This is a genomic window from Paraburkholderia sp. A3BS-1L, from assembly GCF_051125215.1.
GTDB lineage: Bacteria > Pseudomonadota > Gammaproteobacteria > Burkholderiales > Burkholderiaceae > Paraburkholderia.
This window is the reverse complement of the sequence record NZ_CP120444.1, coordinates 688,694-804,036: the sequence shown is the minus strand read 5'-3', so window position 1 is coordinate 804,036 and position 115,343 is coordinate 688,694. Positions and strand designations below refer to the sequence as shown.

General features: G+C 63.8%; 98 protein-coding genes, 1 pseudogene and 1 riboswitch (2 of these 100 running past the window's edge). Of the genes and pseudogenes, 59 read left to right on the top strand and 40 right to left on the bottom strand.

Features of this window, described 5'->3' with window-relative positions:
- A protein-coding gene (locus tag P5W99_RS28745) for a DUF2278 family protein (RefSeq protein ID WP_421027251.1) crosses the window boundary here: on the bottom strand, window positions 1-532 show its 5' portion. It extends 134 nt beyond the left edge of the window; 532 of the gene's 666 nt are visible here — the first part of the coding sequence; the start codon lies at window positions 530-532; its stop codon lies off the left edge, out of view.
- Window positions 533-604: 72 nt separating this feature from the next.
- On the bottom strand, window positions 605-1,117 hold the full coding sequence (locus P5W99_RS28740; RefSeq protein ID WP_421027250.1) for a DUF1697 domain-containing protein: 513 nt from the start codon (window positions 1,115-1,117) through the stop codon (window positions 605-607).
- 107 nt (window positions 1,118-1,224) lie between these two features.
- On the opposite strand from P5W99_RS28740, the gene P5W99_RS28735 reads away from it, so the two are divergent.
- Together P5W99_RS28735 and P5W99_RS28730 are read left to right on the top strand one after the other, a co-directional pair.
- A complete protein-coding gene (locus P5W99_RS28735) occupies window positions 1,225-1,716 on the top strand; it encodes a flavodoxin family protein (RefSeq protein ID WP_421027249.1) in 492 nt (163 codons plus the stop codon).
- 164 nt (window positions 1,717-1,880) lie between these two features.
- Window positions 1,881-2,645: a peptidoglycan DD-metalloendopeptidase family protein gene (locus P5W99_RS28730; RefSeq protein ID WP_421027248.1), complete on the top strand. Its 765-nt coding sequence runs from the start codon at window positions 1,881-1,883 to the stop codon at window positions 2,643-2,645.
- A 46-nt stretch (window positions 2,646-2,691) separates the two neighbouring features.
- Here P5W99_RS28730 and P5W99_RS28725 read toward each other — a convergent pair whose 3' ends face one another.
- Together P5W99_RS28725 and P5W99_RS28720 are read right to left on the bottom strand one after the other, a co-directional pair.
- Window positions 2,692-4,101, bottom strand: a complete 1,410-nt coding sequence (locus P5W99_RS28725; protein ID WP_421027247.1) for a sensor domain-containing diguanylate cyclase — start codon at window positions 4,099-4,101, stop codon at window positions 2,692-2,694.
- 243 nt (window positions 4,102-4,344) lie between these two features.
- Window positions 4,345-5,349: a LysR family transcriptional regulator gene (locus P5W99_RS28720; protein ID WP_421027246.1), complete on the bottom strand. Its 1,005-nt coding sequence runs from the start codon at window positions 5,347-5,349 to the stop codon at window positions 4,345-4,347.
- Between the two features lie 315 nt (window positions 5,350-5,664).
- On the opposite strand from P5W99_RS28720, the gene P5W99_RS28715 reads away from it, so the two are divergent.
- The 10 genes from P5W99_RS28715 (at window position 5,665) to P5W99_RS28670 (ending at window position 16,641) form a co-directional block, all read left to right on the top strand.
- A complete protein-coding gene (locus tag P5W99_RS28715) occupies window positions 5,665-6,588 on the top strand; it encodes a VOC family protein (RefSeq protein WP_434664601.1) in 924 nt (307 codons plus the stop codon).
- Window positions 6,589-6,673: 85 nt separating this feature from the next.
- Window positions 6,674-7,528, top strand: coding sequence for a 2-hydroxy-6-oxo-6-phenylhexa-2,4-dienoate hydrolase (bphD, locus tag P5W99_RS28710; protein ID WP_421027244.1), 855 nt, complete (start codon window positions 6,674-6,676; stop codon window positions 7,526-7,528).
- Between the two features lie 31 nt (window positions 7,529-7,559).
- Window positions 7,560-9,134, top strand: coding sequence for a bifunctional 3-(3-hydroxy-phenyl)propionate/3-hydroxycinnamic acid hydroxylase (locus P5W99_RS28705; RefSeq protein WP_421027243.1), 1,575 nt, complete (start codon window positions 7,560-7,562; stop codon window positions 9,132-9,134).
- Window positions 9,124-9,912 (top strand): 2-keto-4-pentenoate hydratase, encoded by a 789-nt coding sequence (gene mhpD, locus P5W99_RS28700; RefSeq protein WP_421027242.1) that lies wholly within the window; start codon window positions 9,124-9,126, stop codon window positions 9,910-9,912. Before P5W99_RS28705 ends, mhpD begins: the two co-directional genes overlap by 11 nt.
- A 15-nt stretch (window positions 9,913-9,927) precedes the next feature.
- The gene (locus P5W99_RS28695; protein ID WP_434664599.1) at window positions 9,928-10,878 is read left to right on the top strand and encodes an acetaldehyde dehydrogenase (acetylating); all 951 of its coding nucleotides are present in this window, start codon (window positions 9,928-9,930) and stop codon (window positions 10,876-10,878) included.
- 4 nt (window positions 10,879-10,882) lie between these two features.
- Window positions 10,883-11,911 (top strand): 4-hydroxy-2-oxovalerate aldolase, encoded by a 1,029-nt coding sequence (gene dmpG, locus P5W99_RS28690; protein WP_421027240.1) that lies wholly within the window; start codon window positions 10,883-10,885, stop codon window positions 11,909-11,911.
- A gap of 79 nt (window positions 11,912-11,990) precedes the next feature.
- Window positions 11,991-13,082, top strand: a complete 1,092-nt coding sequence (locus P5W99_RS28685; protein ID WP_434664597.1) for a porin — start codon at window positions 11,991-11,993, stop codon at window positions 13,080-13,082.
- A gap of 69 nt (window positions 13,083-13,151) precedes the next feature.
- On the top strand, window positions 13,152-14,183 hold the full coding sequence (locus P5W99_RS28680) for an MBL fold metallo-hydrolase (RefSeq protein ID WP_434664595.1): 1,032 nt from the start codon (window positions 13,152-13,154) through the stop codon (window positions 14,181-14,183).
- A gap of 111 nt (window positions 14,184-14,294) precedes the next feature.
- Window positions 14,295-16,190 carry an FAD-binding monooxygenase gene (locus P5W99_RS28675; RefSeq protein ID WP_434664593.1) on the top strand — a complete coding sequence of 632 codons (1,896 nt, stop codon included), beginning with the start codon at window positions 14,295-14,297 and terminating at the stop codon, window positions 16,188-16,190.
- A gap of 19 nt (window positions 16,191-16,209) precedes the next feature.
- A complete protein-coding gene (locus P5W99_RS28670; RefSeq protein WP_421027236.1) occupies window positions 16,210-16,641 on the top strand; it encodes a MarR family winged helix-turn-helix transcriptional regulator in 432 nt (143 codons plus the stop codon).
- 40 nt (window positions 16,642-16,681) lie between these two features.
- Here the strand turns inward: P5W99_RS28670 and P5W99_RS28665 are convergent, their stop codons facing one another.
- From P5W99_RS28665 to P5W99_RS28655, 3 genes are all read right to left on the bottom strand, one after another.
- Window positions 16,682-19,084, bottom strand: coding sequence for a DNA polymerase II (locus tag P5W99_RS28665; RefSeq protein ID WP_434664591.1), 2,403 nt, complete (start codon window positions 19,082-19,084; stop codon window positions 16,682-16,684).
- A gap of 117 nt (window positions 19,085-19,201) precedes the next feature.
- The gene (locus P5W99_RS28660) at window positions 19,202-20,866 is read right to left on the bottom strand and encodes an alkaline phosphatase family protein (RefSeq protein WP_434664589.1); all 1,665 of its coding nucleotides are present in this window, start codon (window positions 20,864-20,866) and stop codon (window positions 19,202-19,204) included.
- 327 nt (window positions 20,867-21,193) lie between these two features.
- A complete protein-coding gene (locus P5W99_RS28655) occupies window positions 21,194-21,433 on the bottom strand; it encodes a hypothetical protein (protein WP_421042756.1) in 240 nt (79 codons plus the stop codon).
- Here P5W99_RS28655 and P5W99_RS28650 point away from each other — a divergent pair.
- From P5W99_RS28650 to P5W99_RS28625, 6 genes and pseudogenes are all read left to right on the top strand, one after another.
- A pseudogene (locus P5W99_RS28650) lies at window positions 21,372-21,731 on the top strand (c-type cytochrome); the annotation flags it as partial. The gene P5W99_RS28655 and the pseudogene P5W99_RS28650 sit on opposite strands and share 62 nt — an antisense overlap.
- Window positions 21,720-22,958, top strand: coding sequence for a c-type cytochrome (locus P5W99_RS28645; RefSeq protein ID WP_421028002.1), 1,239 nt, complete (start codon window positions 21,720-21,722; stop codon window positions 22,956-22,958). The pseudogene P5W99_RS28650 and the gene P5W99_RS28645, both read left to right, overlap by 12 nt.
- A gap of 596 nt (window positions 22,959-23,554) precedes the next feature.
- Complete coding sequence (gene phaP / locus P5W99_RS28640) at window positions 23,555-24,115, top strand: TIGR01841 family phasin (RefSeq protein WP_421027232.1); 561 nt, start codon at window positions 23,555-23,557, stop codon at window positions 24,113-24,115.
- A 253-nt stretch (window positions 24,116-24,368) separates the two neighbouring features.
- Complete coding sequence (locus tag P5W99_RS28635) at window positions 24,369-25,550, top strand: acetyl-CoA C-acetyltransferase (RefSeq protein ID WP_421024050.1); 1,182 nt, start codon at window positions 24,369-24,371, stop codon at window positions 25,548-25,550.
- Window positions 25,551-25,821: 271 nt separating this feature from the next.
- On the top strand, window positions 25,822-26,565 hold the full coding sequence (gene phbB, locus P5W99_RS28630) for an acetoacetyl-CoA reductase (protein ID WP_421027231.1): 744 nt from the start codon (window positions 25,822-25,824) through the stop codon (window positions 26,563-26,565).
- A gap of 726 nt (window positions 26,566-27,291) precedes the next feature.
- Entirely contained in the window at window positions 27,292-27,870 is a 579-nt protein-coding gene (locus tag P5W99_RS28625) for an H-NS histone family protein (RefSeq protein ID WP_421027230.1), read from the top strand.
- A 257-nt stretch (window positions 27,871-28,127) separates the two neighbouring features.
- Here P5W99_RS28625 and P5W99_RS28620 read toward each other — a convergent pair whose 3' ends face one another.
- From P5W99_RS28620 to ubiM, 3 genes are all read right to left on the bottom strand, one after another.
- Window positions 28,128-30,029, bottom strand: a complete 1,902-nt coding sequence (locus P5W99_RS28620; protein WP_434665372.1) for a TonB-dependent receptor domain-containing protein — start codon at window positions 30,027-30,029, stop codon at window positions 28,128-28,130.
- A gap of 309 nt (window positions 30,030-30,338) precedes the next feature.
- Window positions 30,339-30,533, bottom strand: a riboswitch (cobalamin riboswitch).
- A gap of 96 nt (window positions 30,534-30,629) precedes the next feature.
- On the bottom strand, window positions 30,630-31,664 hold the full coding sequence (locus P5W99_RS28615; RefSeq protein ID WP_421027229.1) for a ribonucleotide-diphosphate reductase subunit beta: 1,035 nt from the start codon (window positions 31,662-31,664) through the stop codon (window positions 30,630-30,632).
- A 3-nt stretch (window positions 31,665-31,667) separates the two neighbouring features.
- Window positions 31,668-32,870, bottom strand: coding sequence for a 5-demethoxyubiquinol-8 5-hydroxylase UbiM (ubiM, locus tag P5W99_RS28610; RefSeq protein ID WP_421027228.1), 1,203 nt, complete (start codon window positions 32,868-32,870; stop codon window positions 31,668-31,670).
- 220 nt (window positions 32,871-33,090) lie between these two features.
- On the opposite strand from ubiM, the gene P5W99_RS28605 reads away from it, so the two are divergent.
- The 5 genes from P5W99_RS28605 (at window position 33,091) to P5W99_RS28585 (ending at window position 37,315) form a co-directional block, all read left to right on the top strand.
- Window positions 33,091-33,848, top strand: a protein-coding gene (locus P5W99_RS28605; protein ID WP_434664585.1) for an IS5 family transposase whose coding sequence is annotated in 2 segments (ribosomal slippage) — window positions 33,091-33,412 and window positions 33,412-33,848 — 759 coding nt in all. Because the reading frame shifts where the segments join, the coding sequence is not laid out codon by codon here.
- A gap of 278 nt (window positions 33,849-34,126) precedes the next feature.
- Entirely contained in the window at window positions 34,127-34,318 is a 192-nt protein-coding gene (locus tag P5W99_RS28600) for a hypothetical protein (protein ID WP_434664583.1), read from the top strand.
- Window positions 34,319-34,521: 203 nt separating this feature from the next.
- A complete protein-coding gene (locus P5W99_RS28595; protein ID WP_421027226.1) occupies window positions 34,522-34,881 on the top strand; it encodes a hypothetical protein in 360 nt (119 codons plus the stop codon).
- A gap of 399 nt (window positions 34,882-35,280) precedes the next feature.
- Complete coding sequence (locus P5W99_RS28590; RefSeq protein ID WP_421028000.1) at window positions 35,281-35,955, top strand: HAD family hydrolase; 675 nt, start codon at window positions 35,281-35,283, stop codon at window positions 35,953-35,955.
- 280 nt (window positions 35,956-36,235) lie between these two features.
- Window positions 36,236-37,315, top strand: a complete 1,080-nt coding sequence (locus P5W99_RS28585) for a tartrate dehydrogenase (RefSeq protein ID WP_421027225.1) — start codon at window positions 36,236-36,238, stop codon at window positions 37,313-37,315.
- A 209-nt stretch (window positions 37,316-37,524) separates the two neighbouring features.
- Here P5W99_RS28585 and P5W99_RS28580 read toward each other — a convergent pair whose 3' ends face one another.
- The 4 genes from P5W99_RS28580 to P5W99_RS28565 form a co-directional block, all read right to left on the bottom strand.
- On the bottom strand, window positions 37,525-38,598 hold the full coding sequence (locus P5W99_RS28580; protein WP_421027224.1) for a PAS domain-containing protein: 1,074 nt from the start codon (window positions 38,596-38,598) through the stop codon (window positions 37,525-37,527).
- A gap of 291 nt (window positions 38,599-38,889) precedes the next feature.
- On the bottom strand, window positions 38,890-39,858 hold the full coding sequence (locus P5W99_RS28575) for a PDR/VanB family oxidoreductase (RefSeq protein WP_421027223.1): 969 nt from the start codon (window positions 39,856-39,858) through the stop codon (window positions 38,890-38,892).
- 171 nt (window positions 39,859-40,029) lie between these two features.
- Window positions 40,030-41,490: an NAD-dependent succinate-semialdehyde dehydrogenase gene (locus tag P5W99_RS28570; protein WP_421027222.1), complete on the bottom strand. Its 1,461-nt coding sequence runs from the start codon at window positions 41,488-41,490 to the stop codon at window positions 40,030-40,032.
- Window position 41,491: 1 nt separating this feature from the next.
- Window positions 41,492-42,640: an aromatic ring-hydroxylating oxygenase subunit alpha gene (locus P5W99_RS28565; protein ID WP_434664579.1), complete on the bottom strand. Its 1,149-nt coding sequence runs from the start codon at window positions 42,638-42,640 to the stop codon at window positions 41,492-41,494.
- 398 nt (window positions 42,641-43,038) lie between these two features.
- On the opposite strand from P5W99_RS28565, the gene P5W99_RS28560 reads away from it, so the two are divergent.
- The 4 genes from P5W99_RS28560 to P5W99_RS28545 all read left to right on the top strand — a co-directional run bounded on the left by P5W99_RS28560 (window position 43,039) and on the right by P5W99_RS28545 (window position 48,042).
- Window positions 43,039-44,487, top strand: a complete 1,449-nt coding sequence (locus P5W99_RS28560) for a purine-cytosine permease family protein (protein WP_421027220.1) — start codon at window positions 43,039-43,041, stop codon at window positions 44,485-44,487.
- A 40-nt stretch (window positions 44,488-44,527) separates the two neighbouring features.
- Complete coding sequence (locus tag P5W99_RS28555) at window positions 44,528-45,673, top strand: porin (RefSeq protein ID WP_421027219.1); 1,146 nt, start codon at window positions 44,528-44,530, stop codon at window positions 45,671-45,673.
- Window positions 45,674-45,752: 79 nt separating this feature from the next.
- Window positions 45,753-46,757 (top strand): LysR substrate-binding domain-containing protein, encoded by a 1,005-nt coding sequence (locus P5W99_RS28550; protein ID WP_434664576.1) that lies wholly within the window; start codon window positions 45,753-45,755, stop codon window positions 46,755-46,757.
- Window positions 46,758-46,773: 16 nt separating this feature from the next.
- The gene (locus tag P5W99_RS28545; RefSeq protein WP_434664574.1) at window positions 46,774-48,042 is read left to right on the top strand and encodes an aromatic ring-hydroxylating oxygenase subunit alpha; all 1,269 of its coding nucleotides are present in this window, start codon (window positions 46,774-46,776) and stop codon (window positions 48,040-48,042) included.
- On the opposite strand, the gene P5W99_RS28540 is transcribed toward P5W99_RS28545, so the two are convergent.
- The 5 genes from P5W99_RS28540 to P5W99_RS28520 all read right to left on the bottom strand — a co-directional run bounded on the left by P5W99_RS28540 (window position 47,970) and on the right by P5W99_RS28520 (window position 53,828).
- Window positions 47,970-49,490: a peptide MFS transporter gene (locus tag P5W99_RS28540; protein WP_421027216.1), complete on the bottom strand. Its 1,521-nt coding sequence runs from the start codon at window positions 49,488-49,490 to the stop codon at window positions 47,970-47,972. The genes P5W99_RS28545 and P5W99_RS28540 overlap by 73 nt on opposite strands.
- 66 nt (window positions 49,491-49,556) lie before the next feature.
- On the bottom strand, window positions 49,557-49,940 hold the full coding sequence (locus P5W99_RS28535) for a DUF1801 domain-containing protein (RefSeq protein ID WP_421027215.1): 384 nt from the start codon (window positions 49,938-49,940) through the stop codon (window positions 49,557-49,559).
- Window positions 49,941-50,079: 139 nt separating this feature from the next.
- On the bottom strand, window positions 50,080-50,457 hold the full coding sequence (locus P5W99_RS28530; protein WP_434664571.1) for a copper resistance protein CopC: 378 nt from the start codon (window positions 50,455-50,457) through the stop codon (window positions 50,080-50,082).
- Between the two features lie 152 nt (window positions 50,458-50,609).
- Window positions 50,610-51,008, bottom strand: a complete 399-nt coding sequence (locus P5W99_RS28525) for a DUF2946 domain-containing protein (protein ID WP_434664569.1) — start codon at window positions 51,006-51,008, stop codon at window positions 50,610-50,612.
- A 75-nt stretch (window positions 51,009-51,083) separates the two neighbouring features.
- Window positions 51,084-53,828: a LuxR C-terminal-related transcriptional regulator gene (locus P5W99_RS28520; protein ID WP_421027212.1), complete on the bottom strand. Its 2,745-nt coding sequence runs from the start codon at window positions 53,826-53,828 to the stop codon at window positions 51,084-51,086.
- Window positions 53,829-54,115: 287 nt separating this feature from the next.
- Between P5W99_RS28520 and P5W99_RS28515 the strand changes: the two genes are divergently transcribed.
- From P5W99_RS28515 to P5W99_RS28500, 4 genes are read left to right on the top strand one after another with little or no spacing between them, the layout of a single operon-like run.
- On the top strand, window positions 54,116-54,985 hold the full coding sequence (locus P5W99_RS28515; protein WP_434664567.1) for a universal stress protein: 870 nt from the start codon (window positions 54,116-54,118) through the stop codon (window positions 54,983-54,985).
- 40 nt (window positions 54,986-55,025) lie between these two features.
- Window positions 55,026-56,363 carry an MFS transporter gene (locus P5W99_RS28510; RefSeq protein ID WP_421027210.1) on the top strand — a complete coding sequence of 446 codons (1,338 nt, stop codon included), beginning with the start codon at window positions 55,026-55,028 and terminating at the stop codon, window positions 56,361-56,363.
- 22 nt (window positions 56,364-56,385) lie between these two features.
- Window positions 56,386-57,069: a DsbA family oxidoreductase gene (locus P5W99_RS28505; protein WP_421027209.1), complete on the top strand. Its 684-nt coding sequence runs from the start codon at window positions 56,386-56,388 to the stop codon at window positions 57,067-57,069.
- Window positions 57,059-57,373, top strand: a complete 315-nt coding sequence (locus tag P5W99_RS28500; RefSeq protein ID WP_434664565.1) for a Rieske (2Fe-2S) protein — start codon at window positions 57,059-57,061, stop codon at window positions 57,371-57,373. Before P5W99_RS28505 ends, P5W99_RS28500 begins: the two co-directional genes overlap by 11 nt.
- A 37-nt stretch (window positions 57,374-57,410) precedes the next feature.
- Here P5W99_RS28500 and P5W99_RS28495 read toward each other — a convergent pair whose 3' ends face one another.
- A complete protein-coding gene (locus P5W99_RS28495; RefSeq protein WP_421027207.1) occupies window positions 57,411-58,457 on the bottom strand; it encodes an AraC family transcriptional regulator in 1,047 nt (348 codons plus the stop codon).
- A 201-nt stretch (window positions 58,458-58,658) separates the two neighbouring features.
- A complete protein-coding gene (locus P5W99_RS28490; protein WP_434664562.1) occupies window positions 58,659-61,394 on the bottom strand; it encodes a LuxR C-terminal-related transcriptional regulator in 2,736 nt (911 codons plus the stop codon).
- Between the two features lie 316 nt (window positions 61,395-61,710).
- Here P5W99_RS28490 and P5W99_RS28485 point away from each other — a divergent pair, with 316 nt between their 5' ends.
- The 10 genes from P5W99_RS28485 (at window position 61,711) to P5W99_RS28440 (ending at window position 73,308) form a co-directional block, all read left to right on the top strand.
- Complete coding sequence (locus P5W99_RS28485) at window positions 61,711-62,691, top strand: quinone oxidoreductase family protein (RefSeq protein WP_421027205.1); 981 nt, start codon at window positions 61,711-61,713, stop codon at window positions 62,689-62,691.
- An 11-nt stretch (window positions 62,692-62,702) separates the two neighbouring features.
- On the top strand, window positions 62,703-63,551 hold the full coding sequence (locus P5W99_RS28480) for a TauD/TfdA dioxygenase family protein (protein ID WP_421046781.1): 849 nt from the start codon (window positions 62,703-62,705) through the stop codon (window positions 63,549-63,551).
- 53 nt (window positions 63,552-63,604) lie between these two features.
- A complete protein-coding gene (locus P5W99_RS28475) occupies window positions 63,605-64,660 on the top strand; it encodes a 3-keto-5-aminohexanoate cleavage protein (protein ID WP_421027203.1) in 1,056 nt (351 codons plus the stop codon).
- A gap of 2 nt (window positions 64,661-64,662) precedes the next feature.
- On the top strand, window positions 64,663-65,253 hold the full coding sequence (locus P5W99_RS28470; RefSeq protein WP_421027202.1) for an RBBP9/YdeN family alpha/beta hydrolase: 591 nt from the start codon (window positions 64,663-64,665) through the stop codon (window positions 65,251-65,253).
- A gap of 181 nt (window positions 65,254-65,434) precedes the next feature.
- Window positions 65,435-66,724 carry an MFS transporter gene (locus P5W99_RS28465; protein ID WP_421027201.1) on the top strand — a complete coding sequence of 430 codons (1,290 nt, stop codon included), beginning with the start codon at window positions 65,435-65,437 and terminating at the stop codon, window positions 66,722-66,724.
- Between the two features lie 146 nt (window positions 66,725-66,870).
- A complete protein-coding gene (locus P5W99_RS28460; RefSeq protein ID WP_421027200.1) occupies window positions 66,871-67,995 on the top strand; it encodes a porin in 1,125 nt (374 codons plus the stop codon).
- Between the two features lie 30 nt (window positions 67,996-68,025).
- The gene (locus tag P5W99_RS28455) at window positions 68,026-68,451 is read left to right on the top strand and encodes a BON domain-containing protein (protein WP_434664558.1); all 426 of its coding nucleotides are present in this window, start codon (window positions 68,026-68,028) and stop codon (window positions 68,449-68,451) included.
- A gap of 174 nt (window positions 68,452-68,625) precedes the next feature.
- Window positions 68,626-71,571 (top strand): molybdopterin oxidoreductase family protein, encoded by a 2,946-nt coding sequence (locus P5W99_RS28450; protein WP_421027198.1) that lies wholly within the window; start codon window positions 68,626-68,628, stop codon window positions 71,569-71,571.
- Window positions 71,572-71,586: 15 nt separating this feature from the next.
- Window positions 71,587-72,333 (top strand): 4Fe-4S dicluster domain-containing protein, encoded by a 747-nt coding sequence (locus P5W99_RS28445; RefSeq protein WP_421027197.1) that lies wholly within the window; start codon window positions 71,587-71,589, stop codon window positions 72,331-72,333.
- A gap of 21 nt (window positions 72,334-72,354) precedes the next feature.
- Window positions 72,355-73,308 carry a dimethyl sulfoxide reductase anchor subunit family protein gene (locus P5W99_RS28440; protein ID WP_421027196.1) on the top strand — a complete coding sequence of 318 codons (954 nt, stop codon included), beginning with the start codon at window positions 72,355-72,357 and terminating at the stop codon, window positions 73,306-73,308.
- Between the two features lie 172 nt (window positions 73,309-73,480).
- On the opposite strand, the gene P5W99_RS28435 is transcribed toward P5W99_RS28440, so the two are convergent.
- The 7 genes from P5W99_RS28435 to P5W99_RS28405 all read right to left on the bottom strand — a co-directional run bounded on the left by P5W99_RS28435 (window position 73,481) and on the right by P5W99_RS28405 (window position 81,776).
- Window positions 73,481-73,816, bottom strand: coding sequence for a c-type cytochrome (locus P5W99_RS28435; protein WP_421027195.1), 336 nt, complete (start codon window positions 73,814-73,816; stop codon window positions 73,481-73,483).
- A 10-nt stretch (window positions 73,817-73,826) separates the two neighbouring features.
- Entirely contained in the window at window positions 73,827-75,059 is a 1,233-nt protein-coding gene (locus tag P5W99_RS28430) for a molybdopterin-dependent oxidoreductase (protein ID WP_421027194.1), read from the bottom strand.
- Between the two features lie 559 nt (window positions 75,060-75,618).
- On the bottom strand, window positions 75,619-76,377 hold the full coding sequence (locus P5W99_RS28425) for an amino acid ABC transporter ATP-binding protein (RefSeq protein ID WP_421027999.1): 759 nt from the start codon (window positions 76,375-76,377) through the stop codon (window positions 75,619-75,621).
- A gap of 14 nt (window positions 76,378-76,391) precedes the next feature.
- Window positions 76,392-77,051: an amino acid ABC transporter permease gene (locus tag P5W99_RS28420; RefSeq protein WP_421027193.1), complete on the bottom strand. Its 660-nt coding sequence runs from the start codon at window positions 77,049-77,051 to the stop codon at window positions 76,392-76,394.
- A gap of 10 nt (window positions 77,052-77,061) precedes the next feature.
- Complete coding sequence (locus tag P5W99_RS28415; protein WP_421027192.1) at window positions 77,062-77,715, bottom strand: amino acid ABC transporter permease; 654 nt, start codon at window positions 77,713-77,715, stop codon at window positions 77,062-77,064.
- A gap of 43 nt (window positions 77,716-77,758) precedes the next feature.
- Window positions 77,759-78,547, bottom strand: a complete 789-nt coding sequence (locus tag P5W99_RS28410; RefSeq protein WP_421027191.1) for an ABC transporter substrate-binding protein — start codon at window positions 78,545-78,547, stop codon at window positions 77,759-77,761.
- A gap of 181 nt (window positions 78,548-78,728) precedes the next feature.
- Window positions 78,729-81,776, bottom strand: coding sequence for an aminotransferase class III-fold pyridoxal phosphate-dependent enzyme (locus P5W99_RS28405; protein ID WP_434664555.1), 3,048 nt, complete (start codon window positions 81,774-81,776; stop codon window positions 78,729-78,731).
- Between the two features lie 307 nt (window positions 81,777-82,083).
- On the opposite strand from P5W99_RS28405, the gene P5W99_RS28400 reads away from it, so the two are divergent.
- The 4 genes from P5W99_RS28400 to P5W99_RS28385 all read left to right on the top strand — a co-directional run bounded on the left by P5W99_RS28400 (window position 82,084) and on the right by P5W99_RS28385 (window position 86,596).
- Window positions 82,084-82,524 (top strand): Lrp/AsnC family transcriptional regulator, encoded by a 441-nt coding sequence (locus P5W99_RS28400; protein ID WP_213306635.1) that lies wholly within the window; start codon window positions 82,084-82,086, stop codon window positions 82,522-82,524.
- Window positions 82,525-83,048: 524 nt separating this feature from the next.
- Window positions 83,049-83,999 (top strand): choline ABC transporter substrate-binding protein, encoded by a 951-nt coding sequence (locus tag P5W99_RS28395; RefSeq protein ID WP_421027189.1) that lies wholly within the window; start codon window positions 83,049-83,051, stop codon window positions 83,997-83,999.
- A gap of 164 nt (window positions 84,000-84,163) precedes the next feature.
- Window positions 84,164-85,810: an APC family permease gene (locus P5W99_RS28390; protein WP_421027188.1), complete on the top strand. Its 1,647-nt coding sequence runs from the start codon at window positions 84,164-84,166 to the stop codon at window positions 85,808-85,810.
- Between the two features lie 231 nt (window positions 85,811-86,041).
- Window positions 86,042-86,596 carry a type II toxin-antitoxin system RelE/ParE family toxin gene (locus P5W99_RS28385; RefSeq protein ID WP_421027187.1) on the top strand — a complete coding sequence of 185 codons (555 nt, stop codon included), beginning with the start codon at window positions 86,042-86,044 and terminating at the stop codon, window positions 86,594-86,596.
- Window positions 86,597-86,686: 90 nt separating this feature from the next.
- Here the strand turns inward: P5W99_RS28385 and betA are convergent, their stop codons facing one another.
- The 3 genes from betA to betI are packed head-to-tail and all read right to left on the bottom strand — an operon-like array spanning window position 86,687 to window position 90,586.
- The gene (gene betA / locus P5W99_RS28380) at window positions 86,687-88,438 is read right to left on the bottom strand and encodes a choline dehydrogenase (RefSeq protein WP_434664551.1); all 1,752 of its coding nucleotides are present in this window, start codon (window positions 88,436-88,438) and stop codon (window positions 86,687-86,689) included.
- A gap of 31 nt (window positions 88,439-88,469) precedes the next feature.
- Complete coding sequence (betB, locus tag P5W99_RS28375) at window positions 88,470-89,939, bottom strand: betaine-aldehyde dehydrogenase (RefSeq protein ID WP_434664549.1); 1,470 nt, start codon at window positions 89,937-89,939, stop codon at window positions 88,470-88,472.
- Between the two features lie 35 nt (window positions 89,940-89,974).
- Window positions 89,975-90,586: a transcriptional regulator BetI gene (gene betI, locus P5W99_RS28370; protein ID WP_434664547.1), complete on the bottom strand. Its 612-nt coding sequence runs from the start codon at window positions 90,584-90,586 to the stop codon at window positions 89,975-89,977.
- A gap of 239 nt (window positions 90,587-90,825) precedes the next feature.
- Between betI and P5W99_RS28365 the strand changes: the two genes are divergently transcribed.
- A complete protein-coding gene (locus P5W99_RS28365; protein ID WP_421027183.1) occupies window positions 90,826-91,968 on the top strand; it encodes a porin in 1,143 nt (380 codons plus the stop codon).
- 249 nt (window positions 91,969-92,217) lie between these two features.
- Here P5W99_RS28365 and P5W99_RS28360 read toward each other — a convergent pair whose 3' ends face one another.
- From P5W99_RS28360 to P5W99_RS28345, 4 genes are all read right to left on the bottom strand, one after another.
- Window positions 92,218-93,405 (bottom strand): hypothetical protein, encoded by a 1,188-nt coding sequence (locus P5W99_RS28360; RefSeq protein ID WP_421027182.1) that lies wholly within the window; start codon window positions 93,403-93,405, stop codon window positions 92,218-92,220.
- A 2-nt stretch (window positions 93,406-93,407) separates the two neighbouring features.
- On the bottom strand, window positions 93,408-97,127 hold the full coding sequence (locus P5W99_RS28355) for a type VI secretion system Vgr family protein (protein ID WP_434664545.1): 3,720 nt from the start codon (window positions 97,125-97,127) through the stop codon (window positions 93,408-93,410).
- Window positions 97,128-97,129: 2 nt separating this feature from the next.
- On the bottom strand, window positions 97,130-97,387 hold the full coding sequence (locus P5W99_RS28350) for a PAAR domain-containing protein (protein WP_421027180.1): 258 nt from the start codon (window positions 97,385-97,387) through the stop codon (window positions 97,130-97,132).
- Between the two features lie 66 nt (window positions 97,388-97,453).
- Entirely contained in the window at window positions 97,454-97,744 is a 291-nt protein-coding gene (locus tag P5W99_RS28345; protein WP_421027179.1) for a hypothetical protein, read from the bottom strand.
- A gap of 107 nt (window positions 97,745-97,851) precedes the next feature.
- Between P5W99_RS28345 and P5W99_RS28340 the strand changes: the two genes are divergently transcribed.
- The 8 genes from P5W99_RS28340 to P5W99_RS28305 all read left to right on the top strand — a co-directional run bounded on the left by P5W99_RS28340 (window position 97,852) and on the right by P5W99_RS28305 (window position 106,620).
- Complete coding sequence (locus tag P5W99_RS28340; protein ID WP_434664542.1) at window positions 97,852-99,237, top strand: L-serine ammonia-lyase; 1,386 nt, start codon at window positions 97,852-97,854, stop codon at window positions 99,235-99,237.
- A gap of 37 nt (window positions 99,238-99,274) precedes the next feature.
- Window positions 99,275-100,519, top strand: coding sequence for a sarcosine oxidase subunit beta family protein (locus P5W99_RS28335; protein WP_421027177.1), 1,245 nt, complete (start codon window positions 99,275-99,277; stop codon window positions 100,517-100,519).
- Window positions 100,520-100,547: 28 nt separating this feature from the next.
- On the top strand, window positions 100,548-100,907 hold the full coding sequence (locus P5W99_RS28330; RefSeq protein ID WP_421027176.1) for a sarcosine oxidase subunit delta: 360 nt from the start codon (window positions 100,548-100,550) through the stop codon (window positions 100,905-100,907).
- Complete coding sequence (locus tag P5W99_RS28325; protein WP_421027175.1) at window positions 100,904-103,912, top strand: sarcosine oxidase subunit alpha family protein; 3,009 nt, start codon at window positions 100,904-100,906, stop codon at window positions 103,910-103,912. Before P5W99_RS28330 ends, P5W99_RS28325 begins: the two co-directional genes overlap by 4 nt.
- Window positions 103,902-104,540 carry a sarcosine oxidase subunit gamma gene (locus P5W99_RS28320; protein WP_421027174.1) on the top strand — a complete coding sequence of 213 codons (639 nt, stop codon included), beginning with the start codon at window positions 103,902-103,904 and terminating at the stop codon, window positions 104,538-104,540. Before P5W99_RS28325 ends, P5W99_RS28320 begins: the two co-directional genes overlap by 11 nt.
- The gene (locus P5W99_RS28315; RefSeq protein ID WP_421027173.1) at window positions 104,537-105,004 is read left to right on the top strand and encodes a dihydroneopterin aldolase; all 468 of its coding nucleotides are present in this window, start codon (window positions 104,537-104,539) and stop codon (window positions 105,002-105,004) included. The genes P5W99_RS28320 and P5W99_RS28315 overlap by 4 nt, the downstream gene beginning before the upstream one ends.
- Window positions 105,005-105,160: 156 nt before the next feature.
- Entirely contained in the window at window positions 105,161-106,357 is a 1,197-nt protein-coding gene (gene fdhA, locus P5W99_RS28310; protein WP_421027172.1) for a formaldehyde dehydrogenase, glutathione-independent, read from the top strand.
- A 101-nt stretch (window positions 106,358-106,458) separates the two neighbouring features.
- Window positions 106,459-106,620 carry a hypothetical protein gene (locus P5W99_RS28305; RefSeq protein WP_421027171.1) on the top strand — a complete coding sequence of 54 codons (162 nt, stop codon included), beginning with the start codon at window positions 106,459-106,461 and terminating at the stop codon, window positions 106,618-106,620.
- A gap of 66 nt (window positions 106,621-106,686) precedes the next feature.
- Here P5W99_RS28305 and P5W99_RS28300 read toward each other — a convergent pair whose 3' ends face one another.
- The 5 genes from P5W99_RS28300 to P5W99_RS28280 form a co-directional block, all read right to left on the bottom strand.
- On the bottom strand, window positions 106,687-106,959 hold the full coding sequence (locus tag P5W99_RS28300; RefSeq protein ID WP_421027170.1) for a DUF4148 domain-containing protein: 273 nt from the start codon (window positions 106,957-106,959) through the stop codon (window positions 106,687-106,689).
- A gap of 257 nt (window positions 106,960-107,216) precedes the next feature.
- Window positions 107,217-108,509, bottom strand: a complete 1,293-nt coding sequence (oxlT, locus tag P5W99_RS28295; RefSeq protein ID WP_421027169.1) for an oxalate/formate MFS antiporter — start codon at window positions 108,507-108,509, stop codon at window positions 107,217-107,219.
- 160 nt (window positions 108,510-108,669) lie between these two features.
- Window positions 108,670-109,662: a YncE family protein gene (locus P5W99_RS28290; protein ID WP_421027168.1), complete on the bottom strand. Its 993-nt coding sequence runs from the start codon at window positions 109,660-109,662 to the stop codon at window positions 108,670-108,672.
- A gap of 65 nt (window positions 109,663-109,727) precedes the next feature.
- Window positions 109,728-110,840: a porin gene (locus P5W99_RS28285; protein ID WP_421027167.1), complete on the bottom strand. Its 1,113-nt coding sequence runs from the start codon at window positions 110,838-110,840 to the stop codon at window positions 109,728-109,730.
- Window positions 110,841-111,132: 292 nt separating this feature from the next.
- Window positions 111,133-111,453, bottom strand: coding sequence for a hypothetical protein (locus P5W99_RS28280; RefSeq protein ID WP_421027166.1), 321 nt, complete (start codon window positions 111,451-111,453; stop codon window positions 111,133-111,135).
- A gap of 95 nt (window positions 111,454-111,548) precedes the next feature.
- Between P5W99_RS28280 and P5W99_RS28275 the strand changes: the two genes are divergently transcribed.
- The 5 genes from P5W99_RS28275 to P5W99_RS28255 all read left to right on the top strand — a co-directional run.
- Window positions 111,549-112,211 carry a response regulator gene (locus P5W99_RS28275; protein WP_421027165.1) on the top strand — a complete coding sequence of 221 codons (663 nt, stop codon included), beginning with the start codon at window positions 111,549-111,551 and terminating at the stop codon, window positions 112,209-112,211.
- A 48-nt stretch (window positions 112,212-112,259) separates the two neighbouring features.
- Window positions 112,260-112,925 (top strand): winged helix-turn-helix domain-containing protein, encoded by a 666-nt coding sequence (locus P5W99_RS28270; protein ID WP_434664536.1) that lies wholly within the window; start codon window positions 112,260-112,262, stop codon window positions 112,923-112,925.
- A 407-nt stretch (window positions 112,926-113,332) separates the two neighbouring features.
- Window positions 113,333-114,115, top strand: coding sequence for a transporter substrate-binding domain-containing protein (locus P5W99_RS28265; protein ID WP_434664534.1), 783 nt, complete (start codon window positions 113,333-113,335; stop codon window positions 114,113-114,115).
- 73 nt (window positions 114,116-114,188) lie between these two features.
- Window positions 114,189-114,848, top strand: a complete 660-nt coding sequence (locus tag P5W99_RS28260) for an amino acid ABC transporter permease (RefSeq protein ID WP_421027162.1) — start codon at window positions 114,189-114,191, stop codon at window positions 114,846-114,848.
- A 36-nt stretch (window positions 114,849-114,884) separates the two neighbouring features.
- Window positions 114,885-115,343: the 5' portion of an amino acid ABC transporter ATP-binding protein gene (locus P5W99_RS28255; RefSeq protein ID WP_421027161.1), read on the top strand. 270 nt of this gene lie beyond the right edge of the window; only the first 459 of its 729 coding nucleotides appear in the window; the start codon lies at window positions 114,885-114,887; its stop codon lies off the right edge, out of view.

The following is a 115,343-nucleotide window of genomic DNA, read 5'->3' as shown; positions in this document are numbered from 1 at the left end:
TGTCGTTGTGGTCGTTGCTGTCGTCGCCGGGGCGATGAATGAATTCGCCCTTCGACCCCTGGTTCATGTGCACGTCGTGCACGCCGTTGCCTTCGCTATAGAAGCGGCCGAACACGTAGACGTCGAAGCCCGACTGCATCGCGCGCACCAGCAGGCGCTCCAGCGTGCCGACGGGCTCGACTGCGTTCGAGCCGTCCATGACGTCGCTGTCGCGCCAGTTGCCGGTGTTGGCGAGAAAGTCGCTGCGCTGGAAATCGAGCGCGGGCAGCGCGTCCTGCCCGGTGAGATCGTGCGAGCCGGATGCGGCGCTCTGGAGCGTCGCGAGCACGGGGTGGCTGAAGTCGAACGGCAGCTTGTACTTGAGCAGATCGTCGGCGTCGGTGGTGCCGACGTTCACCGCGATGTCCCATTGCGCGCCCGCGACCGAGAGCCCGAAATGCAGGTGGTACTGCACTTCATGAGGCCGCTGCGTGGGTTTGAGTTTCGGCGTGGTCACGATCTTGCCTTTCGCGTAGCCGTAGGGAAGTGCCATTGCTTGCATCTCCTCGAAGTGGGGCCGCCCATCATCGCGCCGCTGCGTGACAGGGGGACGGCGCGCGTTGCCTCAACTCTGAGCGGCCCACTGCGCGAGTGTGGCCACCGTGTTCATGTTGCGCGCGGTGCCGTTTTTCGCGGCGGGAATCTTGAGCTTCGAGCGCGCGATGCCGTCCTGGTAGTACACGTAGATCTCGCGCGTGCCGAGGGCCATGAGTTCCGAGCCCTGGCCGCTCGCCTTCTCCAGCGCGTCGGCGCTTGCGGCGGTGTCAAGAAAGATTGCGAGCGTGCGCTCGGGAGGTGCGCTCGGGAAGGGGTTTGCCGCGAGCACAGCGGCCATTTCGTCAGCGGTGCGCAGCAGCACGCCAACCGGCTTGCCCGCGTAATCTTCGAGGCTGCGTTCGAGTTGTTTCTTCACGCTCGCGGCCGCTAGCCGGCTCTGGAAAACGACGTTGCCGCTCGCGATATAGGTGCGCACGCCTGCAAAGCCGAGCGCCTCGCACATCGCGCGCAGCTCGGTCATTGGGAGCTTGCCGGTGCCGCCGACGTTCACGGCGCGCAGCAGGGCGATAAAGGTAGGCATGCGCGCATGATACAGCGGTTCGCGCGAAGCGCGGCGTGCGTGGCGGTATCATCGAAACGATGGGGCGCGCCATTCCGGCGCGTCGGCGAAACGAAGAGTGAATACGCATGAAGACGTTGCTGATCGTCTATCACACGATGACCGGAGGCACGCAACAAATGGCCGAAGCAGCGGCGGCGGCCGCGCGCGAGCAAGCGGGCGTCGCGGTGAAGCTGCAGCGCGCGGATGCCACGCAACCCGAAGACGTGCTCGCCGCGGACGGCTATCTGTTCGCGACGCCAGAGAATCTCGCGGCCATGTCCGGGCTGATGAAGGACTTCTTCGACCGCAGTTACTACGCGGCGCTCGACCGCGTGAACGGCCGCCCCTACGCGGTCATGATCTGCGCGGGCAGCGACGGCCAGAACGCGCTGCGCCAGATCGATCGCATCGCCACGGGCTGGCGGCTAAAGACGGTGGCGCCGGGCGTGATCGTTTGCACCCATGCGCAGACGCCTGAACGCATTCTCGCGCCCAAGACCATCGGTGCCGACGATCTCGAACGCTGTGCGGAACTGGGCGCGGGGCTGGCCGCCGGACTCGCGCTCGGTGTCTTTTGAAGCGCGCGTTTTCTCGTGCGCTTTTTATTCCGCTTTTTCATCCATTATTCCGCGCATTGCCCGGCTTCGAACACGGCATCGTTACGCCTGCAAAACTGAGATGAGGTGCCGCGCCCGCCTTTCATAATGCTCATCTCACCGATTAAATACAGGATGACGAATTAATGAGATCGAGTTTGAAAGTGCGGCGGCACGGCGTTGTTTGGGGCGTCCTGCTGAGTGTCCTGATTGGCGCCGGCGGCATGCTGTCGGGGTGCGCGCTCGATATGGAGCGGAAGTCCCCGGTTTTCGCGATGCATTGCCGGCAGGTGAGCTCGGGGTACTACTGCGTGCAGCCGGGCGATACGCTCGCCAGGATCGCGCTGGGATTCGGACGCACGCCACAAGACATCGCGAGCTGGAATGATCTGGCGGCCGGCGCCCCGCTGCGCGTGGGCCAGGTGCTGCGGGTGGCGCCGCAGGATGCCGGGCCGGCGCAGGCGAATCCCGCGCCTGCGGGCGCCGACCAGGCTGCGGAAACGTCAGGCGCTACGCCCGCGGCTGCATCGCCGCAATTCGTCTGGCCGGTCAACGGCATGGTCGTGCGCGAGTTCGGCGAAGGCGGCTCGCGCGGCATCGAGATTGCCGGTAGCGCGGGCAGCCCGATCAAGGCCGCCGCCGCGGGACGCGTCGTCTATGCGGGCGACGGCATCAAGACCTACGGCCTCATGGTCATCCTCAAGCACGACAATGGCTTCGTGACGGCCTATGGCAATAATCGCCGTCTGCTCGTTCGGGAAGGCGATGCGGTGCAGCAGGGCGCAGCCATTGCCGAAATGGGCGTGCAAGGCGACGGCGCGGCGCTGCTTCAGTTCGAGATGCGCGAAGGCAGCCACGCGGTGGATCCATTGGCGCATCTGCCGGCGGACTCGGGGCCGGTCGCGGAGTGAGCCTTGCGGCCCGAGCTCTTTGTATCGCGCGCCGCCGTCGCCTGCACTAGCCCTGTGCGGCGCTCGCGACGCGGTTGCGGCCGGCGCGCTTGGCGGCATAGAGCGCTGCGTCGGCGGCGGCGATCAGCGCATGGGGCACCGCGCTTGCAGCCGGGTTGGGCGCGCCGCCCGGGCTGCTCGTGGCGCAGCCGGCGCTCACGGTGACCCGGCCCGCCGGCGCAGGCGAGGGCATGGCGAGCTGCGCGACTGCCGCGCGTGCGCGTTCTGCGACGGTGCAGGCTTCGTCAGCGTTGGCGCCGGGCAGCACCAGCGCGAACTCTTCGCCGCCGTAGCGCGCGACGAAGTCGCCGGGGCGCAGCGTGAGCGCGAGCGCCCCGGCCACGGCGCTGAGGCACGCATCGCCGTGCAGGTGGCCGTGGGCATCGTTGTAGAGCTTGAAGTGATCGACGTCGACCATCACGAGCGAAAGCGGTTGCGCACCGCGCGCCGCACGCTCGAACAAACGGCGGAACTGCTCGTCGAAATAGCTGCGGTTGTACACGTGCGTGAGCGCGTCATGCGCCGATGTCTGGATCAGCGAGGCATGCTCTTCCGATAACTGCCGGTAGAGCGCAGTGACTTCCCAGACCAGCACGCACACCAGCACGCCCGGCGCGAACATGCTGAAGATGCGGGCCACGTACCAGCCCAGCGTGAAGCGCTCGATGCTCAGCGTATTGAGCGCGGCGTCGACGAGCGAGGCGAGCAGCGCCACCACGATCCACCAGTCGAGCACGAGCCGCAGCCGACCCTTCAACAGGACGACGGCGATGGCCACAAGGTTGAGCGCGCAGATGACGAGCCCCATGGAACCGGCGGCCAGCTCTGCTGGCGCAATCCGCGTGGCGGCCGACGCTGCCGTGGACGCATGCCACGGCTCGGCCAGATCGACGCGAACCACGAACACCCCGAGCGCCGCGGCGAGCATCGCGGGGCCGGCGATCAGGAGCCAGGAGCGGGCATCCAGGCCCAGGCACGCGCGCTGGGACGGGTCGTCCGGCGCGCGGCTGCGCACCAGTTCGGCCACGATCACGAGCGCGGGGAAGCCCGCGTGCCAGAAGACCCACATCCACGCCGCGCTATACGGGCCCGCACCCAGCAATCCCGTGCGCGTGAAAACGCCAGGAAACATCAGCAACTGCAATGCAACGGTAATGGCGGTGAAAGCATAGGCGCCCCCGAGCGCGCCGAGCATCGGCAAACGCGTGACTGCGAAGCGCGCGCCGAGCATGAACGCCGCAATGCCCGACGTGGTGAACACGGTCAGCGCGCACATCGGCATGAATGGGCCGATGGCGGGCAGGGCGTCGCGGGCGCGCGGCGCCGTCAGCGCGAGTGTGAGCATGATCGCGAGCGCGCAGAGGCTGGCGAAGATTGCCTGCCTGCGCGTAGCGGGTCCTATCAACAAGCCGTACATGGAGCCCCGTGGCGTCGAGCGTGTGTGTTCGCAACTCCGGGGAGGCGCCGTGCGCGCCGCCGGTTGCGCAGCTATTTTGCGCCGATTCGCCTGCCGATGGGGCGCGAATTAGCGGGCGGCCCCGCTGCTCAGGGATCACTCGGCGGGCAGCGTGGCCGGCATGCGCAGCCGGTACCGGGACACCGCCTGGATGGCGAGCGCGCAGAAGATCGCGCTGGCGTAGGCGGCCACGAGATTCATGCGCTACCGAGCGGATGTCGATGCATCGTTTGCGGATTCCCCTTCATTTGCGCTCAATCCGGCGGTGCGCTCCCTGATGCTCTCGCGAACCTGCTGGCGGAACCAGCAATGCGTCGCGTCGCGATCACTCGCTTTGGTCCAGGCCATGATGACCTTCAGCGGCGGGAACGCTACCGGCGGCTCAAAGATCTGGATCGGCAGCACCGACTCGAAATGTCGCGCGAGCGACAGCGGCAACGTCGCGATGCAGTCGGTCGCGGCCACCATGTGCGGCAGCGTCGTGAATTCGGGCACCAGAAACTGGTCATGCTGCGTGAGGCCCGCTGCCGCAAGCGTATCGCGTTCGATGCTCGCGTTAATTCGAAACCCCAGATTGAAGCTGATATGCGTGTGGCGCAGGTAAGCGTCCACGTCGAGCCTGGCCGGCGATGGCGCATGCCTTGTCGATTCAATGCAAACCATCCGGTCGATGAACAGATGCTCGTACTGGTAATCGGAGTCGTCATTGAACAGATTGAGACCCGACCAGTCGGATACCTGCTCCGGGGCTATCACCATGTCGATCATGCCCTGCCGCATACCCTCGCCCGAATTCCGGTCGCCATGGACGAACTGCACGCCGGATTTCGGAGCGTGGTTGCTCAGCCGCTGGTGCAGGGGCGGCACCAGCAGGAAGCTCAGCCAGTCGGCCGAGGCGATCCGGAAGCGGTGGGTAATTTCGCCGGGATCGAATTCGAGCGTGCCGAGCAGCGATTCGCCCGCGAGCTGGAATCGTTCCAGTAGCGGCAGCAGCGCCTTCGCCTTCTCCGTCAAAAGCAGCTCTCGCCCGTTGAACACCAGCAGTTCGTTGTCGAACACTTCGCGCAGGCGTTTCAGGCTGCCGCTGACCGTCGATTGCGTCAGATGCAATTCCTTTGCGGCAATCGTCACGTTTCGATGCTTCAGCAACGTGTAGAGGATCGGCAGCAGATTGAGATTGACGTTGCGTAGCTGGTTCGATTGACTCATGACTGGATTCGTCGTCGGATGCTGTTCGGTGGCGGAAATTTTCGCCTCCGGGACCGAAAATCGTCTACTGGCGCTCGCCCGCGCACAATCGGGAAATGCCCGCCATCTTTCCTGGCGTTTTTACCTACGCGGCTTCGCCAATACCTCCTATGGAAAACGGCGGTTTCCTCCCGCGCTACCCCCGTCTCTATACTTTGTTCCACATCAAACGCGCTTGACCTGACGCCGGAGTCGCGGCGCTCCAGGCCATCGCCCGCCGGTCACTTCATCCGGAAATTCACGGCATTTAAATAGCAGTACGAACAAGGAGAGGTCATGCATAGCGTCTCGACGCTCGGATACATGGTTCTCGGGGTCAGCGACCTCGCGGCCTGGGAAGGGTTCGCCGTCAACGTGCTGGGCCTGCAGCCCGGGAAACGCGTGGCTGGCGAGTCGCTGGGCCTGCGGATGGACGACTACGAACAGCGCATCTTGCTGCTCAAAAACGAGATCGACGACTTCCTCGCCGCCGGCTGGGAGTTCGAAACGGATGCACAGCTCGATGCGTTCGTCGCCCAGGCGCGCGCGCGCGGAGTCGAAGTCGCCGAGGAGGACAAGGCGGTCGCCGACCAGCGCCGCGTCGCCCGGCTCTTCGTCTGCGTGGACCACGACGGTATCCGCCACGAGTTCTACAGCACCGCTTATCGGGCCAACACCCGTGACACGTTCCGCTCGCCAGTGCTGCGCGGAGGGTTCAGCACCGGGCGCCTCGGCGCGGGCCACTTCGTGACCGTGCCGAAGCAAAGCGCGCGCACGAAGGCGTTCTGCGAGGACATTCTCGGCCTGAAGCTCAGCGACACCATTCAGGGCGATGCGGCGCCGGGCATGACGATCGACGTGACCTTCTTCCATGCGCGCACGGGCCGTCACCATTCGCTGGCCGTCGCCGAGGTGCCGTTTCCGGCCCGAAAGCGCATTCACCACATGATGATCGAGTGCAGCGACCCCAACGACGTCGGCCTCGCCTACGACCGCTGCAAGGCCGCGGGCGTGCCGATTCTGATGGAGCTCGGTCACCACCCCAACGACGGGATGTTCTCGTTCTACCTGATCTCGCCGTCGGGTTTCGCGATCGAATTCGGCGCGGGCGGCATCGTCGTGAACGACGACACGTGGGAAACCAGACGCTATTCCGAACTCAGCGACTGGGGCCACAGGCTCAATCCGCCGCCGGGCGCACCGGCCCCGAACGCCCATTGAGCGTTCGCCTTACCGCCTTACCCGTCCACCACGCGTGCATCGCGCGAAAGCCATCGAAACGCCGCAAGCCATTGGAACCAGAAAAATGTCCTTGACCGAAGCCAGTACCAGCAAGTTCGTCACCATCAACGAGCCTGCACTCGAGAATTTCTCTATCCACTTCAACGATGCCGGCAGCGGCCAGACCGTCGTGATGCTGCACGGCGGCGGTCCCGGCGCAAGCGGCTGGAGCAACTACTACCGCAACGTCGATGCACTCGTGAGCGCGGGTTTTCGCGTGCTCTTGATCGACAGCCCTGGCTTCAACAAGTCGGGCGAGATTGTCAGCGACGTGCCGCGCAATTTGCTGAACGCGCGCGCGACCAAGGGCGTGCTGGACGCACTCGGCATCGACAAGGCCCATCTGGTCGGCAACTCGATGGGCGGCGCCTCGGCCTTGAGTTTCGCGCTGGAGTACCCCGAACGCATGGATCGTCTCGTGCTCATGGGGCCGGGCGCGCAAGGCCCAAGCATCATTCAGCCGCAGCCCGGCGAGGGTATCAAGCGCATGTTCAAGCTGTACATGCAGCCTACCTACGAGAACTTCGAGGCGATGCTCGAGGTATTCGTCTACGACCCCAAGGCGATCACCGAGGAGTTGCGTCAGGGCCGGTGGAGCAACATCGAGTCGAACCTCAATCACCTGAAGAACTTTGTCGAAAGTTCGAATCTCTGCCCTGTCACGAAGTGGGACTTGAGCGCCCGCTTTCCGGAGATCGCGCACAGAACCCTGGTGACGTGGGGGCGCGACGACCGTTTCGTGCCCCTCGATCATGGCCTGCGCATGATCAACACCCTGCAGGATGCGCGGCTCCACATCCTGCCGAAGTGCGGTCATTGGGCCCAATGGGAGCATGCCGACGAGTTCAACCGCCTCGTCATCGATTTTCTGAAGCACTGAAACACCGCACATCATCGAGTGGACGCATCCCATGAAAGAACGTTTTGACGCCGACGTTGCGATCGTCGGCTATGGTCCGAGCGGCATCATTGCCGCCCTGACCCTTGCGAAATACGGCATTTCCACGGTCGTTTTCGAACGTCACCGCGACATCTATCCGCGCGCCCGCGCCGTGACCGTCAACGACTGGACGATGCGCATCTTCCAGAGCCTCGGAGTCGACGAAGCCGTTCTGAAGTGCATCGATCCGCAGCGCGCGCTGCGCTGGATACGCTACGACGGCACGGAGATCATGCGCATCGAGCATCCGCCTTCGACGCTGGGCACCCGGACGCGCTTTTTCAACATCTACCAGCCGACGATGGAAGCGACTTTGCGCGAATGCGCAACCCGGCATGCGCAGATCGACGTGCGCTATGGCTTGGACGTGGTGTCGCTGGATCAGGACGAAACGGGCGTCACGTTGACGGCGAAAGACGTCGCGACGGACGCGAAGACCAGCGTGCGCGTGCGCTATGCGATCGGCTGTGACGGCGGGAGCAGCGCGACTCGCGGCGCGCTCGGCGTGAAGCTGCTCGGCGATACGCTGGAAGTGCTGTGGATCGTCATCGACTGCCGGGTGAAGCGCTGGTGGCCGGACCGCAATCTGCTGACCTTCTGGTCCGACAAGGAGCGGCCGGTCGTGGACATCGCGCTTTCGGGCGGCAATCACCGCTGGGAGCTGCCGCTCAAGCCGGGCGAGACCGAAGCGGACTTCTCGACGAACGAGCAGGTGTGGCCGCTGCTCGAGGCGCTGGGCGTACGCGCAGACGACGTCGAAATTCATCAGCACGCGTTCTACCGCCACCACACCCGGATGGCGGACAAGTGGCGTGTCGGGCGCGTGTTCCTCGCCGGCGATGCCGCGCATCTGATGCCGCCTTGGGCCGGCGCCGGCATGCAGACCGGCATGCGCGATGCGTTCGATCTGGGCTGGAAGCTCGCGGGCGTGATCAACGGAACCTTGCCCGAGCACTTTCTCGATTCCTATGAAACGGAGCGCCGTCCCAACGCGGAGTTCTACACGCAGCTTGCCGTGCAGCTCGGCCGCGTCATCAAGCAGGAGCTCTCGGAAGAGGAGCAGGCCGCGCTCAGCGCGCCGCCGCCGGCCGATGCGCCGGAGCCGCCGCTGATCGCGCCGCCGGTGCTCACTGGCGGATGGCTGCGCGGGCCGCTTGCCGCGGATAGCATCGTCGGCCGCATGGTGCCGCAACCCGTCGTCGGCGACACGCGCGGGGTGATGGCGCGTCTCGACGACCTGCTGGGCGACGGCTTCGTGCTGCTCGGCGACGACGTCGATCCCGCGACCTTGCTGACGTCCGCGGAGAAAGCGGCGTGGGACAAGCTAGGTGCGCGCTACATCGCCTTGCGTCAGCAGGACCAGCGCACTCAGGGGCCCGGCGAACTGATCGATCTGGATGGCGTATTGCGCCCGTGGCTGCGCAAATACGGCGCGCGCGCCGTCGCCTTGCGGCCCGACCGCTTCGTGGCTGCAGCCGACGTGAGCGGGCTTTCGGTGCCGGCAAGCACCGCTCGAACGGAGGAGGTGCACGCCGATGCCCGATAACACGGTGGTCACTACCCTGGCCGCGCGGTTGCGCGATGCCGAACGCACGCGCGCGGTGATCGCGCCCGTGCGCGGCGAGATCGCCGCGACCGATATGGCGACCGCCTACGCCATCCAGCAGGCCAACGTCGACCGGCGCGTGGCGAACGCTGAGCGCATCGTGGGTCGCAAGATCGGCCTCACCTCGCTCGCAGTGCAGAAGCAACTGGGCGTCGATCAGCCCGACTTCGGCGCGCTGTTCGCTTCGATGGCGCATGGCGACGGCGAACCGATTCCCCTTTCGCAACTGATCCAGCCGAAAGTGGAAGCGGAGATCGCGCTCGTGCTCGAGCACGATCTCACGCACGAGAAACACACTTTCGTCGATGTCCTGCGCGCCAGTGCGTATGCACTCGCAGCGATCGAAGTGGTGGACAGCCGCATCGAGAACTGGGACATCCGCTTCGTCGACACGGTCGCGGACAACGCGTCCAGCGCGCGCTTCGTGGTGGGCAGCCGCCCGGTGCCGCTTTCGCAGATCGACCTCGCCGCATGCGCGATGGAACTCGCGCGCGACGGGGAGGTGCTCTCGCGCGGCAACGGCGCGGCGTGCCTCGGCAACCCGCTGAATGCGGCCGTGTGGCTGGCGGACCGGATGGTGCAACTCGGCACGCCGCTGCGCGCCGGCGACGTCGTGCTCACGGGCGCACTCGGGCCGATGGTCGCCGTCAAGGAGCCAGGCACCTATACCGCACAGATCGAAGGGCTCGGCAGCGTTCGCGCGACTTTTATCGCCTGATTCAGGGGACTTTACATGGCTTCGGAACAACTCAAGGCCGCGATCATCGGCTCGGGTAACATCGGCACGGATCTGATGATCAAGATCCTGCGCAACAGCCGGAATCTGGAGATGGCCGCGATGGTGGGCATCGATCCGAACTCGGACGGCCTCGCACGTGCCGCTCGCCTCGGCGTGGCGACCACGCATGAAGGCGTCGAAGGGCTGACGCGGCTGGACGTCTTCAAGGACATAGACTTCGTGTTCGATGCGACCTCGGCTGGTGCGCATGTGAAGAACGACGCGCTGCTGCGCGCGCGCAAGCCGGGCATCCGCATGATCGACCTCACGCCCGCCGCGATCGGCCCTTACTGCGTGCCGGTCGTGAACCTCGACGCGCATCTCGACGCGCTCAACGTCAATATGGTCACCTGCGGCGGCCAGGCCACGATCCCCATCGTTGCCGCGGTGTCGCGCGTGGCGAAGGTGCATTACGCGGAGATTGTCGCGTCGATCAGCAGCAAATCGGCGGGGCCCGGCACGCGCGCCAACATCGACGAGTTCACTGAGACTACTTCGAAAGCCATCGAAGCGGTGGGGGGCGCAGCGAAGGGCAAGGCGATCATCGTGCTGAACCCGGCCGAGCCGCCGATGATGATGCGCGATACGGTCTATACGCTTTCGGATCTCGCCGACCGCGAAAAGATCGAGCGCTCGATCGAGGAAACGGTCGCGAAGGTGCACGCGTATGTGCCGGGCTATTGCCTCAAGCAGAAGGTCCAGTTCGATGAAATTCCCGCGAGCGCACCGCTGAACGTCCCGGGCCTTGGGCGCTTCAGTGGCCTGAAGACCTCGGTGTTCCTCGAAGCGGAAGGCGCCGCGCACTATCTGCCTGCCTACGCGGGCAACCTCGACATCATGACTTCCGCCGCGCTCGCCACTGCCGAGCGCATGGCGCAGGCGCTTTTGAACGTGCAGGGAGCCTGAGCCCATGAGCAAGAAACTCTATATCTCCGACGTGACGCTGCGCGACGGCAGCCACGCCGTTCGCCACCAGTACTCGATCCAGAACGTGCAGGACATCGCCCGCGCATTGGACCGCGCGAAGGTGGACAGCATCGAAGTCGCTCACGGCGACGGCCTGCAGGGCTCGAGCTTCAATTATGGCTTCGGCGCGCACAGCGACCTCGAATGGATCGAGGCCGTCGCCGACGTGGTCGAGCACGCGAAGATCGCGACGCTGCTGCTGCCCGGCATCGGCACGATTCATGACCTGAAGGCTGCGTACAACGCGGGCGCGCGCGTGGTGCGCATCGCCACGCACTGCACGGAAGCCGACATCTCGAAGCAGCACATCGAGTACGCGCGCGAGCTGGGCATGGACACCGTGGGCTTCCTGATGATGAGCCACATGACCACGCCGGAAAACCTCGCCGCCGAAGCAAAGAAGATGGAAAGCTACGGCGCGACCTGCATCTACGTGGTCGACTCGGGCGGCGCGCTGACGATGAACGACGTGCGCGAGCGCTTTCGCGCGGTGAAAGCCGTGCTCAAGCCCGAAACGCAGACGGGCATGCATGCGCACCACAACCTGTCGCTTGGCGTGGCGAATTCGATCGTGGCGGTGGAAGAAGGTTGCGACCGCATCGATGCCTCGCTGGCAGGCATGGGCGCGGGCGCCGGCAACGCGCCGCTGGAGGTGTTCATCGCGGCGGCGGAGCGCATGGGCTGGAACCACGGCACCGGTCTCTGCACGCTGATGGATGCCGCCGACGACATCGTGCGCCCGTTGCAGGACCGTCCGGTGCGCGTGGATCGCGAGACGCTCGCACTCGGCTACGCGGGTGTGTATTCGAGTTTCCTGCGCCATTCGGAAGTGGCGGCGCAGAAGTACGGCCTGAAGACGGCGGACATTCTCATTGAACTGGGCCGTCGCCGCATGGTGGGTGGTCAGGAGGACATGATCGTGGACGTGGCGCTCGATCTTGCCAGGCAGCTGGACGTCGGTCCAGGGCAATAGTGCAGGCGGTCGCGATGTGAACGATACGAAAACATCGCGATGGATTTGCAGTATATAAAAATAAGGTTTGGAGACTTCGATGAAACGTATCTATGTAATGGCATTATTGGCAGTCCTGCCAGTCGCGAGCGCAGTTGCACAAAGCCATGTCACGATGTACGGCATGATCGACGGCGGGGTATCGTACATATCCAATCAGGGCGGTCATTCCGTCACGAAGTTCGACGACGGAATCTTTTCCCCAAATTTGCTCGGCATTCAGGGCGCGGAAGATTTGGGAGGCGGAACGAAAACCATCTTCAAGCTCGAAAATCAGTTTCTGCTCGGCTCGGGAGCGGCCGTGCAGCCGGGCATTTTCGGACGCAATGCGTATGTGGGAATCGACGATCCACGGCTGGGAAAATTGACGTTGGGGAACGTCTACGAGTTCATGTTTACCTCGTTGACAGAGGGCAAAAACACGCCGGCTTTGATCTCCGGCGGCCTTTATAGCTTTGCGGCGGGGCCGTTCCAGAATCTCGGCATTCCCCAAAACCCGACTGGCTGGTTCGGCTGGGCGCGGACCAACGGAATACCGATCAACAACGCGGTCAAGTACCAGGCTCCCCAGATCGGCGGGTTTTCCGCCGGCGCACTGTATTCCTTCGGTGGCGTGGCCGGATCGTTCGGCTCGAACTCGGGCATGAGTTTCGGCGTGAACTACGATCACGGTCCATTCGGGCTCGGCGCCGCTTATACCGAACAGAAGTATCCCGGCTCCCTCAAAGGCGCCCCGCAGGTTCCGATTCGAAACTGGGGTGTCGGCGCTCACTACGCCCTGGGTTCCACGTTGACCTCCGCAAGCTTTGTTACCGTTCGCAATGAATTGACGGGCGCGTATGCGTATGCCGGGCAGCTTGCGAGCAACTGGCAATTGACGCCCGCGCTTTCACTCGGCTTGAGTTACATGTACATGAAGGGCAACGAAGTCCTGTACGGCAATCACGCCAACCAGTTGAACGCGATACTCGGCTACTCGCTTTCCACGCGCACGATGGTCTATGCGGAAGGGGCCTGGCAGCGCGCGAATTCCGGCGCGCACGCCGCCATCAATGGAATCCTCAGCCCTTTGGGCTCGTCGAGCAGCGCCTCCCAGGCGATTGCCCGCGTTGGGCTGCGAACCGTATTCTGAACCACGAATCCGCGAATGATGACCGGAAAGAATGCACGATCCCGATTGCAAATGAAGGAGCTGTTAACGATGGAATTGGCAAAGACACCTGACTCCACCCGCCGTGCGCTGCTTGGCAGCCTTGCTGCAGCAGCCGGCGTTGCGATGTTGCCCACGGCAAGAGCTCGACCCGTCGTTCAGGACGAGGCGGCACTGCCGCTTGACCAGCGCGCCGACCTCGCAAAGGCAGCGCTTCGTGACGCCAAAGGGACGAAGCTGGTCATGCTCGGCACCGGCGCGGGACCGATGGTCGGCATGCCGCGGCATCAGACCAGTCACGTCATGGTGCACAATGGATCGGCCTATGTCCTCGATTTCGGGCTGGGCGTTTCCAATGAGTTCGCGCGCACGGGCCTGCAGTTCAACCAGGTGAAGGCGGGGTTCCTGACACACCATCATCCGGACCACAACATCGAATACGGTCCGTTCATTCTTCTGGGCTGGATCTACGGCATGAGTCCCGACGTGCAAATGTACGGGCCGCCGCCGCTCGCACAAATGACGAGGGATTATCTGCGCTCGCAGCAAGCCACGCTGCAGTTCTGGTCGGAAGATTTGCAGACGGCGCCGTTGACGACAGTGCCCGTCAAGGAGGTTTCGGATTCGGGCCTCGTCATGTCCGATGAGAATGTCCGCGTGACGGCCGTGCGCGTGGAGCATCCGCCCGTCAACCCCGCGTTTGGCTACCGCTTCGACTTTCCCGATCGCTCGATCGCGTTTTCGGGCGACACGGTTCCGCTCGACGCCGTGGGGGAAATGGCGAAGGGGGCCGACATCCTCGTGCACGAGGCCATGAACATCGAGGCCACAAAGAAGATGGTGCATGTTCTTGCCCGCAATAACCCGAAGACGAACTATGACCAGATCATGAAGCACATGATGGCGGATCATTCCCCGGTCGAGGAAGTCGGACGTATCGCGCAGAAGGCGGGCGTCAAGACCCTGGTTCTCTCGCATCTGACGCCCGTGATGCCCGTGACGCCCGACGCCACCTGGCGCAGCGAAGCCGCGAAGCACTTCAAGGGCGAGATTCTGGTCGGATACGATCTCATGGTCGTGTGACCCGCGAGCCATCGGGGTAAACATCGGTGTCGCCACAAAATGCTTTCGAATGGTTGGCATACGGAGTATATTGGTTGGTACACGAACCAAGCAGAGAATTGAGGAGGCGTCATGCAGTTTTATCTCAACGGATTCCGTACCGGCGACCCGATGACCGATTCACCGGCCGATGGTGCGCCGCATTCCGCGCTGCCCGATACGGTTGACGTGCTCATTGCGGGAAGTGGGCCCGCGGGGCTCGTGCTCGCGGCACAGTTGTCGCAATTCCCGACAATCCGGACGCGCATCGTCGAGCGTCGCGGCGGCCCGCTGCTGATGGGGCAAGCAGACGGTGTCGCGTGCCGGACCGTAGAGATGTTCGAAGCGTTCGGGCTCAGCGATCGCCTGTTGCGCGAAGCCTGGTGGGTCAACGAAACGGTATTCTGGCGGCACGACGCGCAGGATCGAAGCGCGATCAAGCGTACCGGACGTGTGCAGGATACCAAAACAGGGCTTTCTGAATTTCCGCACGTCATCGTGAATCAGGCGCGCATTCAGGAGTATCTGCTCGATGTCATGCGCCGGACCGCGCAGCGTTTCGAACCCGATTACGGCCTCGAAGTGGTCGACGTGCAACGCGACGACAGCCACGACTACCCCGTACTCGTCACACTGCAACGCACCGGTGCAAGCGGACCTCAGGAAACGGTCACGATACGCGCACGTTACGTCGTGGGTTGCGATGGTGCGCGCAGCCGCGTGCGGACAGCCATCGGACAGCAACTACGCGGCGACGCCGCCAATCACGCGTGGGGCGTGATGGACGCGCTGGCCGTCACCGACTTTCCGGACATCCGGCTTAAAGCGGCGATTCAGTCGGCGAACAAAGGGAATCTGCTCATCATTCCCCGGGAAGGCGGCTATCTGGTCCGCTTCTATGTCGATCTTGGCGAAGTCACGCCGGCAAACCGCGACGACATCAAGCAGACCACCGTCGAGCGCATCATCGAGACGGCGCAGGGCATCCTGCACCCGTATTCGCTGGACGTGAAGGAAGTGGTGTGGTTCTCGGTATATGAAGTGGGCCAGCGTCTGACCGACCGCTTCGACGACGCAATCACGCCCGACGGCACGGTTCGCGAGCCCCGGATCTTCATCGCGGGAGATGCCTGCCACACGCATAGCGCGAAGGCTGGCCAGGGCATGAACGTCTCGATGCAGGACGGGTTCAATCTCGGCTGGAAGCTGGGCGCGGTGCTGCAAGGGCGAAGCGATGCCATGCTGCTGCGCACGTACTCCGATGAGCGCCAACCCGTTGCGCAGGAGCTGATCGATTTCGACAAGCAGTGGTCGGCCATGATGGCCGCCCCTCCGAAGGATCCCGCCCGCCCGGAGGCAGGCGGCGTCGACCCCGCGGAACTTCAGGCGTACTTCGTTCGCGCGGGCCGCTACACGGCGGGTGTCGCTACACGCTATCGACCGGGCACGTTGACCGGCGAAGCGACGCATCAGGCGTTTGCCACGGGCTTTCCAATCGGCATGCGATTTCATTCGGCGCCGGTCGTGCGCGTGGCGGATGCGAAACCCATGCATCTGGGCCATGCCGCGCGCGCCGATGGTCGCTGGCGTCTCTATGCCTTCGCGGACGCTGGCGGCGATGCGCTGCGGGCGTTATGCGATTACCTTGCCTGCGCGCCCGACTCCGTGTTGCGGCGTGCCACGCCGGAGCATGCTGACATCGACGCGATTTTCGATGTGCGCGCGGTGTTGCAGCAGCCGCATCGCGAGGTCCGCTTCGAGGACCTTCCCGCGCTCCTGCGGCCGCGCAAAGGGCGTTACGGCCTCGTCGATTACGAAAAGGCATTTACGTGCGACGCCGCCGCTGATATCTTCGAGGCGCGTGGCATCGACCGCGAGCGCGGCGCGATAGTCGTGGTTCGGCCGGATCAATATGTCGCCCACGTGCTTCCGCTGAATGCTTACGCGGAATTGAATGCCTTCTTTGGGCCGATACTCCTTATGCCCTGATTCAGGACGACACTGGAAATTGCCGACGCTACCCGACCATCCCGATTCGCTTTCGCAATTCACGGGCAGCCTCGTGCGCCGTGCGCAGCAACGCCACGCGGCAGTGTGGCTTAGCGAAGTGTCCGCCGAAATTACGAGCGTGCAGTACGCGGCGCTCGAAATCTTGCGGGAAATGCCCGGGCTCAATCAGCGGCAGCTCGGCAATGCGCTCGACGTGGACCGTTCAACCATTGCGGATCTGGTTGCCCGCATGGTGCGCAATGGCCTGGTCGAGCGTTCCGACGATCCTGCCGACAAGCGCAGTTACGTGCTATTCCTCACTGCGGCCGGCAAGAAGCAGCATACGATCTTGCGGCCGCGTGTGGAGCAAGTGGAGCGCATCCTCACGGCCCGATTGAGCCAGAAGGAAGGTCTGGAGTTGAGGCGCCTGCTTGCCGCATTGTTGCCATGAGAATGCCCGTTGGGGAGGGCGCTCACGGTGTGAGCCGTTCTTAGAACAAACTCGCTTGCCCCGACACCAGCGTTTCGAATTCCTCGCGCAGAAACGGCAAAATGGCGTCGGCCACGGGCTGCAACTGTCTGCTCAAATAGAACTCGTAATCGAGTGGCGAGCTGAGCGTCTCTAGCGGCTCGGGGCCTGCGGTCGTCATGACGTAGCTGATCCAGCCGCCGTTCTGATATTGCAGCGGGCGGCCTTTGGCACGGTTGAATTCGTCGGCGACGCGCGCCGCGCGCACATGCGGCGGCACATTGCGCTGATAGTCGCCAAGCGGCCGGCGCAGCCGCTTTCGGAATACGAGTTGCTCGTCGAATTCTCCGCTCAACGTGCGCCGCACATAATCGCGCACGTAATCGGCATAGGGCTCGCGCTTGAAGACGCGCCGGTACAGCTCGCGCTGAAATTGCTGGGCGAGCGGCGTCCAGTCGGTGCGAACGGTCTCCAGTCCCTTGAACACCATTTCCTCGCTGCCGTCCTTCGCGCGCGCGAGGCCCGCGTAGCGCTTCTTGCTGCCTTCTTCCGCACCGCGCACGGTGGGCATGAGAAAGCGCGAATAATGCCGCTCGAATTGCAGTTCCAGAGCGCTCTGGACACCGAAGCGTTCGCGCAACTCAGCCTGCCACCACCGGTTGACGTGCTCGACCAGCGCGCGGCCGGTGCGCGTCGCGTCTGCTTCCGTATGCGCGCGCTTGAGCCACACGAAGGTGGAGTCGGTGTCGCCGTAGATGACGTCATAGCCTTGTGACTCGATCAATTCGCGCGTCTCGCGCATGATCTCGTGGCCGCGCATGGTGATCGATGATGCAAGGCGCGGGTCGAAAAACCGGCAGCCCGTGGAGCCAAGCACGCCATAAAACGCATTCATGATGATCTTCAGCGCCTGCGAAAGGGGCGCATTCTTGTTGCGCTTGGCGTTCTCTCGACCTTCCCAGACCTGGCGCACGATCTCGGGCAAGCAATGCATCGTGCGCGAGAAATGCGCGCCGAGGAAGCCCGGCACGGACTGGTCGTCGCGGGGGTTGCGCAGGCCTTCGATCAGCCCCACGGGATCGATCAGAAACGTGCGGATGATCGAGGGATAGAGGCTCTTGTAGTCGAGCACCAGCACCGAGTCGTAGAGCCCCGGCCGCGAATCCATCACGAAGCCGCCGGGACTGTTTTCGCCCACTACGTCGCCGAGATTCGGCGCAACGTAACCGAGCCGGTGCATGCGCGGCAGATACAGATGCGTGAACGCCGCGACCGAGCCGCCGCTGCGGTCGGCGGGCAATCCGGTGACCGAGGCGCGCTCGAGCAGGAACGCGATCAGCTCGGTTTTCTCGAAGATGCGCGTGACAAGTTCGCAATCCTTGAGGTTATAGCGCGCGAGCGCGGGCTTGTCTTCGTCGAAGCGGCGCTGGATTTCGTCCATGCGCTGATACGGGTTGTCGACGGACTTGCCTTCGCCCAGCAGCGTTTGCGCGACGAACTCGAGGCTGAACGACGTAAAGCTCCAGGTGGCCGAGCGTAGCGCCTCGATGCCATCGATGATGAGCCGGCCCGCCGCGCCCGCGAAGTAGTGGTTCTGGTTGACGCTGTGCTCGCGCCATTCCATCACGGCGCCGCCGCGTCCGAGGCGCAGCGGCACGCCGTACTGCTGCGAATGCGCGTGCAGCACGCGCAGATCGAACTGCACGAGATTCCAGCCGATGATCGCGTCGGGATCGTGCTGCGCCATCCACTCGTTCAGGCGCACGAGCATCTGCGCGCGGCTCTCGCAGTACTCGAAGTCGAAATCGAGTCCGCTCGCGTCGCCGTTTGCGGGGGAGAGCATGAAGACCTGACGCTGGCCGCATCCTTCGAGCGCGATCGAGTAAAGCTCGCCCTGCGCGCTCGTTTCGATATCGAGCGAAACGAGCCTGAGCGCCGGGCGATAGCCGGTGGCCGGCTTCAGTTCGCCATCGTGCAGCAGGCCCGAGGCATCGGGCGTGCCGCGAAACAGCACGGGCGCGGTGATGAAGCGCTCCATCATGTAGCGCTCGGGCGGCTGGATATCGGCTTCGTAGACGTCGACGCCCGCTTTCGTCAGGCGCTTCGCGGTGCCGGTCAACTGGCGGTATTGCGGCGCATAGAGGCCGAGCACGGGCCGCTGCCGGAAGTCCTTGAGATCGAGCGGGCGCAGCTCGGCGCCCTTGTTGCCGCGTTGGTTGCCGATCTGGTTGCTATCAAGCGCGCCGAGCGCCGCCTCGCGCTGCGCGGCAGGCACGAAAGCGACGGACGTTTGCGGGCGCAGGCGCAGTTGCCGTGGGCCAGCGGGCGTCGCGAGCCAGAAGTCGACTTCGGTATGGTGGGGTGTGTCGCGCCAATGTCGCGTCAGAATGAAGCCCGGCTCGAAGCCGGGTTGAAGCTCGGTCACTGTGCGTACCCGCAGGCCTGTGTTGTCTGCGGGAATTGTAACGCCGCCGGGCGGCGGCCCAGGGGAGGGCCGGCGCTTCGTGCGAAACGCCGGCCCCGATGCGGCGGGTAATAGGCGTTACTCGTCCGAACCGCGACCGAGGCCGAGCCCTGGCAGCGAGTGCGTGCCTTCGGCGGCAACGGCGTGCAGCAGGTGCGGATCGAGATCGAGCGCGCGCAGGATCGTCGGTGCGACCTGCGTGGTCTGCACGCGCGCCGGGATCTCGCGGCCGCCGCCATGCAGGCCCGCATACGAGACGACGAGGCCGAGATGGCTATCATCCGGCGCATTGCCGCCGTGCTCCTCGTCCTTCTTCTTGCTCGACGTGTAGATCACGCCCGGATTCGGCTGCACGACGATATCGGGCGTGCGGCCGGCAGCCGGATCACCGAAGCGCGCGGCCAGCGCGTTGCCGCTGAGAATGTACGCTTGCGGACCGTCCGCGCAGATGCCGGGCGCGTTGCACGAGAGGTTCTGCTTGAGCGTGGCGACCACGGCGTCGCGCTGCGATTGATCGCGCAGCCAGATGAGGCCCACGTCGTCGGTCTGCACGAAGCCCGTGCCGACGAGACCCGTGCCGTCGTTCGGGTTGCCGCTCCCGGTGTTGTTCTGGCCAAAATTGCCGTTAGGATCGAGATAGTTGGTCGCCTCGAGCAGTTGCGTGAGCGTGTCGCCGTTCTTCACGAGCTTCGTGTGATCGGAGGGCGACTGGCCGTGTTTGGCCGTGACGATGATGAGCGTCGACGCATAGAGGTTCTGCTGCTTGAGCGCGGCAACGATGCGGCCGAGCGAATTGTCGAGATACGTGATCGCGCCCGACACGTTTGGCCCCGGCGTGAAGCTGGCGTCGAGATAGCCGCCGCCGTTGGCCACGGTGGCTTTTTGCGCTACGCTCAGCGTCTGGAAGTTGGTGCCGAACAGCGTGGGCACGGGCTCGTTGCGCGTGCCCGTGGAGTCCTTGCCGCCGATCTGGTTGATCAGCGCTTGCACGTGGTAGTCGTCGAACTTCTCGGTGTGCGTGTAGGTATCGGTGTAGTCGGTCTGCGTGGCCGGGTCGATCGAGTTGATCTCGGTGCGCGCGAGGTCGTCCACGCCGCGGCCCGAGGGGCCATTGAGCCAGTCGTAGCCCCATGCGTGCTTATCGGCCCACGCGGTGTGCGAGCCAGGCAGGTTTTCCTTCACGACTTCGAAGACCGTGTTGGTCTTCACGTAGTCGTGCGGATACACGGGCACGCATTTGGCACCCTTGCGCGCGCGCGGAATGGCTTGCGGATTGAAGTCGCCGCCGCCGTCGAGGTGCACGAGCGCGCCGCCGTTTTGCGCGTCTATGCCGGTGGTTTCGTCGAACACGACGTTCCAGCCTTGCTTGCCCACGCAGCCCGTGTCGTTGGGCGCGTAAAGCGTGCGGTCGTACGAAACGTCATAGAAGAGGCCGGCGGTTTTGGGCGAGCCGCCGGTCACGAGCGCGGCGAGACCCGGAAACGAATCGGACAGCCCAGGCGTATAAGCGTTCGTATAGGTGACGCCCGACTTGGCGAGCAGCGCGAGATTCGGGCAGGTGTTGCCGCCGACGCAGCGCGCGACGTCCTGCTCGTGCAAACCGTCGAAGCTAATGAGCAGGACGTGCTTGATGCCGCTCGCCCCGCTCGCCTGCGTCGACGGTGATGCGAGTGCGCTACCCACGGCGAGCGCCATCGCGCTGAGCGCCACCAGACCTGCCGACCATCTCCTTGCCGTTTTCATCGCTCACCTCTTTGTTCGTGTTTGTGGGGGGAATCACGCGAAACAGAAGTGGCAATGTGCCGGGCCTATGCGTCGAGGCGATGAACGACAACTTTCAATTACATTCTGTTACATGCGGCGCGCGGCAAGAGGGTGGTGCGAGAGAAGGCGCAACTGCTCGCCGAATTCACATTCCCATTAACCGAAGCTGGCAAGCGGGTCACCCACAGATGCAGGCTGGACCCGATAGGGGCCCCGAGCGAAGCTCTCAGCCTCTCCGAGCACCGCACGACCGACAAGAAGAACGGCGACGGCACGCGTGGGTGCTCTGAGGAGTCCGATCAGAATTCAATACAGCGGACCCGCCACCACCGCAGCGACGAAACCGGCGAGCACAGTGACCGCATGTGTTTCATCGCGGTCGTCGACGGTGCGCCATGCCAGAACATGTGGCCCGGCGGCCGAGCGTTCTAATGCCGATTGAGTGAAAATAGGCGCGGAGACAAAAACGATATCGGGAAAGATAATGAACTTCAAGAGACTTGTGGTGGCGCTTGCAGTGACCATCGCGCTGCCGGTATTGAGCACAGCGGCAGCGTATGCCCAGTCAACGCAGCAGCCTAAGCAAACGCAAAAGGAGCCGGCATCCCCGGGCCGTACGATTGCCATGCAAGGCACCGCCAACGGCGTCCCGGCATGCATTAGCTGCCATGGTGCGAGTGGCGAAGGCAACGCGGCAGCGGGATTCCCGCGGCTCGCCGGCGTGGGCGCGGACTATTTCGAAGCGCAACTTGCAGCATTCGCCGACGGCAGCCGCGAGAACGCCGTGATGCAACCGTTCGCGAAGAGCATGTCTGCCAGCGAGCGCACCGCCGTGGCGCAGTATTTCAGCAGCCTGCCCGCGCCGAAGGGTATACGCACGCAAGATCCGTCCGAGGTCGCGCCATCCGATAGCGGTGCATGGCTCGCCACGCGAGGCCGCTGGCAGGAAGGCCTGCCCGCGTGCGTGCAATGCCATGGGCCAGGCGGCGCGGGCGTCGGCGCCGCGTTCCCGCCGCTGGCGGGACAGCCCGCGGCGTATATCGAAGCACAGCTCAACGCCTGGAAGAACGGCAAGCGGCCACCCGGCACGCTCGCGCTAATGCCGGCCGTCGCGAGCAAGCTGAGCGACGCCGACATGCACGCCGTCGCGCTGTACTACGCGCAACAGCCTTCGCCCGAAGCGGGCGCAGCGGCTGCGGCTTCACAGGCATCGGGACAAGCCGCTGCACAACCGCCTTCACAACCAGCTTCACAACCTCAGGCGAATACCGGCGAGCACGCCACGCCATTCCAGCCGCCGCCCGAAAGCGCCATGCCCGCAGGCGACTTCGGCAAATCGGTGAAGCTCGGCGAGCAAATCTTCCGCAACACCGGCCAATACGCGGGCAAGTTCGTGGGCAATTCGCTGAGCTGCGCGAACTGCCACCTCGATGCAGGCCGCAAGGCCAATTCGAGTCCGCTCTGGGCCGCCTTCGTTTCGTACCCGGCGTATCGCGCCAAGAACGGGCACGTGAACACGTTCGCCGAACGGCTGCAAGGCTGCTTCAACTACAGCATGAACGGCAAGGCGCCGCCGCTGGGCGATCCGGTGCTGGTCGCGCTGGAAAGCTACTCGTACTGGCTGGCCACGGGCGCGCCTGTGGGCGGCAAGGTGGCTGGCAGGGGCTATCCGAAGCTGCCCGCGCCCGCACAGAAAGCGGACTACGCACGCGGCACCAAGGTCTATGAGCAGCATTGCGCGGCATGCCACGGCGCGGATGGGCAGGGCAGAACGAGCAATGACCACACGGTGTTCCCGCCGCTATGGGGCGCGCGTTCGTTCAACTGGGGCGCGGGCATGCACGAGACACAAAACGCCGCCGGCTTCATCAAGGCGAACATGCCGCTGGGTCTCGGCGGCACGCTAACGGATCAGGAAGCCTGGGACGTGGCGACGTTCATGGACAGCCACGAGCGGCCGCAGGATCCACGCTTCAAGGGTTCGGTCGCGCAAACGCGCGCGAAGTATCACGACACGCCGAACTCGCTGTATGGCACGGTGGTGAATGGCCATCTGCTTGGCAGTCCTTGAGTGCAGTCCTTTTAGCGATCTGGAGGCGGGCCGTTCTGGCCCGCCTCCGGCTCAAAGTCTGAATTGCCGGAAATCGGGCGGCGACGTTTCATCGGCGTGCCGGAATGCGCGATTGAAATCTGATGCGCTATTAAAGCCCAATTCATAGGCGATTTTGGTCCCGGCTTTGCGGGGATAACGGCGCAGGTCCTCCATTTGCCTGGCCGATGCACTGACGCCATGCGGACCATTTTTCACCAACACATGGCATTTCATATTTCGGAAATCCCCGAAATCAACGCATTGCGCCACTTTGCGCGCGCGCCCTATTTAGAATTCGATGTGAGCGCCAGGTGTTCCATGCCTGGCATGCCCTTCGATGATGCATTCCGCTTACAAAATGCACGGAATGACCCAGGATGCATGAATATAAGGGTTTATACCTAAGTACTCTTCCACAAAATTGTTAAATTCTCCGCTTAGAATGAACCCTCTAATTTCGGTGCAGCCGTGGAGGGGAAATTCTTCGCGCCGCGCTGATCGTAGTGTTTTAGGGTCGTGTTGGATGGCGGCCCGCAATTCATCCATTTAGCATCACTAATCATGAGGCATTGCCGATGACCGAGTCCGTGACCTTTTCCGCACCCGATCGTCTCCGCGCCCATTATGAGTCTGGCGTCGCGGTATTTTTTGCACTGGCTCGCCCGGCGTTCGAAAGCTTTGAGGCAACTGTCGCGCTCAATCTGCAGACGGTTCGCACGGCCATTGCCGATAACGAGGCCGCGCTGAAGAGCGCGCTACAAAGCGGCAATCCCGTGGAGCTTTTCACGCAGCAACTGAATGCTTCGCAGCAGGCTGCTTCGAAGGCGATCTCGTATGGGCGCAAGGTTTTCGATATCGCGGCCCATGCGCATGCCGAATGGACCCAGGTCGTGCAGGCGCAATCCGAGCGCCAGGAGCAGTGCGTCAAGGCGCTGGCCGAACGCTTCTCGCAAGGCGCGCCCGCTGGTGCGGAGCCGTTTGTGGCTGCCATGAACTCGACGTTTGCCGCTTATGGCAACGCTGCCGATTCTGTGCGCACGATGACCCGCAAGGCTATCGAGGCCGCGCAGGGCAAATTCGACAAGGTCGCCGCCGCTACGCAGCGCGCGACGCAAACGGGGCCGGCTGCGAACTGATCGCTACGGCGCTGATCCCTCACGGCGCGGCGCGGCTGCAAATCGATACGATTGCGCCGCGCCATCCGCTCCCCTCCACGCTTTTAATCCATACCAATACGTCGCGCATATTTAATGCGCGCATTCTCTGATTTGTCATATTTGTGTGACAAGACGCAGCTACGCTTCTTGAGAAGTAGCTGTGGCGCCGCTTCGTTTGCTGCGGCGCCGTATGGCGCAGGCACCATGAATATTTTTAACGCAGGAGTGGAAATTGACTGACATCGTGATCGTTTCGGCCGCGCGTACCGCGGTGGGCAAATTCGGCGGTTCGCTGGCAAAGATTGCCGCGCCCGATCTGGGCGCGCTGGTCATCAAGGCGGCGCTGGAACGCGCGGGCGTGAAGCCCGAGCAGGTGAGCGACGTGATCATGGGTCAGGTGCTGACCGCGGGTTCGGGCCAGAACGTTGCGCGCCAGGCGTCGCTCAAGGCCGGGCTGCCCGCAGCGGTGCCCGCCATGACGATCAACAAGGTGTGCGGCTCGGGCCTGAAGGCGGTGATGCTCGCGGCCAACGCGATTATCGCGGGCGATTCGGAGATCGTCGTGGCCGGCGGCCAGGAGAACATGAGCGCGGCGCCACACGTGCTGCCGGGCTCGCGCGACGGCTTCCGCATGGGTGACGCGAAGCTCGTCGACACCATGATCGTCGATGGTCTGTGGGACGTTTACAACCAGTACCACATGGGCGTGACTGCGGAAAACGTCGCGAAGGAATACGGCATCACGCGCGAAGAGCAGGACGCATTCGCGGCGCTGTCGCAGAACAAGGCGGAAGCCGCGCAGAAGGCGGGCCGCTTCGACGCGGAAATCGTGCCGGTGGAAATTCCGCAGCGCAAGGGCGATCCGCTGGTGTTCAAGACCGACGAATTCGTGCGTCACGGCGTGACGGCGGAGTCGCTCGCGGGCCTGAAGCCGGCGTTCTCGAAGGAAGGCACGGTGACGGCGGCCAACGCGTCGGGGCTGAACGACGGCGCGGCGGCGGTGGTGGTGATGTCGGCGAAGAAGGCCGAGGCGCTGGGCCTCACGCCGCTTGCGCGCATCAAGGCGTATGCGGCGGGCGGCGTGGATCCGAAGGTGATGGGCATGGGCCCGGTGCCGGCATCGAAGCGAGCGCTGGAGCGCGCGGGCTGGTCGGCTAGCGACCTCGATCTCATGGAGATCAACGAGGCGTTCGCGGCGCAGGCGCTGGCCGTGAACAAGCAGATGGGCTGGGACACGTCGAAGATCAACGTGAACGGTGGCGCGATTGCGATTGGTCACCCGATCGGCGCATCGGGCTGCCGGATTCTGGTGACGCTGCTGCACGAGATGCAGCGCCGTGATGCAAAGCGCGGTCTGGCCTCGCTGTGCATCGGTGGCGGCATGGGCGTGGCGCTTGCGCTCGAGCGCGCTTGAGCTCGATTGAACACGATTGAACCGGGCAACGCGCGCCTGATCCGCTGATCGGGCCGCATTGAAGTCAAACGGTTTGCCCGCGCGGCACGAGATGTGCCCTGGCGGGCAAACCGGACAAGATTCGCGCAACATTAGACGGACACAATAAGCCGCGCGATCTTGCCCGAGTGGTCTTCGCCTCGCATGCGAGGATGCCGGGCATGCAAGAAGTGGCGTTTCAACAACGGTACGCCATGTGGATCATTGAAATTTTCTCTCGCGGATAGAAAGGATGACTAAGCGTATTGCATTGGTAACAGGTGGCATGGGCGGTCTCGGTGAGGCGATTAGCGTCCGTTTGCATGACGCGGGCTATACGGTCGTCGTCACGCACTCGCCGGACAATGCTGGTGTCAAAGACTGGCTGGCCAGAATGAAGGAGACGGGCCGCGATTTCCACGCGTATTCCATCGACGTTGCCGACTACGATTCGTGCCAGCGCGGCGCGCAGAAGATCAAGAACGAAGTCGGCCCCGTCGACATTCTGATCAACAATGCGGGCATCACGCGCGACATGACCTTCAAGAAGATGGACAAGGTCAACTGGGATATGGTCCTGCGCACCAATCTGGACTCCATCTTCAATATCTCGAAGCCGCTGTGCGACAGCATGGTTGAGCACGGCTGGGGCCGCATCATCAATATTTCGTCGGTGAACGGCTCCAAGGGCGCCGTGGGCCAGACGAACTATGCAGCGGCGAAGGCCGGCATGCACGGCTTCACGAAATCGCTCGCACTCGAAGTCGCTCGCAAGGGCGTGACGGTGAACACGATTTCGCCGGGCTATCTTGCAACGAAGATGGTAACCGCCATTCCGCAGGAGATTCTCGATACGAAGATCATCCCGCAGATCCCGATGGGCCGTCTCGGCAGCCCGAATGAAGTTGCCGCGCTCGTGCTGTTCCTCTGCTCGGACGACGCCAGCTTCGTGACCGGCGCGAATATCCCCATCAACGGCGGCCAGCACATGCAGTAACGCTGTACTCGTCTCATTTCGCCGCAAGCCGCGCCGGCCGTCCTGGCCGGCGTAGTTTGCGGCGTGTTCCGCGTGGGCGACTGCCGCGCGAAGGCCGCGCAGTCCTGCGTTCGAGGCCGATCCAATCCGTAGCACCTCCCCCACTTCGACATCTTCGGCAAGCCGCCGCGGAATCACCAGAACGCGATCGTCAATGGCGCGGCGTTCGGCGCCGACTACTGCACGCGCATGGCAGTGGTGAGGTCCAACATTCTCGTCAACAAGAGCCGCGAAACCCAATACCAATACCAATACCTCTAGCTGGCTGCCCCGCATTTGCTGAAATAACGTGTAATCGTCATTGCGCGAAGGCGATCATCCGCACTTGAAACGGGCTAAAAGCGCCGCCTGTCATTTCGCAAGTCCACAGCGTTTCGCGACAAACTCGAATTTTCTCGAAATCCACATCGTGCGGCCCAAATCAGTTGTGTGCGGACCGGCTTGCGACTATCGTGCAAGTAGATATCGTCGAGTGAAAGGATTTGGAAGAATTCGATATCGAAATTGCCATGGATTGAGTCTGCGAATCGTTGGGCCAATAGCAGTCAATTTGCATGTATTGCCGCTTTGCCGTCATAATTGGGTATGCCATGATGGCATTGCCTATATGGGCCAAGCCAAACTTCGACATGCAAACGAAGTTCAAACAGCTGCTTGGGGGTGGGATTCCTGACAGGGAGAATGAGTATGGTTACGTTGGACGCAATCAAGCTGAAGATTGCAAAGCTTGAGAAACAGGCGGTAGCGATTGCCGAAAAGCAATCGTCCATCGGTCTCGCGAGAATTCGCGATCTGATGCAAAAGCACGGTTTGAGCGTTGCCGATATCGAGCGCTTCGTTGGCAAAAGACGCGGCCGCAGGCCCGGCGTCAAGGCTGCGAATGGCGCAGCGAAAGCGCTGCATCCCAACGCACATCCGGTCGCGGCGAAATACGCCGATCCGAAAACCGGCGCAACCTGGAGCGGACGCGGGCGTGCACCCGCCTGGATTCGCGATGCCAAGGACCGCTCGAAATTCCTGATCACGGCGGGCGCGGCGCCCAGGGCGGCATCGGCCAAAGCCGCTGGCGCGAAGAAGGCCGTGGTGAAACGTGCGGCAGCAAAAAAGGCTGGCGCAAAAACCACCGCCGTTAAAAAAGCAGCGGCTGGCAGGCCTGGGCGCAAGAAAGCTGCTCCCGCAAAGAAAGCTGCAGCAACGCGCAAGATGCCTGCAAGAAAGACACGCGCATCCGCGCCGGCCGCCGCAGCGCCCGCAACTGCAGCCTGATCCTTCTCTGATCGAACGGCTGGATCAAGCTGTTCGATAACTCACCTGACCGTAGCCGGTGTCGCGCCATTCCCGAACGGGACAGCGCAACACAGGCTACCGGTGTCGCCGCAGATCGACTGGCGGCATCTTTTTTCCATCATCCTCAATTAACAATTTCCGCAATGCTGGGCCCGATTATTTCGGCCAGCATTTGCGTCATTACCATTTGCGCGCGGCAATTTCTGAAAGGAAGGTGTAATCGGTGCGGCGCGCAATCAGAATGTATAGGTGAGTTTGCCGAACGCGGTCCGGCCGAGGCTGTTATAGCCGTACGTGGTCATGTACTGCCGGTTGAACAGATTCGAGATCGACGCGGACAGCAACAGGTGCGCATTCACCTTATACGAAGCACGCAGGCTCACCGTCGTGTACGACGGCAAATACAGCGTATTGAACTGATCGTCGAAGGTCGAGCCGCCGTAAAGCAATGACACGCCGGTGCTGAGCGCGTGGAGGTTGAATTCGTCCCACGTATGGTCGACGCTCAGGCTCACGGTTTGGCGCGGGCGGCGATTGAGCCAGGTCTGGTCGGTCACGTCCTGCGGATTCAGAATGCCGATCGCCAGACTCACGGGTGTGGACGCCCCGAGCGTGCCCTTGTACGAGAGGTCGAGCCCCTGAATGTGCGCACGCCCGACGTTTACGGGCAGAAAGGTCTGCGAATCGTAGGTGATGAGGTCGTGCACGCGCGTGTCGTACACGGCGGCCGTGAAGGTGCCGTACGACGTGTTGGCATCGAGCGCCGCTTCGATCGTGTCGCTGCGTTCTGGCTGGAGGTTGGGGTTCGCGTAGCCCGGATAGTACAGATCGTTGAAGGTCGGCAGCCGGAACGCATTGCCATAGGAAACGCGCGCTGTGTAGACCGGCGTGATCGCCCACGAGAGCGCGGCGTTGCCCGTATTGACGGCCTGCCCCTGGACGATCTCGTGGCGTCCGGCGAGGAACAGCGTCACGTCGCCGAGCGTTGCCGACTGGTGCAAAGAGACTGCGGAGTCGTTGCGCGCCGGCAAGCCGCTGGGCACCTCGACGGGCAAGTACGCCAGTTCGCGCGAGAAGTCGTAGGCGAGCTTGGTTTCGCCTGAAAGCGGCTGCCCGAACAGCGTGTGCCCACGCTCCTGATGCGTGATCGAAGTCGACGTGGAGAAGCGCGTCGAGTCGAATTGATCGGTCGGTATCGCGGGATCGTTCGAGTAGATGAACTGGCGATCGGTCGCGTAGCCCACCGACTGGTCGAATTGCGTGAACGGCGTGATGTCGAGGTGAAACGCCGCGCCGGTCGTGAGTTGATGGTCGCGCTGCCGGTCGTTGCCGCCCGCGTTGTCATAGGACAGATCGGACTGGTGATACAGCGCAAATGTGGAAATCGACCAGTTGTCGTGCGCATAGCCAAGCCGCCCATTCACGTCCTGGGCGTGATACGGATTGCGGCCGTCCTCGTGACCGTAGGCCCAGGGCCGGGTCGCGTCGATGCCCGCGGTGTTGTAGTCGTGCAGCCCCAGTGAATACGTGAGGCCTTCGAGCGCCGCGAGCGGTCCGCTCGAGGGCACGGTGCCCGAGGTGCTCAGCATCGTGTCGAAGGTCTTGTTGGACCCGCCGCCGAACGACACCGTGGTCCGGTTCGGCTGATTCGACGCGTGGCGCGTGAAGAGTTGCACGACGCCGCCCACGGCGTCCGCGCCGAACGAGGCGGCAGCGGGGCCCGAGATCACCTCGACGCGGTCGAACGCATCGGTCGGCAGGTCGGCCCATTCGGGCATGCCCGTGGTCACGGAGCCAATGCGGATCCCGTCGATGAACACGGCCACCTGCTCGGGCGACGAGCCGCGAATGCTCACCGAAGCCAGCGAGCCCGGCCCGCCGCTTTGCGACACGGTCACGCCCGGCAGCGTGGCGAGCGCCTGCGTGATGCTCGGGTCGGCGGGCGAGAGGCGGTCGAGGTCTTCGCGCGTGAGCACCTGCGTGCTCGCGTAGCGCTGGTCGAACGATTGCGGCAGATGCTGGGTGTCGCCGACCACGAGGATGTTCGACAGCGTGGTGTCGTTGTCCGAGGCGGCGGATTCGGCGGATTCGGCGGATTCGGCGGATGCGGCGGCGGCCGGCGGCTGCGTCGCGGGCATCGTGGGCGGTACGGGCGTCACGGGCGCGGCAGCGGCAGCGCTGTGCCATGCATAAACGCTCATGGCGCACGCGGCGGCGAGATGGCGGAGTTTCGGCCGGCGGTCTTGTCCGGAGCCGCCGGGAGCCGGCGGAATGTAGCTTGTGCGCTGGCCAAAGCGTTCGTCAATGCAGCGGCAACGGGCTTCCTGGGCGGAAGCCGTTTCAATCGTGGTGGACATGCAACTGATCCTGAGGTCGGGCTGTCCTTGCAACGGGCGACCGCGCACGGGCGGTGCTTGCGCATCGGGACACCCCGCCCCGTGCGGCTGCTTGGACCTCGGTCGATGGCAGGTCTCCTGGCTCGCGGGTCGACGCCCCTTGCCGGCCTTCCCGGTTTCCCAGTGGCGCGTTTGGCATGGACTTGCCGCTCACAGTTGCGGGGGCAGCCGCAGACTCGGGGTCGGGCGGCCCCACTGCGTTCCCTTTTGATCCCGTCGCCGGGAACCATCAGGGCGCAAGGGTAATGGCCGCGCGTGGCGGGCGTCAACCCGATATGCATCGGGCGTTGTGAAAACGCCCTTGGGCGCGGGCCCAAGGGCACGGCGATTCAGCCCCGAGGCCTAATTCCAGTCCAGCGCGCCGCCCGTCTGATACTCGGTCACGCGAGTTTCGAAGAAATTCTTCTCCTTGCGCAAATTGGCCTGCTCGTCGAGCCAGGGCAGCACGTTTTCGGCACCGGGAAACGGCGCGGGCATCCCCAACTGACCCGCGCGACGGTTCGCGATGTAGCGGAACTGTGCGCAATGCAAATCGGCCGAGTAACCCAGAATCGGCTCGCGCAGGATATAGCCCGCATAAGCCGTTTCCGCCGCATCGGCTTCTTCCCAGATCCGTTGCACGGCGCGCGGATCGAGTTGCAGGTTCTCCTCTTCCAGTAGCTGCCGGATGACGCGGATGCCAAAGCCGCAATGCAGCACCTCGTCGCGCATGATGTACTGGAACTGCTGCGCGGTCGCCTTCATCAACCCGCGCCGCTGGAGCGCGAATACCGGCGTAAAGCCGTTGTAGAACCAGCAGCCCTCGAACACGGCCGCGAAAAACAGGTAGGCGAGCGCGAATTCGTGCAGCGTGTCGCGGTTCGAGAGGTCGAGGCCGGGCGCCAGAATGCGTTCGAGCCGCTGGTTCGCGAGCGCGATCTTGGCGTGAATTTCGGGCACGACGCGATAGCGGTTATAGATTTCCTGTTGGTCAAGCCCGAGCGTTTCGATGCAGTGCTGGTAAGTCCAGGTATGCAACGCTTCTTCGTAGACCTGGCGAGCCTGATAGATTTGCAATTCGGGCGCGGTCATCTTTTCCATTACCGCGAGCCCGATATTGCGCATCGCCAGAATGTCCGACGTGGTGAGGTAGGCGAGCACGTTTTCGAAAACGTGTCGTTCCGTTTCGGTCAGGCGCTGCTGGTAATCGTGCACGTCGTCGCTCATGGAAATTTCGAGCGGCGTCCAGTGATTGCGGTTCGCGCTCAGAAAGCACTCCCACGCCCACGGATAGCGAAACGGCGCGAGCTGATTGATATCTCCGCGGCCGTTGACGACGCGCTTGTCTTCGGCGCGCGTGGCTTGCTGCTGCGCATGGGTTTTGCCGTTGCTGGTCATGGCTCAGAGCCCCCCCGCCAGGTAAGCGGCCACGCCTCGCTTGAAGGGACGCAGATGATCGCCCGCGCGCAACAGGACATCGCGCGCCAGGCGTGCAGGCAGATGATCCCGCGTGTAGATCGACGCGATCATGCCGGTGATCAGATAGAGTGGGCGCGTTGCCAGACGATGCTTGTGCTCGTAGCGCCGCAACAGCGCATCGGACGCGTAGTCGCGCCCGGCGAGGCAGGCTTCGCGAATCGAGCCGGCGAGCGTGCCGACGCCCGACAAGCCAAGGTTGAAGCCGTGCGCCGTGACCGGATGCATGCCCACCGCTGCATCGCCCACCGCCGCGAAGCGTCGCGCCACGAAATGCTCCGGATAAACCGCGACCAGCGGATACGCGTGTCGCGTCGTGACCAGTTCCATCTTGCCGAGGCGGTGGTCGAAGCGGCGCTCGATTTCGTCGGCGAAGGTGCGCGCGTCCGCGTGTTTGAGCCGCTCGATTTCGCGGCCCGTGAGCGTGAGCACCACGGAAGACTGGAACGCGCCGGACGCCGGGTGCGGATTCATGGGCAGCAACGCGAGCGTCTGGCCATACCCGAACCATTCCCACGCGGCATGATGATGCGGCTTTTCGTGCGTCATGCCACACACCAGCATCGTCTTGCCGAAGTCGCGCATCCGCGCGGAGATGCCCATCATCCGCCTCGTGGACGAAAACCGGCTGTCCGCCGCCACGATCAGGCGCGTTTCGATCGATGCCCCGCCCTCGAGCTGCACGGTGGCGCAGTGGTCGTCGGACTTGACGCCGACCACGCGTTGGGACGTGCGGACGTCGATGTCCGCGCCGTCTTCCTTCGCGCATTGCACCGCTTCGAAGGCGGCCTTGCGAATCTGGTGATTGGCGACCAGCCAGCCGAGTTCGTCGTGCGGGCTCAGGTCGCGCCCGATCTCGAGTGCGTACGAAGACTTGCCGTTGAAAACGCGTGCGTCGAGCAGACGCGACTTCGACTGGCTCTCGATGCGCTCCCATAGTCCAAGCTGTTTCAGCATGCCCACTGATTTATGCGTGAGCGCGATTTCACGTCCGTCAAAGTCTGGATTGCGAAGTTCATCCTCACTCTGCTGATCGACGATCACGATTTTCAGGCCTGTTCCAGCGAGCGAACGGGCGAAGCACAGACCCGCCGGGCCAGCCCCCACAACGACGATATCGGCTTTCACCGGGATCCTCCCATCGATATTCAAATCACCAACGCTGCGTGCTCCGCCATGCACGAACGCCGTGCGGCGGGCTGCGAACGTCGCCATGCCCTGGTGCGAGTCCGGTGCGAATCCGCTTGCAGTGGTCGCTGCGGGTGCGAACGCGGGCTCGCAGACCTTAGGGGCTGTTTACATTCGATGAAATGTGTTTACATCTTGTCTTTTGCGCGAGCAGGCCAAGATGATTCGAACGTTATTGAGCGATGAAGTATGGGCACGAATCGAATCCGTCTTGCCGGGCAAGGAAGGCGATCCAGGGCGAACGGCGACCGACAATCGTTGGTTTGTCGAAGCTGTCCTCTGGATCGGCCGGACCGGCTGCCCGTGGCGCGATTTGCCGAAGGCGTTCGGCCGATGGCATACGGTGTACATGCGTTTCTCCCGGTGGCGTCGCAAGGGTGTGTGGGAAACCGTGATCCACGCTGTGGCCGACGAAACCGAGATCAAGCATGTGTTGATCGATTCGACCATCGTGCGCGCGCACCAGCATTCGTCCGGAGCTCGAAAAAAAACGGTCCGCAAGCGCTCGGTCGCTCGCGAGGTGGATTGACCACCAAGTTGCACCTGGCTGTCGATGACGCCGGACGCCCCCTGCGGTTGATTGCCACCGAGGGACAAGTTTCCGATATTACGTGCGCGAATGAACTGGTTGAGCATTTGCGCACCGGTGCGGTCATCGCTGACAAGGGCTACGACTCGAACGCCTTTGTGGAAAGTATCCGCACTACGCGTGCGAAGGCCGTAATCCCGCCGCGTTCGAACCGGAAGACCAAGCGTCGCTATAGCCGCGTGCTGTATCGGACTCGGAACATCGTCGAACGCTTTTTCAGTCGCATCAAACATTTTCGTCGTGTCGCCACTCGCTACGACAAGCTCGCAGGGAACTATCTCGCCTTCGCTTCGCTTGCCTGTGCCTTTGGACCGCTCGTGAGAATGTGAACAGAACCTAGAGAGCGCCGGCGCCGCTGTCCATCCTGCGTGAGGATGGGGTGCGGGTGCGCGCTTGCTTCTTTCGGACTAGTCCGTCTTGCGTATTCCGGTTGCAGGGCGCATTCGGTTAAATGCGGAGCGCGCCGATCCCCGCACGGGCGACCGGCAATCTATCCCGGATAGCGGCATGGCCGATAGCGACGGATTGCCCTGCGCTGGCGATGTTTGAGACATCCTTGCGGTTATCGAGTGCGCCAATCCGGGCGCGAGGCAGCGGAGAGCGAAACATGAGCAAGACCTCAAGATCGCTGCGATGGCGGGCAGCAACCATGAAAAAAAACGCGCAAAAACCACCAAAAAACCACGAAAAAACCGCGCAACAACCGCGCAACAACCGCGCAACAACCGCGCAACAACCGCGCAACAACCGCGCAACAACCGCGAAAATCAGTCTGCAACGATGTCGGCACCATAAATAAAGGATTCCAAATTATTTGCAGGATTGCCCGCCCGCCATGCCGGCACGTGCACGCATCCCATTTTGAGATGACTGTGCGGCCAATCGGGTTAGCGTTGCCCTACGAGCGCCTGCTTGAAATGCGATTGCCGGCGCTGGCCGGGGACCTAGTCGACAATGCCTGCATCCCGGCTACTGGGCAGGCTTTCCTGAGAGGAGACCAGCATGCGGGAAAGAGGGGAGGTAGCAGCTCGGCTGATCGATGTGATGCAAGAGGGCGTCTGCGGTACGGCAACGGAACTGGCGGCGCGCGTGAGGATCGACGCGCGCAGCGTACGGGCCGTTTTGCGCATGTGGCTTGACGCGGGAATCGTGCATGTGGTCGAGGAGGTCGCGCCTGGCCGTGCGCGCGTGTTTCGCTACGGCGGGACCGCGCAGCCAGCCGGTTGCCTGCCGGGCGCGATGCGCGACCGCTCGCGCCGGGCGCCCACGATTCCCGTGGACCGCTGGCCCCAGCTCGATTCGGAACTGGCCGCCGCAGTCGATGCGATGATCCGCGTGCGTGGAGTGGCGCGCGTCCATTAGCTCGCTTGCACGACTGCTCGGCCTCTCACGCGGGCGGAACGCAAATATCGGTTTGCCACTGGTCCTGCGGGGTTTCCGGCCAGGCGCTCAGGTAGTGGGTGCGGGCTGCACGCGCTCGGGGGCGGGCTTATACGACCGGTAACCAATCGCTCCCAAGCCAGAACTGCATGAAGCAGCGGGCTTCCCGCTCGCGGCGGATCGATCTGGCTACGACTTTCCGGCAGACGCCGCCGGGGATATTCGTTAACCCCTCGATCGCTGACCATCAAGAGTGTGTCGTTGTTCAACCGGCAATTCGAGCTTGACGGAACTCGGCAGATTTTCGTCGGTATCAACCACATGGCATTCCGGCACACGGTTATAGTGGCATACACCTTCAAGCACTCGAGATTCTTGCATATGTTCTCTGGAGCAATTTTCGACATGGACGGGTTGTTGATCGATTCGGAACGAACGATCATGAACACGTGGATAGCCGTCGGACACGAACTTGGGGTTCACATCCGCCCTGTCGACTATGTCGAGATCATCGGGAGGACGCTGCCTGAGTGCCACAGGATGCTAGCCGGAATGTTCGGCGCAGAGCCGCTCTTTCAGGCAGCACTTGCGCAAGCTCGGCAACGTTTGCAATCTCCGACGACCCCGCCGGTGTTTCCCCTGAAGCCGGGCGTCCACCGCCTGCTCACCGCATTGGCCAATGCAGGCGTCCCATGTGCCGTAGCCTCGTCATCGAGTGGCCAGGAGATTCGATCCCGGCTTGCACGGGTCGGCGTGCTCGATTTTTTTGGTGCGATTGCAGGAGGGGATGAAGTCGCCCGTGGCAAGCCGGATCCGGCCGTGTATGAGCTCGCGGCTTCTCGTCTGCGCAAGTCGCCGGGCGATTGCCTGGCGTTCGAGGATAGCGAGAACGGTGTGCTTGCCGCACATCGAGCAGGGATACGAGTTGTGACGGTGCCAGATCTAAAGCAGCCGTCGGCCGAGGTCATGGAGGTTAGCTTGACGATACTCGAGAGCCTGGATCAGGCGGTCGAGCGCGTTTCTGCGTGGTTCGGCATAGAAGCGCTTCCTGCGTGAAGGCGTCAGCCGGCAAGCCGGGCCTGACGAACAACATCGATACCTTCGCCAAACTGTTCTGCTTGTTTGCCGGGGTTTCATCGCCCCCTATCTACAGGTCGTATCCGCAGTGCCACGCGTTGCGGGAACATGCCGGCCTCGATTCCCCCGCTGCTGATTATTCACGAATCGTGTTCAATGTCTCCACGGGCCGGGGGCTTATTTCCGGCGCCCTTTGAGGCATCCTTGCAGTCATCGAGAGCGCGTCAATCCAGGCGTGCGAGGCAACGGAGAACGAGACATGAGCAAGACCTTCAAGATCGCGGCGATTCCCGGCGATGGCATTGGCCTGGAAGTGATGCCCGAAGGCGTGCGCGTGGTGCAGGCAGCGGCGGCGAAGTTCGGTCTGTCGATCGAATTCACGCATTTCGACTGGGCGAGCTGCGACTACTACCTTGAACACGGCAAGATGATGCCGGATGACTGGTTCACGACGCTCAAAAGTTTCGACGCTATTTATTTCGGCGCGGTGGGCTGGCCCGACAAGGTGCCCGATCACATCTCGCTGTGGGGCTCGTTGCTGAAGTTCCGCCGCGAATTCGACCAGTACGTGAACCTGCGCCCGGTGCGCCTTTTGCCCGGCGTGCCGTGCCCGCTCGCCAACCGCAAGCCCGGCGACATCGACTTCTTCGTGGTGCGCGAGAACACCGAAGGCGAATACAGTTCGGTGGGCGGCAAGATGTTCGAGGGCACCGATCGCGAGTTCGCGCTGCAGGAGTCGGTGTTCACGCGTCACGGCGTGGACCGCATTCTCAAGTACGCGTTCGAGCTCGCGAACCAGCGCGGCCGCAAGAAGCTCACGGCGGCCACCAAGTCCAACGGCATCTCGATCAGCATGCCGTACTGGGACGAGCGCGTGGCCGCGATGGCGCAAGCCTACCCGGACGTGAAGTGGGACAAGCAGCACATCGACATCCTGTGCGCGCGCTTCGTGCTGCAGCCGGACCGCTTCGACGTGGTGGTGGCGTCCAACCTGTTCGGCGACATTCTTTCCGACCTTGGCCCCGCATGCACGGGCACGATCGGTCTTGCGGCATCGGCGAATCTGAACCCGGAGCGCACGTTCCCGTCGCTGTTCGAGCCGGTGCATGGCTCGGCGCCGGACATCTTCGGCAAGGAGATCGCCAACCCCATCGCGATGATCTGGTCGGGTGCGATGATGCTCGAGTTCCTCGGCAACGGCGACGCGCAGTTCAAGGCCGCACATGACGCGATCATGCAGGCGATCGAAAAGGTGCTGGTGGAAGGCCCGCGCACGCCGGACATGGGCGGCGCGGCGAAGACGGCCGACGTGGGCAAGGCCGTGGCCGCCCTGATTTGAGCTTGAGTCGAGCCCTGGTCTGGGCTTTGTAGAGAACGTAATGGCTTTAGATGCGCCCGGTGTTCCAGTGCGGAACCCGGGCGCTTTTTTGTGACCAGCGGCTTACCCGGGAAAAACCCTCGATTGAATACCCTCGCCCTTGGCGTGCGCATTGGCGCGCGCCAAGGGGACCCCAATCGTGATTTTGGCCAGGCCGCCGACCGAAACCCTCACGCCTCGCCAGGCGGTTGCACAGCCGCTGCCGTCGCGCTCTGCGCCATATCCGCAGGCTGGGCCGCGCGACACAACGCCGTAAGCCATACATCCTCACCATGCGGCGCCACGCGCGCATGGCCTTGCTCCACCACGAGGCGCCACGTATCGTCCGGCAGCGAAGCGCGATACAGCACGCGATAGTCAGCCCGATGCGTGAGCGCATCGTTCACAGCCGATTCGCGCGCCGCGCGGTCGTCCGGATGAATGTGCTGCGAGAGCTCCACATAATGACGCGGCGCCTTTGCAGGATCGACGCCGAACAGTCGGCACCACTCGTCCGAAACGATCAGTTCGTCTGGCGCGCGCAGCCAGCGCCACGCGCCGATGCCCGCGATGCGCGCGGCGTCGTTGAGCAATTGCAGGTTCCGCTGCATGACGAACTCCGCTTGCTTGCGCGCGCTGACGTCGATGGTCGTGCCCACCACGCGCACGGGCCGTCCCGCGTCGTCGAGCAGCGTGGCCACGCGCGATTCGATCCAGCGGATCTGCCCATCGGGCAGGATGATGCGGAAGTCCCACACGCGCGGCGTCTTGCTGGCGACCAGCTCTTTCATCGCTTCATCGTTCAGCCAGATCGAGTCTTCGGGATGGAGGATTTCCCAGAACTCTTCGTTGCTATGGATCTCGCGGCCGTAGATTTGCGCGCAGTTGCTCGAATAGATGAGCTCGTCGGCGACCAGATTCCATTCCCACGTGACGATGCCCGCCAACTCCTGGGCCTGCTTCATGCGCGCTTCGTTCGACATGATCTCGGCCGTGTAGCGGCGGCGCAGGTCGGTCATGGGCAGCTCGGTTGTGCCCGCGATGCCGAGGTCCTTCACTGCGTTGTCGCCATAGCGCAGCCAGACCCAGTTCACGTCGAGAAACGCCGCGAGGCGGCGCAGGTTCGAATAGTCGATTTCGCCGCCGCGTGTCCACTTATGCACGGCGGGGCGTGAAATGCCGACGGCGTCGGCCACTTGCTGCAAACTCAGCTTCTTGTGCTCGAGCAGCACCTTGAGACGGAACGCGAACGTATCCTCGGACATCCATTTCCCTCTATGACGAATCGCGCGGTCAAACGGATCGAATCAATGGATCAAACGAACGGATCAAACGAGCGGATCAAATGAAAAGGGCGGCATACGCCTCGGTCCGCCGATCGGGCGGGGCATATGCCGCCGGTGATGCGCCAGTGGACGCCCGGGCGCGCGGCCCGAATGTCGTGCTTCCAGCCGCAAATCGCCCGCTAGTTTAACGGATTGACGCCTGGGCCAACGTCTCGGGGCAGTATAGCGGCCTCGCGGCCAGGCGCAAAGCCGTCGTGCGGTACGCGGTTTTTACAGATCGATCACGAGGCGCGGCGTGCGCGAGCGCGACACGCACAGCAGGATGGTCTTCTGCGCGGCCTTTTCGTCGTCGTCGAGATACTGGTCGCGATGGTCGGCCTCGCCTTCGAGGATCGCCACTTCGCAGGTGCCGCACACGCCTTCGCGGCACAGCGACTCCACCGTCAAGCCCGCGCGCTCGATGGCCTTGAGGATGGTCTCGTCCTCGCCGACTTCGAGCTCGATGCCCGACTTCGCGAGCACCACCGTAAAGGCTTTGCCGGCGATGTCGGTGGCGGCGAACTGCTCCGAGTGCAGTTGCGCCTTCGGCCAGCCGAGCAGCGCGGCGTTCGCGTAGACGGCATCGTTCAGGCCCTGCGGGCCGCACACGTAGACATGCGCGTCGGCGGGCAGGCTCTTGAAAAGCTTGAGCAGGTCGAGGCGCTGGCCTTCGCTGTCCACATAGCAGTGCACGTTGGCCGCGTGCGGGCCGGCTTTCAGCTCATCGACGAAGGCGCTGTGCTCGGGGCTGCGGTATGCGTAATGGAGTTCGAGCTCGAGTTGACCATCGTCAGGGCGGTATTCGGCGAGCTGCGCGAGAAACGGCGTGATGCCGATGCCGCCCGCAATGAACACATGGCGCTTCGCACCCGGTGCGAGCTCGAAGAGATTGGCGGGCGAGCCGATGGCGAGACGCGTGCCGGCCGACACCTTGTCGTGCATGAACGCCGAACCGCCGCGCGACGCCTCTTCGCGGCGCACGGCAATCTGATACTGGCGCGTGTCGTGCGGCGAGCTCAGCAGCGAGTACGCGTTGTGGTGCCACGCCTCGCCGTCCTGCATGGAGACGAGCACGTGGGCGCCGCCGTTGAACGACGGCAGCGGTGCGCCATCGGGCAGCGCAAGCGTGAAGCGCTTGATGAGCGGGGTGAGTTGCTCGACGGCGACAACGTCGACAGTGATCGATTCGCGGGCGTTCATGATGCCTTCCTTTGCCCCGGGCCAGGCTGCTCCGAAGAGCGTGGACGCCGGCCTGAGGTTGCTTCGTTATTGCCCGGTGGGATTGCCCGGGCGGTCGATTCTGAATCTGGAAAAAGGAGCGGATGCGGCGCGGACCGCACCCGCCCGGAGCTCAGGGCGTGCCAGCGAGTGTTAGCGCGCCACGCCCGCCATGCAGAGGTACTTGATCGACAGAAAGTCTTCGATGCCGTACTTCGAGCCTTCGCGGCCGATGCCCGACTGCTTCACGCCGCCGAACGGCGCGACTTCGTTGGAGATCAGGCCCGTGTTGATGCCGACGATGCCGTACTCGAGCTGCTCGGCCACGCGCCAGATCCGGCCGATGTCGCGGCTGTAGAAATACGCTGCGAGCCCGTAGATCGAATCGTTCGCGAGCTGCACGACTTCGGCGTCGCTCGAAAAGCGCACGATGGGCGCGACTGGCCCGAAGATCTCTTCGGACAGCACGGCCATGCCTGGCTTCGCGTCGGCGAGCACGGTGGGCGCGTAGAAGTTGCCGCCGCGTGCGTGCGGCGCGCCGCCCGTGACCACGCGTGCGCCTTGCGCCACGGCATCGCGCACGAGGCCGTCGACCTTGTCGCGCGCCGCTTCCGTGATGAGCGGGCCGATGTTCACGCCCTCGGCGAAACCGTCGTCCACCTTGAACGCGGACACGCGCTCGGCAAAGCGGCGGCAGAACTCGTCATAGACCGAGTCGTGCACGTAGAAGCGGTTTGCGCAGACGCAGGTCTGGCCCGCGTTGCGGTACTTCGAGAGCAGGGCGCCTTCGATGGCGGCGTCCATGTCCGCGTCGTCAAACACGATGAACGGTGCATTGCCGCCCAGCTCCAGCGAGACCTTCTTGACCGTGTCCGAGCACTGGCGCATCAGCAGGCGGCCCACTTCGGTCGAGCCCGTGAAAGTGAGCTTCTTGACGAGCGGGCTCGACGTCAGTTCGAGGCCGATCTCGCGCGACTTGCCCGTGACGATGTTGATCACGCCAGCCGGAATGCCGGCCTGTTCTGCGAGCGCGGCGAGCGCGAACGCGGAAAACGGCGTCTCGTTGGCGGGCTTGATGACGATGGTGCAGCCGGCGGCCAGCGCCGGTGCGGCCTTGCGCGTGATCATCGCGGCCGGGAAATTCCACGGCGTGATGGCGGCGACGACGCCCACCGGCTCCTTCGTCACGACGAGGCGCTGGTCGGGGTTCGGGCTCGGGATCACGTCGCCGTCGATGCGCTTGGCCTGCTCGCCGAACCACTCGATGAACGAGGCCGCGTAGGCGATCTCGCCACGTGCTTCGGCGAGCGGCTTGCCTTGCTCGCGCGTCATCAGCTCGGCCAGCGCTTGCTGGTTCGCCATGATGAGCTCGAACCAGTTGCGCAACAGGCGCGCGCGCTCCTTGGCGGTGGTGGCGCGCCATGCGGGGAAGGCGCGGCTCGCGGCCTCGATGGCCGCGCGTGCTTCGGGCGCGCCCATGTTCGGCACGCTCGCGATGCGCTCGCCCGTGGAGGGGTTGGTGACGTCGAGCGTGGCGCCGTCGTTGGCGTCGCGCCACTGGCCGTCGATATAGGCCTGCTGGCGGAACAGGCCGGGGTTCTGCAGTGAGTTCATGTCAGTCCTGATACTGTTGGGCGAGCAGGTTATGGAAGTGGGCGATGCCGTGCTCGCTGATGCCGCTGCGCGCCTTGTCGACCATGATGCGGCCCTGACCGCGGTAGCCGCGCGACTTCAGGCCCTTTTGCACGCTTTCCACGAGGCGCAGGTCTTCCGGACGGAACACGGTGCGATACCACTCGATCAGTTTTTGCTGCTCTTCGGTCGGCTCGTCGTTCAGGAAGTAGATGTCGTAGTGCTGGAGCGTGACTTCGGCGCTCATCGGGAATTCATAGATGACCGTCATGAAGTCGCCGCCCGGCGGCACGTTGAACATCGTGCACGGCCACGCCCAGTAGCCGTTGAAGCTCGGGTTGGTCACGGACGGATCGAGCTTGAACGAGCGCTCCGACGACTGTGCGTGACCGAACTGGACCGTCCAGTTGCCGTGCAGCGTGTGCGAGTACTGGTCGATCTTCACGGAGTCCGAGAAGCCGGGGTGCGCCGGGCCGCAGTGGTAGCACTCGAGGTAGTTGTCGACGATCGACTTCCAGTTGGCGGGCGTCTCGGTCACGAAGCGCGCGGCCAGCTTCAGGTCGTCGATCACCGGGCAGGCGCCGCGCAGGCTCGCTTCGAGGCCGGGCAGCTGCGCTTCCACGCCTTGCGCGTCCGGGTTCAGGTTGATGAACACGAAGCCCGCGTATTCCTCCACGCGCACCGGCACGAGCGTCGAATTGTCCTTGTCGAACGATTCCACGTGGTCGCAGTTGTTGGCGTGCGCGAGCGCGCCGTCGAGCTTGAACGCCCAGGCGTGGTACGGGCAGGTGATGACGTTCTTCGCCTTGCCGCTGCCTTCGAGCAGCTGGTGGCCGCGGTGCGGGCACACGTTATAGAAGGCGCGCAGGACCTTGTCCTTGCCGCGCACGAGCAGGATGCTTTCGCCCACGACTTCGCGGGTCACGTAGGCGTTCGCCTCGGCCAGCTCGCTGCGGTGCGCGACGCAGATCCACGTGTTCTCGAAGATCTTCTTTTCTTCCGCCTTGTAGACCGCTTCGGAAGTGTAGTAGCTAGCCGGGATGGTCCAGGCGAGTTCCGGGTTGGCGCAGAAGTCGGCCGGCAACTTCGGCAGTTCAGGTTTCTTGTGGAATTCGATCGGGAGGTAGGTCATGGGGTACGTCGCACCGGAAATGATTAACTGACGGTTACAATAAAACTAACAGTTAACCAAACTATAGGAGAAATCTCATCGTCGGTGGATCAGGGTTATCCCTCATGTTTGCATCAAAAAGGTGCTGGACTGATGCAAACCACCTATCCTTACTGTTTGAAATTCAAGAAGTTTGATTCACGACATTGCAAATGCATTTTTCTGTGGGCGTCAATAGGAGAATCCGATAATGAGACGAAACCCTCCAGGCTGCGTACCATTGTTAATCAGTAGTTTTATGTTAACTGAAAGGTAACTACGCCGTGTCCGGAAACTGGAACCTCTGGTATCGGAACAGGCGTGGGAGTCGGAGCCGCGTCGTGCGGCCCCGCTCGAGCCACCCCACCACTGGAGGAGACATGTCGTCACAAGACGCAATAGCCGACGCGCTGGCCGGCGAGCCGTCGCGCGCCAAATCGCGAATCGAATCGCGTTCGATCGATTACGTGCCGCTTGCCGAGCGCAAGGGCAAGGCCTGGCACCTATGGCCCGTGTGGTTTACGGGCGATGCGAACCTCGCGACCATCGCGGCGGGCGCAATCGGCATCAGCATGGGCGGCAACCTGTTGTGGAGCGCGATCGCCATCGTGCTCGGCAACGTGCTGGGCACCTTCTTCATGGCGTTCCATTCGAGCCAGGGGCCGCAGCTCGGGCTGCCGCAGATGATTCAGTCGCGCCCGCAGTTCGGCTACATGGGCGCGCTGCTCGTGTGGGTGGTCGCACTCGTCACCTATATCGGCTACAACTCGTTCAACCAGCTCATGGCGGGACAGACCGCGCATCACCTGCTCGGCACCGAGCCGCATTTGAGCTACGTCGTCTTCACGCTGGCTTCGGTCGCGCTCGCCGTGTTCGGCTATGACCTGATCCACAAGGCGCAGCGCTGGCTGGCGTTTGCACTGCTCGCCGCGCTCACGGTCTTCAGCATCGGCATGTGCGTGAAGGTGCAGTTCCCCGCAGGCCAGTTGAGCCTCGCCGGCTTCAAGACTACGCCGTTCCTCGTGCAACTCTTTTCTGCGGCGGCCTATCAGCTCTCGTGGTCGATCTACGTTTCGGACTACTCGCGGTATCTGCCGCCCAATACCGGCGTGCGGGCCACTTTCTGGTGGACCTTCCTCGGCGCGCTCATCGGCGGCATCTGGATGATGCTGGTGGGCACGGCGGCGGCGGCGCTCAACGCGCAGATTGAAATCTCGGACGCCGTTCAGCGTGCGGGCGACATGATCTTCCCGGGCTTCGGCACGGTCACGCTGCTGCTTTCGCTGCTGGGGCTGCTCGCCATCACGGGCCTGAACTTCTACGGCGCCTCGCTCACGCTCCTGAGCATCACCGACTCGTTCAAGCCGCTCAAGTCGAGCGCGACCAAGCGCATCGCGAGCCTGATCATCGTGGCGGTGGTGGCGACTTCGCTCGCGTTCTCGGCGTCGGACAACTTCATGGGCAAGTTCGGCGACTTCCTCGGCATCCTGGGCTATCTGTTCACGCCGTGGACCGCGATCAACCTCGTCGACTTCTTCATCGTGCGCCACTCGCATTACTCGGTGCGTGAGATCTTCAATCCGCGCGGCATCTATGGGCGCTGGAACTGGCGTGGCCTGACGGCCTACGCGGTGGGTTTCGTCGCGATGGTTCCGTTCTTCAAGACGGAGATGTACAGCGGACCGGTTGCCCGCGCACTGGGCGGCACCGACGTGGCGATGCTCGTGGGCCTGCCCGTGGCAGCACTGGTCTACCTGTGGACTTGCCGCTCGCTCGACATCGAAAAGGAACGCCAGCTCGTGCGCGAGGCCGACCGCGGCCTGAACTGATCCCGCTTATTACTACAACATCATGAAATCGACCAACAACATGCGGACCGTCGCACTCCTTACGGCATGGCAAGCGGCGGCGCTCACGCTGGCTGCGCTTCCTTCGGCTGCGCATGCGCAAAGCAGCGTCACGTTGTACGGGATCATCGACGGTGGCGTCACCTACGTCTCCAACGCCGGTGGTTCGCATCAGGTGAAGTTCGACGACGGCGTCTCGTACGGGAACCGCTGGGGCGTCAAGGGCACGGAAGACCTGGGCGGCGGGCTGAAGGCCGTGTTCAGGCTGGAAAGCGGCTTTCACCTGGGCAATGGGCAGATCTCGAACGGCGGCTCGCTTTTCGGGCGTCAGGCATATGTAGGCCTGCAAAGCGACTGGGGGACGCTCACCTTCGGCAACCAGATCGACATGACGCAGGAGATGGTCTATACCTACAACGTGTCGGCATGGGCGAGCGGCTACGCCATCAACCAGGGCGACTTCGACCGCATGAATGGGGACCATCTGCCGAATGCCGTGAAGTACATGTCGAACACGTATGGCGGCTTCCAGTTCGGCGGCATGTACTCGTTCAGCAACAAGGCGGGCGACTTCCATACGGGCAGCGCGTGGAGCGTGGGCGCGCAATATAAGCATGGCGCATTCTCGATGGGCACCGCGTACACGCAGCTGAACAACCCGTCGGGCATCTACGCGTTCGATCCCTACGCGATGATCGGCACGCACACGTTCTTCGGCAAGCCCACCGTGAGCGTTGACCCTGCCTCGGGTGCGATCACGGACCTCTACGCGAGCACGCCGTTCCCGGTGGACAAGCAGGGTGCGTTCGGCGTAGGCGCGAGCTACGTGGTCGGTCCCGTCACGCTGATGGGCGACTTCACCTACACTCAGCTCAAGGCATTTGGGCAGAGCGAGCACATGCAGGTGGGTGAAGGCGGCGCGAGCTGGCAGATCACGCCGGCGGCGAGCCTCATCGGCGGCTACCAGTACACGCACTTCGACGGGCACCACTGGAACATGCTTTCGGCCGGCCTGCACTACCTGCTTTCGAAGAGCACGGATGTCTACATCTCGGGCGACTGGTTGAAGGCGTCGCAAGGCGTGGACGCGGTGATCGGCTATAGTTTCACGCCATCCACCACGACCACGCAGGCTGACGTGCGCATCGGCATGCGTCATTCGTTCTGATGCCATGACGAAGCGGGCGCGGCCATCGAGCCGCGCCCGCTTCGCACTTGCGGCCTGCGCATTTCCCGGAATCCCCGCCATGAAACTTCCCGGCTCCCCCGAACTCGACGACCTGCGGGTGTTCTGCATGGTTGCGCGCAAGTCCAGCTTCAGCGCGGCGGCTGAGGCGCTCAGTGCGTCGGCTGCCTATGTGAGCAAGCGCGTGGGCGTGCTCGAGGCGAGCCTGGGCACGCGCCTGCTGCACCGCTCGACGCGCCGCGTGGCGATGACGGCGGCGGGCGAGCGCGTGTTCGCGTGGGCGGAGAAAATCCTCGACGACGTGGATCAGCTCGTCGAGGACGTCTCCAGCACGCGGCGCATGCCGCGCGGCACGCTGCGCGTGTCGAGCAGCTTCGGTTTCGGCCGAAAGTTCGTCGCGCCCGCGCTGGCGGATTTGTCGGACCGCTATGCGCAACTGAACGTGCGGCTCGATCTGTTCGATCGCGTGGTCGACGTGGCGGGCGAGGGCTTCGATCTTGACGTGCGCATCGGCGATGAAATCGCGGGCCATCTGATCGCAAGACGCCTCGCGACGAACTACCGGGTGCTCTGCGCGGCGCCGGCGTATATCGAGGCACATGGCGCGCCGCAGAGCGTCGCGGATCTGGAGTCCCACGCGTGTCTCGCGATCAAGGAGCGCGACCATCCGTTCGGCGTCTGGCGTCTTGACGCAGGCGGCGAGACGGTGGCAGTCAAAGTAACCGGGCCGCTCTCGACGAACCACGGCGAGGCGGCGGTGCAATGGGCGCTGGCCGGGCGCGGAATCGTGTTGCGTTCGATCTGGGACGTGCAGCCCCTGCTCGACGAAGGGAAGCTGCAGCGCGTGCTGCCCGACGTGACGCAACCGGCCAATGTATGGGCGGTGTTTCCGGAGCGCCTCGCGCAATCGGCGAAGGTGAAGGTGTGCGTGGATTTTCTCGCCGAAGCGTTTGCGCAGGCCGGGTTGCCAATGCCGACAGGCGATGTCGATGCCATGGTGCGCGATACGGGTGGACGCACGGCTGAGGGCTCGGTTGCAAGGGAGCGCGACCTCGAATCCGAATGAAAAGGAGGAGCTATCCTTGATTGATTTTGCCCATGTTCGTGCGTTGCTGGAGGCCCGGCGCTCAGGCTGCAGCCTCGCAGGGGACTTCTATACGGCCCCCGCGATGCATGAACTCGACATCGAAGCGGTCTTCTCGAACGAATGGCTGTTCGCCTGCAACGTGGCCGAAATCCCGCACGCGGGCGATTACGTCACGCTCGAGATCGGCAAGACCTCGGTGGTGGTGGTGCGCGACAAGGACGGCGGTGTCAACGCGTTCTTCAATACCTGCCGCCATCGCGGCTCGGTCATCTGTATCGAAGCGCAGGGACACGCGAAGCGGCTCGTCTGCCCGTATCACCAGTGGGTCTATGAACTCGACGGCAGCTTGCTGAGCGCGCGGCAGATGCCCGCCGATTTCGACCGCCGCGAACACGGCTTGCGCCCGGTCCATGTGGAAGTGATCTGCGGGATGGTCTATATCTGCATCGCCGACACCCCGCCCGATATTGCGCGCTTCAAGGCAGCGGTCACGCCGTATATCGCTCCGCACCGTCCCGATCGTACCAAGGTCGCGTATTCGGAGACGATCGTGGAGGACGCGAACTGGAAGCTCGTGATCGAAAATAACCGCGAGTGCTATCACTGCGTGGGCAATCATCCGGAACTGCTGGCCACACTGATCGAATTCGCGCTGCCCGACGACCCGCGCGCCAACCGCGATTTCCAGTTGCTGATGCAGGAGAAGACGGCGCTCTGGGATCGCCTCGGCTTGCCGCATCTGCCCGCGGACGGCGGCACGGAATTCCGCTGCATCCGCTTGCCGTTTCATCGCGGCGCGGTGTCGTTTACGTGGGATGGACGGCCTGCGTGCAAGAAGCTGCTCGGCGATATGACCGAGCCCGATATCGGCTCCGTGCGTATGTTCAGGGTTCCGAACAACTGGAACCACTTTCTCTCGGACCACATCATCCACTTCCGGGTGCTGCCGCTCTCGGCCACGCAAACAGCGCTCAAGACGACCTGGCTCGTGCACGAGGATGCCGTGGAAGGTGTGGATTACGACATCGAGACGCTCACGCAGGTGTGGCGCGCGACGAACGTTCAGGATGCCACGCTGGTGGCGCACAATCAGCGCGGCGTGAAATCGAAGGGGTATCGGCCGGGGCCTTATGCGCCTTCGGAGTTCATGCTCAACCACTTCACCGACTGGTATGCGGGGAAGCTGGCAGCCTATGTCGATGGGCTGCGGGCTGATTCGGTGGCCGCCAACTGCGCCTCAGCCTGCTCGCTCCCCACCTGGTGAGCACGCGAGAGCCTGCCCATCAGCGGCAACAGCAAGATAGCCAGCAACGCCCCACCCGCAGCGACCCAGCCAAGCCCATTGAAAAGCTTCTGATAAAGCGGCAACGATTCAATCGGCGAGAGCATGCCTTCAGGCATCTTCGCGTAAGTCGCGACCACACTGCCGAGATACTGCGACACGCCCGTGGCCACGAAATACGCGCCCATCATGAAGCCGCTCATGCGCGCGGGCACATAGCGCGCGATCATCGCAAGACCCAGGCCGCTCACGAGCAATTCGCCCAGCGAGTAAAGACCGTACCCCGCCACCATGAACCACGACGAAACACGGCCGTCCACCGCATAGCGCCCGCTCGCCGCGAACACGAAGAAGCCTGCCGCCACCACGACAAAGCCGAGCGCATACTTGGCCGCGACCGGCACGTCGCCGCCGCGGCGCGCGAGGCCCGAGTAGATTGCCGCGAGAATCGGGCTCAGCACCATGATCCAGATTGGGTTGAGCGCCTGGAATTGCGCGGCGCTCCAGCTAAAGAGCGCGGTGCCGAACAGGTTGAACGCGGGGTCGACGTTGTGCACGGCGAACAGCGTGAGCGAGGTCGACATCTGCTGATAGAAGATGAAGAACAGAATCACCTGCAGCGTGAGGATCAGCGCGGCGGCAAGGCCCGCGCGCTCGTGGCGCTCGCAGCGAACGAGCATCCACGCGAAGATCGCGAGGATGGCTGCCGCCGCCGTATAAACGCACGCCACCGCAAGCTGCTTGTCCTTGAGCACGACGAGCGTGGCCGCGCCCAGCGCGATGCCGCCGGCGATCACGCAGGCGAGGCGTTTCCATTGCACGGGCTCGTTGTCGGGCGCGGAGCCGATCTTCGCGAGCGTGCGCTGCATCAGGAGGAAGTTGAGGATGCCGAGCGCCATGCCGCCGCAGCAGACGGCGAACGCGGCATGCCAGCCCCAATGGTCCTTGATCCACGGCGTGAGCAGCATCGAGAACGTCGAGCCGATATTGACCGCCATGTAATAGATCGTGAACGCGGCGTCGATGCCCGATTCGTCGCCTTCGTAAATGCGGCGCACGAGGTTGGCGGCGTTCGACTTGAAGAGGCCGTTGCCCACCACGATTACGCCGAGCGAGGCGTACAGGTGCGTGAGCCGGTCGTCGGGCATCGCCAGCATGAAATAGCCCGCGAGCAGGATGATGGCGCCGAGCACCATCGAGCGCCGCGCGCCCAGCACGCGGTCGCCGATCCAGCCGCCGATTGCGGGCGAGGCATACACGAGCGCGGTGAAGGCGCCCCAGGTGAGGGTTGCATGCTCTTCGGTGAAGCCGACTCGCTGGACCATGAAAAGAACGAGCAGCGCGGCCATGCCGTAGTAGCCGAAGCGCTCCCACATTTCGATCAGAAACACTGTCGAAAACGATTTCGTCCTGGAAATCGGTGAATTCATTGTGACCTCAGTTTTGTTGCAGTTGCGAAGATGGCGAAGACACGTCTGGTTTACCTTGAAAAAGCCCTAGCCGGTCTTCTTCTTCGTCTTCTTGATTTGATTAAATTCGATTGCCGCGCGAATAAGCGCTTTCAATGCGCGCGCATCGACCTTGTCGCCTTCGAAGAAGTCGATCGCGCGCCGCGCGTTGCCATCGAGCCCCGCGTTGAACAGCTTGTCGGGATCGGGCAGGCTCGCGCCGTACTGGAACGTGAGCTTCACCTTGCCCTTATGCGCATTGGCGACCGCGATGATGCCGTCGAGGTACCACACCGGGCTGCCCATCCACTTCCATTCCTCGACGATTTCCTTGTCCGCTTCGAGAATGGCGCGGCGCACGGCGGTGAAGGTCGCACCGCGCCAGTCGGTGATGCTGGCGATCAATGCGTCGATTTGTTCGGATGGGGTCATGGTCGCTCCCTGTGGCACGGTCAGACTTAAGGAACCCGAAGTGCCGTCCGGGGCTGCGGCAGCGGGTGGTCGCGCCATTATCCGGCGTGGCGCGAATGCCCGCATTCTGGGCGCTGCTTCAGCGCCTCACGTCCGTGTCTTACTTCGCGGTGAAGCCGTAGTGGCCGGTGGTGCGATGGCCGTCGGCGGCCACGGCGACCCACTTGACCGTGTACTTGCCTGCGGCGAGCGCGTCGAGCGCCACCGACATGCGCTTGCCGTTGGCCGGATCGACGGCGGACTTGCCGTGGACGACCGACTTGCCCGCTGCATCGATGACGTCGATCGAGCTGAAGGCCGGTTCGAGCGCATCGTCGAAGTCGATCGCGACGGTGTTTTGCGCCGTCGTCACGGTCGAGCCGGCGAGCGGCTGTTGATGGGTCGGATGCGCGTGCGCCCAGGCCAGTTGTGCGCCGGCGAGTGCGAGCGCACCCATTGCGAGGCGCAAGGAACGGGAATGCGTGCTGAGTTTCAGCATGATGGAGTCCTGAGAATAACTGCGGGTACAGATAGAGCAGTATGCCGATGCTGTGGGTCGCTGCGCGCAAGGCGTTCGATGCGCGCGGCGACACCGCCGGCAAGTTGCTGTGCATGTTGCTGCCTGAAGCCGCGAAGGCGGCTGCGATCGGCTCAGGCGGAAGGCGGGGCGCGCGCGAGCGCGAGGGTGAGCGGCTCGGCGCGTGCGAGGCCCTCGAAGCGCGCGGCAACGCGCGCATGCACGAGGCGCGTGGCGAGCACGAACGGCACAGGCACGCCGGGCGCTGCCGGCAAATGAGCGAACAGGTTGCAATAGCCGCAATCGTGCAGATCGCCGGGGGTGACATGCGCGTGGATAGCATCGCCGTGCCCGCTCTGCGCGGCGCGCATCGACGGCATGTCGCAATGCCCATTCGTCGTGGACATCCGTGCGGTATGCGTCGACTGGCTTGCGTGCGCCGCGAGCAGATGCGAAATCGCCGGCGCGAGCGTGGTCATCAGGATTGCAAGCGTCCCTAATAAACTGACCAGCTTGAGGTGGAAACGGCGCACGGCGTAACAGGAAACAGCGGGGAAACAGCGGTGGAAAACCTCGTGATTATGCCATGCGCAACTTGCACGCCTCCGCTATTCCGCCGCTTCGAGCAGCCCGAGCATGAGCGCGCGGCGCACGGCGTGCTTGCGCGAGCTCGCGTCGAGCTTGCCGAACAGATTTTTTAGATGCCACTTCACGGTGACTTCGCCCACGCCCAGTGCGAGCGCGATTTCCTTGTTCGAGAGCGCGCGGGCGAGCAGTTCGAGGATTTCGCGCTCCTTGGGGGTGAGGATGACGCCCGACACGGCACGCGTTTGCGGTGCAGCGCGGATCACGCGCGGTGCCGCGATCGGGTTGGGGTTGTGCGCGGGCGCGCCCGGCGATGTTTCGAGCGTGCGCCGTGCCCAGTCGGCCACAGCCGGGTGCAGATCGGAAAGTGTGCGGGACAGATGGAACGTCTGTGCGAGGTCCACGGCTTCGAGCAGCAGCGCGCGGCCGTCCGCGCCGGTTTGCTCCAGCACGTAGGCGCGCAGCGCCATGATTTCGATGCTTTCGCAGCGGCGCTTCATGGCGTCCGCAAGCTGCGCGGCTTCGCCGAGCGCGTCGAGCGCCTGCTGCCAGCGGCGCGCGGCGATGGCGGCGCTCGCGTGGGCGTGCGCCTGCATCAGCAGGACGTGACGACGCCATAGCGGCCGTTGCGCTGTGGCGTTTTCGAGCGCGAGTTCATCGATGCGCTGCACGAGCGCTTCGCAGGTCTGCACGCGGTAGCAGTTCGCGTGCATGCGCACCTGCTCGGCGAGGCTCGCCATCGACAGGCGCGGCAGCCGTCGCGTCACGCCGAGCGCATGCAGCGATTCGAGCAGGTCGAGCGCACGGTGCTCGGCGCCGCGCGCCACCGCCACGCGCGCCGCGGTGCGCCAGGCGAGCATCACGGTGTCCGGCGTGCCGCTGCGCTCCAGCACATCGAGCCGGTTGGCCAGCAGCGCGGCGGCTTCGTCGATCCGGTCGGCTTCGTAGGCGAGCGTCGCGCAGAGCGCGGCCAGCATGCAACTGAGCGGATGGCGGCGGCCGAGATCCGCGTCGGCGCTGGCGAGCGCCGGCATCAGCACGGTTTCCGCCAGTTGAAGCTGGCCTTCGTGAAAGTAGCTGAAGCCGACCACGAACGCGCCCCAACGCCCGACGTAGCTCGTCTGCGCGGAATTTTGCGCCGGCACCGGCACGCGCTGCTGGAACTGCCGCGCCTGGGCGGGCTCGCCCAGCGCGAGCGCGCGCGCGCCCAGCCGGTTCGCGTGCATCTGCGCGAGCCACGGATGCGTGCTGGGCGCGGCGTTCACCCACGGATCGAACAGGGCGACACAGCGGTCGATGTCGTCGGCGAACACGGCGGCGGCGCTCAGGATCAGCGCGCATTCGTAGCGCAGTTCGGCGTCGTTGGCGGCGTCCGGCCCCGCGAGCACGCGTTCGATCTGCCGCGCGGCCTCGGGATGGCGCTCGCCGAGCGCGAGCGCCCAGGCTGCCGCAAGACGCAGGCGCGGGCGCGCTTCGAGCTCCGCCTCGGGCAGCAGTTCGAGCCACTTCAGCATGGCGGGCAGATGGCCCTGGCGCACCGCGTCCAGCAGGCTGCGCTCGGCCAGCTCGAACGCCAGCCGGTGCTGTCCCGCCGCATGCGCGTGGCGCGCGGCCGGCTCTGCCATGCCTTGTGCCGCGAGCCACGTGGCGGCGCGCGCGTGCAATTCCGTTTGCTGCGGCGTCGGCCATTGCGCAAGCCGCGCGCGCAGCACGTCGCGCACGAGCGCATGGAGCTGGAGCCATTCATTGCCGTCTGCGGCCGTGAACATCGGCGTATCGCGCGCGAGCCGCGCGAGTTGCCCGGCCGCCTCCGGCTCGCCGGTCAGCGCGACGCAGAGCGCGGGATGGAGCGTGTCGACCACGCTGATGCGCGTGAGAAAGTCGACGTCGGCGGGCGCGAGCCGGGCGATCAGCGCCTGCAGCAGACGCTCGCGCAACTCGCCGGACGCACCCTCCAGCGGCTCGACGATCTGGCGCGGGTCGCTCGCGCGCTCCATCGCGGCCAGCGCCAGTTGCAGGCCCAGCGGCCAGCCCTCGCAGAGCTCGAAGAGCCGCGCGCCGGCGTCGGCGTCCATGCGCTCGCCGAAGCGCGCGGCCGCGAGCGCGATGGTTTCGTCGATGCGCAGACGCAGCGCGTCGGCGTCCACGCGCGCGCACTGGCCGTAGGCGAGCAGATCGGCGAGCGGCGCGTCCAGGCCGTGCCGTGCCGCCACCGCAGTGCGCAGATTCGGCGGCGCGTTGTGCAGGATATAGACGAGCGCGCGCACGCCGGAGGCGGGCAGCCGTTCCGCTTCGTCGACGATCAGCACCAGCTCGAACGCGAGCTGCGCCACTTCCGCGAGCCAGGCCGTCACGCTTTCCAGTTCGTGAGCGGCGCCCGCTGCGCCATCGGTCAGATGGCGCGCGAACGCCGGGCGCGCGCAGGCCGTGCGCACCGCCTGCACGAGCCCGGGCACGAGACGCTGCGCCTCGTCGCGCTCATCGGCGGAAAACCACGCGACGGCGGTGCCCTGGGAGAGGTATTCGCGCCGCCAGAGCGCCAGCAGCGAGGTCTTGCCGAACCCCGCGGGCGCCTGCACGAGCACCGCCTGGCACGCGCGCAAGCCCGCGTTCGCTGCGCTCAGCCGCGCGCGCGTGAACAGGTGCGCGGGCTCGCGCGGCGCGACGGTCTTCAGGACGAACTCGCTGGCGGCGCGCCCGGCGTCCGGAGTGCTCGAAGCTGGGGAGGACACGGAAGACGGCGCGGAAGGGGACACTGAGGAAGGCATCTGGAGGCGGGGTCGAATCGGCCTGGCAGCTTTTGCGGGCTGGCCGGCGCGGGGTGCGACATAGGTGAGACACGAAAGCATCGGCTGGACAGGCGGGCTGCGTCAAGCCCCTCTTGTGCCGTCGTGCATTTAGCCCACCGCTTCGAGCCCGCTCGCATCTGCCAGCCCCTCCGTGCCGAGGGGGGCGTTTGCGCGCCGCGCCACTATCATCGTTTTCATGAAGGAAGCGGTGCGGCTCGAATGAGGCCCGCCTGCCGCGCCCTCCGGATTTGTGTGAGTGGGAACCCATGTATCGTCATTTTCTCGTTCCCGTGGATGATTCCGATGCCGGCATCGACACGGTGGCTCAAGCGGTTGCGTTGGCGCGTTCGGTCGGCGCGCGCATCACGTTCGCTTACCCGCTCGCTTATCGGGCAGATTCGCCGGCGCCAGCGCAGCAGGACGGCGAGCGCCTGGCGGCCGGGCGTCGCTTCGACGACTGCGTGAGGGAGATGCTCATCGTGAAGGCCGAGGCGGCCGCGCGCGCGCTGGGCGTGCCCTGCGAGTCGATGCGCGTCGCCGGCCCGAAATGGGCCAGCCCTGCGGCGCAGCTTGCGAGCACCGCGAGCGCGCGGGGCTGCGATCTCATTTGCGTGGCGTCGCAGGCCACCGCCGCGTCGGAGGTGCCGGTGCTCCATTGCGTCGTGCGGCGCGCTCCGGCGGCGGTGCGCGTGGTGGCGGCGCTCTATCGCCTCCATCGCGCCACCGCCGGCGCGTTGTGCGAGCGGCTGGCCCATCCCGGGCTGGCCCATTCCGGGCTGGATCTTCGCGGGCTCGATGCCCTGCGGATCCCGCGTCTCGGCACCGGCGATGCGTGCCGGCTTTCATCGCTGCTGAGCGGCCGTACGAGCGTGGTCGACGCCGAGCTTGGCGAACTCGAGCGGCAGCACCAGCGCGGCGCGACCCTGTTCGCGGAGCTCGAGCGCGCCGTCGCCGCCGGGGCCGCGAACGTCGAAGCGGCCCTGCGCGGTTATGCCCAGTTCGTCTGGGAATACTTCGGCCGCAAGGAAGGCGTGATCGTGCCGGCCGCGCAGCGTTATCTGCGCGAAGACGACTGGCGCGATCTGGAGGCGGCTTTCGCTATCGGCAGCATCGACGTCGCCAGCGCCACGTCATAAACCGCCGCGACAGAAAAAACGAATATTGCAGGAGACAAAGTTGCATACGCATCCCATCGAGGCCGGCGCGCCCGCGCAAGGCGCCGCCGATTCATCCCCGCGCGTCTATGCGTGGGTCGTGTTCGCGCTGACCTTCGCGCTGCTGCTGTCCGACTACATGTCGCGCCAGGTGCTCAATGCGGTCTTTCCGCTCCTCAAGGCCACATGGGGGCTCTCCGATACGCGTCTGGGCTCGTTGAGCAGCATCGTCGCGCTGATGGTCGGCGTGCTGACGTTTCCGCTTTCCGTGGTCGCCGACCGCTGGGGCCGCGTGCGCAGCATCGTGCTGATGGCGGGGCTCTGGAGCTTCGCCACGCTCGGCTGCGCCGCTGCGGCCAGCTATGGGCAGATGCTGCTGGCGCGCGCCTTCGTCGGGGTGGGCGAGGCGGCGTATGGGAGCGTCGGCGTTGCGCTGATCATCAGCATCTTTCCGGCGCGCCTGCGCTCGACGCTCACCGGCGCGTTCATGGCCGGCGGCGCGTTCGGCTCGGTGCTGGGCATGGCGGCGGGCGGCGTGCTCGCGGTGCATCTGGGCTGGCGCGCCGCGTTCGGCATGATGGCGGGCCTCGGCTTCGCGCTCGTGCTCGCGTTTCGCCTCGTCGTCACCGAAGCGCGCATCGCGCGCAACCGCGGCGCGCAGATCCCCGTTCAGGGCGCGGCGCGCGAAGCCGGGGAAGCCCGGCGGCCCAGCCTGCGCAGCGTGCTGGCGGGACTCTTCTCCACGGTCTCGGTGAATTGCGCCTATCTCGGCAGCGCCCTGCAGCTTTTCATCATGGGTGCCGTGATAGCCTGGCTGCCGAGCTTCCTGAACCGTTATTACGGCCTGCCGCCCGACCGCGCGGCGATGGCTGCTGCCGTGTTCGTGCTGCTCGGCGGGACGGGCATGATCGTGTGCGGCGTGGTCACCGATCGCGTGAGCCGGCACGCGCCCGAGCGCAAGTGGACGATGGCGATCGCGTTTTCGCTGCTGTCGTTCGCGCTGCTAGGCGGCGGCTTTCATCTGAGCCCGGGCCCGCTGCAACTGGTCCTGCTCGGCGCGGGCATCTTCGTCGTGGCCGGCACCTCGGGGCCGGCTGGCGCGATGGTCGCCAATCTCACGCACGAGTCGATCCATTCGCCCGCGTTCGCCACGCTCACGCTCGTGAACAACCTGGTCGGGCTTGCGCCAGGGCCGCTCGTCGTCGGCTTTATCGCGGACCGCATCGGCCTGCTCGGCGCCTTGCAGGTCGCGCCGCTCGTGGCGCTGGTGGCGGCCTTCGCGTTCGTGCTCGGCAAGCGCCGCTATGGCGCGGGGCTGCAAGCCGTGCGCAGCCGCCATCCGGCGCGCGCACCTCAATGATCCTGCCGTGGAGCCTGTATCGATGACTCAACCGCTTTCTCCCGCGGCGCCCAACCGGGTGCTGCACATCGACTTTTATTTCGACTTCGTTTGTCCGTGGTGCCTGATCGGCAAGCGCAATCTCGAAGCCGCGATCGCGGCGCTCGAGGCGCGCTGGCCGCATGTGAGCGTGCAGGTCGCGTGGCACTCGGTCGAGCTGCTGCCGCATACACCGGTGGGCGGCCTGCCTTACGAGGCGTTCTATCTGGCACGTCTCGGCAGCGCGCAGGCCGTCGCGCAGCGGCGCGCACAGGTGCGCCAGGCCGCGCGCGCTGCGGGCGTCGAGCTCGCGTTCGAGCGCATTCGGGTGTTGCCGAACACGGCGGCGGCTCATGCACTGGTTGCGCACACAACTGAATTAGACGGGGGACGCTATCGCGGCACCCACGCTGAGCTCATCGAGCGTCTCTTTACCGCGTATTTCATCGAGGGCGAGGACATCGGCGATGCGGCCACGCTCTCGCGCATCGCACGCGAATGCGGGGTGGACGATGCGGCATCGGCATCGCAGCCGCGTGCGCACGGCGCGACGAACCGCGTCGATGGCGTGCCTTATTTCGTGTTCGACGGGCGCTATACGCTCAGCGGCGCGCAGCCGCCACAAGTGTTGATCGAGGCGATGCTGCACGCGGCGGATCTGACTCAGGCGCACGATCATGAAGCGTGAAGTCGACATCGGCGCGGCGGATAGCCTGGCGCCCGGGCAGCGCAAGCTCGCTTTCATCGATGGGCGCAGCGTGGTGGTCTTCAATGTGGAAGGCAGTCTGCATGCTATCGAGAATAGTTGCCCGCACAACGGTGCGTCGATGGCCAGCGGGCATCTCGAAGGCAGCCTGATCACCTGCCCCGCGCACGGATTGCGCTTTGATCTGCACACGGGTTGCATGCCGGGGGCGGGGGGATTGTGTCTGGGCGTGCTGCCGGTGAGGACGGTTGACGGGAAGCTGATGGTCGAGGTCGAGCAGGCCTGAGCGAAATGCGCCGCTGGCGCGCGGCGGCCCGGAGCGCTCAGTGCCGGTCGCCTTGCGGCTTTTCCTGGCGCGCGCCGAAATTCGCCGCGCGCCAGCGGCTCGGCGGCTGCCCGAATTCCGCACTAAACCAGCGCGAAAATGCGCTGGGTTCGGAAAACCCCAGCCGGTCGCTGATATCGGATACCGAATGGCGCGGCTGCGCCAGATATCGCGCCGCCAGCGACGCGCGCACTTCGTTCACGAGCGACGAGAACCGCTCGCCACGCTGTTCGAGCTGGCGCTGCAGCGTGCGCGGCGAGAGGCCGAGGCGCTCGCTCACGGGCTCGATCGTGCCGGCGCCGCGCGGCAGCAGCAGATGGATTGCGCGGCGCACGTTGTCGGCGAGCGATGCCTCGCCATAGCGGGGCTGCAAATCGAGCAGCTCCTGTGCATATCGCGCGAGCGAGGCGTCGGCGAGCGGCCTCGCACGGTCGAGATCCTGGCGGGCCAGCACGATGCCGTCGAACTCGCTGTCGAATTCGATTCGTGATCCGAAGAAACGCCGGTGCACTTCGAGCCGCGTGGGAGCGGCGTGCGAGAAATGCACGGCACGTGGCGCATACTGCGCGCCCAGCATGGCGCGCACGAGACTCAGCACCGCGCCTACGGTCAATTCGACGATCTCCGGCCCCGGATCGGGGCGCGCGGTCACGAGCGCAACGTGCAGCACCGCGGTGTCGTCGATTTCCTCCAGCTGAACCGATACCGAATCGCTCAGCAGATGCCGGTAGGGCTCGACGCGCGCGAGCGCCTCGCGCAGCGTGGGCTGATGCTGCAGCAAGAGACTGAGCGAGCCGAAGTCGGAGAGCCGCCACGCTTCGCCAATGCGCGCGCCAAGCGTGCGGGACTCGGCGCGCCCGGCGCAGCCCGCGAGCGAGACTTCGAACACGCGTGCGAGGCTGGCCTCGGGAATGCGCAGGTCCGGCGTCGTGAGGCACGACAGATCGAGCCCCGCTTCGCGCAGCGCACGCACCGGATCGATGCCCGCGTGATGGGCAATTTCCGAATACTTGGTGAGGGAGGCGCTGCGAACCAGGATGGGCATGGGATCACAAGAAAAACGGACGCAACACGGCGGAACTTGCCGGGCGTAGCGGCGCACATGCGCTTCGTCTGTGCGGAATAACCATGAGCGTGCGCATGTCGTCGCGCGTCAGGCCGTGGCGTGCAGGATCAAGCACGCGCGCGGTGCAATTCACACAATGGGGTTCCAGGCCGGCGCTATGACGGGTTCGCCTCGATCGTTTCACTCGCCGCTTTCCAGCAACCCCAGCAGTTGGGCGCGCAGCACCGCATGCTTGCGCGAACTCGCGCTCAGCTTGCCGAACAGGTTCTTTACATGCCACTTGGCGGTGACTTCGCCCACGCCGATTGCCTGCGCGATCTCCTTGTTGGAGAGATTGCGCGCGAGCAGTTCGAGCACCTCGCGCTCCTTGGGCGTGAGCACCGTGCTCGGCATTGCGCGCGGCGCGGCTTGCGCGCGGCGGGGCGCGCCGCCGGGCTGGGTCGTGGGCGCGAGCGTCGTCGCGGCGAGCGTGACGGGCTCGCCGCTGCCTTGCGTTGCGACTTCGTGGATCCAGTCGGCCAGCGCCGGATGTGCCTGGGCGAGCACGCGCACGAGGCCATAGGTGCCGGTCAGGCCGATCGCCTCGTGCAGCAGCGGCAAGCCGTCTTCGCCGTTGCCCCGGGTCGCGAGTGCGCGCAGCCCCATGATCTCGATTCGCTCGCGCCCGAGCTTCATCGCGTCGGCGAGCGTTTGCGCGCGGCCCAGACACTCGAGCGCGCGCGGCCAGTCCTGCTGGGCCAGCGCCGTGTATGCATGCGCCATGGCCTGGCGTCGGGCCACGTCGCGGCGCCAGACCGGGCCGCGCCACGTGGGTTCGGCGGTTTGCGATTGTTCGACGAGCGCGTCGAGCTGGGCGCTCAACGCGCGGCAGGTTTCGGCGTTTCCACGTCCGGCGTGGATACGTCCGGCGTAGATCCGCACGCGCTCCGCGAGGCTCGCGATGGACAGACGCGGCAACCCGCGAGCGGTGCCGGCGGCGTGCATCGCATCGAGCAGGTCGAGCGCGCGCCGCTCCACGCCCTGGGCCTGCGCCACGCGCGCCGCGCAGACATAGGCGATCAGCGAGGTCTCGGCGGTGCCGGAGCGTTCGAGCACGTCGAGCCGGTTCGCGAGCAGCGCATCGGCTTCGTCCACGAAGTCGCGCTCGAAGAGCGCAGCCGCGAGCACCGCCGCGAGCATGCACGGCAGCGGATGGCGGCGGCCCAGTTCGGTTTCGGAGCTCGTGAGCGCGCGGCGCAGCACCGTTTCGGCGAGCACGGCCTGGCCTTCGTTCAGATAGCTCAGGCCGCACATGAACTCGCCCCAGTAGGCGGCGTAGCGGTGCGCCTTGCCGAAGTCGCCGCGCGGCGCGAGTTGCAGATGGCGGCGCGCGTTGGCGGGTTCGCCCTGCAGCAGCTCCGCCAGCGCGAGGCGGTTCGCGTGCGTCTGGAGCCGGCGCGGCTCGGCGAGCGGCGGCGGCTCGCGCCACGGTGCAAGCAGCGCGAGGAAGCGGTCGGGCTCGTCGGCGTAATAGGCCGCGATGCTCAGGATGAGCGCGCATTCGTAGCGCCGCTCGGGCGTGCAATCGTGCGCTTCGGCCATCGGCGCCACGAGTTGCCTCGCCTCGGCGTGGCGCTCGCTGAGCGCGAGCGCCCAGGCCGCCGCGAGGCGCAGGTCGGGCTGGCGGTCGAGCTCGTCGGCGGGCAGCAGTTCGAGCCAGTCGAGCGCGGCGGCGAGGCGCCCCTGCATGACCGCGCCGTAGAGCGAGCGCCCCGCGAGTTCATAGGCCACTTCGCGCTCGCCGGCGGCATGCGCGTGGCGAGCCGCTTCTTCGTGGATGCCGTGCTCAGCGAGCCACTGCATCGCGCGCCGGTGCAGGCCGGCGCGCTCGTCGGGCGGCAGTTCGGCCAGACGCGCGCCAAGCGCCGCGCGCGCGAGCGTGTGCAGGCGGCACCAGTCGTTGCCGTCGCTGGCCATGAAGATTGGCGTATCGCGCATGAGCCGTGCGAATTGCGCCGGGGCGTCGGGGCTGTCGAGCAGCGCGCGGCACAGGTCGGGATGCAGCATGTCGACGAGCGCGAGCCGCGTGAGGAACGCGAGGTCCTCGGGGGCGAGCCGCGCGAGCAGGTTGCTCACCAGATGCTCGCCTTCGACGCCGGGCTGCCCCTGCATGGCGTCGATGACGCCGCGCGGGTCGCCGCTCTTTTCCATCGCGGCGAGCGCGAGCTGCAGGCCGAGCGGCCAGCCGTCGGTGATCTCGTGCAGGCGTGCGCAGCTATCGGTGTCCACGCGCTCGCCAAAGCGCCGGCGCACGAGCGCGAGCGTTTCGTCGAGGCGAAAGCGCAGCGCCTCGGGGCCGAGGCAGACGCATTGCCCATAGGCGCGCAAGTCGTCGACGGCGGTTTCGAAGCCGCTGCGCGCGGCCACGACGATGCGCAAATTCGCGGGCGCGTTGTGCAGCAGATAAAGCAGCGCCGCGCTGCCGACCGGCGAGAGCCGCTCCGCTTCATCGACGATCAGCACCAGATCGAGCGCGGCCTGCGCGACTTCGGCGAGCCAGGCGGTCAAGCCCTCGTTGGCGTCGGGCGTGGCAAAGGGGCTGTCGAGCAGCGTGTGCCCGAACTCGGGCTGCGCGCCGCCCACGCGCACGGCGAGCACGAGGCTATGCAAAAAGCGCTGCGGGTCGTCGTGCGCATCGGCGGACACCCACGCGACGGCGGCGCCGCGCGCGAGATGCTCGCGTCGCCATTGCGCGAGCAACAGCGTTTTGCCGAAGCCGGGAGGCGCCTGCACGACGATCGCGGGCTGATTGCGCAAGGGCTCGCTGGCGAGGTTCAGCCGCTCGCGCGCGAGCAGGTGGCGCGGCGCGCGCGGCGGCGTGGTCTTGAGCGTGAGTTCGGAAAACGGGGGCGGTGCGCCGCGGTTCGCAAAGGTCATCGGGTGAATCGGAATAGGCCGCGCGGCGCGCAATGCCGGGAATCGATCGGAGGATTATATGCACGGCGGCGCCCTGGCTGACAATTTGACAACAGCGCGTCGAGCGCCTGGCGATTTCCTCAGTGATAACCCGGTAAACGGGCGAAATTCGCAGGGGTAGGCGGGCTCCCCCTCCTGGAAGGAGGGCGCGCGGCGCACCACGGCGTCCTACGATGGATTCAGTCACGATAGCCGCGTGCGTGCGCCTGCACCACGAGCGCCGCGGCGGCCTATCGATCGGAACGAGCAGCAAGCAGGAACAACCAGGAGACAGAAGATGGCACATGCGATCAGGTTCCACGAGACCGGCGCACCGGAAGTGATGCGCTGGGAAGAAGTCGACGTGGGCGCGCCCGGTCCGGGCGAAGTGCGGCTGCGGCACGAAGCGGTCGGCCTGAATTTCGCGGATACGTATTTCCGCAGCGGCCTCTATCCCGTCCCGCTGCCGGCGGGCATGGGCGTGGAAGCCGCGGGCGTGGTGGAGGCGGTGGGCGCGGGCGTGACCAACGTCGCGCCCGGCGACCGCGTCACCTACACCGGCTTTATCAACACGCTGGGCGCATACAGCACGGAACGGCTGATTCCGGCCGCGCCGCTCATCAAGCTGCCCGACGCCATCGCCTGCGAAACGGCGGCGGCCATGACCATGCGCGGCCTCACGTCGGCGTACCTCATGCGCCGCATCTGGCCGCTGCAAGCGGGCGAGACGATTCTCGTGCACGCGGCGGCGGGCGGCGTGGGCCTGATCCTGTGCCAGTGGGCGAAGCTGCTGGGGCTGACGGTGATCGGCACGGTGTCGAACGAGGAGAAGGCCGCGGTGGCCCGCGCGCACGGCTGCGATCACGTGATCCTCTATCGCAGCGAAGACGTTGCGAAGCGCGTGCGCGAGCTGACCGATGGCGTGGGCGTTTCCGTGGTCTACGACAGCGTCGGCCAGGACACCTTCGCGGCGTCACTCGACTCGCTCAAGCGCCGTGGCTTGCTGGTCTGCGTGGGCACGGCCTCGGGCAAGGCGCCCGCGTTCGAACCGCAGGTGCTCGCGATGAAGGGCTCGCTCTACGTCACGCGCCCCGCGCTGGCCGACTACATCGCCGACCCCGCCGAGAAGACCGCGCTGGCCGATGAAATCTTCGGCCACGTCGCGGCGGGGCGCATCAAGATCGAGATCAACCAGCGCTACGCATTGCAGGACGCCGTGCAGGCGCACCGCGATATCGAAGCCCGCAAGACGACGGGTTCTTCCGTCTTCACGATCTGAGGCCGCCCATCATGAGAATCGAGCAACTGACCTGCGCGATCGGCGCGGAACTGGTGGGCGTGCGTCTGGGCGATGCGGTGCGCGACGACGCGCTGTTCGGGGAAATCAAGGCGGCGCTGCTCAAGCACAAGGTACTGTTCCTGCGCGACCAGCAACTCACGCGCGCCGACCATGTGGATTTCGCCAGACGATTCGGAGAGCTCGAGGGTCATCCGGTGGCGGGCAGCCACCCCGATCATCCGGGTCTCGTGCAGATCTACAAGACGCCTGACCAGCCCAACGACCGCTACGAAAACTCGTGGCACACCGACGCCACCTGGCGCGCCGCGCCGCCGATGGGCGCGGTGCTGCACTGCGTGGAATGCCCGCCGGTGGGCGGCGACACCATGTGGGCCAACATGGTGCTCGCCTACGAGAACCTGCCGCAGCACGTCAAGGAACAAATCGCGGACCTGCGCGCAAGCCACAGCATCCAGGCAAGCTTCGGCGCGGCGATGCCGATCGAAAAGCGCCTCGCGCTGAAGGCGCAGTATCCGGACGCCGAACATCCGGTCGTGCGCACGCACCCGGAAACGGGCGAGAAGGTGCTGTTCGTGAACGCCTTCACCACGCACTTCGTGAACTACCACACGCCCGCGCGCGTGCGCTACGGCCAGGACGGCAACCCGGGCGCAGGACACCTGCTCCAGTACCTCATCAGCCAGGCGTACATCCCCGAGTACCAGGTGCGCTGGCGCTGGCAGCCGGGCAGCGTGGCGATCTGGGACAACCGCAGCACGCAGCATTACGCGGTCATGGACTACCCGCCTTGCCACCGCAAGATGGAGCGCGCGGGGATCATCGGCGACGTGCCGTACTGATTGGCCACTGCCTGACCTGCGCACGACAGCAAAACACAATACTGGAGGAAGACATGCAATTTCTCGACAATTCGCTGCACCCCGAGAACATGGACAAGGTCGTCATCACGGTTGCGCCGTATGGCCCCGAATGGATGCCCGAAGACTTTCCCGAGGACATTCCCGTCACCATGGAAGAGCAGATCCAGAAGGCCGTGGATTGCTACAACGCAGGCGCAACGGTGCTGCACCTGCACGTGCGCGAACTGGACGGCAAGGGCTCCAAGCGCCTGTCCAAGTTCAACGAGCTGATTGCCGGCGTGCGCGCGGCGGTGCCGGACATGATCATCCAGGTGGGCGGCTCGATCTCGTTCGCGCCGGAAGACGACGGCCAGGCCGCGAAGTGGCTCTCGGACGACACGCGCCACATGCTCGCGGAACTCGAGCCGAAGCCCGACCAGGTGACCGTGGCGATCAACACCACGCAGATGAACATCATGGAGCTGCTCTACCCCGAGTATCTGGCGGGCACCTCGCTGGCGAATCCGGCGCTCCAGGCGGCGTATAGCGAAATGACGGTGCCGGCCGGCCCGCAGTGGCTCGAGGAGCATCTGCGCCGCCTGCATGCGTCGGGCATCCAGGCGCATTTCCAGCTGACCGGCATCCATGCGCTGGAAACGCTCGAACGCCTGATCCGCAAGGGCGCCTATCTCGGGCCGGTTAACCTGACGTGGATCGGCATCGGCGGCGGCTTCGACGGCCCGAACCCGTTCAACTTCTTCAACTTCGTGCACCGCGCCCCGCAGGGCTGCACGTTCACGGCGGAGTCGCTGCTCAAGAACGTGCTGCCGTTCAACATGATGGCGATGGCGATGGGCCTGCACCCGCGCTGCGGCATCGAGGATACGATCATCGGCCAGCATGGCCAGCGCATGACCTCGGTCGAGCAGATCGAGCAGTGCGTGCGCGTGGCGCACGAACTGGGCCGCGAGATCGCGTCGGGCAAGGAAGCGCGCGAGATCTACCGCATCGGCACCTTCTACAAGGACGCCGATGAGACGCTGGCCGCCAACGGCTATCTGCCGAACCACAAGCCCGCGGGTCTGGGCCTCGTGAAATCGGCGGCTTGATCATGGCGCGCCCCGAACCTGTCATCGTCATCGTCCCGGGGTTGCGCGACCACGTCGCGCAGCACTGGCAGACCCTGCTCGAAGCGCGCCTGCGCGCGCAGAACCGCCCGGTGGCCGCCGTGCCGCCGATGGGCCGCGACGACCTCGATTGCGCCGCGCGCGTCGAGGCCATCGAAGCCGTGGTCGCGGGCATCGACGCGCCCGTGATCATCGTTGCGCATAGCGGCGGCTGCGTGATGGTCGCGCATTGGGCGAGGCGCTATCCGCGTGCGATCGCAGGGGCGCTGCTGGCGGCGCCGCCCGACTTCGAGGCGCCGATGCCCGAAGGCTATCCGACGCTCGAAGCGCTCGACGCGAGCGGATGGCTGCCGGTGCCGCGCGCGCCGCTGCCGTTCCCGTCCATCGTGGCGGCGAGCCACGACGACCCGCTCGCCCGCTACGAACGCGTGCTCGAACTTGCGCGCGCGTGGCGCAGCGAGGTGGTCGATCTCGGCAACGTCGGTCACCTGAACCCAGCCAGCGGGTTTGGCGAATGGCCCGGCGCGGACGACCTGATCGCCGCGCTCGCGCGGCGTGCCGTACCCGTGTCGTAACCGATTCATCGATGGGCTCACGCGCGCTACGCTGTAAGGCGCGCGCGGTCAAAGCGATACAAGGCGGGCCGACACCGCTCTCGCTGCAGCACCAAATAAAAAAACACGCCAGATGGGTATATCCGAGGCGCGTTTCCGCGCCCGGACACCGTGATAATGATTCATGGAGACAAAAGTGGGAATGCAAGCGACTGCCGCACTGGGAGACGCCCCTGCGGGCGCACCAACCGTATCCCGGGCCTATGCCTGGAGTGTTTTCGCGCTGACTTTCGGCCTGCTGCTCGCCGATTACATGTCGCGCCAGGTCCTCAACGCCGTTTTTCCGCTGCTCAAAGCCGAGTGGATGCTCACCGACACGCAGTTAGGATCGCTGAGCAGCATCGTCTCGGTGATGGTGGGTCTGCTGACCTTTCCGTTCTCGCTGCTCGCGGACCGCTGGGGACGCGTGCGCAGCCTGATTCTGATGGCCGTGCTGTGGAGCATCGCCACGCTTGGCTGCGCCGTATCGGCCAGCTACGGGCAGATGTTCGCGGCGCGCTTCTTCGTGGGCGTGGGCGAGGCGGCCTACGGCAGCGTCGGCCTCGCGGTCGTGCTCAGCGTGTTTCCGGCGCATCTGCGCGCCACGCTCTCGGGTTCGTTTCTCGCGGGCGGCGCATTCGGCTCCATGCTCGGGATGGCGTTGAGCGGCATCGTGGCCGCGCATTTCGGCTGGCGCTGGTCGTTCGCGACTATGGCGGTGGTCGGCCTCGTGCTCTCGGTGATCTATCGCATCGTCGTGACCGAACGGCGGCTCGCGCCCGAGCGCGCACGCGTTGCTGCCAGCGCGGCGCGGCCCCGCTTCACGCCGCGCGGTCTCGCGCAGGCGCTGTTCACCTCGAAATCGGTCGGCTTTGCGTATGTGGCCTGCGGCGTCCAGCTGATCCTGCCGGGCGCGATGTTCGCGTGGCTGCCGAGCTATCTCGTGCGCACCTATGCGATGCGGCTCGACCGCGCGAGCGTGCTGGCCGCCGGCTTCGTGCTGATCTCAGGCATCGGCATGATCGTGTGCGGGGTGCTGACCGACCGCGTCAGCCGTCTCAACGGGACCCGCAAATGGACCATGGCCATCACGTATTGCGTGCTGGTGTTTGCGGCGTTCGCGAGCGCATTTCACGTGCCGCCGGGGCCGCTGCAACTCGTGCTGATCGGCGTCGGCATGTTTATGGCCTCGGGCGTGTGCGGGCCGACCGGCGCACTGGTGGCCGAACTCACGGCGCCTTCGATTCACGCCACGGCCATGGCGCTCTGGTCGCTCGCCAACAACCTGCTCGGCCTGGCCGCCGGCCCGGTCATCGTGGGCCTGATCGCCGATCGCATGGGCCTGCACATGGCGTTGCAATGGATTCCGTTCGCGGCGCTCGTGTCGGCGCTGCTGTTCGTGCTCGGCAAGCGCCGCTACGCGGGTGATCTCGCGCGGCAGCGCGAGGTATGAATAATGCCGTGGCTGGACAAGCCACGGCAGGTAGTCAGCAAAGCAGCAGGACAACAAGAAGAACAGCCGTTGACAAAGAGGAAGACAGCGGGCCGCACGCAAAGGGCAGCACCGCACGGCCTTGACAATAGTTTGGAGGAGAGAGCATGAAACGGAAGTTGAGCGTCTTGGCCGTACTCGCGGTCACGGCCGGCGCGGCACACGCGCAATCGTCGGTGACGCTGTTCGGCGCCATCGATACGGGGTTGCTGTATCAGAGCACTTCGGCGGCCTCGTTCGCGCCGAACGCGAAGAATCTGGGCCACGTGTTCGCGTTGAAGGACGCGGGCATCTATGCCAGCTTCTGGGGCATCAAGGGGACCGAGGACCTCGGCGGCGGCTACAAGGTCAATTTCAGGCTGCAAGGCGTGTTCAACAGTTCCACGGGCAAGCTCGGCCTCGCGGACACCGCGGGCGCCACGGCCATGTTCAATCAGCAGACGACCATTGGCATTTCAGGGCCGTTCGGCTCGATCGACGCGGGGCGGCAATACACCCCGATGATCTACGCGATGGCGGACACCGATGTGCGCAACGCGCAGTACTTCGGCAGTATCCTGAGCGCCTGGCTTGGGCTGAGCCAGGCGTCGGGGTGGCCCGGCACGAGCACCAACGTGCCGTATGGCGCGCTGTACGACAGCAACGCCATCGTCTATCAATCGCCGAAGTTCTACGGTGTTTCAGCGGCGCTCGAATATGCGCCGGGCGGCGTGCCGGGGCAAATCCAGGGCGGCACGCGCGAGTCGGCCGTGCTCAAGTATTCGAACTACGGCCTGAATCTGGCCGCCGTCTATTACAACGGCCACGATACGAACCTGCCGGCCAACGCCCCGGCCACCGGGCTCAACAACAACCGGCTCTACTACCTGGGCGCCAAGTACACGTTCCACGCGCTTTCGGTGTCGGCTTCGTACGGCATCGGCAAGAATCCGGCGAACACGCAGCACGGCGACTATGAAATGATTTCAGGCGGCCTTGGCTACCAGTTCACGCCGTACTTCAAGGTCACGTCGGGGTTCTATTATCTGAAGGACCGCAACGTCTCGGCAAACCATTCGAGCGAATATGCAGTCGGCGCCGAATACGGCGTGTCCAAGCGCACCCTGCTCTACGCGCAGGTGGGCTACGTGGACAACCATGGAACGATGAACCAGGCGATCACCTATGGCGCGCCGGTTGCGCCTGGCGTCTCGACCACGGCGGCGATGCTCGGCATTCGCCACACTTTCTGATTTCGCAGTTCGGCTAACGGGAGCGTTGCCATGAATAAAAAAGGAATCCTGCGCATGAGTGTGGCCGCCTCGATGGCGGCCTTGCTGGCGGGCGGGGCGGTGGGTGTGCGCGCACAGGGCGGCGAGACGGCGGGGGCATCGGCTTCATCGGCGGCTCAGGGGGCTCAGGGGGCTCAGGGGGCTCAGGGGGCGACAGCCGCGCCGGCTGCCTCCACAGCCCGAGAGGTGCGGAAGGCCAACCGTGCGCTCAGCCGCAAGGTGTACGCCGCGCTTGGCAAGCACAAGGAAATCGATGCGGGGAATATCAGCATCGTGGCGCGTGACGGCGCTGTGACGCTCAATGGCACGGTCGAGGAACAGTCGCAGATCGACACCGTGGCAGCTGTGGCGAAGGCCGTGCCGGGCGTGAAGTCGGTGACCAACAAGCTCACGGTGCAGCGGCCTCTCGGGCAGTAAGCGTCAGGGGCGGGCAAAGTTGGGCCAATGGGGCCCTCATTCTGCCCGCCTGCGCGACAACCATAAGACTAGCCGATAGAACAGATCGCCAATCGCGACTTTTATTATGTTCGCCGGGTTTATACGATAAGAGGGCATTCACACAAAAGCCGCCCCACAGGACCCGGAGGAACGATGGAGCACAAGGCCCGCACCCAGAACGAGCAGCTCGAAGTGAAAACGACGACCTGCTACATGTGCGCTTGCCGTTGCGGCATCCGCGTTCATTTGCGCGACGGCGAGGTGCGCTATATCGACGGCAACCCCGAGCACCCGCTCAACCAGGGCGTGATCTGCGCGAAAGGCTCGTCCGGCATCATGAAGCAGTATTCGCCCGCGCGGCTCACGCAGCCGCTCGTGCGCAAGCGCGGCGCCGAGCGCGGCACAGCGCAGTTCGAGCCGGTCTCGTGGGACGTGGCGTTCGACATGCTCGAAAAGCGCCTCGCCCACCTGCGCGCCACCGACCCCAAGCAATTCGCGCTCTTCACGGGCCGCGACCAGATGCAGGCGCTCACCGGCCTGTTCGCCAAACAGTTCGGCACGCCTAACTACGCGGCGCACGGCGGCTTCTGCTCGGCGAACATGGCGGCCGGCATGATCTATACGATGGGCGGCTCGTTCTGGGAGTTCGGCGGTCCCGACCTCGACAACGCGAAGCTGTTCTTCATGATCGGCACCGCCGAGGACCATCACTCGAATCCGCTGAAGATTGCGCTCTCGAAGTTCAAGCGCGCGGGCGGCCGCTTTATCGCCATCAATCCGGTGCGCACGGGCTACGCAGCGATTGCCGACGAATGGGTGCCGATTCGCCCCGGCACGGACGGCGCGCTCTTCATGGCGCTGATGCACGAGCTGATCGAGAGCGGTGCTTACGATCACGAGTTCGTCGAGCGCTACACGAACGGCGCGGAACTGCTCGACATGCGCACGGAAAGCGACACGTTCGGCCTGTTCGTGCGCGACCCCGCAGTAGAAGAGCGCAACGCGCTGTTTCCGCAAAACCACATGTGGTGGGACCTGAACACGCAGCGCGCCGTGCCGCATCACACGCCCGGCGCGCGGCCCGCGCTGGAAGGCCGCTATACGCTCGAAGACGGCACGCCCGTCGCGCCGTCGTTCGGGTTGCTGCGCGAGCGCATGGCCGAGTGCACACCCGAATGGGCCGCAGAAATCACCGGTATTCCCGCCGAAACGATCCGCCGGCTCGCGCGCGAAATGGCCGAGGTGGCGCGCGACCACAAGATCACGCTGCCGATCCGCTGGACCGACGCCTGGGGCGAAACGCACGAAACCGTGACCGGTGTGCCGATCGCGTTTCACGCGATGCGCGGCCTCGCGGCGCATTCGAACGGTTTTCAGTCGATCCGCGGGCTGGCGGTGCTGATGTCGCTGATGGGCACGATCGACCGGCCGGGCGGCTTCCGCCACAAGTCGCCGTATCCGCGCGCGGTGCCGCCCTCGGCGAAACCGCCTAACAAGCCCGAGGACGTCAAGCCGAACACGCCGCTCGCCAACGGCCCGCTCGGCTGGCCCGCCGCGCCCGAGGACCTGTTCATCGACGAGCACGGCGGCCCGGTGCGTATCGACAAGGCGTTCTCGTGGGAGTATCCGCTCGCCGTGCACGGCCTGATGCACAGCGTGATCACGAACGCCTGGCGCGGCGACCCGTACCCCATCGACACGCTGCTGATCTTCATGGCGAACATGGCGTGGAATTCGTCGATGAATACCGTGGAAGTGCGCAAGATGCTCGCGGACAAGCACGAAAACGGCGAGTACAAGATTCCGTTCCTCGTCGTATGCGACGCGTTCCAGTCGGAGATGACAGCGTTTGCCGACCTGATCCTGCCCGACACGACTTACCTCGAACGCCATGACGCGATGTCGATGCTCGACCGCCCGATCTCGGAGTTCGACGGTCCCGTGGATTCCGTGCGCGTGCCGGTGGTGCCGCCCACGGGCGAATGCAAGCCGTTCCAGGAAGTGCTGGTCGAGCTCGCGAGCCGTCTGAAGCTGCCCGCTTTCATGACGCCGGAAGGCACGCGCAAGTATCGCGACTATCCCGACTTCATCGTCAATCACCAGACGGCGCCGGGTTCGGGCGTGGGATTCCTGATCGGCTGGCGCGGCAAGGATGGCAAGGACGCCCTGGTGGGCGAGCCCAATCCGCGCCAGTGGGAGGAATACGCCAAGAACAATTGCGTCTATCACTACACGCTGCCCGAGTCGATTCAGTACATGCGCAACTGCAATGGGCCGTATCTGGACTTCGCGGTCGAAAAGGGCTTCCGCAAATTCAACGAGCCTATTGTCATTGCGCTTTATTCGGACGTGATGCAGAAGTTTCGCCTCGCGGCCCAGGGCAAGACCAAAGGACGCCAGCCGCCCGATCATCTGCGCGCACGCGTGGCGCAGTATTTTGATCCGCTGCCGTCGTATTACGCGCCGCTTGAGCACGCCTCCACCGATCACGCGAAGTATCCGCTCGCGGCGCTCACGCAGCGGCCGATGGCGATGTATCACTCGTGGGATTCGCAAAACGCGTGGCTGCGCCAGATTCATGGAGAGAACTATCTGTACATGAATCCGGGCACGGCCGCCGCGCAGGGCATCGCGGACGGCGGGTGGATCTACGTGGAATCGCAGTGGGGCAAGGTGCGCTGCATGGCGCGCTATAGCGAAGCGGTGGAGCCCGGCACGGTGTGGACGTGGAATGCGATCGGCAAGGCGGCGGGCGCATGGAATCTGGGCCCGGACGCGAACGAATCGCAGCGCGGCTTCCTGCTCAATCACCTGATCTCGGACGAAATTCCTGATGCGTCACAACCGGCCCAGCGCCCGGGGCGCGTCTCCAACTCCGATCCCATCACGGGGCAGGCGGCGTGGTACGACGTGCGCGTGCGCATCTATCCCGCCGAGCCCGACGCCGATCACACGCTGCCGCAGTTCGCGCCGATGCAGGCGCTGCCAGGCGTGACCGGCACGGGACCGGGAGGCGTGCTCAAGCGCGTCGTGCAGACCTATTTCGCGGGACGCGGCGAATTCGCCCGGCGGCTGCGCAAAGCCCCGCAAGACCATTGAACCGAGGAAACGGCTATGACACAGATGGCGCTCGTAATCGACCTGAACGTGTGCGTGGGCTGCCACGCATGCGTGACGAGCTGCAAGGAGTGGAACACCTCGGGGGAGGCGGGCAGTCTATCGGATAGCCGCCCCTACGACGCCGATCCTTCCGGCACGTTCTTCAATCGCGTGCAGACCTTCGAGGCCGGCACATTCCCGTTGGCCGACACGATTCATTTCCCGAAGTCGTGCCTGCACTGCGAAGATCCGCCCTGCGTGCCGGTCTGTCCGACCGGCGCCAGCTACAAGCGCAAGGAAGACGGCCTCGTGCTGGTCGACTACGACCGCTGCATCGGCTGCAAGTACTGCTCATGGGCCTGCCCGTATGGCGCGCGCGAGCTGGACGAAGAGCGCAAGGAGATGACCAAGTGCACGCTGTGCTCGGACCGCATCCATAACGAGGCGCTGCCCGAGCGCGACCGCAAGCCTGCCTGCGTGCTCGCATGCCCGACCTCGGCGCGTTTGTTCGGCGACATCCACGACCCGGATTCCGTGGTGTCGAAGGCGATTCGCGAGCGCGGCGGCTATCAGCTGATGCCCGAGTGGGGCACGCGGCCCGCCAATCACTATTTGCCGCGCCAGACGATGTCGTCGTGCGGCAGCGGATCGTGCTCGTGCAAGGGCGAAGCCGCCGATAGCGTACCGGCCTCGATCGAATCGCAGGTCGAACGCGGGGCGCTGAATCTCGCGTCGATCGCGACCCGCTCGCCGGCGCATTAATTACGCCAGAAAGGAACCAATATGAATCCGGCATTTTCCGTGGTGTTTCTTACCACCTTGATCGGCGCGGCGCAGGGGCTCGTGATTGCGCTCGTGGGCGTGGAGGCAGCGGGGCAGCTTGGCCTCGTCGATGGAGCGGCCGTGCCGCAACTCTTCTATGTGGTGGGCGCGGCGCTGTCGTGCGTGCTCGGCGCGGCGGGGCTGCTGGCGTCGTTCTTCCACCTCGGGCATCCCGAGCGCGCGTGGCGCGCCATCGCGATGTGGCGCACCTCGTGGCTCTCGCGCGAATGCCTGTGCCTGCCGCTGTTTCTCGCCTGCTCCTTCGCCTATGGCATGGCGCATGTATTCGGCTGGCCGCATGCGCTCGCAATTGGCGCAGTTGCCGTGCTGACGAGCGGGTTGCTGTTCGTCTGCACGGGCATGATCTACGCGTGCCTGCGCTTCCTCCAGGAATGGGCGACGCCGCTCACGCTCGTCAACTTCGCGCTGCTCGGCTGCGCCTCGGGCTTCACGCTGGCAACGGCATGCGCGGCGTGGCTCGCACCCGCGCTGGTCGGGCCGCTCGCGGTGCTGGCCTGCGTGCTGACGCTCGGCGGCTGTGCTTCGCGCGTCGCCTCGCTCGTGCGCAATGCGCGGCTGCGGCCCAAATCGACGGTACAGAGCGCGACCGGCATCCGCAGCGCACGCGTCGAGCAGAAGTCGCGCGGCTTCACGGCGGGCGCGTTCAACCTGCGCGAGTTCTTCCACGGCAAGACGCCGGCCACGCTCAAGCGGATCAAATGGACCTTCCTCGTGGCCGCGTTTGCCGTGCCGTTCGTGCTCGTCGCATTCGGCGCGAACGTGCGGCCGGTGGGCGCTTCATTGACGCTGCTGTGCGCCGCTGTGGTGATTCAGTATGCGGGGCTCGTGGCCGAGCGGTGGTTCTTCTTCGCGGAAGCGCGGCATCCGCAGAATGTTTATTATCGGCAGGCCTGATTTGCCGGCTTCGGAGTGGGGCACCTGAGTCGGCGCGACCGTGCGCGTTGAAAATCGACGAGTCACGTGTAGCCGTGCCACAGGTGCCCGAGTAAGCGCGTCGCCGTTCGTGCGACCGACCTGCCTTCGCAGACCAGAACGCGTTCGCCTTGAACCCTGCCGCAATTGCGGGTCAGGGCTTCCCGTTGATCGTCACCAGATACCGGGCGATCTCTTCGATACTTTCGGGTGGAAGCGGCGCGCCGTAGACTGCACGCATCTTGGTCACTTCGGCTTTCCAGTCGTCAAACGTCAGCGGTGGTTGCCGCATCACCATACCCGCGGAGTGACATATCAGGCAATGCGCGTTTGCGAGATCCGATCCCGCTCCCTGCGGGAAAGGGTCGCCTGTGGGCAGCGTAACCTGCGCGGTGTTCTCCGCCACGCTGCCCGGTGATTTGGCGGCGGCTACACCCGTTGCGACGGTGCCTGCGAAACAGATGGTGACCCATGCAACCCAAGCCCTCATGATTCGCTCCTCAAGCCGCAACGACGGTCATCGACTCAATCACATTACGCATGTAGCCGCCTGGATTCCAGTTTGGCTTGTCCGGCTGCTGGACACCGTCATTGTTGACAGCCTTCACCTTTAGCGCGAATTGGCCCGCATGCCGCGGAAGGAACGACGCTTCCCAGCGACGAAAGCTATATTTTCCGTGGTCCGGCCCAAGCTTTGCGGGCGTCCATGTCATCCCGTTGTCGGCCGAGAAATGGACCTCCCGGACGCCGGCATCGCCCCCGAACGCAATACCGCGTACCGGCTGCGACCTGCCGACATCCACGACAGCGCCGTCGCTCAGGTTCGTGATGAATGAGCGTGGCACCATCCGGGTGATCGGGACGGTCTTGATTCCGCTCTGACCCGGTGACACGTCCGCATGAGGCGTGTCCGGAATCTGATAGGCCTTGGCCATCCAGAAGTTGGTATCCGGCGTGTCGATGACCTCGATGTCATCGAGCATCTTCACCCAGTAAGTCGAATACCACCCGGGGACGACCAACCGCAGCGGAAACCCGTTCAGAAAGGGCAGCGGCTTGCCGTTCATTGCGAATGCCACCATCACTTCGCCATCGCGGGCGTGATCGACGCTCAGCGCCTTGACGAAGTCGGGCGTAGCCGGAATCGCGCCCGCATCGGCGCCATTGAAGCGCACCTGAACCGCGCCCGCCTTCACGCCCGCGCGGTCCAGAATGTCCTTGAGGCGCACGCCGGTCCAGCGCGCGTTACCCATCGCGCCATTGCCCCACTCTCCGCCCGCAACGCGCGGCTTGAAGAAGCCTCGCGAGTTCCCCGCGCACTGGTTGACGGCGGTGACCTCGACTCGCTCGAACTCCCTGGACAGCTCTGCAAGTCCGAGCACGACTTCGCGCCGCACTGCGCCATGAACCTTGACCCGGAAGCTGCGTGCGTCGATGCTCGTCGGTATGCCGGCCAGGTGCCAGCGCACAAAGAACTGATCGTTGGGTGTGAAAACACCCTGATCGAAAACAGAGAATGGTGTCTCCAGCAGCGGCGGACGGCTGCGGACCAACAGCATTTCGCCTTTTTGTGGAAACGCCGTAGTCAATTCCCGCAGCCCGTTTTCAAAGGGCAGGGTGATTGCATTTGCTGCTCTCGCAACGTCCGACAGCCCCCACGTAAGGCAACCAGCGCCGGCTGCCATGAAGGACTGCAGCAACTGACGACGCCTGATGTTGTATCCGTCGATCATCGCTTTCTCCGAGTCTGCGAACAGGTTGGCGCTTTGGTCGCGCCGGGAGATTCAGCCTGTATCCGAATGAATATATGCACTTCGAAAGCGGGACTCTACGCGGAGTTACCCGAGAGGTTTATCGGCTCGTTCCACTCGATATGCGTCGAAAACGGGTTTGCGAATGACCCGGCATCTCATCGAGCAGCCGGTTGCTCCTCGTATGGCAGCCCCTGCTCCATGAGAAGGGAGGGGTCACGCGATCACTCGTTCTACGACCCAAAGTAGAGCTTTACGTTTTTGGAGCCTGCTCTACAGGCGGGGTAACGCACGGAAACGGCTGGCGCCGTCATGGCGCTGCAGTTGTGCAACGCGGGAACTAGCCTCTTGCAAGGCCTGCGGCGCTGGCTAACGTTTGAAAACGGCTAACAGCGGTTGCAAACGGTTGAAACCAGCCTAGGTTGCAGCCGAATTTGGTAATTGACTTGCGTCAAGATAGTCGCATGGGAGATACGCGGGCGTAACCATGGCATGCTGCTCGCCCAGTGGATCTTGTATCGGCGAGCCGAACCTCATCGCCTCATCGCCGCGCCGAAGCCGAAAGATGATTCTTCAAGAACGCACGTGTGCGGTCCTGCTGCGGATCGCAAAGCAGCTGATCCGGCGGTCCTTCTTCGACCACCACCCCGCGGTCCATGAACACGATCTTGTCGGACACCTCGCCGGCAAAGCGCATTTCGTGGGTGACGATCAGCATGGTCATGTTTTCGGCGGCCAATTGCTTCATAACCGCATTCACCTCGTCGACCAGTTCCGGATCCAGTGCCGATGTGGCTTCGTCGAACAGCATGACCTTGGGCTGCATGGCCAACGATCGCGTAATAGCGACGCGCTGCTTCTGCCCGCCCGACAATTGCGACGGGTAAGCATCGATTTTGTTGGCGAGCCCCACCTTCGAGAGCAACTTCAGCGCGAGTTCGCGAGCGGCATCCTTGTTCATGCCCTTGAGTTTGACCGGACCCAGAATGATATTTTCCAGCACGGTCAAATGCGGAAACAGATTGAAGTGCTGAAACACCATGCCCATCTGCTGCCGCACGGCGTTGATGTGCTTCTCGAACGCGCGCCCCTTCAGCGGCTGATTCACCTGCATGCCGTCGAGCCACACCTCGCCCTGATTCAGGGTCTCCAGATGGTTGATCGAGCGAAGCAGCGTGCTTTTTCCCGACCCGCTCGGCCCGATGATCGCAACGATCTGGCCACGCGAAACGGACAGATCGATGCCCTTCAGGACCTCCACCGCGCCATAAGCTTTGCGGGCGTCCTTCACTTCAACCATGGGTTGCAATGCGCTCATCGCGTCACCTCGATATTTTTTTCGACACGCCGCAAGCCCGATTCCATTGCCAGATTGCACACGTAATAAAGCACGGCCACGCATAAATAAAATTCAAACGGACTGAACGTGTCGCTGATGGCGTGCTGCGCGCTATTGACGAGTTCCGCAATGCCGAGCACCGACACCAGAGACGAGTCCTTCAACAGGACAATCATGTTGTTGCCGATGGGCGGTATGGTTTTCCTCACCGCCTGCGGAATCACGATATGGAGCAGCGTCCGCCAACGGCCAAAACCGATGGAGCGCGCCGCCTCCGTCTGGCCATGGTCGACCGACACGATGCCCGCGCGAATGACGTCCGCGTTGTACGCGGCAAAATGCAGGCTGAGACCGATGATGCCGGCGCCGAAAGCGGGTATGTCGATGCCGATTTGCGCGAGCCCGAAGTAAATCAGAAAGAGCTGCAACAGCAGTGGCGTGCCCATGAACAGCCAGATGAAAAGGCGCACCGGATAGCAGACGAACCTGGGCGCGTAGAGCACGGCAAGCGCGAACACGATGCCGAACACCAGGCTCAGGAACGATGCCGTGACCGTGAGAATCACCGTCCACAGCAGGCCTTTGAGCAGCAGTCCGGTGTAGGGAAAAACGATGCTGAAATCGAGTGGTGACATCCGTGCTTCCTCAGCGGGGCGCGAAGCGCCTGTCCAGCAGATCGACGGCCTTCGCGACGACGTAAATGATGATCATGTATAGGACGGCCGCGATCGCGAAGATTTCGAATGGCTTGTAGGTGGAGCCGATATAGCGTTGCGCGGTATAGGTCAGCTCGACCACGGACACGGTCGAAACCAGTGCCGATCCCTTGACGAGCCCGATCGTGTTCACGCCGAGCGGACGTATCATCAGCCGCGCCGCCTGAGGCAAGACGATGAGCCGCATCGTCTGTGCGCGTGAAAGCCCGACCGAACGCGCGGCTTCGATGTGCCCGCGCTCGACATTCACGATCGCGCCGCGAATGGACTCCGACATGTAAGCGGCAATGTTCAACCCCAGCGCGATGTATCCGGCGGTGAAGGGATCGAGGTTCAGCCCGATCTGCGAGCCGCCGAAGTAGAGAAGGAATAGCTGAACCAGATTGGGCGTGCCGCGAAAGAGGCTGACGTATGCCGTGCAGAGCGTACGCAGGACGCGGTTATCGGAAAGCCGTCCGGCCACCAGGACGACGGCGACGACCAGTCCGATTAGCAGGGCAAGCGTCGAAATCTGCACGGTCACCCATGCCGCCTCCAGAAAAAACGGCAGGGTTCGTAGCATCAAGGTCATTGCAAGATCCATGAAATCTCCAGGGGCGCGAGACCGGGCCGGTCATGCGGGACGTTCAGCGAATATCGCTGCCGATCCACTGTTTGGAGATTTTCTCGTAGGTGCCGTCGGCCTTCATGTCGTCGAGCGCCTTTTGCAACGCCACCTTCAGTTCCGGATTGCCCTTGCGGACCGCGATGCCGATGCTATCCGGCGCCGCTTGCGCATTCGTGATCGTGAGCATCCGGACCTTCTGGCCCGTTTCCTTCACCGCGACCATGACCGGCACGCTATCCATGATGATTGCGTCGATGCGGCCGCTTTGAAGCTCCAGCAGCATCTCGGGCAGCCCCTTGTAGGTGCGCACGTTCCAGCCGTCCTGGGCTTGCGCCCACTTGTCGTTGGTGTCGCCGAGGACCACGCCGACGGTCTTGCCCTTGAGTTGATCGATTTTCTGAATCGGAGAATTCGCCGAGACCACGGCAACCCGTTCGACGTGGTAATACGGGCCGACGAAGTCCACGGCTTTTTCGCGCGCCGGCGTGATCGTCATCGAGGCGACGACGATGTCGTATTTCTTCGCCAGCAGGCCGCCGATGATGCCGTCGAAAGGCGCCGTCACAATCACGGGCTTGAGCTTCAATCGCCTGGCTAACTCTGAACCGATCGAGGCGTCGAAGCCGACGATCTGGTTCTTGTCGTTGGCGAAGCTGAAGGGTGGGTATTGGCCGCTCATCGCGATGCGAAGCTCGCCGCTGCTCTGCAGCGTCTGAAGTTCGTCGGCCGTGGCGGCGGAGTGAACGATAAGCGACAGCGCGATAGCAGCGGTGGCCATCGAGATCAGGCGCTTCAGATTGAGAATCATGGAAGTTGTCTCCTGCTATTTTGATCGTATGTCTATGCCAAGACGATGCGTCGTGAAAATCTTGACATAGTTCCAGTGGGCGGACACCCGGCAATGTGTCCGCGAATCGGAATTTGCGTCGGAATTGACCGGCATTTTGCCGGTTGGGTTGCCGCCCGGCGGCAACCGCACATCGCATTCGTTAGCGCAGCGCGGCCTCGATGCTGTCGCCGAGCACGCTGAGCAAATGATCCGCATTGGCGCGGCTGAAGATCATCGACGGACGCATTTTCAGCACGTTGTCGAAGGGGCCTTCCGTGCCCATCAGCACGCCGCGCTCGCGTGCGCCGTCGCAGATCTTCTTCGCGAGGGCCGTGGCGGGCTCGCGGCTCTTGCGCTCCAGTACCAGTTCGATGCCGAGGAACAAGCCTCGCCCGCGCACGTCGCCGATGACCTCGTAGCGCTTTTGCATCGCGCGGAAACCATCGAGCAGGTAGTGGCCGACTTCGAGCGCGTTGCGCTGCAGGCCGTCGCGTTCAATCACGTCGAGCACGGCGAGACCCGCGGCGCACGACACCGGGTTGCCGGCGAAGGTGTTGAAGTATTCCATGCCGTTGTTGAAGCTGTCGGCCACCTCGCGTGTGGTCACCAGCGCGGCCATCGGATGACCGTTGCCGATAGGCTTGCCCATGGTGACGATATCGGGCACCACGCCCTGCATTTCGAACGCCCACCAGTGGCTTCCGACCCGGCCGAAGCCCACCTGCACTTCGTCGGCTACGCACAGGCCACCGGCTGCGCGCACCATCGCGTAGACCGCTTGCAGATAGCCCTCGGGCAAGAAGATCTGCCCCGCCACGCTGGGAATGGATTCGGCCAGGAACAGCGCGGGCTTGCGGCCCAGCTTGCTCATGGCATCGATCTGCTCGGCGACGCTCTGCGCGAAACGCTTGCCATGCTCTTCGAGCGGCCAGTCCGCTGGCGCGCGGTAGCTGTCGGGAATATCGGCCTGGAATACGTGGTCCGGTTTGCCCTTGCCGCCCTTGCTCTTGTATTTGTAGGGGCTGAGATCGATCAGCTCATGGGTGTTGCCGTGATAGGCCCAGTCGAGCACCAGCGCGTCGCGGTTGCCGGTGTGGTTGCGCGCCATGCGCAGCATCAGGCTATTCGCCTCACTGCCCGAGCACGCGAACGAGGCCACCGATAGCCCTGCGGGCAACGTGGCGGTCAGGCGCTCGGCGTACGTGACGATAGTGTCGTGCAGATAGCGCGTGTTGGTATTGAGGATCGCGGCTTGCCGCGTGATCGCTTCCACCACGTCGGGATGCGCATGGCCGAGATGGCAGACATTGTTGAAGCAGTCGAGGTAGGCGCGGCCGCGATGGTCGATCAGCCAGACGCCGTCGCCGCGCACGAACTTGATCGGCTCCGCATAGGAAATCGACAGATTGGGCAGCAGGACGGCCTTGCGGCGCTCGACGAGTTCGGCGCGCGTGCGTCCGGTCTGCTTGAATGCCTCGGGCGGAATGCCGGCGAGCGCCGCGACGTCCGGAAACAGATCGGCCCATACGTCGAGGTAAGCGGTCTCGCCCACGCCCAGTATTTCGGTTGCCGACAAGCTCACGTCCGTCGACACCTGGAAATGCAGGTGCGGGGTCCAGCCGCCGTTCTCGCCGCTGCGGCCCATATACCCGACGAGGTCGCCTGCGGCCAGCTTCTGCCCCGGCTTCAGGCGCGCGAGCGCTTCGTGTCCCATGTGCCCCCAGAGCGTCACGAACGGTGGGCAGCCTTGTGGCTCGTGCAAGAGCGTGATCAGCCCGCCGTAGTCCTGTGGCTCGGGCTCGATCTGGACGCTGCGGACCGTGGCATCGAGCGGCGTGTAGACCGCGGTGCCGGCCGGCATGAACAGATCGACGCCGAGATGATGAATGCGATGCTGGCCGCTGATGAATCGCGATTCGAACGCGGCATTGCTGTAGACCGTGCGCTGCTCGCCCCACGGCCCCACGCCGAGCTGAATATGATGGCGTTCGCAGAAGTCGTTCCACCACGCGGTGGATTTGTCGGGACGCTGCGCGGCCGAGTCGATCGTCATCTCATGCGAGGCGTCGCCATAGGGCACGAGGGCCTTCGTCAAGGTGGCCGGATGCGGCCGCACGATCGGGGCGAAGTGTTTCGTGTTGGCGGCAATCCAGCGGCGCGTCGCGCCCGCGCCTTCCACCGCATCGAATCCGCAAGCCTTGCGCAGAATGGCCGTGGCAAAGCGCGGATTCATCGCGTCGAGCCGATGCAGCAGCCGCCACGCGGGTGCCTCGCTGATCGAGAGATAGGGGTTGTCTCGCGTGCGGTCGTGGCGCGAAGCCGAGAAAGTCACGCTGATGACGAGGCGCATGGCGATGAGATTGAACAGCACGTCGAGCTCTTCCGGCAGGAGCGGGTACTGGTCGTGAAAGCCGGCGACCAGCGCGCCCGCAGCGCCGATCGGATCTTCGGTGTCGAGGATCGAATAGGCGCACGCGATCGCAACGTCCGCGATCAGCACCGTATGGGCGGCGTCGCCGAAGTCGATCAATCCCGCGATGCGGCTGTGATCGGCTTCGTCGACCAGCACGTTCCAGTCGTTGGCGTCGTTATGGACGACCTGGGCGCGCAGGCGCGGCAGCTTCGGCGCGACGTGATTCTCGAAGCGCGCGATAAAGCGTTCGAGCATCGATCGCCTGTCTTCGTCGCGCACGAAATGCAAACGGGTGCGGGCGCGGGCCGCGTGCCGGACGTCCCAATCCAGATTGCGCAACGCGCCGGGATGCATGAACCCTTGCAAGGCGCGATCGAGATCGCCCATCGCGCGGCCAAGATTGCGCAGCAAATCGAAGCTGCGCTCGACCGTGGCGAGCGGCGTGCCCGGAATCCATTTCGCGAGCCGCACGGCGTGCTCCTCTCCGGTAGACGATACCGTCGACGCCAGCAGTTCGCCGGACAGGCTCGGCTTCAGATACGGGACGGGCATGCCCGAGCCGGCTTCGTTGAGGTGGTGCAGCAGCGCCGTCTGGAGTTCGCTCTCGACCCTGGGTTCGCTGGCGTTCACGATCTTCAGAATCCAGTCCGCACCGGTCTGCGTTTTCAGACGGAAGTTCCGGTCCCGCTCGCCTTCGAGCAAGGAGGCCGTGGCTGTCACGCCAAAAGTCTCTTCACCGAGTTTTTCGGCATCGGCGACAGTGTAGTGAGGTGCGGGACGGGAGAGATCGGTCATTTCGTGCTTCCAGCGTGGATTGACTAAAGGCCTGCTCAAAGCGTTGACGATAAGGAATCCATATTGACGGCCATGCGTGGACTCGAAAATCGTGAGAAGACGCAGAGCAATCCGGACCAAACGGTGAGTCGGGCCAGGGCCCGCGGCTTGCCGGGAAAGTCCTTAGCCGGACCGGCGTTTCGTTGAATGCGCATCCTGACCATATGTTGGCATGCGATGGGATTTACGACATCATGTATGTTGCCGGATTGCCCGGCAAAATGTCGGAATGGACCGGCATGTATTCGGTGGACAGGAAAGGTGACTGATGCGAGAGCTTGATGCAACTGACCGTGAAATTCTGACTGTCCTCTCCAAGGACGCCCGCATTGCGTTGAAGGCCCTGGCGGCCCGCATCGGGCTGTCGCGCAGCGCGACGAGCGAGCGCGTTGCCAATCTCGAGAGGAGCGGCGTGATACGGGGCTATCGCGCGGATATCGGCGAGATCAACCCCAATGTGATTCGCGCGATCCTGATGGTGAGCCTCAAGCGCACGCCCGCGAATCAACTGCTCGACTTGCTGGCGGAGCAGCCCGAAGTGCGGCGCGTTTCATCGGTCAGCGGGGAACTGGATCTGATCGTTGAGATCGAGGCAGGCAATATCGATGGCCTCAATCGTGTCCGCGACTGGGTCGCGAACTACGAGACGGTTGATGACCTGACGACGTCGATTGTCTTGCGGCGCGATATCGATCGGGAGATGCGCTGATCTCATGCGATCCATCGGCGTATCAATCGGAATCCTGAATAAATAAACCGTGCCGCGCCGGCCATGAATGGGAGCGTTTCCAGCCCCGCAGCCGGTTATTCGCCTGCAATGTAAATAAATCGTAAGCAGCCGAAATATCCCGTCATGAAAATGAAGTGATGCTGAAAGCAACCCGGAGATTTCGCTCATGCATTCCGGGTCAATCGCCCTCCGCCGTATTTCGATTGATCGTTCAATCAACTTAAAGCCCCATCCTGCGGTGCTTGCAGCCCCGTTTTGTCGCATCTGCGCAAGACCTCGTCGTAATTGCTACGTTTGTCCGCTTTTTGCCAAACGACTATTGACCGTGGGATGCACGCCTTCGCTTGCTTTCTTCCCGTAAGCCCCACCACAGCGAGTGACGGACCGGGGAAGCGGGGCGGGCACGCAGCTTGCGCCGGGCCACACGCAGTCCGTCCGCGAGCTTGCCGCCATCCCTTCCATGCGGAACCGATCGACGCTGTGCCAATCTCGAGGAGACGAAGATGAGCCGATTCCAGACCCTGCAGGCCTGCGCGCTGTTGTTTGCCGCGGCTGCCTGTTCCAGCACCTATGCGGCGGATCCCGCCGAATGCAAGGCGGTGCGCTTCGCCGACGTCGGCTGGACCGACATCGCGGCGACCACCGGTGTCGCGTCCACCATACTGGCCGGGCTCGGCTATGAGCCCACCAAGACCATCGCGTCGGTGCCTATCACGTTCGCGGGTCTGAAGAGCAAGCAGATCGACGTGTTCCTCGGTTACTGGTCGCCGACCATGGACCCGATGATCGCGCCGTTCACGAAAGCGGGCTCGATCAAGGTGCTGCCGACGCCGAACCTCACCGGCGCCAAATACACGCTCGCCGTGCCCGACTATGTGTATCAGGGCGGCCTGCATTCGTTCCAGGACATCGCGAAGTTCGCCGATAAATTGCAGGGCCGGATATACGGCATCGAGCCGGGCAACGACGGCAACCAGTTGATCCAGAAAATGATCACCTCGAACCAGTACGGCCTCGGCAAGTTCAAGCTCGTGGAGTCGAGCGAGGCGGGCATGCTGGTGCAGGTGAACCGGGCCGTGCGCGACAAGCAATGGGTGGTGTTCCTCGGCTGGGAGCCGCATCCGATGAACGTGCAGATGAAGATCGATTACCTCTCGGGCGGCGACGACGTCTTCGGGCCTAATTACGGCGAGGCTAAGGTCCTGACCGCGGAACCGCCCGATTACAGCACGCGCTGCCCGAACGTCGCGAAGTTCGTCTCCAACCTGCAGTTCACGACCGCCATCGAGAACCACCTGATGGTGCCTATTGCGGCCAAGGAAGACCCGAACAAGGCCGCTGCCGACTGGCTCAAGACCAATCCGCAGATGCTCGACAAGTGGCTCGCCGGGGTGACGACCCTCGACGGCAAGCCGGGCCTGCCCGCGGTGCGCGCGTATCTGGGCGCGCACTGACCTGCCTTTTCAGGCACGCCGCCGCCGTTCGCACCCGCTTGCGGACGGCCGGGACGCAGGGCGTCAAGGGCGCGCGGTGCAATTGCGCGCCTTTGACGATCCCTGAACGCCCCAATTGGCGCGGCAATTTTGTTTAGTTAGCGTAAGACCTCAGGAGGAATTGGATGGAGCAAGCGGGAATACGTGCGCGGAGTGCCGACGAAGTTGGCGCACGGAGCGAACACAGCCACGCGTTGCAGCGCGGCCTCACCTGGAAAGACGCATTTTGGGTCACGAGCGGCGTACCGGCCGGAGTGCTTTTCACGATCGGCGGCGTATGCGCGACGATAGGCCAGCCGGCCTGGGCCATCTGGATCGCATCGATCACGATGGGCCTCGTGCAAAGCGCCACGTATGCCGAGATTTCCGGCCTGTTCCCGCATAAATCGGGCGGCGCGTCGGTGTACGGCGCGATTGGCTGGGTACGCTACAGCAAGATGATTGCGCCGGTTTCGGTGTGGTGCAACTGGCTCGCCTGGTCGCCCATGCTCGCACTCGGCTGCGGCCTCGCCGCGAATTACGCGCTATCCACGCTGTTCGCTCCCGACGCGGCCATTCTGCAATGGCGCTGGACGCTCGCGAACCTGGACTTCATCAAGCCCGGCCTCACGCTGCGCATCAACGCGACTTTTCTGATTGCGGCGGCGTTCCTGCTCATCACGTTCCGGCTTCAGCATAGCGGCGCGTCGAAAGCCGCAAAAACGCAGAAGATTCTGGGCATTGCCTCACTTACACCGCTGCTGATCGTGGGCCTCGTGCCGTTCGTGACCGGCGACGTGCCCGCCACGCATCTCTTTCCGCTGCTGCCGCTCGGCCACGACGCGCACGGCAATCTGACCGCCTCGGTGTTTGGCGCATGGAATGGCCAGGGCGTGGTGATGGCGCTGGGCGCCATGTTCATGGCCGGCTGGGCCTCGTACGGCTTCGAGACCGCCGTGTGCTACACGCGTGAATTCCGCGATCCGCGCCGCGACACCGCGCGTGCGATTTTCTGGTCGGGCGCACTGTGCCTCGTGGTGATGACGCTCGTGCCGCTCGCTTTTCAGGGCTCGCTGGGCATGCAGGCCATGCTCGATCCGCGCATTGGTGACGGCACCGGCGTGGGCATGGCGATGGCGTCCATCGTGGGCGGCGGCGCATGGGTCGGCAACGCGGTGGTCGTGATGCTGATGCTCTCGATCCTGCTGATCGTGATGACTTCGATGATGGGATCCTCGCGCACGCTTTATCAGGCATCGGTGGACGGCTGGCTGCCGCGCTACCTCTCGCGCGTGAACGAGCACGGCGCGCCGACTGCTGCGATGTGGACGGATCTGGGCTTCAACCTCGTGCTGCTGGCGATGTCCGACTACATGACGGTACTGTCCATCTCGAACGTCTGCTACATGCTGTTTGTGTTTCTTAACCTGCAATCGGGCTGGATTCATCGCATGGATCGTCCAGCATGGGACCGTCCGTTCCGCTGCCCGACGTGGCTCTTGGCGCTGGGCGCGCTTTGCGGCTACGCGAATCTCGTGTTCGTTGGCGCGGGTGCGAATCTGCAAGGCGAGAATACCCTGCGCGATGGCTTGATTGCGATGCTGCTGATCGTGCCGGTGTTTGCGTATCGCCATTACTGGCAGGATCGCGGCCATTTTCCGGTGGGCAGCGCGCTCGATATGGAGGTGCAGATTCCGGCACGCAGCAAGTGGCGCGATATGTTGCCTTATGCCGCGTTGATTGGCGCAGCGTTGACGATTGCGGTTTCACATTATTTCGCGTCGAAGGTTTAGCAGGGCGGTTTTAATCTCCAGTGGCTGGTTTTGCGGCGTCACGTGGGCATCGGGAGTTTCGGTGCCGCGTGGCGCTGTTTTGTTTTTGTGTGCTGCCGCAACCATCAGGTGGCTAACCCTTCTCCTGCGATCTGGCATCTACCGTTCTCTTGCGCGTCCTCATGGCCCCGAATGCTGGCTTCGGGCAAATTTGCTCTAATTTCACAAATTTGCTAATACCCGGGCACCGGCATGTGTATTCGCGCTGGCTACGTGCGGCTGCTCGGCGTCATGGAGAAATTTGGCGCCGACCTGCGGATGCCGCATGCACGTGCCATGGGAAGTGGACTGTTTGAACTTCGTCCACGCGGTCATGAAGGCATCGGGCGCGTTTTCTATTGCACACAAGTGGGCGAGTGCATCGTCATCCTGCATTCATTCGTCAAGAAGACACAGGAAACACCCGCTGCTGAATTGGCTAAGGCGAGGGTGCAGCGCGAACTCGAAGATAAATACAACCCTGTACCGCACACAAAAGCCGACACTGACCGGATGATGCGCGACCCCGGGTTCAAGGCTGCGTACGAGGCATTGGCAAAAGAATTCACGGCGCTTGACGCGCTGCTCACGGCCCGCAAGGAGGCGGGTCTTATGCAGGCGCAGGTTGCCGAGCGCATGGGTACGACGACATCGGCGGTATCCCGTCTCGAGTCGTCCCTCGCGAGCGAAAAGCATTCGCCGTCGCTGGCGACGCTGCGCAAGTACGCAGCGGCATGCGGAAAGATCCTGCGGATCTCACTCGTATAAAGCTAGCGGGCCAGAATCTCCGCGCTTCGCGCTTCGATTCCGGCCCGCAACGCATACCTGGTTATTCAGGTATCCGATGGACTGAACAACTTACGATACTGCGTGCGTCTTCCGCTTGTTCCCGCCCGGCGCCGTTTTCATTCCCGTTCCGCCCGCCGGACGCAGCGGCAAATCCCCGCCGCGTGCCGGCGCGCCATTGGCCACGTAATACGGTGCCGTCGACCGCGCCAGCGGATTACGACCGCGAATCCGATCAGCAATCTTTTCGGCAAGCATGATCGTCGGAGCGTTCAAATTGCCGGTGGTAATGCGCGGCATGATTGACGCATCCACCACGCGCAGCCCATCGATGCCGTGCACGCGGCCTTCCGCATCGACCACCGCCATGTCGTCATAGCCCATCGCGCACGAGCACGACGGGTGAAACGCCGTCTCGGCGCGGTTGCGCACGAAGGCGTCGATCTGCGCGTCGGTCTTGAGCTCCGCGCCGGGGTTCAACTCGCGGCCACGGTAGCGATCGAGCGCGGGCTGCGCGATGATCTCGCGCGTGATGCGAATCGCGTCGCGGAACTCGCGCCAGTCGAGCGCTTCGGACATGTAGTTAAAGAGAATCGACGGATGCTCGTTCGGGTCGCGCGAGCGCAGTTTCACGCGGCCACGGCTCGGCGAGCGCATCGAGCCGACGTGCGCCTGAAAGCCGTGCATCTTGATCGCATTGCTGCCGTTGTAATTGATCGCAACGGGCAGGAAGTGATACTGGATGTTGGGCCACGGGTCGTCGTCGCGCGTGCGAATGAAGCCGCCTGCCTCGAAATGGTTGCTCGCGCCCATGCCGGTGCCGCGCAGCAGCCATTCGAGCCCGATGGCGGGCTGATTGCGCTTGAGCAGTGCGGGGTAGAGCGAGACGGGCTCCTTGCACTGGTACTGCATGTACATTTCCAGGTGATCCTGAAGATTCTGTCCCACGCCGGGCAGATCGAGCACGATGGGAATGCCGAGTTCGCGCAGCCATGCGCCGGGGCCCACCCCCGAGCGCTGCAAGAGTTGCGGCGAGCCGATCGCGCCCGAGCACACCAGCACCTCGCGGCGCGCGTAGCGCGTCACTTGTGCGCCGCCGTCGAGAAACACCACACCGTTCGCGCGCTTGCCGCTGAACAGGATCCGGTCGGTGATCGCGTGCGTGACGATGTCGATGTTGGGCCGCTGCTTGGCCTGGTCCAGGTAGCCGCGCGCGGTGCTCGCGCGCCGGCCCTTGGCGGTCACGGTGCGGTCCATCGGCCCGAAGCCTTCCTGGCGGTAGCCGTTGAGGTCGTCGGTGCGCGGGTAGCCGGCCTGCACGCCGGCTTCCACCATCGCCTCGAACAGCGGGTTCACGCCGGGCTTGCTGGTCGTCACATGCACGGGGCCTTCACCGCCGTGGTAGTCGTTCGCGCCCACGTCGCGCGTTTCCGCCTTGCGGAAGTAGGGCAGGCAATCCAGATAGCTCCAGTTTTCCAGCCCTTTGCGCTCGGCCCAGCCGTCGTAATCGAGCGCGTTGCCGCGGATGTAGCACATGCCGTTGATGAGCGACGATCCACCGAGCCCCTTGCCGCGCCCGCATTCCATGCGCCGGTTATCCATGAACGGCTCCGGGTCGGTCTCGTAGGCCCAGTTGTAGCGGCGGCCCTGCAACGGATACGCGAGCGCGGCCGGCATCTGCGTGCGGAAGTCGAAGCGGTAGTCCGGGCCGCCCGCCTCCAGCAGCAGGACCGTGACGTCGCGGTCCTCGGTAAGGCGGGTGGCGAGTACGTTGCCCGCCGATCCCGCGCCGATGATGATGTAGTCGTACTCTTGCGCTGCCATGCCGTGCCTCCTCCAATTCCCTCGAATTCGCTCAGAAAGCGGGACGATACGTTCCCAGCTCGACTTGAACGGATTTGATGCGCGTGTAGTGTTCGAGTGTCGTGATGCCGTTCTCGCGTCCCACGCCCGATTGCTTGTAGCCGCCCACCGGCATTTCGGCGGGCGATTCGCCCCAGGTGTTGATCCAGCAGATGCCCGCTTCGAGGCGGTGAATCACGCGATGCGCGCGCGACAGATTTTCGGTGACCACACCGGCGGCGAGACCGTAAATCGTGTCGTTCGCGCGTGCGATGACTTCGGATTCCTCAGTGAACGAGAGAATGCTCATGACCGGGCCGAAGATTTCCTCGCGCACGATCTTCATGTCGTCGCGGCAGGCGGAGAACACGGTCGGCTGCACATACTGGCCGCGTGCGAATTCGCCTTCCACGAGGCGCGCGCCGCCTGCGAGCAGCCGTGCGCCTTCGCGCTTGCCGCTTTCGATAAAGCCGAGCACCTTGTCGAGCTGCCCGGCGCTCGCGAGCGGGCCGAAGTTGGTGGCGGGGTCGCCGGGGTGGCCCACGCGAATGCGCGCCACGCGCTCCAGCACGCGCTTTTCGAATTCGGGCAGCACGGACGCATGTACGAACACGCGCGTGCCATTGGTGCAGACCTGGCCTGAGCTGAAGAAGTTGGCGGTGACCGCGATATCGGCGGCGCGATCGATATCGGCGTCTTCGAACACGATCAACGGCGACTTGCCGCCGAGCTCCATCGTCACTTCCTTGAGTGACGATCCGCCCGCCGCTGCCATGACTTTCTTGCCCGTTTCCACGCCACCCGTGAACGAGATTTTCTCGATGTCGGGATGCGTGCTGAGCATCGCGCCCACGCGCGAGTCGCCTTGCACGACGTTGAATACGCCCGGCGGCACGCCCGCTTCGAGATAGATTTCGGCGAGCTTCGAGGCAGACAGCGGCGTGACTTCGCTCGGCTTGAAGATCATCGCATTGCCGGCGGCCAGCGCGGGGGCCGACTTCCAGCACGCGATCTGAATCGGGTAATTCCATGCGCCAATGCCGGCTGTGACGCCCAGCGGCTCGCGGCGCGTGTAGACGAAGGAATCGGTGCGCAGCGGAATCTGCTGGCCTTCGATGGCGGTGGCAAGCCCGGCATAATACTCGATCACATCGGCGCCCGTGACGATGTCCACGGCGCTCGTTTCGGCGATTGGCTTGCCCGTGTCGCGCGTTTCCAGCGCGGCGAGTTCGTTGTTGCGCGCCCGCAGCAGCTCGACCGCGCGGCGCAGGATGCGCGAGCGCTCCATGGCCGTCATGGCGGCCCAAACGCGCTGACCGGCGCGCGCCGATTGCACGGCGCGGTCGATATCGGCGGGGCTGGCTTGCTGCACCGTCGCGAGCGTTTCGCCGGTGGCGGGGTCGCGCGTTTCGAAGGTCTCGCCACTGCTGGCGTCGGTGAATGCGCCGTCGATGAAGAGGCGTTCGAGCGGATAAACAGACATGATGGATAACTCCGTGACTTCCAGTGCTTGCGCGATCAGGCGGACTTGCCCGAGCGCGCCTTGGCGCGCTTTTCGAGCATCAAATCGATGTATTCGTTGGCGACCCGCAGGGCGGCCCTGGTATCGAACGGCTCGCCGGTGAGGGTGCCGCGCAGCCACAGGCCGTCGATCATGGCGGCCAGACCGGTGGCCGCGCGCCGCGACGCCGCGCGTGGCAGAACCCTCTCGAACTCTGCACACAGGTTCGAATAGAGCCGCCGCGTGTTCACGCGCTGCAGGCGGCGCAGCGCGGGCTGGTGCATGCTCTCGGCCCAGAATGCGAGCCAGGTCTTCATGACCGGTGTGTTCACCTGCGAGACGTCGAAATTGGCGGCGACGATGGCGCGCAAACGCGCGCGCGGCTCGTCTTTCGCCGCCGTGCGGCGCCGCATGGTGGCTTCCCAGAGATCGCGCAGGATATGGCGCATGGTGGCCTCGAGCAGGCCGTCCTTGCCGCCGAAATAGTGACTGACGATCCCGGTGGAAATATTCGCGTGCTGCGCGACCGTGGCAAGCGTCGTGCCCGACAGTCCGGACCGGTCGATCGATTGCAGGGTCGCATCAATGAGTTGCGCGCGACGCACGTCGCGCATTCCGATCTTGGGCATGGCGATTCTTCAGGGCGGGTCCTGGGAAGATTCTCACTCTAGTCGTTTTTTATTGAACGATCAATCAATAAAAACGGCGTCATAGCGGGGCGGCGCATTTCCCCAAGTACGCGTCGTGTCTACGAAAGTCGCGCGAGATTTGGATTTGTACGTTCTCTCAATCCGCATAAGGCGTGCCATTGGACACGTTTCTTTGTGCGGCCTTTCAACCGTATCGCAAGGCAAGAGAGACCTACACCATGAAGAAAGTAAAAGCGGCGGCATTGACTGGCATCGCACTCGCGGTGGCCTCGCTCTCCACCGAGAGCAATGCGCAGAGCAGCGTGACGATGTACGGGATCATCGATGCTGGCGTGACTTATGTGAGCAACGCGGGCGGCTCGCACCAGGTGAAGTTCGACGACGGCATTTCGTATGCGAATCGCTGGGGCATCAAGGGTACCGAAGACCTGGGTGGCGGCCTCAAAGCCATCTTCACGCTGGAAAGTGCCTTTCACGTGGGCAATGGCCAACTCACCAACGGCGGCTCGCTGTTCGGGCGCCAGGCCTACGTAGGTCTGCAAAGCGATTGGGGCACGCTCACGTTCGGCAACCAGTCCGACCTGACGCAGGACATGGTGTACACGTACAACATTTCCGCATGGGCGAGCGGCTACGCCATCAACCAGGGCGACTTCGACCGCATGAACGGCGACCACCTGCCCAACGCCGTGAAGTTCACGTCGAATACCTACGGCGGCTTCCAGTTCGGCGGCATGTATTCGTTCAGCAATACGCCGGGAGAATTCCACACAGGCAGTGCATGGAGCGTGGGTGCGCAATACCAGAACGGCAATTTCTCCATGGGTACGGCTTACACCCAGTTGAACAACCCGTCCGGTATTTACGCATTCGATCCGTACGCGATGATCGGCACGCACACGTTCTTTGGCCGGCCTACCGTGAGCGTGGACCCGGCCACGGGCGCCGTCACCGATCTCTATGCGAGCTCGCCGTTCCCGGTGGACAAGCAGGGTGCGTTCGGCGTGGGCGCGAGCTATGTGGTGGGTCCGGTCACGCTATCCGGCGACTTCACTTACACGCAGATCAAGGCGTTCGGGCAGAGCGAGCACATGCAGGTGGCCGAAGGCGGCGCGAACTGGCAAGTCACGCCTGCCATGAACCTGATCGGCGGCTACCAGTACACGCATTTCGACGGCAATCACTGGAACATGATTTCGGCGGGGTTGCATTACTTGCTGTCGAAGCGCACCGACGTCTACATTTCGGGTGACTGGCTCAAGGCTTCGCAGGGCGTGGATGCCGTGATCGGCTACAGCTTCACGCCGTCGTCGAGCACGAACCAGGCAGATGTGCGCATCGGCATGCGGCATTCGTTCTAAGCGCGTCGTCGAAGGTGCGCTCCACGAACCAGCGACGGGGCAAGGTGGCAAAGCCCGGTTGCTGTTCGTGGCAGCGCACCGGCCTGGCGACATACTCAAGCGTTGTCGCGTTGTTGATCAACGCCGTGCGGTCGCGTGCATCGTTGGCGAACAGATGCTTCATTCTTGAATGGGTACCCGAGCATGAAACGCAGACGCGAGAAGAATGAGTGCTGCGTTGATGCTCGACCATACGTTCGATTCACAGTGTCATCGGGCGTCCGCGGCCTTTGGAAATGCATCCCACCGCCAGATCTTTACTGGGCCTGCGTCATGAACCTTGACGCCGTCGCTCTTTCGCATGGTGCGCTCCGGAAACTTCTCGTTCTTGCGTAGAAGTTGCGGGTAGTCGTCCCGCTCGGCGTCTTTGCGGTAGCTGCCATACCCACGGTAATAGGCCGTCTCACTCACAGTGGCGCCTGGTGGGTGCACGGAGTCCCACAGCAGCTTGCGGCGGTAGGTTTCCAGTTGCTCAACTTCCTGCCGGGTGGAGGGATACGCTTCCGTGATATTCGATATGGAATTGGGTATGCGAAATTCCACAGCGCCCTCCAGCAGCTTTGGTGCGAGTATTTCCTTGATCGTTATCGTGCCACCGATCTCTATTTGCCCCTTCGGAATCCTGTTGTCTGGCTGAGCCGAGAATTTCAGAATACGCGTTTCTCCCGGTGGAATTTCTACGATGCCATCTGGGAAGTCAGCGGCATTAAGAAACTCTTTCGCTCCGAGCGTCACAGAGAACTCTTCAGCACTTCCATCTACTGGTGCACCTCCAGTCGATATATTCGAGGATTTCGACATGGGATTGAACTCACCCTCCCAGGTCGACGGGCTCTTGAAGGCGACCTTCTCGAAGAGGCCGCTGTTCTTGAACGCGAAGATGAATAGTGGTTTCCCGTTCTCGATTGAAAACTTCGCAGCGGCGTCGAGTCTTGCGAGAGGCGTACCTGTTCTGTAGAGCTTCTCGATCAGGTCGCCCGTTGGACCGAGTACGGCGCGGTTAACGTCTCGCGGCAGGGTGGTTATATCCAGTACGTTAGGCATGTGCCGACCATCCGGGCAAGTCACGCTCGCCAAAAGTAGTCCGGGGTTGCCAGGACGCATGGCCGGTATGTTCTTCATCGCGCATATTGCGTCTCGCATGCTGAACATAGTCCTGCGGTCGGCGTCCGAAATTTTCTCCTCGAACACGCCGATACCTGGCACACTGGGTCCGTAGCTCATGGTATCGCCCCTGAAGACAGCGGTTAGCCGGTCACCTTTCAATCCGACTGAATTGATCGCATTGATCATGGTGCTGCCGGTTCTGCTGAAGCCAATAGGATCATCCTTTGCCATCGTGCCCTCGCATACTGAAAAAAGAGAAATGAGAACTAATGCTTTAGATAAATTGTTCACGCTCACGCCTGAATATGCGGAACCACGACCCAGTCCCACCCTGTCTGCGTTGAAAACCAGTGCTTCACGCGGTTGAGATAGTACGAAGGAACTTTTACGCCTGGCGTATAGACGCCAGGACCCATCAGCGTTGTTCGGCCAATGCCCTGCCAGGTATTCTTGTCGGCACTCGCAACAGCGTCCGCGAACTTGACTGTCTGGGTCTTGGCGTCAATGTGGCTTTTGTGAACGGCCCCTCCTTGATCGAAATATTCATCGGGAAATGAAAAGAGGTGTCCAGTCTCATGCTGCTGGACGTGTTCGTTCGGGATCGGTTCCCATGCGGTGTTAGTTTTGTTGCGTCGTACATTCAACTCCCCCCAGTTACCCGAGTCCGCGCGGTTTGCACTCGGATAGAGGTTCACCTGTGCATGATGACGCTCATCAGCCTTCGTGACGAAGTCAATTTCGAATTTGACCGCGACCTGCGCCTTGCAATCACTCGCGGCTCCGGCTTTCGGGCAATTCCTGATTGCCAGCTTGTAGCTGTTGGCATTGAGAAATGCCTCAATCGTTGACTTCATTGCCGACAGGTTTGTGATCTCCTTCGCAGGGCGTGGTTCCTTGATGAAGGTCGCTGAAAAATTGTCGTCGTGCTCTCTCGCCGATTCATAGGGAACATATTCAACCGCTTTGGGATTGGCAGGGTCGACTTGGCGAACACGCATCGGTACCACCAGCACAATGACCCTCATGGCGATAGTTCTGGTTGCCCGATCAAAGCCGATATCGAACGTCCCGCGTGCGCCCGCAAGCTGAACGAATTTTCGTTCGCCAGTCGCGTCCAGCCAGGGCTGGCCGTTTTCGAGCAGGCCCCAGTAGTTCCCGGTCTCCATGTCCCATGTAACGGTAGAGACGGGAATATTCTGCAATGTGTGCTCACACGGTTCGTCGCTGGCAGCGTTGACTGGAATGATTCGCGCAGTACCGGAGGACGATTGCCCGGACGCACCGGCAAGGGCGCCATCGAATGCCGGCGGTGCATCCCCGGCAGGTTTGAGTTCACCAGCGGAACGCTGCTGTGCTGGAGTTGGAGCTGGAGTTGGCGCGGGTGCCGATGCCTGCACCGCGTTTTCACCTGGACCGGTTCCAGCAGGCATGACAGCCGCCAACGCGCTGCACGAAAGCTGCACCGGATAGGGGGCAATTGGCGCAGTGTGTGACGGGACCGACATGGGGCCATCGGTTGCGTGCGATTGGGCATGCACGAGGAATTGCGCAGACGTGTAGCCGCGAATTCCATCCGGGCCGATCTCCAGGCGTGAGCCGCCTGCGGTCAATATGATCCGTTTGGCCGCTCCAAGATGAATGGTCTCCTCTTCGCTGGTGACCGAGATGCCCTTTCCGGCTATCAACGTCATTTCATCGGATTCGGCATGCAGGCGAATCGCCTTCTGCGCGAAGAGCACAATCTGTTCTCGCACCGATGCAAAGAACGATTTGCCCGTGGCGATGGAAACATGCCCGCCCGTGGTGAGCGCGGTGTTTTCGTCGCTCGCAATGTGCGTGCTGCCTGCCGCCGCTGTCTGAATACCCGCCCCGCTCGAAATCGTCAGGTGCGGCGCTTCGAACTCGGGGAAATCGTCCCCGCCCGGGCGCGTGCTGACCGAAGGCTTGCCGCGCAATTCGGCGTTGTCGCGCTGCATGTTCGCAGTCACGCCGGACTGATCGCTGCCAGCGTCCTGCGCGCCATGTCGCTGCGCCTGCTGCGCCAGGCGCTCGTGAATGTCGCGCGCACGCGTGAGGCGGGCGATGGTCTCACGCATGTCCAGTATCTTGCCCGCTGCGCCAAGCTTCGCGATGGTTGTGATAATCAGGCCCAACCCTGCGCGCACCGCGCCCCGCATGTCCGTGCGCAGTTCGAAGCCTTCGCCGCGCGCGTCTTGCCGCCCCTCATTGCCTGCGATGCGCGTGACATAGCCCAGACTCAGGCTGCTCTTGCCATGATCCGATGCCAGTTGCGCCTGCTGACGATTGTCCGTGTCGTCCAGTGCAAGATGGTTTGATGCGCCGCCGTTGCCGAGCGTGCGGCTCACGATGCCGGTGAGCGCACGATTATCCGGCAGTTTCCACGGCGGCATGTTGTCCTGATTCGGCACGAACGCCGCAACGACAGGGCGGTCAGGATCGCCGTTGACGTACGCGACCAGCACTTCCTGACCGGGCCGCCCGTGCATGACGACGCCCATGCCGTCCCCCTGCCAGGGCAGCGCGAGGCGCACCCAGATGGACGTATTCCCGTGATGGTTGCCCTCGCGGTCCCACGCGTACTGGATGCGCACACGGTTATAGGCATCGACCGTCATCGGATGCTGTTCCCATCCGACAATCACCGCATGTTCGTACCCGTCGATGCGTGGACGCGGCGTGACCTGCGGCATGCGATACGGCTCGCGCGTCGGGTGCAGTTCGAACTGCGCTTCAAACTCATACTTCGCTGCTGCGCCGTCCAGCTTCGACGACAGTCCCTGGGTGTTGCGGATATCGATCCGGCAATCCAGCACGAAATACGTGTCGTTCGCTCCGGCGTGTGGGTGATCCGTCAACGTGAACGTCCTGCCGGCTTCGATGCCGCGCAGCGCGCCGCGGCCCTTCGCACGCATGCGCCCGCAGCGTGCGGCTTCGAGCTTCACGCGGGCGAGATGCTGCGCTTCCCCGCGCCAAACCTTCGCTTCCTGGGGTCCCGGACTTTCCACCGGCTCTGTGCGGTAGTGGGTGGTCTCCGGCTGTGCGTACTCCGCCGGCTCGTAGGATTCGATTCGTTCACAGTCGAAGACGTACTCTTGTCCGTCTCCATGCCTGATGCTGTGCTGCTCGCGATACGGCGCGCTGTTCGCGCTCAGTCGCGGCGAAATATAACTGTGGTCGTGGACCACGACCCTGTTAAGCGCAACCGACGTGCGCCAGGACAGATGCGTGACATATTCCCTGTCGAGATGCCCGCCTTTGGGACGGTAAGACAATGTCGCGTAGGGCGGGGTCTGCGCCTTGCAGGCACGGATACTGTCGGCAATGACAAGGAAATGGCGGCCTTCACGGTGTTCGAACCAGATCAGATAGCCGAATTCCTCGCACAGGCGCATGCAGAAGTCCCAGTCCGTCTCCCATGCCTGCCGGATGAAATCGCGCCGGGGAGTTGGGTGCTCGCCGCAGCGAAAATCGATATCGTGGCTGTACGACTTAAGGATGGTGCAGAGGATATTGGTGATATCCGTGTGGATGAAGATGCGCGAGTTCTTGCGCAGCGTCGCGCACCACCATTGCGGGCGCAATACGAATTCATAGACGACATCGTTTCCTTCGATGTCCAGAATTCCGGCCTCTGCGACCATACCGGTGATTTCGCGCAGGCCCGTGCGTTCACGGTCACGGGGCTCACGCCAGTCACGTGTCCGTGTGAAAACATCCTTGAACGTCAGCGTGATGGCCGAGCCCTTGATGGCATCGAGATCGACTTCGAATTCGTCGGTGGCAAACCACTCCGGGTGGGGAACGGATCTGACCGCCTCGATGCGATATTCGAAAAGCTGCCCGATGGCTTCATGGCCTGTAATGCGTCGCGGCAGAAGGACGTCCTCACTGTAGTCCTGTTCCCGTCTCCCCCTTTGCAGGGTGATTTCCCGTACGGGCAATGCGTGGCCGTGCATGCGTACGGGGGTGTTGTACTTCCTGGGGAACCACATGCTCAGGTCCCCCGCTGTAATGTCGCGCCGCAGGTTGTGGTGTCACCGATGAACGCCACACGCACGCCGCCATGCGTGCGCCTGCCCTTAGCGACGATTGGAAAATCGCCGCCGCATTTCGCGCACCGTACAAGGTGACCGTCGAGCGCGACCGGTACGCCGTGGTGTGTGAGGTTCGACGCGGCCTGAATGACTTCGCCGCCGTGGTCTGTGATATCGCCCAGGCGCGCAACGTCGCGCCCCGTTACTGCGTCTCTCATCGGCTCTGACCTCCAAAGGAAAGGGGGTGGCGGCAACTTGCGTTGTTCGCGGACGCCTATCCTTTGCTAGCCAGTTTTTGCCTGGAACACGAAAAATCCGAAAATCGGCCGAAAGCGATTCACCGCGCATCGCGCGGCGCTCAAATTCATATTCGCTTGATACTCGCCAAAGATCGCAGCGCGCTTGCGCTGCGACGCAGCAACGACAGAACGGATCGGCGGCACAGCCAAACAGCGGTCCCGCCGAGTTGTGTTTTTTCGCCGTGAATCATCGCCAAAACGCACTTCCAATCCGCCCGAAAGCCTTGCTGGCGCGGGCGTCCAACGGCAATGGCGTTTTTGTTCTATCTGACGCATCGGCGCTTTTGATCTACTTGCGTCTAACGTCAGCCGTGCAATTTCCAACCCTTGCGCGTCACGCCACGTTTTAACCAGGCCACCAGGCAACTAAAGGGAATCGTCAGATGAACGTCAGCGTCTTCGACCTGTTCAAGATCGGGATCGGGCCATCGAGCTCGCATACGGTCGGACCGATGGTCGCCGCGTGCCGCTTCGCGTCCCATATCGAGGACGCCAACCTGCTCGCTTTCGTGCGCCGCGTGAAGGTCGAGCTGTATGGCTCGCTCGGCGCGACGGGCAAGGGCCACGGCACCGACAAGGCCGTGCTGCTCGGTCTTGAGGGCAATCTGCCCGACACGATCGACCCCGACCGCATCGAACCGCGGCTCGCCGCGATTCGTGCGGAAAAGACGCTCGTGGTGCTGGGCAAGCAGTCGATCCGCTTCGACGAGAAGGAAGGCATCGGCTTCTATCGCAAGACCATGGGCGGCGCAAACACGCTGCATTCGAACGGCATGCGCTTTCAGGCCTTCGATGAAAACGGCCAGCTGCTGGTCGAGAAAGAGTATTACTCGGTGGGCGGCGGCTTTGTCGTGAACCGCGACGGCGACCGCGTGAACGGCGTGCGCAGCGGCCGCGAGGTGCCGTATCCGTTCCGCACCGGCGACGACCTGCTGCGCGTATGCAGCGAGAGCGGCCTTTCGATCGCGGAAGTGACGTTCGCCAACGAATGCGCGTCGCGCTCGCCAGAAGAAGTGCGCGAAGGGCTGCTGGGCATCTGGCGCGCGATGGCCGCCTGCGTGGAGCGCGGCTGCAAGATGCATGGCGAGCTGCCCGGCCCGATGGGCGTGAAGCGCCGCGCAGCCGATCTTTCGGTGCATCTGCGCTCGCGTTCGGAAGAGTCGCTGCGCGACCCGCTTTCGATGCTCGACTGGGTCAATCTCTACGCGATGGCCGTGAACGAAGAAAACGCCGCTGGCGGCCGGGTCGTGACCGCGCCCACCAACGGGGCGGCCGGCGTGATCCCCGCGGTGCTTCACTACTACGTGAAGTTCGTTCCGGGCGCGAACGAGAAGGGCATCGTCGATTTTCTGCTCACGGCTGCGGCCATCGGCATCATCTACAAGGAAACGGCCTCGATCTCGGGCGCGGAAGTAGGCTGCCAGGGCGAGGTGGGTGTGGCGTGCTCGATGGCGGCGGCAGCGCTTGCAGCCGTGATGGGCGGCACGCCCACGCAGGTCGAGAATGCCGCTGAAATCGGCATGGAGCACAACCTGGGCATGACTTGCGACCCGGTGGGCGGCCTCGTGCAGATTCCGTGCATCGAGCGCAACGCGATGGGCGCGATCAAGGCGCTCAACGCTTCGCGCATGGCGCTCAAGGGAGACGGCCAGCACTACGTCACGCTCGACAACGTCATCAAGACGATGCGCGAGACCGGCGCCGATATGAAAACGAAATACAAGGAGACGTCGCGCGGCGGTTTGGCCGTGAACGTCATCGAATGCTAATCGAAACGATCAAGGTAATGAGCAAGGGGTCCGCAAGATGAGCCACTATTCGATATTCAGTCTGTTCCGCAACGGGTTGTCGTATCACGAGAACTGGGAGCGGCAGTGGAGGAGCCCCGAGCCGAAGAAGGAGTACGACGTCGTGATCGTCGGCGGCGGCGGGCACGGTCTGGCCACCGCGTACTACCTCGCGAAAGAGCACGGCGTGAAGAACGTCGCGATTCTGGAGAAGGGCTGGATCGGCGGCGGCAACACGGCGCGCAACACCACCATCGTGCGCTCGAACTATCTGTGGGACGAGTCGGCGGCGCTGTATGAGAAGGCCATGAAGCTCTGGGAAGGGCTCTCGCAGGACCTGAACTACAACGTGATGTTCAGCCAGCGCGGCGTGATGAATCTCGCGCACAACCTGCAGGACGTGCGCGACACCGAGCGCCGCGTGAACGCGAACCGCCTGAACGGCGTGGACGCCGAGTTCCTCACGCCCGAGCAGATCAAGGAGATCGAGCCCACGATCAACCTGAACAGCCGCTATCCGGTGCTGGGCGCGTCGATTCAGCGCCGCGCCGGCGTGGCGCGCCACGATGCGGTGGCCTGGGGCTTCGCGCGCGGCGCGGACCGTCACGGCGTGGACATCATCCAGAACTGCCAGGTCACGGGCATCCGCCGCGATGGCGGGCGCGTGACCGGCGTGGATACCGTGAAGGGCTTCATCAAGGCGAAGAAGGTGGCGGTGGTGGCCGCAGGCAACACCACCACGCTCGCCGACATGGCCGGCATCCGCCTGCCGATCGAAAGCCATCCGCTGCAGGCGCTGGTTTCCGAGCCCATCAAGCCGGTGGTCAACTCGGTCATCATGTCGAACGCGGTGCACGCGTACATCAGCCAGTCCGACAAGGGCGACCTCGTGATCGGCGCGGGCGTCGACCAGTACACGGGCTTTGGCCAGCGCGGCAGCTATCACATCATCGAAGGCACGCTGCAGGCCATCGTCGAAATGTTCCCGGTGTTCTCGCGCGTGCGCATGAACCGCCAGTGGGGCGGCATCGTCGACGTTTCGCCCGACGCCTGCCCGATCATCAGCAAGACCGACGTGAAGGGCCTCTATTTCAACTGCGGCTGGGGCACCGGCGGCTTCAAGGCGACGCCGGGCTCGGGCTGGGTGTTCGCGCACACCATCGCGAACGACGAACCGCATCCGCTCAACGCGCCGTTCGCACTGGACCGTTTCTATAACGGCCATCTGATCGACGAGCACGGCGCAGCTGCCGTGGCGCACTGATTACGCACCTGAAACAGGAGAAGACATTATGTTGCTGATCGAATGCCCATGGTGCGGGCCGCGCGCCGAACTCGAATTCACCTGCGGCGGCGAGGCGGACATCGCGCGGCCGCTGGACACCGACAAGCTGAGCGACCGCGAATGGGGCGAGTACCTGTTCATGCGCGATAACCCGCGCGGCGTGCACAAGGAGCAGTGGCTGCACACGCAGGGTTGCCGGCGCTGGTTCAAGGTGACGCGCGACACCGTCAGTTACGACATTCAGGGTTACGAAACGTTTGGCGACGCCGGCTCGGCAGTGAACGTCCAGGCCAGGGCGCAACAAGGCGCACAACAAGGCGCACAACAAGGCGCACAACAAGGCACGCAGGGGAGCAAGCAGCGATGAGCCAGAAGAACCGTCTCGGCGCCGGCGGGCGCATCAACCGCGCGATTCCGCTGAGCTTCACGTTCAACGGCCGCACCTATCAGGGCTATCAGGGCGACACGCTCGCCTCGGCGCTGCTGGCCAACGACGTGCACTTCGTCGCGCGCAGCTTCAAGTACCACCGCCCGCGCGGCATCGTGACCGCCGATGTGGCCGAGCCGAATGCCGTGGTGCAGCTCGAACGCGGCGCGTACACCGTGCCGAACGCGCGCTCGACCGAAATCGAGCTTTATCAGGGGCTCGTGGCGACCAGCGTGAACGCGGAGCCGGACCTCGAGCACGACCGCATGGCGATCAACCAGAAGTTCTCGCGCTTCCTGCCGGCGGGCTTCTACTACAAGACCTTCATGTGGCCGCGTAAATTCTGGCCGAAGTACGAAGAGAAGATCCGCGAGGCCGCGGGTCTGGGCAAGGCGCCCGAAGTGCGCGACGGCGACCGCTACGACAAGTGCTTCGCGCATTGCGACGTGCTGGTGGTCGGCGGCGGCCCCACGGGCCTGCTGGCGGCGCACACGGCGGGCCGTGCCGGCGCGCGCGTGATTCTCGTCGACGACCAGCGCGAACTGGGCGGCAGCCTGCTGTCGTGCAAGACCGAGATCGACGGCCGCCCCGCCATCCAGTGGGTCGAAAAGATCGAGGCGGAACTCGCGGCCATGCCGGACGTGAAGATCCTCTCGCGCAGCACGGCCTTCGGCTACCAGGATCACAACCTCGTGACCGTCACGCAGCGCCTGACCGAGCATCTGCCGGTCTCGACGCGCAAGGGCACGCGCGAACTGCTCTGGAAGATCCGCGCGAAGCGCGTGATTCTCGCCACCGGCGCGCACGAGCGTCCCATCGTGTTCGGCAACAACGATCTGCCGGGCGTCATGATGGCCTCGGCGGTGTGCACCTACATTCATCGCTATGGCGTGCTGCCGGGCCGCAAGGTCGTGGTGTTCGCGAACAACGACGCGGGCTACCGCTGCGCGCTCGACGTGAAGGCCTGCGGCGCGGAAGTCACGGTGGTCGATTCGCGTGCGCAGGGCAAGGGCGCCCTGCAGGACGCCGCGCGCCGCCAGGGCGTGAAGATCATGAACAACGCGGCCATCATGGCTGCGCACGGCAAGCTGCGCGTGAACTCGGTCGAGGTGGTCGCGTATCAGAACGGCCAGACCGGCGCGAAGCTGGCTGACCTGCCGTGCGATCTGGTGGCGATGTCGGGCGGCTTCAGCCCGGTGCTGCACCTGTTCGCGCAGTCGGGCGGCAAGGCGCACTGGAACGATGCGAAGGCCTGCTTCACGCCGGGCAAGCGCATGCAGCAGGAAGTGAGCGTGGGCGCGGCAGTGGGCGAATTCAGCCTGGCACGCGGCCTGACCCAGGCAGTCGATGCCGGCATCGATGCAACGAAGTCGCTCGGCTTCACCGTGACGCGCCCGCAGGTGCCGAAGGCCGCCGAGATCACGGAAACGCCGCTGCAGCCGCTGTGGCTCGTGGGCAGCCGCAAGGCCGCGCCGCGCGGACCGAAGCAGTTCGTCGACTTCCAGAACGACGTGGCCGCATCGGACATCCTGCTGGCCGCGCGCGAAGGCTTCGAGTCGGTCGAGCACGTGAAGCGCTACACGGCGATGGGCTTCGGCACCGACCAGGGCAAGCTCGGCAACATCAACGGCATGGCGATTCTCGCCGATGCGCTCGGCAAGTCGATTCCGGAAACCGGCACGACCACGTTCCGCCCGAACTACACGCCCGTGACGTTCGGCACCGTGGCGGGCCGCGAACTGGGCGACTTCCTCGACCCGATCCGCAAGACCTGCATTCACGAGTGGCACGAAGAGAACGGCGCGCTGTTCGAGGACGTGGGCAACTGGAAGCGCCCCTGGTACTACCCGAAGAAGGGCGAGGACATGCACGCGGCGCTCAGGCGCGAGTGCCTCGCGGTGCGCAACAGCGTGGGCATTCTCGATGCGTCGACGCTCGGCAAGATCGACATCCAGGGCCCGGACGCCGCGAAGCTGCTCAACTGGGTCTACACGAATCCGTGGCTCAAGCTCGAAGTGGGCAAGTGCCGCTACGGCCTGATGCTCGACGAGAACGGCATGGTGTTCGACGACGGCGTGACGGTGCGCCTCGGAGCGCAGCACTACATGATGACGACCACCACGGGTGGCGCCGCGCGCGTGCTCACGTGGCTCGAACGCTGGCTGCAGACCGAGTGGCCCGACATGAAGGTGCGTCTGTCTTCGGTGACCGATCACTGGGCGACCTTCGCCGTGGTGGGCCCGAAGAGCCGCAAGGTGCTGCAGAAGGTGTGCAGGGACATCGACTTCGACAACGCCGCGTTCCCGTTTATGTCGTATCGCAACGGCACGGTGGCAGGCGTGAAGTCGCGCGTCATGCGCATCAGCTTCTCGGGCGAGCTGGCCTATGAAGTGAACGTGCCGGCGAACGCGGGCCGCGCGGTGTGGGAAGCGCTGATGGCCGCGGGCGCGGAGTTCAACATCACGCCGTACGGCACGGAAACGATGCACGTGCTGCGCGCGGAGAAGGGCTACATCATCGTCGGCCAGGACACCGACGGTTCGGTCACGCCGTTCGACCTGGGCATGGGCGGGCTGGTTTCGCAGACCAAGGACTTCCTGGGGCGCCGCTCGCTCAAGCGCTCGGACACCGCGAAGGACGGGCGCAAGCAGTTCGTCGGACTCCTGACCGACGATGCGAAGTTCGTGCTGCCCGAAGGCGGCCAGATCGTGGACGTGAATGCGCAGCAGAGGGCCGACGGCACCACGCCGATGCTGGGCCACGTGACGTCGAGCTACTACAGCCCGATTCTCGACCGCTCGATCGCACTGGCGGTCGTGAAGGGCGGCCACAACAAAACCGGCGAATACGTCGCGATCTCGATGGCCGATGGCCGGCGCGTGAAGGCGAAGATTGCCAGCCCGATTTTTTACGACACTGAAGGGGTGCGTCAGCATGTTGAATGAAACGATGGATACGGCGCCCCTTGCGGAGCGCGCAGCAGCAGCGGTGCGGCTCGAGTCGCCTTTCGCCGGCGTGGCCGGGCTCATCAAGGCCCAGGAGGGCCGCGCGCCGAACGGCTTCACCCTGCGTGAACTGCCGTTCCGCGATCTGGTGAACGTGCGCGGCGAACTGAGCGATCCGGCGTTCGTGGACGGGTTTGCCCAGGTGGTCGGCTGCCAGCCGCCTTCGACGCCCAACACGGTCACGCGCGGCAACGGCTACGACGTGCTGTGGCTCGGCCCCGACGAATGGCTCGTGCGCTCGGACGCGGCGGTGCAGGCCGGCGTGCTCGAAGCGAAGCTCGCGCCCGCATTCGGCGAGGCGTACGCGGCCGCCGTGGACGTGGGCAGCGGCTACACGGTGGTGGAGATCGACGGCGCGCGCACGCGCGAGCTGCTCTCGCGCGGCTGCCCGCTGGACCTGCATCCGGGGCTGTTCAAGGAAGGGCAGTGCGCGCAGAGCGTGTTCTTCAAGGCCTCGATCGTGCTGGTTCCGATGGGCGGCGACCGCTTCGAGATCGTCGTGCGCCGCAGCTTCGCGGATTACTTCTGCCGCATCATGGTAGACGCCACGGCGTCGCTTGCGTCATGAAGATCGTCGACGGAACCTTCGATCCGGCGCCCGCACCGTTCGATGCGCCGGCGGCGCGCGATGTGCCGCCCTCGCGCGGCCGCGGCTGGAGTGTGTTCGTCGAGGGCCTGAGCGTGCCCGCGCGCATCGGCATTCATGCGCACGAGCATGGCCAGCCGCAGCCGCTCGTGATCGATGCGCAACTGGGCTATCGCTCGATGCCGAAGGAAGAGAGCGATTGGATCGATTACGAGCGCTATTGCGCGCGCATTGCGGAGTTTCTCGCGAAGAAGCCGCATACGCGGCTGCTCGAAACGCTGGTGGCCGATATTGCGGCGCTCTCGTTTCGCGAGTGGCCCGCGCTCGATACGCTCACGATCGAAGTGCACAAGCCGAAGATCCGGCCCGGCACGCAGCGCATCGGCGTGTCGCTCGAATGGACGCGCGCCGATTATCTGCAGTGGAGCGCCACAGGACGCTGGTAGCGTAGTGCGCCGCAGCATTTGATGTTTTCCGCCGATGTCGGATCGAGGCAAGCACGCGTCGGCTTTTGCACATCGCGGGGTGCGTGCGGCGGGCTACGCTCCACATATCGCTGCGCGCCGCTAGAGAAGCGCAGCGCCAACTCTGAAGGAGACAAGGTGATGAGCAATCGAGGCGTCGTGTATCAAGGACCGGGCAAGGTCGAAGTGCAGAAGATCGACTATCCGAAGATGGTCGATCCGTCCGGCCGCGCGATCGGCCATGGCGTGATTCTCAAGGTGGTCAGCACGAACATCTGCGGCTCGGACCAGCATATGGTGCGCGGCCGTACCACCGCGCCGATCGGCCTCGTGCTCGGTCACGAGATCACGGGCGAAGTGGTCGAAATTGGTAAGGACGTCGAGACGCTCAAGCTCGGCGACCTGGTCTCGGTGCCGTTCAACGTTGCATGCGGCCGTTGCGCGATGTGCCGCGAGCAGAACACGGGCGTGTGCCTGACCGTGAACCCGGCGCGCGCGGGCGGCGCGTATGGTTATGTCGATATGGGCGGCTGGATTGGCGGCCAGGCCGAGTACGTGCTCGTGCCGTATGCCGATTTCAATCTGTTGAAGTTCCCGGACAAGGAACAGGCGATGTCGAAGATTCGCGACCTCACCTGCCTTTCGGACATTCTGCCCACGGGCTATCACGGCGCAGTGACGGCGGGCGTGAAGCCGGGCTCGACGGTGTATATCGCGGGCGCGGGCCCTGTTGGCATGGCTGCGGCGGCTTCTGCGCGTTTGCTTGGCGCGGCTTGCACCATCGTCGGCGACATGAATGCGGAACGTCTCGCGCATGCGAAGGCGATGGGCTTCGAAGTCGTGGATCTTTCGAAGGATGCTTCGCTGGGCGAGCAGATCGAGCAGATTCTCGGCAAGCCGGAGATCGATTGCGCGGTGGATTGCGTGGGCTTCGAGGCGCACGGTCACGGCGCGTCGGGCCACTCGGAAGAAGCGCCGGCCACGGTGCTCAACTCGCTCATGGAAATCACGCGTCCTGCGGGCATGATCGGTATTCCGGGGCTTTATGTGACCGAGGACCCGGGCGCGAAGGACGTTGCCGCGCAGCACGGCGGCCTGAGCATTCGATTTGGCCTGGGCTGGGCGAAGTCGCACACGTTCCATACCGGGCAGACGCCGGTGCTCAAGTACAACCGCAATCTGATGCAGGCAATTTTGTTTGATCGGTTGCCGATCGCCAAGATCGTTAATGTCTCGGTTATTTCGCTTGATGAAGCGCCTGAAGGGTATAAGAAGTTTGATGGCGGCGCGCCGCGGAAGTTTGTGATCGACCCGCATGGGTTGTTGGCGGCTTGATGGGCGGTAGCGCGTAAGCGCTTACGCTTTTACGTGGTACGGGCGGCGTTGGCATTTCCCTGATTTTGTGCAGGTCTGCCAGCGTTGCCCCGCATGGCTGCATGGATGATGTCCGTGCCAGCGCGCAGGCCTTCAGCAAGGCGCGACGCGCACTTCCCACCGAACTCTTCGAACTGGCCTGCGGGCACCTTGTTTCGCTGGCCCAGCCCCTTATCGATTCGATGCGCTGGCTCTGCCCGAGACGGGTCGCCGCCATCGCCTGACCGGACGTACGCGCCGGACACTCGAGCCCTTTGCCGGCGCAGGTTCACGCCGGCGCAATCATGTTTTCACTGCATATTCGGTGCCATCGTGGGAGTGGTTTGGCCTGGCGTCGTACCGGGGGCCGCTGCAGCGATACGCGCCTGGGCTGCGTGCAGGTTGTCAGGATAATGGTTATCGCGTCCGGTGGACCTGTAGCCGGCTTGCCGGAGCTGGGCCAATTCCGCGCGCACCTGGGCACGCGTGAGCGGCCCATTGGATGTTTGCGGTGCTTGAGCGAAAGTAAGGGCCGGTACAAGCAATGCAGCCGCAAACGCGGCTATTTTAAGTGTCCGATTCATCGTCTGTGCCTCCAGCTAGTGAGGTATCAGCGCTGCGGACCCGGGCGGGGCAGCGGCTGGCACAATTAGCTTGACAGCGCAGACTTAAGGAACAGTTAACTGGAGAAGGGCGCCAGCAATGGCGGCACAAAGCACTGCGTCGGCTGACGCCCTGATGATGCCGGAAGCAGGGGCCGGAGGCGATGCGCATGTCGGCGCTTTCCGCCATCCAGCTTTCCGGTCGCGCATACTCGCCAGCGCGGAACTCGCGGTTGCGATCATTGAGTCTGGAGTACTGGAGCAACCTCGTCACTCATGCCCTTGAACCAGCGCTTTCGCATGGGCGCGAGAATGAACTTGGCCGACACGCCCGCGACGATCGACACCACGGCGGAGCCGATCAGCACGTGCTCCCACGATCCGCCTGCGGCCACCAGCGACGCGATCGGGACGAGCAGCGACGCCGTGCCCTTGGCGGTATAAAGCGTGCCGGCATTCGACGACGCGTATTTGCCGCCGAACGTATCCGCGCAGATCGCCGGGAAGATGGAGTAAATCTCACCCCAGCACAGGAAGATCAGCGGCGCAAAGATCAGGAATGCGTATGGATCGTGACCATATGCATTCATCCCGAGCAAAGCGAGCCCCTCGCCGATGAACACGATCAGCATGGTGTTCTCGCGGCCGATCTTGTCGGACAGGAGACCGCAGAGGGGGCGCGTCAGCCCGTTGAGCAGATTGTCGACCGAGAGCGCCAGCGTCAGCAGGGGCAACGTCGTGCCAAGGAATTGCACAGGGAGCTTCGCGAAGCCAAACGATTTCGCAATCGGGCCGAGCTGCGCCGTCGCGATCAGGCCGCCGGCCGCTACGAGCACGAAGAGCAGATAGATCATCCAGAAAAGCGGCGTTTTGACCATCTGGCTCGGCGGATAGTCGACCTTGCTCGTCACCACGCGCGCCACCGGTTTGATGCCGGGACCCGGATTGGGGCGAATCAACGCAATGCTCAGGATGAAGATCGCGATGCCCTGAATGATGCCGAACACGAAGAACGTCTGCCGATATCCGGAATGGTGAATCATGTTCGCGATCGGGATGACCGTCAGCGCGGCGCCGGCGCCAAAGCCCGCCGCGGTCAGGCCGGCGGCGAGCCCGCGCCGGTCCGGGAACCACTTGAGCGCGTTGCCGACGCAGGTGCCGTACACGCAGCCCGCGCCGAGCCCGGCGATGACCGAGGCGGTGTAGAGCACGGGCAGCGAGGTGGCGAACGAGTCGATCACCCAGCTAAGCGCAACGAATACCGCGCCGGCCATGACGACGGGGCGCGGGCCGAAGCGGTCCACCAGCCATCCCTCGACCGGCACGAGCCAGGTTTCGACCAGAATGAAAATGGAGAATGCCGTTTGAACTTCGGCAGCGCTCCAGAGATTCTGGGTTTTCATTGGGACAACGAATAGTGTCCACGCATATTGCAGATTGGCGACGAGTGCCATGCAGGCAATGCCGATGAACAGCTGAGTCCAGCGGCTTCTGAGCAAGGGCTTGCCTGCCGGCGAGGCAGCGGATGACATGACGACTTCTCCTACAAATTAGCGGTCGGGTGACGGCACGCGTCGATGCGATCCTTCGCGATCTTGCGCGCCGCCCCCGCGTTCCATTCATGCGGTGCAGGCGCGGCGCGGGCGGGGCAGGGGACCATGCTGCTGCGCCACCCGTCTCCGGTGTGCGATATCAGGACTTCTGCTCGTACACCCCAACCTTGTTGCTTTCGTTGAGATAGACGTAGACGCGATGGGTTGCCGTGTCGACGGTCAGCGTGTGGACCTTGGGCTCGGTCTGGATGTGGTCGATAACATGGTTCGTGTCGAGGTCGACCACTTCGAGGTTGCCGGTTTTGTCGCCGATGAACGCGCGGCGCTTGTCGGTGTCGATAGCCGTCTGGTCCACTGCGCCCGCGACGTCGATGGTCGCCACGAGCTTGCCCGTTGCCGGGTTCACCACAAGCATCTTCTTGTCGCTGGTGCCGAAGATCAGATGATTCGTTTTGCTGTCGTAGACACCGCCCTTGGCCGCGCCCTTCAGGCCGAAGTCCCATACCGCCTCGATCTCATGGGTATTCGGATTGATCACGTCGATCTTGCCGCCAACGGGTTGATACAGGCGGTCAGTGGAAGCGACGTAGAGCGCGACGTCCGGTCCATCCTTGTCGTCTTCAGGCTTGAGCTTGAACGTCGTGGTGAGTTTGTACGGGGCCTTCGGCTCAAAAACGGCCTCGTTGTTGCTGTCGTCGTTCGCGAGCAGGATGGCGCCCGACTTCGTGTCCACGTTCACGCCGTCGGGGGTCTTGCCGCCGCTGTCGACGGCGGCGATGCGGTCGAACGAGTGTTTGTCATAGACGATCAACTTGCCCGTGGTCGCATCGGTGACGTAGGCGTGGTTCGCGTCGAAATCGATGCCGTTGCCGGAATCGACGCCCGAGAGCGTCTTCTTGATCGCCATGGTCTTCGCATCGATCACGACCACATTGTGATTGGGCGACTGGGACAGCCAGACCGCGTGGGTGTCCTTGTCGTAGGTGACCCAATCGCCGTGACCGCCCTTGCTGCCGGGCAGGTCGATCGTTTTGACGAGCTGGTACTGCGACGCCTGCGCATAGGTCCCGACGGCGCACAACCCCATTGCGACGAGAGTGATCGTCAACGTTTTGTGCCTGAAAAATGCCATGTTGCCTCCAGTAGGAAATGAACGCGTTTCTTTAGTGAGTTTTATCGACTACCTTGAATGCGACTTCAGAACTTGTGCGTGATGCCGATGATCGCCACGACCTGCGAACGGGTGCTCGAACTCGCGGCGAGATCGCCCACCGTGCCGCCCGCCGCGACGATCCCGGAACCGTCCTCGCTGAACGTCGTGCCGCTCGCGTGGGAATACGCGACGTCGGCATAGAAGCTCGTGCGCTTGCTCAACGAGTAAGTTGCGTTCGCACCGAAGTTGTTGTAAGTTGCCGACGACGCGCCGCTCGAGTGCGTGTACACGTAGTTGAGCGCGCCGGACAGCGCCGGAGTGAATTGATACTGGAGCGCAGCACCGCCAACATTGAATGTTTCGGTGCGGTTGAAAGCGCCGTAATCCGTGTACGGCTTGTACTGCGCGTTGCTGTAGCGGATGTTGGCGGTCAGGTTGCCGATGACATACTGCGCCGCGACCTGGACGATCTGCCGGGAACCGAACATGGGCGTCGCGCCGAAGAGGGGCGTGACCGAGTTATCTTGCGTAAGGTCCGCTGCGCCGGTACCGTTGGCATCGTTCTTCGCGAACAGATAGCCGGTGGCGAGCGTCAGTCCGCCATGGTTGTACGAGGCGGCCGCCCCGTACGCGTGGCCGCCGGTGGCGTTGCCGGCGATTCCGCCAACCCCGTACATCAGCTCGTACTGGAAGCCCGCGTAGGTCGGGCTCGCGTACTTGATCGAGCTGTTGATCCACACCGAGTTGTCGTTATTGTCGGCATCGCCCGGCGTGGTGAAAACGGGTCCCGCAAAGCTGTCGCCGGTAATCGGCTGAATCAGGTCGACCGTCGGATCGAACTGCCGCCCCATCGTGAGCGTGCCGTAGGCGTCACCGCCAAGACCGACGGTGGCCTGGTGGGCGAAAATGCGATTGTTCGACAGCGATCCGTGTGTAATGTCGAAGGAGCTCTCCAGGGTGAAGATCGCATTCAGGCCGCCACCGAGGTCTTCCTTGCCTTTGAGGCCCCAGTACGTCGATCCATTGTCGGCGTTTTGCATTGCCACGAGCGAGTGGCCGCCCGTGTTGTTGTAGTAGGCCGCGGCTTCGTCGATCGAGCCGTACAGCGTTACGCTGCTCTGCGCATCTGCCGCGGACGACGCCGAAACGATAAGCACTCCGATAAAAATGGATCGATATCTGAAATTGACCACAACATCTCCTTTCATTGGTAGTAGTTTGTAATGCGAATTTAAGGAAAGAAAATACGGTGCCGAAGATCGATGCTTGGGAACGGATGGAGGTATGCCAGCTCCAGCTTTTTGCTGCCGTGTCGGCAATCTTTTTCGCGTCGTGTTGAACCCGCTCACCGGGGTTACGCGGCGGGCATCAACTGTTCCGGATCGAACTTTGACGGCGCCCCAAGCTTAAGGACAATCGAATAATTTTATGTCCACGATAAAAGGCAGCTTATGCCTGAAAGCCGTTTAAATGGTCGAGGGTTACGATCCGGCTGTCGCGCAGCCCTTGCGCGGCCGGGCGAACCATCGCGCCGTTTGCTGGAGAGCACCGATGGGAGCGGCTACCGGACGTTCCTGACGATTGCGCAGGCCGGCCCACGGTCCGGAAATTCGCTGGATCGTCATAAAGCAAAACGTAAAGTGGCAAGAGCCTTGCTGACACAAGGATGTACAGGTGCGGACTGCTCGCCAGGGAATTCACTGAGTGTTTGCCCGCTTTAAAAACTGCGGCAAACCTTAAGCTCTTGAAAATCGTTGGTGCTGCTTTCATGGGGAGTTTTTCTTAACACGATCAATTCATGCGGCGATCACGATATGTCGCATCGAAATCATTGACTGGCAGTGAATTGAATAACGGGGAATACCATGCGCATATTGCTCGTGGGAGATGACGCATCGATAGATGGTGAATTGAAGCGCGGCTTGCGCAAGGAGGGCTTCGCAGTCGACTGGGTGGAGCACGGGGATTCGGCCATGCTGGCGCTTGCCGCGACCTCGTATGGCCTTGTGCTGCTCGATATCGCGCGCTCCGGAAAGAACGGGCTCGCGCTGCTCGCGAGGTTGCGCCGGCGAAACGATGCAACGCCGGTAATCGTGATTACCGCTCGCGATGCCGTGCCGGACGGGGTGGCGGGCCTTGACGGCGGCGCTGACGATTATCTCGTCAAGCCGTTTGCGCTCGACGAGCTGCTGGCCCGCATCCGCGTCGTGAACCGGCACCAGACGGGCCGCGTGCAACCGTTGCTGCAAGTTGGCACGCTGCGGCTCGACCCCGCGCAGCACCGCGTATGGCTAGGCGACCGGGAGGTGCCGGTGACGACACGCGAGTTCGTGTTGTTGGAGGAGCTGATGCGCGATCCTGCAATGGTCGTCACGCGCTCGCAGCTCGAGGAACGCCTGTACGGATGGAACGAGGAGATCGAGAGTAACGCCATCCAGGTGCATGTTCACAATCTGCGCCGCAAACTGGGGAGCGACGCAATCTATAACGTGCGAGGCGTGGGCTATCGCATCGGCACGCTCGCATAGCCCCATGACTGGTGAAGCTGCAAGCCATCGGGATGACTGGAGGTCAATGTGAGAGTGCTACTGGTTCAAGACGACGATTCGATCGCACTACAGATCGTTTCGGTGATGCCTCTTATGGGGCATGAGGTCGACTGGGCGAGCAGCGCCTACGAGGCCGAACTGAGCTTGCAGGCGCAATGTCACGATCTCGTGCTGCTCGACTTCGGTTGCGCGTGCCTGGACTCGTTCGATCTGTTGCGGCGTTATCGCAAGCGCGGAACTCAAGCGGCTGTCGTTGCCTTGATTCCTCAAGGTTTGTTCGCGAGCCCCATGGTCGTGCTGGACAGCGGCGCTGACGACTACCTCATGAAGCCGTTCGAGCTGGAGGACCTGCGAGCCCGGGTTCGCCTGTCGATGCGGCGCCCGCACCGCCTTCAAGGCAGGGTGGTGCTCGGAAATTTGTTGGTCAACACGCTCGATCATTCCATATTGCTCGATGGCTTGCCGGTTTCGGTGAGGCCAAGCGAATACCGGATTCTGAGTGCGCTGGTCAACGAGCCTACGCGGGTATTCACGCGCTCGGAACTGGCACTGCACCTCGACGGGCAACCGCGTGCTGCGCTGGACAACAATGCCGTGGATGTGGTTGTCCATGGCTTGAGGCGCAAGCTGGGTGCGGAGAAGATTGTGACTGTGAGAGGCGTCGGCTATCGGTTGTGCCAAAGCTGGCGCTAAGGCAAACCACTATTGGCAATTCGGCAATACCGTTGTCATCCCGGTATCGGCTTAAGCCAGGCAGCCTCCGCGATTCCCCGGGTGAACGCAACGATTCCAGGGGGGGCGCACCCGTCCAAACAACATCTCTACTGCAACGGCTGCCCCGCAAAGAATTCTATTCTTCGTCCTAGTGGATAAATACTAGAGATTTTAAAAAAAAATTCTCTTACTGCCCCCGTACGATCTCCAGTGACCGGACGGGCCGAGCCGCATGTTTAACGCATGTCGCGCGGTAGCCCCTGGATGACAACGCACGCAGTTCCCGTTGCAACCCGTTGAAGGCATGCCGCTTTCGACACCCATTAGAACGACCCACTTGAATCCACGAGGAGACCATGAATTTTTCGAACACCAGGCGTCTGCTTATGCGCGGTGCGCTCGTCATGACCGCGCTCGGTTTTGTGGGCGCCACTGCCCACGCCCAGGACCTGCTCGAAACGGTGAAATCGAGCGGTGTGCTGCACGTCGGCCTGGAGGGCACCTATCCTCCGTTCGACTACAGGAACGCTGCCGGCGAGCTTGAAGGCTTCGATGTGGATGTCGCCAAGGCCCTTGCTGCCAGACTGGGCGTCAAGCCGGAATTCGTCCCCACCGAGTGGAGCGGTATCCTTGCCGGCCTGCAGGCCGGCAAATTCGACGTGATCGTCAATCAGGTCACCATCACGCCCCAGCGCAAGCAGGCGCTGGATTTCAGCCAGCCCTACACCTTCTCGGCGGCCCAGCTGATTCAGCGCACCAACGACAAGCGCGAGTTCAAATCGCTCGGCGAGTTCAGCGGCGAGAAGAAAATCGGCGTAACGCTCGGCACCAACTATGACCAGATGGCCCGCGCGGTTTCGGGCATCAACGTCCAAACCTATCCCGGCGCGCCGGAGAAACTGCGCGATCTCGCGTCCGGCCGCATCGACGCGACGCTCGACGACCGCCTGATGCTGCCATACATCATCAAGACTTCGAATCTCCCGCTTCGTCCGGGCGCGGTACTCAAAGGGGGCGAGCAGGAAATGGGCATTCCGTTCCGCAAGGGCAATCCCGCGTTCGAAAAGGCGGTGAACGACGCTCTCAGTTCGCTGAAGCAGGACGGTACGTTGAAAAAGATTTCGATGCACTGGTTCAACACCGACGTAACGCAGCCCGTCTCGCAGTAATTGCTCATCCTTCTTTCTGTTTGCGTCACCCGGGCTCCGGCCCGGGCGATGCGCCCGCGCAGCAGATCATTCTATGGCTCCAATCGACCTCGTTATTCAGGCATTGCCGCTCCTCCTGATGGGTGCATTGATTACCCTGAAGTTCGCGCTTGCCTCCGCGTTTCTCGGGCTGTGCGTCGGCCTGATCGTCGCCATCATGGGTATCAGCGGCCGGCCGTTCCTCATGGGCGTTGCCCGGGGCTACGTCAGCCTCATGCGCGGCACACCACTGCTTGTGCAGATTTTCGTCGTCTACTACGGGTTGCCCGATATTGGCATCTCTCTCGAGCCAACGAGCGCGGGCATTCTCGCTTTGACCGCCAACGCCGGGGCCTATCTCTCCGAGAGCATGCGCGGCGCCATTCTCGGCATCAGCCGCGGACAGTGGAGTGCGGCGCATAGCCTGGGCCTCACCCACTTGCAGACGTTGCGCTACGTAATTTGTCCGCAGGCCTTGCGAATGGCCGTACCGAGTCTAGGCAATACGCTGATCAGCCTGATCAAGGATACGTCGCTAGTTTCCGTGATCACCGTGACGGAGATGCTGCGCGCCGCGCAGGAAGTCATTGCAGCGACGTATCAACCGTTGCCGCTCTATCTGGCCGCCGCCGCAATCTACTGGATTTTGAGCACGGCAATGTCGTGGGCGCAGCGTCACGTTGAAGTGCGGCTTGCGCAGGCACATGTGCGCTGAGACAACGGGTAACTCGAGAATCGTAGAGATAGCGAGATGATTTCACTCAAAAACGTTTCGAAGTGGTACGGGCAGTTTCAGGTTCTTACCGGCTGCACAACGGACGTGAAAAAAGGGGAGGTGGTTGTGGTGTGCGGTCCGTCCGGCTCCGGCAAGTCGACGCTGATCAAGGCCGTGAATGGCCTCGAACCCTTCCAGGAAGGCGAAATCGTCGTTGGCGGTCATTCGGTGGGAGACAAGCAAACTAACCTCTCGAAGCTCCGCGCCAAGGTCGGGATGGTGTTTCAACATTTCGAGTTGTTCCCGCATCTCTCTATCACGCAGAACCTGACGCTCGCTCAGATCAAGGTTCTCGGCCGGGACCGCGATACCGCAACCGTGAAAGGACTGGCGCTGCTTGACCGGGTGGGGCTTCGCGCGCACGCCGACAAATATCCCGCTCAACTGTCTGGCGGCCAGCAGCAACGCGTTGCGATTGCACGGGCGCTCTCGATG

Excerpts from the sequence above, each read along its gene's own strand:
- P5W99_RS28740 (WP_421027250.1), bottom strand. The coding sequence starts at position 1,117 with ATGCCTACCTTTATCGCCCTGCTGCGCGCCGTGAACGTCGGCGGCACC.
- P5W99_RS28735 (WP_421027249.1), top strand. The coding sequence starts at position 1,225 with ATGAAGACGTTGCTGATCGTCTATCACACGATGACCGGAGGCACGCAA.
- P5W99_RS28730 (WP_421027248.1), top strand. The coding sequence starts at position 1,881 with ATGAGATCGAGTTTGAAAGTGCGGCGGCACGGCGTTGTTTGGGGCGTC.
- P5W99_RS28725 (WP_421027247.1), bottom strand. The coding sequence starts at position 4,101 with ATGTACGGCTTGTTGATAGGACCCGCTACGCGCAGGCAGGCAATCTTC.
- P5W99_RS28720 (WP_421027246.1), bottom strand. The coding sequence starts at position 5,349 with ATGAGTCAATCGAACCAGCTACGCAACGTCAATCTCAATCTGCTGCCG.
- P5W99_RS28715 (WP_434664601.1), top strand. The coding sequence starts at position 5,665 with ATGCATAGCGTCTCGACGCTCGGATACATGGTTCTCGGGGTCAGCGAC.
- bphD (WP_421027244.1), top strand. The coding sequence starts at position 6,674 with ATGTCCTTGACCGAAGCCAGTACCAGCAAGTTCGTCACCATCAACGAG.
- P5W99_RS28705 (WP_421027243.1), top strand. The coding sequence starts at position 7,560 with ATGAAAGAACGTTTTGACGCCGACGTTGCGATCGTCGGCTATGGTCCG.
- mhpD (WP_421027242.1), top strand. The coding sequence starts at position 9,124 with ATGCCCGATAACACGGTGGTCACTACCCTGGCCGCGCGGTTGCGCGAT.
- P5W99_RS28695 (WP_434664599.1), top strand. The coding sequence starts at position 9,928 with ATGGCTTCGGAACAACTCAAGGCCGCGATCATCGGCTCGGGTAACATC.
- dmpG (WP_421027240.1), top strand. The coding sequence starts at position 10,883 with ATGAGCAAGAAACTCTATATCTCCGACGTGACGCTGCGCGACGGCAGC.
- P5W99_RS28685 (WP_434664597.1), top strand. The coding sequence starts at position 11,991 with ATGAAACGTATCTATGTAATGGCATTATTGGCAGTCCTGCCAGTCGCG.
- P5W99_RS28680 (WP_434664595.1), top strand. The coding sequence starts at position 13,152 with ATGGAATTGGCAAAGACACCTGACTCCACCCGCCGTGCGCTGCTTGGC.
- P5W99_RS28675 (WP_434664593.1), top strand. The coding sequence starts at position 14,295 with ATGCAGTTTTATCTCAACGGATTCCGTACCGGCGACCCGATGACCGAT.
- P5W99_RS28660 (WP_434664589.1), bottom strand. The coding sequence starts at position 20,866 with ATGAAAACGGCAAGGAGATGGTCGGCAGGTCTGGTGGCGCTCAGCGCG.
- phaP (WP_421027232.1), top strand. The coding sequence starts at position 23,555 with ATGACCGAGTCCGTGACCTTTTCCGCACCCGATCGTCTCCGCGCCCAT.
- phbB (WP_421027231.1), top strand. The coding sequence starts at position 25,822 with ATGACTAAGCGTATTGCATTGGTAACAGGTGGCATGGGCGGTCTCGGT.
- P5W99_RS28625 (WP_421027230.1), top strand. The coding sequence starts at position 27,292 with ATGGTTACGTTGGACGCAATCAAGCTGAAGATTGCAAAGCTTGAGAAA.
- P5W99_RS28620 (WP_434665372.1), bottom strand. The coding sequence starts at position 30,029 with ATGCCCGCGACGCAGCCGCCGGCCGCCGCCGCATCCGCCGAATCCGCC.
- P5W99_RS28615 (WP_421027229.1), bottom strand. The coding sequence starts at position 31,664 with ATGACCAGCAACGGCAAAACCCATGCGCAGCAGCAAGCCACGCGCGCC.
- P5W99_RS28600 (WP_434664583.1), top strand. The coding sequence starts at position 34,127 with ATGAGCAAGACCTCAAGATCGCTGCGATGGCGGGCAGCAACCATGAAA.
- P5W99_RS28595 (WP_421027226.1), top strand. The coding sequence starts at position 34,522 with ATGCGGGAAAGAGGGGAGGTAGCAGCTCGGCTGATCGATGTGATGCAA.
- P5W99_RS28590 (WP_421028000.1), top strand. The coding sequence starts at position 35,281 with ATGTTCTCTGGAGCAATTTTCGACATGGACGGGTTGTTGATCGATTCG.
- P5W99_RS28585 (WP_421027225.1), top strand. The coding sequence starts at position 36,236 with ATGAGCAAGACCTTCAAGATCGCGGCGATTCCCGGCGATGGCATTGGC.
- P5W99_RS28580 (WP_421027224.1), bottom strand. The coding sequence starts at position 38,598 with ATGTCCGAGGATACGTTCGCGTTCCGTCTCAAGGTGCTGCTCGAGCAC.
- P5W99_RS28575 (WP_421027223.1), bottom strand. The coding sequence starts at position 39,858 with ATGAACGCCCGCGAATCGATCACTGTCGACGTTGTCGCCGTCGAGCAA.
- P5W99_RS28570 (WP_421027222.1), bottom strand. The coding sequence starts at position 41,490 with ATGAACTCACTGCAGAACCCCGGCCTGTTCCGCCAGCAGGCCTATATC.
- P5W99_RS28565 (WP_434664579.1), bottom strand. The coding sequence starts at position 42,640 with ATGACCTACCTCCCGATCGAATTCCACAAGAAACCTGAACTGCCGAAG.
- P5W99_RS28560 (WP_421027220.1), top strand. The coding sequence starts at position 43,039 with ATGTCGTCACAAGACGCAATAGCCGACGCGCTGGCCGGCGAGCCGTCG.
- P5W99_RS28555 (WP_421027219.1), top strand. The coding sequence starts at position 44,528 with ATGCGGACCGTCGCACTCCTTACGGCATGGCAAGCGGCGGCGCTCACG.
- P5W99_RS28550 (WP_434664576.1), top strand. The coding sequence starts at position 45,753 with ATGAAACTTCCCGGCTCCCCCGAACTCGACGACCTGCGGGTGTTCTGC.
- P5W99_RS28540 (WP_421027216.1), bottom strand. The coding sequence starts at position 49,490 with ATGAATTCACCGATTTCCAGGACGAAATCGTTTTCGACAGTGTTTCTG.
- P5W99_RS28535 (WP_421027215.1), bottom strand. The coding sequence starts at position 49,940 with ATGACCCCATCCGAACAAATCGACGCATTGATCGCCAGCATCACCGAC.
- P5W99_RS28530 (WP_434664571.1), bottom strand. The coding sequence starts at position 50,457 with ATGCTGAAACTCAGCACGCATTCCCGTTCCTTGCGCCTCGCAATGGGT.
- P5W99_RS28520 (WP_421027212.1), bottom strand. The coding sequence starts at position 53,828 with ATGCCTTCCTCAGTGTCCCCTTCCGCGCCGTCTTCCGTGTCCTCCCCA.
- P5W99_RS28515 (WP_434664567.1), top strand. The coding sequence starts at position 54,116 with ATGTATCGTCATTTTCTCGTTCCCGTGGATGATTCCGATGCCGGCATC.
- P5W99_RS28505 (WP_421027209.1), top strand. The coding sequence starts at position 56,386 with ATGACTCAACCGCTTTCTCCCGCGGCGCCCAACCGGGTGCTGCACATC.
- P5W99_RS28500 (WP_434664565.1), top strand. The coding sequence starts at position 57,059 with ATGAAGCGTGAAGTCGACATCGGCGCGGCGGATAGCCTGGCGCCCGGG.
- P5W99_RS28495 (WP_421027207.1), bottom strand. The coding sequence starts at position 58,457 with ATGCCCATCCTGGTTCGCAGCGCCTCCCTCACCAAGTATTCGGAAATT.
- P5W99_RS28490 (WP_434664562.1), bottom strand. The coding sequence starts at position 61,394 with ATGACCTTTGCGAACCGCGGCGCACCGCCCCCGTTTTCCGAACTCACG.
- P5W99_RS28485 (WP_421027205.1), top strand. The coding sequence starts at position 61,711 with ATGGCACATGCGATCAGGTTCCACGAGACCGGCGCACCGGAAGTGATG.
- P5W99_RS28480 (WP_421046781.1), top strand. The coding sequence starts at position 62,703 with ATGAGAATCGAGCAACTGACCTGCGCGATCGGCGCGGAACTGGTGGGC.
- P5W99_RS28475 (WP_421027203.1), top strand. The coding sequence starts at position 63,605 with ATGCAATTTCTCGACAATTCGCTGCACCCCGAGAACATGGACAAGGTC.
- P5W99_RS28470 (WP_421027202.1), top strand. The coding sequence starts at position 64,663 with ATGGCGCGCCCCGAACCTGTCATCGTCATCGTCCCGGGGTTGCGCGAC.
- P5W99_RS28465 (WP_421027201.1), top strand. The coding sequence starts at position 65,435 with ATGCAAGCGACTGCCGCACTGGGAGACGCCCCTGCGGGCGCACCAACC.
- P5W99_RS28460 (WP_421027200.1), top strand. The coding sequence starts at position 66,871 with ATGAAACGGAAGTTGAGCGTCTTGGCCGTACTCGCGGTCACGGCCGGC.
- P5W99_RS28455 (WP_434664558.1), top strand. The coding sequence starts at position 68,026 with ATGAATAAAAAAGGAATCCTGCGCATGAGTGTGGCCGCCTCGATGGCG.
- P5W99_RS28450 (WP_421027198.1), top strand. The coding sequence starts at position 68,626 with ATGGAGCACAAGGCCCGCACCCAGAACGAGCAGCTCGAAGTGAAAACG.
- P5W99_RS28445 (WP_421027197.1), top strand. The coding sequence starts at position 71,587 with ATGACACAGATGGCGCTCGTAATCGACCTGAACGTGTGCGTGGGCTGC.
- P5W99_RS28440 (WP_421027196.1), top strand. The coding sequence starts at position 72,355 with ATGAATCCGGCATTTTCCGTGGTGTTTCTTACCACCTTGATCGGCGCG.
- P5W99_RS28435 (WP_421027195.1), bottom strand. The coding sequence starts at position 73,816 with ATGAGGGCTTGGGTTGCATGGGTCACCATCTGTTTCGCAGGCACCGTC.
- P5W99_RS28430 (WP_421027194.1), bottom strand. The coding sequence starts at position 75,059 with ATGATCGACGGATACAACATCAGGCGTCGTCAGTTGCTGCAGTCCTTC.
- P5W99_RS28425 (WP_421027999.1), bottom strand. The coding sequence starts at position 76,377 with ATGGTTGAAGTGAAGGACGCCCGCAAAGCTTATGGCGCGGTGGAGGTC.
- P5W99_RS28420 (WP_421027193.1), bottom strand. The coding sequence starts at position 77,051 with ATGTCACCACTCGATTTCAGCATCGTTTTTCCCTACACCGGACTGCTG.
- P5W99_RS28415 (WP_421027192.1), bottom strand. The coding sequence starts at position 77,715 with ATGGATCTTGCAATGACCTTGATGCTACGAACCCTGCCGTTTTTTCTG.
- P5W99_RS28410 (WP_421027191.1), bottom strand. The coding sequence starts at position 78,547 with ATGATTCTCAATCTGAAGCGCCTGATCTCGATGGCCACCGCTGCTATC.
- P5W99_RS28405 (WP_434664555.1), bottom strand. The coding sequence starts at position 81,776 with ATGACCGATCTCTCCCGTCCCGCACCTCACTACACTGTCGCCGATGCC.
- P5W99_RS28400 (WP_213306635.1), top strand. The coding sequence starts at position 82,084 with ATGCGAGAGCTTGATGCAACTGACCGTGAAATTCTGACTGTCCTCTCC.
- P5W99_RS28395 (WP_421027189.1), top strand. The coding sequence starts at position 83,049 with ATGAGCCGATTCCAGACCCTGCAGGCCTGCGCGCTGTTGTTTGCCGCG.
- P5W99_RS28390 (WP_421027188.1), top strand. The coding sequence starts at position 84,164 with ATGGAGCAAGCGGGAATACGTGCGCGGAGTGCCGACGAAGTTGGCGCA.
- P5W99_RS28385 (WP_421027187.1), top strand. The coding sequence starts at position 86,042 with ATGTGTATTCGCGCTGGCTACGTGCGGCTGCTCGGCGTCATGGAGAAA.
- betA (WP_434664551.1), bottom strand. The coding sequence starts at position 88,438 with ATGGCAGCGCAAGAGTACGACTACATCATCATCGGCGCGGGATCGGCG.
- betB (WP_434664549.1), bottom strand. The coding sequence starts at position 89,939 with ATGTCTGTTTATCCGCTCGAACGCCTCTTCATCGACGGCGCATTCACC.
- betI (WP_434664547.1), bottom strand. The coding sequence starts at position 90,586 with ATGCCCAAGATCGGAATGCGCGACGTGCGTCGCGCGCAACTCATTGAT.
- P5W99_RS28365 (WP_421027183.1), top strand. The coding sequence starts at position 90,826 with ATGAAGAAAGTAAAAGCGGCGGCATTGACTGGCATCGCACTCGCGGTG.
- P5W99_RS28355 (WP_434664545.1), bottom strand. The coding sequence starts at position 97,127 with ATGTGGTTCCCCAGGAAGTACAACACCCCCGTACGCATGCACGGCCAC.
- P5W99_RS28350 (WP_421027180.1), bottom strand. The coding sequence starts at position 97,387 with ATGAGAGACGCAGTAACGGGGCGCGACGTTGCGCGCCTGGGCGATATC.
- P5W99_RS28345 (WP_421027179.1), bottom strand. The coding sequence starts at position 97,744 with ATGCGTCAGATAGAACAAAAACGCCATTGCCGTTGGACGCCCGCGCCA.
- P5W99_RS28340 (WP_434664542.1), top strand. The coding sequence starts at position 97,852 with ATGAACGTCAGCGTCTTCGACCTGTTCAAGATCGGGATCGGGCCATCG.
- P5W99_RS28335 (WP_421027177.1), top strand. The coding sequence starts at position 99,275 with ATGAGCCACTATTCGATATTCAGTCTGTTCCGCAACGGGTTGTCGTAT.
- P5W99_RS28330 (WP_421027176.1), top strand. The coding sequence starts at position 100,548 with ATGTTGCTGATCGAATGCCCATGGTGCGGGCCGCGCGCCGAACTCGAA.
- P5W99_RS28325 (WP_421027175.1), top strand. The coding sequence starts at position 100,904 with ATGAGCCAGAAGAACCGTCTCGGCGCCGGCGGGCGCATCAACCGCGCG.
- P5W99_RS28320 (WP_421027174.1), top strand. The coding sequence starts at position 103,902 with ATGTTGAATGAAACGATGGATACGGCGCCCCTTGCGGAGCGCGCAGCA.
- P5W99_RS28315 (WP_421027173.1), top strand. The coding sequence starts at position 104,537 with ATGAAGATCGTCGACGGAACCTTCGATCCGGCGCCCGCACCGTTCGAT.
- P5W99_RS28305 (WP_421027171.1), top strand. The coding sequence starts at position 106,459 with ATGGATGATGTCCGTGCCAGCGCGCAGGCCTTCAGCAAGGCGCGACGC.
- P5W99_RS28300 (WP_421027170.1), bottom strand. The coding sequence starts at position 106,959 with ATGAATCGGACACTTAAAATAGCCGCGTTTGCGGCTGCATTGCTTGTA.
- oxlT (WP_421027169.1), bottom strand. The coding sequence starts at position 108,509 with ATGTCATCCGCTGCCTCGCCGGCAGGCAAGCCCTTGCTCAGAAGCCGC.
- P5W99_RS28290 (WP_421027168.1), bottom strand. The coding sequence starts at position 109,662 with ATGGCATTTTTCAGGCACAAAACGTTGACGATCACTCTCGTCGCAATG.
- P5W99_RS28280 (WP_421027166.1), bottom strand. The coding sequence starts at position 111,453 with ATGAAAGCAGCACCAACGATTTTCAAGAGCTTAAGGTTTGCCGCAGTT.
- P5W99_RS28275 (WP_421027165.1), top strand. The coding sequence starts at position 111,549 with ATGCGCATATTGCTCGTGGGAGATGACGCATCGATAGATGGTGAATTG.
- P5W99_RS28265 (WP_434664534.1), top strand. The coding sequence starts at position 113,333 with ATGCGCGGTGCGCTCGTCATGACCGCGCTCGGTTTTGTGGGCGCCACT.
- P5W99_RS28260 (WP_421027162.1), top strand. The coding sequence starts at position 114,189 with ATGGCTCCAATCGACCTCGTTATTCAGGCATTGCCGCTCCTCCTGATG.